The sequence below is a fragment of the Pseudoduganella violaceinigra DSM 15887 genome, from assembly GCF_000425385.1.
GTDB classification, from domain to species: domain Bacteria; phylum Pseudomonadota; class Gammaproteobacteria; order Burkholderiales; family Burkholderiaceae_D; genus Rugamonas; species Rugamonas violaceinigra.
In genome coordinates this window covers 413858-523492 of record NZ_KE384357.1, presented here as the reverse complement: position 1 = coordinate 523492, position 109635 = coordinate 413858, and the positions used below count along the sequence as shown (strand labels likewise).

Below are 109635 nucleotides of genomic sequence, written 5' to 3'. Positions count from 1 at the left end.
CGACTTCGGCGCCTTCATCGTGCCCGGCTCGATCGTGGCGCCGATGACGCCCGCGCACTGAAACCCCATACTCAACACCGAAATACGGAGAACCGCATCATGATGAAGAATCAACTGGCAGGCCTGATGAAGCAAGCGCAAGCCATGCAGGACAATATGAAGAAGGCGCAGGACGCGCTGGCCCTGATCGAAGTCGAAGGCCAGTCCGGCGCCGGCATGGTCAAAGTGGTGATGACCTGCAAAAACGACGTGAAGCGCGTGTCGATCGACCCGTCGCTGCTGGGCGACGACAAGGACATGCTGGAAGACCTGGTGGCCGCCGCCTTCAATGACGCCGTGCGCAAGGCCGAAGCCACCGCTTCCGAAAAAATGAGCGGCCTGACCGCAGGCCTGCCGCTGCCACCCGGCTTCAAGATGCCGTTCTAAGCCCGCACCATGTTCATCATCGCGCTCACGTACTTGAAGCCGGCCGAGGAGATCGACAAGCTCCTGGCCGCGCACAGCGAGTACCTGCGCGAGCAATATGCCAATGGCATGTTCCTGATGTCCGGCCGCATGGTGCCGCGCACCGGCGGCATCATCCTCGCCACGGCCGACAGCCGGGCCGATATCGAAGCGGTGATCGAGCTGGACCCGTTCAATGAAGCGGGCGCCGCCAGCTACACCATCACCGAATTCGTGCCGACCAAAACGGCCGATTTCCTGAGCGCCTTCAAGCAATCCTGATCCAATGGCGAAGTCCTTTGAATTCCTGACGGAGGCGCTGCGCCGCCTGCCCGGCGTCGGTCCCAAGTCGGCCCAGCGCATGGCTTTCCACCTGCTGCAGCACGACCGCGAAGGTGCGGCCATGCTCTCGCGCGCCCTGTACCAGGCGGTGGAGCAGGTGCACCACTGCGCGCTGTGCAACACCTTCACCGAAACCGAGATCTGCGACACCTGCGCCGACGAAGCGCGCGACCGGCGCCAGTTGTGCGTGGTCGAAACGCCGGCGGACCAGGCGATGATCGAGTCCACGCTGACCTACAAGGGCCTGTATTTTGTGCTGATGGGGCGCCTGTCGCCGCTGGACGGCATCGGCCCGAAAGACATCCACCTGGAAAAGCTGCTGGCGCGCGCCGCCGACGGCGTGGTGGAGGAAGTGGTGCTGGCGACGAACTTCACCAACGAAGGCGAAGCCACCGCCCACTACATCAGTGAAATGCTGAAGGCGCGCGGCCTGGCCGTGACCCGCCTGGCGCGCGGCGTGCCGGTGGGCGGCGAGCTCGAATATGTCGACGCCGGCACCATCGCGCGCGCCATGCTAGACCGCCGCAGCACCTGATCCCGCGCACGCCAGCATGCGGCTGATCGCCTCCTGCGGGGCGGGGCGGCCCAGCAGGTAGCCCTGTGCCATATCGCAGCCGTAGTGCTTCAGCAGTTCGAGCTGCTCGCGCGTTTCGACGCCTTCCGCCACCACGATCATTTTCAATCCATGCGCCATGGCGATGATGGCGCGTGTGATGGCCGCGTTTTCGCTGTCCTGCGGCAGGCCGCTGATGAAGCTCTTGTCGATCTTCAGCGCACGCACATCGAAGCGTTTCAGGTAGCTCATCGACGAATAGCCGGTGCCGAAATCGTCGATGGATAAAAACACGCCGATGCCGCGCAACTGCTCCAGCGTGGCCAGCGTGGCCAGGGCATTGTCCATCAGCGTGCCTTCGGTCAGTTCCAGCTCCAGCAGGCTGGGATCGAAGCCGCTATCCTGCAGCACGGCCAGGACGATCTGCGCCAGGTTTTCATCCTTGAACTGGCGCGCCGACAGGTTGACCGACATGCGCACCGGCCGGCCGCACTCGCGCTGCCAGGCCCGCGCCTGATCGCAGGCGGTGCGCAGCACCCATTCGCCAATTGGCACGATCAGGCCGGTTTCCTCCGCCAGCGGAATGAATTCGGTCGGCGGGATGATGCCGTGTTCGGGATGGCGCCAGCGTATCAGCGCTTCCACGCCGACGATCTCGGTGGTGGCGACGTCAACCTGCGGCTGGTACAGCAGGTACAGTTCGTCGTTCTGCAGGGCCTTGCGCAAGCCCACTTCCAGCTTGACGTGGCTCATGATCTGCATCGTCAGCGATGAGCTGTACAGCTTGGCGTTGTTCTTGCCGCAGTTCTTGGCGTGGTACATGGCGGTGTCGGCGAATTTCAGCAGCGAAGTGCAGTCTTCGCCGTCCTCCGGGTAAAGCGAGATGCCGATGCTGGCGGTGACGAAGATCTCGTGGCCGTCCAGGTTGAAAGGGCGCCGCATCGCGTCCTTCACGCGGTGCGCCACGGCCAGCGCGTCGTCGACCCGTTCGATGTCGGGCAGCAGGATGGTGAACTCGTCACCGCCCAGGCGCGCCAGGCTGCACAGGTGGTCGCCGGGCCGTATCGTTTCGCGCAGCCGCTCGGTGACGATCTGCAGCAGCAGGTCGCCGATATTGTGGCCGAGCGTGTCGTTGATGCGCTTGAAGGAGTCCAGGTCCATGAACAGGATGGCGAATTTGCGCTGCTCGCGCTGGGAGCGCTCCAGCTCGCGCTCCAGCGTTTCCAGGAAGGCCTGGCGGTTGGGAATGCCCGTCAGGCTGTCGCAGTAGGCCAGCTTGCGGATCTGCTCCTCGGTGCGTTTGCGCTCGCTGATATCGCGCACCAGGCCGAGTACTTCGCCGGCGGCGGTGGCGACCAGGCGCGCCTCGAAATGGTGGCCCACGCCTTCGCGCGCCAGTTCGTAGTCGACCGAATGCACGGAAGGGGAGTGCAGCACGGCGGAAAGCTGGTCCAGCATGCGCGTGGCCACCGGCGCGGGCAGCACGTCGCGGATATGCCGGCCCACGCATTCGCGGCTGGCGAAATCGGCGCCCGCTTCATGGCCCTCTTCATAATCAAGGTAGTAGCCGTCGGCGCTGAGGCGAAAGAAGGTATCGGGAATGGCGGCCAGCACGGCGCGGTTGTGGGCATCGGCAATGCGCAGGCGGGCGATGGCGTCGCTGGCGCGCAGCACGTACAGCACGCGGTGGCCCAGGATCGGCCAGTTGATCGGCTTGGACACGAAGTCGGTGGCGCCGGCTTCGTAGGCCTGCGTGACGGCCTCCAGGTCGTCGCCGCCGGTGACCATGATGACGGGGACGTGGGCGATGCCTTCCAGCTTGCGGATGGCGCGGCAGACGGAAAAGCCGTCCAGCACGGGCATGTCGACGTCCAGCAGCACCAGGTCGGGCGCATTGTCGCGGAAGCTGGCCACGGCGGCCCGGCCGTCGCAGGCTTCCACGGCGTCGAGGCCGACCTGGGCCAGCATTTCAAGCATCAGCAGGCGCATGACGGGATCGTCATCCGCCACCAGTACGGTGCCGCGTTTGGAGGAATAGAGCGCTGCCATGATGTCATGCTCCCTGTGGCAGGATGGTGTCGAATGTCCTGCGTGCCGCCTGGAATTCATGCTCCAGCGCCGCCAGCAGGCTGGCCGCCCCCGCGGTCTGCCCGGTGCGGCCCAGTTGTTCCATTTCCCGGCACAGTCTGGCCAGTTGGTCGGCGCCGACGTTGGCGCTGCTGGATTTCAGGCTATGGGCGGTCTTGCGGACGGCGGATGCATCGCACAGGGCGATGGCTTCGCGCAGGGCTGCGAGCTGGTGCGGCGTGTCTTGCAGGAAGGCGGCGAGCACGCGCTGGAGCAGGGCCTCGCCTTGGCCCGGATTGAGGGCGCGGATAGCGTCCAGCGCCAGCGGGTTGATGGCGGCGCGCGGGGTTTCCAGCACGGCCACCTGGCCGCCCGCGGGCGGGGGCTGGCCCGATGCGTGGCGGGTGGCGGCGGCCACGGGGCCGGCGGGCGGCGGCGCCAGGGCCGGGCCGCGCGGCAAGGCAACCCAGCGCCCCAGCGTATCGGCCAGCGCCTGCTGCGAGAACGGCTTGCTGATGTAATCGTCCATGCCGGCCGCCAGGCAGCGTTCGCGGTCACCCTGCAGCGCGTTGGCGGTGATGGCGACGATCGGCGTCGTGCGCGCCCGCCCGCGCTGCTGCTCGAGACGGCGGATTTCGGCGGTGGCGGCCATGCCGTCCATGACCGGCATCATGCAGTCCATCAGCACCAGGTCGTAATCGCCGGCGCGTACCGCGGCCAGCGCCTCTTCGCCGTTGGCCGCGCAGGCGACCTCCATGCCCAGGCCGCGCAGCATGGCCGATGCCACTTCCACGTTGACCGGATTGTCTTCGGCGAGCAGGGCGCGCGGGCGCTGGCCGTGGCGGGGGCGTGCGGCGGTGTGGGAGGCGGCGCCTGTCAGCGGTGCCGCCGCCACGCCCTCGCTGGCGCGCACCGGCGTGACGATGCAGTCGTACAGGTCCGGCTCGCGGACCGGCTTGACCAGCTGGAAGGCCACGCCCGCCGCCCGCCGCTGCACCGGGTCCGCCGCATTGCGCTCGGAAGCGAGCAGGATCACGCGCACGGCGGAGATATCGGGATCGGACTTGATCTCGGCCGCCAGCGCCAGCCCGCCGATATCGTCCAGGCCCATTTCCAGCAGGACCACGTCGTAAGGCGTACCGCGCGCCGCCGCGGCATGCAGTTCGCGCAAGGCGTCGGCCGCGCTGGGCGAGCAGGTTCCCTGCAGATGCCAGCGCCCCAGCAGGCGTTGCAGAGCGAGGGCGCTTTCCGCCTGGCGGTCCACCACCAGCGCGCGCAAGCCCTTGGTCGGCTTTTGCTGAAAGCCGGCATCGTCGGCATCCACGCGCCGCTTGTCGAACTGCACGGTGAACCAGAAAATCGAACCGCGGCCGAGCGCGGTGTCCAGGCCGATCGAGCCTCCCATCAGCTCCACCAGCTGCTTGGAAATCGCCAGCCCCAGGCCGGTGCCGCCATGCTTGCGCGTGGTCGAACCGTCCGCCTGGGAGAACGAGTCGAAAATATGCGCCCGCGCTTCGCGGGCCACGCCAATGCCGGTATCGTGCACCTCCACGCGCAGGCGCGCCGATTGCGCGTCCTCCTCGGCCACCCGCACCGCCACCTTGATGCATCCCTGGTCGGTGAACTTGACGGCATTCCCCAGCAGGTTGACGATCACCTGGCGCAGGCGGTTCGGATCGCCGCAGATGGCCAGCGGGATATTGTTCGCCACGGCGAACTCGATCTCGATACCCTTGGCCTGGGCCTGGGGCGCGAACACGTTCTCGATATCGTCCAGCAGCTCGCGCAGGTTGAAGTTGATGTATTCGACCGTCAGCTTGCCCGCCTCCACCTTGGAAAAATCGAGGATGTCGTTGATGATCACCAGCAGGTGCTCGCCCGAGCGGCGCACCATGCTGGTGTAATGGCGCTGGGTTTCGGACAGTTCGGTCGCCGCCAGCAGTTCCGCCATGCCCAGCACCCCGTTCATCGGCGTGCGGATTTCGTGCGACATATTGGCCAGGAAGGCGCTCTTGGCCTGGCTCGCCGCTTCCGCCGCATCCTTGGCCTTCTCCAGCTGCGCGGTGCGGATGTTGACCTGGCGTTCCAGCTCGCCGCGGTAATGCGCCAGCTTGGTGTCGCGGCTCTCGATCTGCGCCAGCATGCCGTTGAAGCTGTCGATCAGCGTACCCAGTTCATCGCTGCGCTGGTGCTGCACCTGGGCGTAGGTCTGGCTGCTGCTGACCTTGTCCGCCGCCGCGATCAACTGGGCGATGGGCGCCGCGATGCCTTCCCGAAAGCGCGCCGACAGCACCAGCGCCAGCCCGAAGGAGGCGGCGGTGGCCGCCGCCGTCATGCCAAGGTTGCGCAGGATGCCCAGCCACAGCGAGGCCTGGCCGGCCTCGATCATCACCGCCCCGATCACATGCTGGCGCACGCGCACGGGGCGGTAAAGGCGCAGCAGCGGCGCCCACGGCGGGCCGTCGCGTTCGGCCAGCTCGCCGGCGGCCAGCGACTGCAGGCGCGACGCATCCAGGGCGCCGGGCGGCTCGCGCAGCGCCGGGTAAGCGGCGAAGGGATTGCCCTCGCGGTCGAACAATGCCGCGCGCGTGATATCGCCCTTGACGGCCAGTGCGGCCAGCGCTTGTTCGGCGGTCGGCCGGTCGGCGTAGAGCAGGGAAGCGACGCTGTTGGCGCCGATGACGTCAGCCAGCGAAGTAAGCTGCTTGCGCTCCTCGCTGGTGTGGGACAGGACGGAAGCAACGGCGAACGCCACGAACACCAGCAGCAGGGCGCTGCCGGTGGTGAGCACCGAAATGAAGGTCAGTTTCTGGCTTAAGCCGGACCGTTCGAAGTTGAGCATTTTCGCCGCCGAAGGACGATTCCATCGGGCAAAGAATAAATGCTAAGAAATTCGACACCTTGATCTGGCTCTATGTTTCGGTCGCTAGCAATTGCTCCCGGTAAGTCAATGTCCCCCCTGGGGTCAGCAGCAGCCGCCGCGCTTGCCGGCGCCGCCGTAGCGGGCTTCCTGCCGTTCGCGGAAGAATTCCTCGTAGCTCATCACGGGTTCGCCCGGGTGGGTCGCTTCGCGATGGGCGACGTAGGTGTCGTATTCCGGCAGGCCGCACATCAGCCGCATGCTCTGTCCGAGATAGCGGCCTGCCTTGACGATTTCGTCCAGCATGGTCTTACTTGGCCGCGGCGGCGTATTGCGCCGGGGCTTCGTTGTGGGTCGGGCGGCTGGCGTTCCAGGCCGCCAGCGCCGTGCGCACGCCGAATACCAGCACGCTGACCACGACGATCATGAAGAAGGCCGCCAGGCCCGCATCCAGGTAGTCGTTGAAGATCACTTGCTGCATCTGCTCGATCGACTTGGCCGGCGCCAGCACCTTGCCGTCGGCCAGGGCGGCCTGGTATTTGGCGGCGTGCGCCATGAAGCCGATCTTCGGATTGGCGTCGAAGATCTTCTGCCAGCCGGCCGTCAGGGTGCACAGCAGCAGCCAGATGGTCGGCAGCACGGTGACCCAGGCGTATTTGGTGCGCTTCATCTTGAACAGCACGCAGGTCGCCAGGATCAGCGCGATCGCGGCCAGCATCTGGTTGGCGATGCCGAACAGCGGCCACAGGGTGTTGATGCCGCCCAGCGGGTCGACCACGCCCTGGTACAGGAAGTAGCCCCAGGCGGCCACGCACAGGCCGGTGGCCAGCAGGCTGGCGAAGACGGAGTCGGTGCGCTTCAGCGACGGGGCGAAGGATCCCAGCAAGTCCTGCAGCATGAAGCGGCCGGCGCGCGTGCCGGCATCGACGGCGGTCAGGATGAACAGGGCTTCGAACAGGATGGCGAAGTGGTACCAGAAGGCCATCATGGCCTTGCCGCCGACCACATTGGACAGGATGTGCGCCATGCCAACGGCCAGGGTCGGTGCGCCGCCGGCGCGCGAGATGATCGACGCTTCGCCGACGTCCTTGGCGGTCTGCGTCAGCATGTCCGGCGTGACGTGGAAGCCCCATTGCGAAATCGCCTGCGCCGCCGAATCGGCCGTGGTGCCAAGCAGGGCGGCCGGGCTGTTCATGGCGAAGTACACGCCCGGTTCGATGGTCGATGCGGCCACCAGCGCCATGATGGCGACGAAGGATTCCATCAGCATGGCGCCGTAGCCGATGAAGCGGGCGTGGGTCTCGTTCTCGATCATCTTCGGCGTGGTGCCGGAGGAGATCAGGGCATGGAAGCCCGACACGGCGCCGCAGGCGATGGTGATGAACAGGAAGGGGAACAGGCTGCCGGCCCAGACCGGGCCGGTGCCGTCGATGAATTTGGTCAGCGCCGGCATCTGCAGCATCGGTGCCACGATCAGGATGCCCAGCGCCAGGCCGACAATGGTGCCGATCTTGAGGAAGGTGGACAGGTAGTCGCGCGGCGCCAGCAGCAGCCAGACCGGCAGCACGGAAGCGATGAAACCGTAGCCGATCAGCATCCAGGTCAATTCCGTGCCGGAGAAGGTGAACATTGGCGCCAGGGCCGGGTTTTCCTGCACCCATTGGCCGCCGAAGATGGCCAGCATCAGCAGCACGAAGCCGATCAGCGACACTTCGCCGACGCGGCCCACGCGCACGTAGCGCGAGTAGACGCCCATGAACAGGGCGATCGGGATGGTGGCCATCACGGTGAAGGAGCCCCATGGCGAGTGCGCCAGCGCCTTCACCACGATCAGCGCCAGCACGGCCAGGATGATCACCATGATCATGAAGGTGCCGAGCAGGGCGATATTGCCGGGGACCGGGCCCAGCTCGGACTTGATCAGGTCACCCAGCGAGCGGCCGTCGCGGCGGGTGGAGATGAACAGCACCATGAAGTCCTGCACGGCGCCGGCGAACACCACGCCGGCCAGGATCCACAGCATGCCGGGCAGGTAGCCCATCTGCGCCGCCAGTACCGGGCCGACCAGCGGGCCGGCGCCGGCGATCGCGGCGAAGTGGTGGCCGAACAGCACGTTCTTATTGGTCGGCACGTAATCGAGGCCGTCGTTGTATTTGTAGGCCGGGGTCAGGCGGTTCGCTTCCAGGCCCATGACGTTGCGGGCGATATACAGGCTGTAGAAGCGGTAGGCGATCAGGTACACGCAGACGGCGGCGATCACCAGCCAGATGGCGCTGATCGGTTCGCCGCGCTGGAGGGCGATCACGCCCAGCGCGCCGGCGCCCAGCAAGGACAGCGCTGCCCAGCCGATTGTTTTCATAGTGGGATTCATCGGGGTCTCCTCCAAGGATGAATGCCCAGTATTCATGAATTGAATAACTGTCACAAGCGCAGCACTACGCAAACCCGATGCGTACAATTACGTAGGGCGGGGCGGCGGCCGGGGGCTTACAATCGGTGGATGAAGCTGCGGCAAAAGTTCCTGTTCCTGGCCATCGCGCCACTTATCCTGTCCCTGTGCGCGATCGCCCTCGCGGTGCGCTACCAGGCCACCACGCTCGCGCAGCAGCAGCGCGACACCATCCAGCAAGCCTACCTGGCCAGCAAGGAGGCGGAGCTCAAGCACTACGTGGCGCTGGCGACGCACTCGATCGCCCACCTGGTGAAGTCCGGCCGCAAGGACCAGGCCACCCTCGACGAGGCGAAGCGCATCCTGTCCTCCCTGAGTTTCGGCGACGACGGCTATTTCTTCGTCTACGACATGCAGGGCAAGGCGCTGATGCATCCGCGCCAGCCCGAGCTGGTGGGCCAGAACCTGTTCATGCTGAAGGACGAGGAGGGCAATCCCACCATCCAGCGCCTGCTGGCCCGTGCGCGCGAAGGCGGGGGGCTGGAGCGCTACAACTGGATCAAGCCGTCCACCCACAAATCCGTGCCCAAGCTTGGCTATGTGATTCCGCTGCCGGAATGGGGCTGGATGCTGGGCACCGGCATCTATCTTGACGACGTCGATGCCGCCCTGGCCAAGGTGGATGCCCAGCAGCGCGGCAATATCCGCAATACCTTGCTGTGGATGGCGGCCATTGCGGCGCTGGCGCTGGTGGCGGTCGGCGTCTCCGGCCTGGCGCTGAATATCCGCGAGTACCGCGAAGCCGACGCCAAGCTCAAAGTGCTGGCGCAGCGCGTGGTCGAATCGCAGGAGGTGGAGCGGGCGCGCCTGTCGCGCGACCTGCACGACGGCATCAGCCAGTGGCTGGTGTCGATCAAGCTGCAGATCGAGGCCGGCATCATCCGCCTGTCCCATCCGGGCCAGCAGGACAAGGCCAAGGCGGCGTTCGAACACACGGCCGAGCAGCTCAATAATGTGCTGGCCGAAGTGCGCCGTATTTCGCACAACCTGCGCCCGGCCATCCTGGACGACCTGGGCCTGGCGGCGGCGCTGGAGCACCTGGCGGCGGAATTCCGCGCCCATATCGGCGGCAACGTGGCCTTTGCCGCCACCGGCTGCACCGACCGCCTGACGGACGTGGCGAACACAGTGCTGTTCCGCATTGCGCAGGAAGCGCTCACCAATATCGAGCGCCATGCCGGGGCCAGCCGCATTAGTATCGACCTGGAAGGCGACGCCGACAGCGTCATGCTGCGCATCGCCGACAATGGCGGCGGCTTCGACGCGGAAGGCATCGCCGGCCATCCGAAGCGCGGCATCGGTTTACGGAATATGATGGAACGTATGGACGCGATCGGGGGCGAGTTCCGCATCGAGTCCTCGCCGGCCGGCACCATCGTGCAGGCGCGGGTAGACAATAAAGGCAAGCAATGACCAGGATCCTGTTGGTAGACGATCATCCCCTCGTGCGCGACGGCCTGCGCGCGCGCCTGGAGGCCATGGCGCAGTTCGAGGTGGTGGCCGAGGCGGGCAGCGCGGCCGAGGCGCTGGAAGCGGCGCGCATTTACGGGCCGGACCTGGTGCTGATGGACATCAATATGCGCGAGACCAACGGCATCGAGGCCACGGCACAGTTCAGGCGCTTCTTCCCGCAGATCGCGGTGCTGATCCTGTCCATGCACGACAAACTGGAATACGTGACCCAGGCGATCCAGGCCGGCGCCCGCGGCTATGTGCTGAAAGATGCGCCGGGCAAGGATATCGTGGTCGCCATCGAGACCGTGATGGCTGGCGGCATCTATTACAGCGCCAACCTGGCGCAGCAGCTGGCCCAGCCGATGACCCATGATAACCAGCTCACCACCCGCGAGGCGCAGGTGCTGCGCCACCTGGCCAATGGCGAATCCAACAAGCATATTGCGCGGGAACTGGACCTCAGCGTGCGGACCGTGGAAACCCACCGCCTCAATATCAAGCGCAAGCTGGGCATCGAAGGACAGGCGGAACTGATCAAGTTTGCCGTGCAGCACGCGCAGTTCGATAAGTAGTTTCGTAGTGCTTAGTAAAATAATCATTAATGTAGCATTTCGGGTACAAACCCCGCGCTGGCGCGCATCTTCCTTGCCCAAAAACCAGGATTTTGGGCGAGTTCTGCTATAGTCCGCGAGTCCTGTAACACAGGTGTGGCAGCACGCGTGCGATGGTTGCTTAAGGTTAATAAAGCACTTACCATGCTCTGCATTACCACACCGAGATTCCGATGTTTGCGTCAGATCCAAATTCGTTTCCGCTGGTGGGAATCAAGCCTGTCCTGAATACCCAGAACCAATGGGCAGGGCTGGCATTTCAGATGCCATCCGTGGTTTCGCTGCCGGATTTGCAGACGCTGCTTGCTTGTCCAGAATCGGCAGCCCTGGGGGCGATCGATTACTTCCTCCCCCTTCCTGATCCGCTCATCCTCGACTTGGCGAAGCTTGACGGCCTGCCGCTCAAGCGCATGGTGTGCATCGTACCGGCCGCGCGGCAAGCCGAGGCCGACATACGGCAGCATTGCCAACGGCTGGCCGCGCGCGGCCTGCGCCTGCAGGCCGACAGCCCGCTTTGCGCCGGACTGCCGCGCGCACGGGAGCACGATGCGGCGCAGGGCGACGGCACCACCCGCAAACGCTTGCTTGCCCTGCTTGGCCTCCTGGCCCAGGACGCCGATTCGCGGGAGCTGGAATTGCTGTTGAAGCAGGATCCGGCGCTGTCCTTCCAGCTGCTCAAACTGGTGAATTCGGCGGCCTTTGCGCCGAATAGCCACCCAATCCACAACTTCGGCCAGGCCATTAACCTGCTTGGGCGGCGCCAGCTTCAGCGTTGGCTGCAGCTGTTGCTGTACGCGCGCCAGCAAGCCGACGGCCCGGCCAATGCCTTGCTGCCGCTGGCCGCCTTGCGCGCCGCCCAGATGGAAGCCCTGAGCAGGCTGCGCGCAGGCGACCGCCATGAACAGGACATGGCTTTCCTGGCCGGCGTATTTTCCCTGCTTGATGTGCTGCTGGCGATGCCGATGCCGGAAATCGTGTCGGCCCTGAACCTGGACCTGGAGGTGGTGGCGGCCCTGCTGGACCGTAGCGGCCGGCTGGGCGAGATGCTGGCGCTGGTGGAAATGCATGAACCGCAGGCGAGCGCACTGCGCGATGTCGGCATCGACAACGAAACCTATTGGCGCAGCCTGTTGCAGGCCTACCACTGGGCGCTCCAGGTCAGCAGGAACATATAGGCATGCCCGCGCAACCGGTTTCCGACTTCCTTTCCAGCAGCGCCGCCCTGTGCGATGCGGTGCTGCGCCTGCGCGGCCATGCGCTGGTGGAGGAGCTGGGCCGTATCGCCCGCGACGTTACCGGCAGCCCGCACGGCCGCTACGTGCCGAGCGATATGGCGCCTGCAACGGGCTTGCCCGGCTGGGAGAACGGCCTGTCCCAGTTGATCCAGTACGAAGAGAACTACTTCGGCCGCTTTGAAGTCTCGGGCCGCGACAGCTACACTGAAACCACCCGGCAGCATCTTGCCAGCCTGGCCAACCTGGCGGGCAGCGTGCTGCAGGTGCACTCGGTAGCGCAGCGCACCACCCACGCCTATGTGCAGGTGGAAGCGCGCTTGCAGCATCAAACCCAGATTCTCGACCAGATCCATGAATCGGTGCTGACCATGGACTTGAACGGCTTCATCACCAGTTGGAACAAGGGCGCCGAGCGCCTCTTTGGCTATACGGCGGTGGAAGCGCTCGGCCGCAATATCATCTTCCTTTACGAGGACGAGGACGAAGCCTCCTGCGACGCCTTCCTGGCGCACGGCGGGCGCCTGATGGAAGTGCGCCGCCGGAAAAAGAGCGGCGAAATCTTCTGGGCCAGCCTGTCGCTGTCGCAGCTATGCGATATGGAAGACCGCTCGATCGGCCTGGTGGCCTACCTGACCGACATCACGGAACGCAAGCGGGCGGAGGAGCGCATCCATCACCTGGCTTACTACGACGAGCTGACCGGCCTGCCCAACCGCTCGTTGCTGGCCAAGCTGATGGACCAGGCCCTGACCGTGGCCCAGCGCAGCAAGGGGAGCGGCTGTGTCATGTTCATCGATTTGAACCGTTTCAAGCTGATTAACGACACGCTGGGCCGCCGGGTAGGCGACGCCCTGCTGCGCGAAGTGGCGCAGCGCTTCCGCCTGGTGCTGCGCGACCAGGACGTGGTGGCGCGCCTCTCCAGCGACGAATTCGCGGTTGGCCTGTTCGACATCAACCAGCACTACGAAGCGAGCATGGTGGCCAACGAACTGCTGGACGCCGTCAACGAGCCGTTCCTGATCGACGGTCACGACCTGCGCGTCAGCGCCTCGATCGGCATCAGCGTTTATCCTCAGGACGGCAATGACGCCGAAACCCTGCTGCGCCTGGCCGATATCGCCATGTACCGGGCCAAGCAAAACAGCTCGCCGGAGGGGGAGCATATCGCCTTCTACAGCCAGGACATGAACAAGGGCATGCAGGAGCGCATGCGCATCGAATCGGGTCTGCGCCAGGCACTCGGCAACGGCCAGCTTATGCTCCATTACCAGCCCAAGTTCGAGATCAGCAGCGGCAGGATCATCGGCGCGGAAGCGCTGGTGCGCTGGAAGCATCCAGAGCGCGGCCTGGTGCCGCCGGCGGAATTCATTCCCCTGGCCGAAGCCACCGGCTTGGTGGTGCAGTTAGGGGAATGGGTGCTGGAAGCGGCATGCGCCCAGGCCCAGGCCTGGAAGGAAAAAGGCCTGCCGCCGGTGCGCCTGGCGGTCAACGTGTCGGCACGCGAATTCACCTCCGCGCTGCCAGGCCGCGTAATGGAAACGCTGCGGCGCTATGGCCTGGAACCGTCGTGGCTGGAGCTGGAAATCACCGAGTCTACGCTGATGCACAATATCGAGCGGGTGATCGGCATCATGGACCGCCTGACAGCGGCCGGCATCACCCTGTCGCTGGACGACTTCGGCACCGGCTATTCGAGCCTGTCCTACCTGAAGCGCTTCCCGATCGACACGCTGAAGATCGACCGTTCCTTCACCACCGGCATTCCGTTCGACAGCAACGACTGCGCCATCGCCAGCACCATCATCAGCATCGCCCGGCAATTGAACCACCGGGTGATCGCCGAAGGCGTGGAGACCGCCGAGCAACTGGACTTTCTCAGGGACTCAGGCTGCGATGAAGTGCAGGGCTACCTGTTATCCCGCCCCTTGCCGGCGCACGAATTCGAAGACGCGCTGGCGCGGAACTGGGCGCCGCCGCAACCCATCTGCGCTGCGGGTTGAGCATGATGCGCGCCGCCATCCTGGCCTTGCTGCTCTGCTGTACCGTGCAGGCAGCCGAACCGGTGCATATCAAATTCGGCATGCAGGATGACATCGCGCCCTTTGTGATGCCGGACCGCCACGGCGGCCTGATGGTCGACGTGCTGCGCGACGCCATGGCCACGCAAGGCTTCGTCGCCGATTTCATCTACTTGCCGCAGAAGCGCACGGAGGGAGCCTTGCGCAGCGGCCTGGTTGACGTTTTCACGGGAGGCAAGCCGACGATGGCGCTGCCTGGGGTGATAGGGCATTGGCCGGTCACCAGCTTCAATAATCAGGCGATCACGCGGCGCGCGACCTTGCCCCGCCTCGATTCGGTCAGCGATCTTTCGCGCTACCGCGTGACGGCGTTCTCAGGGGCTGCAACCATGTTGGGGCAGGCATACCGCGACGCGGTGCAGCACAATAGCCGCTACAGCGAGCCGCTCACGCTGCAATCGCCGCTGCTGGTGCTGAAGCAGGTGGATGTCGTGATTTCGCAAAAGGATATTTTCCACTACTACCTGGACCGCCAATCCTACCTGCGCGACGGGGATTTCGACCTGGTGTATCACGACATCCTTGGCAAGCCGAACGAATACTGGTTTGTGTTCCGCACGGCGGAACAGCGCGACACGTTTGAACGCGGTATTGCTGCGCTGTACAAGTCGGGCGATATCGACCGCATTTTCGAGCGCTATAACAAGGCCTACGGCACGTCGCGGGATTTTTTCCGCCCGCTGGATTGCCAGTTCGCCGCCGTCAAACCCAAAGGCTGCTAATGCGGCGGATTTGCCACTTCCAACATCCAGCGTGAGATTTCCTCGCGCGAAGCGGAGGGCGCACTGGTGTGGCTGGCCTCCGGTTCATAGAGGCGGGTCAGCGGATTGCGGGGCAGGGCGTCGAAGCTGGGGCGCTTGAGCTTGAGCAGATTGGGAAAATCGTTTGTCGGCACAATGAACAGCACCGCTGTCCCGGGCTTCATTGCGCGCATTGACTGCATCTGGTTCATCGCGCCTTCCGGATCGAACCAGGTCACATAATTCTCCGGTTTGCAGACGACGGTGTAAGTCCCTTTGGCGCCTTCAAAATCCTTCAGCCGCGCCAACTCGGCGCCTTTGCCTTCGGCGACCAGCTTGCGCGCCTCGTCCAGCGTCCCGCCCAGCCTTTCGCGGACGATCTGGCTGGCGCTACTTGCTCCGGGGGCGATGGCGATGATGCCGTCCACCGCATGTTTGCTGCCGAAGTTGAGGGCGAATGCGCCGCCCTGGCTATGGCCTGCCACGAACAACCTGGTTGCTCCCTTGGCGCGAAGCTTGTCCAGCGCCGCATCGATTTCCGCCTCTGCCGCAGCTGTGTCGACGTCGTAATTCCTGTTGCCGGACCAGGGCATTTCAAGATTGGCGACGTTGTAGCCCTTGGCCTCCAGTCCCGACGCCAGCTCCGCGACATATCCTTTTGGCGAGCCGCCTTTGCCGTGCATGACGACCACGCCAACCGACTGCGGCGCGGTCTGCGCCACTGCGGTAGCGGCGACCAGGATCAATGCCGCAAACTTGCCGAAAAATCTGAGCATACTTTTCTCCAATGATTATCGCGGCACGAAACCGTCGATTTCGTCGATCAGGCGCGCACGGCCGCGAGCGGGGCGCTCAAGGTGCAAAAAATGGGTCCCATCCGGGATGCGCACCATGCGGAGAGCGGGAGCGTGCACCAGGTCGGCCTGCAGGTTCTGCATATCTTCCGGCCGCGACCAGAAATCCTTCTCACCGGCGACGGCCAGTACTGGTGCCGTGATCAGGGAAGCATCCCACAACTGGCGCCCTGTGGCCAGATAGAAGCTATCCTCCATCGCCCCGCACGGCGCGCGGAAGCTGCGCGGCTCGCGTTGACTGCTGGTGCTGTCGCTGTCGAGCGCCGCTTGCACATACGCTTGCGCCACGGCTGGATCGCGTGCCTTGTCCTTTTCATCGCCCAACGTTCGGTCCCATGGCCCCAGCGTGGACGCTGCGTCGGCTACGCGGTAAGTGCCGCAGGCCGTGCGGTTGAAGGCGCCGGGGTGCTCCTTGTCCTCCATGCCGGTGCCGCGCCCGATCAATGGGTGCGCCGATGTGCCGCGGTACAGGCTATTCAGCATCACGACCGCGCTCAGTTTGGGCGAGTGCAGGGTTGCGTAATGCCCGGCCCATTGGCCGCCGGTCGCCCAGCCGAACAGCGCCACTTTGGCGCCGTCGCTGCGCCGGCGCACGAAATCCACTGCCGCGTCGATGTCTTCAACGGCGGCGCTGGAGCGCACCAAGGCCGCATCGGTCGTCGGCGCAACGTCCATGGCTGCGGGGCGCGTCGAGGCGCCGTAGCCACGCACATCGAGCGTATAGACATCAAATCCACGTGCCGCCAGATCGGCCGCCAGCGAGCCACCTTGCACGGGCAGGTCGAACGAGGCTTTTGCGCTGACACGCGCGCCATGCACCAACAGGATAGGGCGCTTGCCATGATGCTCGCCTATTTCCGTCACCGCGAGCGTGACACCCGGCGCGGAGGGCACACTGAACTGTTGCGAGGCCTGTGCCGCCAAGGACACTGTGCCCACCAGTACGAGGAACAGTCTTTTCATCGAAATCAGCGGGCGGGGTTGTCCGCCACTTCGTTGGTTAATTGGCTGACAAGATTAACGCTTTTTTCCGCGCGCCGCATATGAAAAAAAAAGGCGGCCAAATGGCCGCCCCTTTACCTGCATGGATGACAAGGCGCTTTTCAGCCCCAGCCATACCAGGCATCGCGCAACTCGCCGACTTTTACGCCTGACAGTTTGCTTTGCTTGTTCAGCCATTCCTGCACCAGGGTGCGATGGCTTTCTTCGACTTTGCCGTAGGCTTTGTTGGAGACGACAAAGCCGCCGAAATCGTCATTGTAGCCACCGCCGAATGCGAGGCCGTTGGCTTCAATAGCTTCTTCGAGGAAAGCGTGGAGCAGTGCATTTTGCTCGGCGGAGGTCGGCGAACCGACCAATTGGGCCTCGACCATGAATCCCAGTTCCTGGAATTCGCCGAGGTGCAGTTTCTTGAGTTGGCGTTTGTTGTAGCGACGTGCTGCAGTCATTTTGAGGCCTTTTATTTTGTGGAAGCGGGCAGATTCTAACTGATGGACGGGGCTGGCCGACGTAAGTTTCCAAATCGCTGAGTTGCCCGAGCGTAGATTACATGGCCACAGAAGGCCCCAACTTACCAGCAAGAGTGGCATGCCATTGGTGGACGTGGCTAAGGCAAAGAAAAAGCCGCAAATTTTGCGGCTTTCTTCCGTCGTCATTGTGGCCTAATCGGATTCGCTGGAGCCGGTCATACTACGCGGAATTCAATAGAATCTTTCGCGAAGAAGTTCTTACGGCGCATGATAGTTTGTAGGCAACGGATATTGAATGTCTCGCCATCATTAGGCTTTAGTGCTTCATCGATATGCTGCGCAAGAAAGCGCATGAATACACCTTCGAGCTCAACCGCATTAATAGGCGGTTTATTGCGCAGATCATTAAGGCGATCCAGGCCGAAGTGGACAGAGGGCTTAATCTCGGCGCTGTATGATGCCAAGTTCGCATTGATGCACGCGGTCATGACATCAAGATCAGCCCGAGAAATCACTATTTAGTGAGAGTGGTCGATCTTGTGGCTTTTATTGTTAGTGATCTTATTGCAAATAAGCTCACGCAACTGAGCATTAAGTGCATCGTCATTTTCGGCTTCAATAGTGCCCAAGTCTTCAGTAGACTCAATCGTTCCAAAGCGAACATTGAACTCGCAATTGTCAAACGAGTCCACGTACACGACTTTGCCGGTTTCGCTATCTCGGAAGGACGCGAAATTCTCCCGGACAGTCATCCGAAAATCAAACATTGCGGTCCTTTCCTAAATGTTGTTGACCTCAGTTAAGGACAATGCTAGCACAGGAGGCAATCGCCTCGTACGAAATAGGCGTGAAAAATTCTCCGTTGCAAAAAATAAGTACAATTTTGCAATGTAGCGTGACGATGGTTGCGGAAACCACTTCCGCAACTGTGCGAGGATTGAGAATCGGCCCCCTGATGGAAGTCCGTAGTGGCAAGCATCAAAAGGGACAAAGTCATTTTTTCAACGACTTAGGTGATGCTCTTGGCAGCGGTGGCAGTCTAACAAGGTCTTGGAGTCCGCGTAAATGCTATGCTTGAATCATGCTGGGTACTGAATATGCCCCAAACATGCCCCCAAAAGTTTTTTCTTAGGCATGCAATCCCTACTTCTTGTTGCTTGTTACAAAGAGTGAATTTTTCTGGGTAACTCCGCCTTATAGTGGTGGGGCAATACTTGGAAATAGCAACCATTAGGGAGCCAATATGAAACTTGCAAGTTTTCTGATCAAGAACTTCAAAAGAATTGGGGAAGCCGGCTGTGAAATCCGGATCGACAAAATCGTAGTGCTGGTCGGTCAAAACAATGTTGGAAAGTCAACTGTGCTTGACGCCTACGAAGCTTTTGCGGCAGCAAGCGCCCCACTGTCGGAGAGTTTTTTCCATAAGGAAGACATCTCCAAGCCCATAGAAATTACCGGCATATTCAGGGAGGTCACGCCCGAGGACGAGGAAAAGATCGGCAAAAGCCGGGGCTACGATGACCCCGAGTATGGCCGGTGCGTGAAGGTACGCTTCGTCTGGACAAAACCTGATGTTGCTGCTCAGAAGCAATCCTTCAGTCCGGAAAAGAACGATTTCATTGACGGTGGAGTAGGGGGCATCGACGCCTTAATTCAGAGTCGAATCCCAAAGCCAGTACGAATTAAGCCCACCGATGCCACCGAAATTACTCAAGCGAAAATCGTCAGCGTACTGAAAGACCACGTAGAGAATAGACTTAAAGCCGACTCAGACAGCACAAAGGCGGTGTTCGAACAAATCAACCTTTTGGCGGATAACTTCCGAAAGCGACAATCCCCTTGCCGGCTCCATCGTTTTGTTCAGCATGACTAGCCATTGTGAGAGTGATAATTTCTATGTCGTTTTGGCTCGCGTGCCGATATTTCTGAATTTCTGAATAGGGGCATAACAATAAGGATTAATCTTCGACAAACAGGAGTTCACCAATCGCCGTTCCATAAAATTCATGTGATAGAGGAAATATAATGAAACGATTGAATTTGATTTGGCTGATTGTATTTTTTTTGAGCACCAAGGTTTATGCTCAAAAGATCGATTGCTCTCCATTGGATCCGCGAGCAGAGATCACGACCAAGCGCGAGGCGGAATTGCAATTGTCTGCTGACACTGCATTTAAAGTGGCGAAAGCGAAAGGTAGCCTGAAAGGCGTGTTTGAGAACACTATTCGAGCGCATACTGCTAATGCCAATCCTTCCGATGCTTCTATCATTCAAATGCGGAGCTTATATATATTCTGTGGAATGGTGGCAAATGCGACGGATTTGTCAACGACACAAAAATTCAATTTCTATAAGGAGTTGCTTCAACTTCAGGCGGCCCCTGTAAAAGTGATTAATCAGGTCAAACCTGTGAGACCAACATCATCGCTGAGTCCTCAAACATTTCATTTTTATGAGAAATATATATCATCTTCTGACAATACGGCGGAAAGTGGGCGGTACATGGGAGACACTGGTTTCGATATCAAAGGGGCCTATGTGCTTTCCGGGAAAAACTTGGGTGTTAGAATTGACTCTTTAAGAGTTGAGTTGAAAGGTTGGTCCAGTGCGGATCTCACAATCGGCATATCGCCAGGATGTTCGGCCGCAAGGTTTCCTGATTTCATTTCTCAAGCAGAGGTTTTTTCTGTGGAAGCAACGCCTAGCGCGGTTCTGGAGATTCCATATGAAGCGACCAACAGGCATATTGACCTAAGAATCGGGGAGGATCATTCGGTTGCTGGCCTTCGATTGGTCGCATTAATTCGCTATCCGCTAAACTTCACCTGCGTAGAATCGTCTAGGTTTTCATAGATGCGCGATTCCATTATGTGCCTCTCTCGGAGATCCAGGCAAATAGCTTATGCTCGTCTGCCAGAGCTAAACCTCTTCGGTTAACTTTTTCATGTTCAGGAGTGTGGTTCCGGACAAAACTTCTCGTGTCTTCGTCAAGCTTTTGCGGGACGCTAGCATCGAGGCAAGCGAGCACCTCGCTGATTGAAGTGAGGGACGTATGTGTTTAAAACCCGCTAGCAGGCTGCTGAAATACCTCCGAAACACACCCAGTTTGGACATGAGTCAGGGTGCCTTTACCCTTGAACATGTCGAAAAAATCGCTTGTAGCTCGTTTTGCGAGGTCGGCAATCCGACAGAAGATGACGCAAATCAGTATTTCAACAGCCTGCTAGAAAGCGTTCATTGGCCAATCGCGGCGTCCGAATGTTTCGTTCGGTACGCTCCTTCTACGAGGATGGCGCCGGCCTTTGCCTGCGCAGCGCGATTCTTGCGGATTTTGATTACCGGTCCTTCGGCTTGCTCACGTGGCGTCTCTGCTTTGTCCTTAAGCGTGAGCTTTGCGCGTGCCGGTGTATCTGGCTGTGCGCTGGTTAGGGGTGACGACTCGACTTCAATGTCAACCGGCGCGGTCGACTCGTTCGAATCAACTTTCTCCAGTGTGGACATCGCCTTCAGCGCCAGGTAGCGGGGCTGCGGATCGTTCTCTTCTTCATCGATGCAGTATGCGTTGACACTGAGGGCGTCGCCCGATCAGGTCCATGATCAGCAGTTGCACGGTCGTGGTGTCGGCCTGATCGATGTAGGCGCAGATAGTCTCCTTATCGCGCTCGAATGGGTACAAGTCGCCGATGGCATCGACTGGAAGCGATTCGATACCCCAATCGAGGATCAGCGCTTTTGCCAATTTGCGCAGCATGTGCACGGTGAGGCCAGTTCTGGCCCTTTCACGAAGCTTGCGGAACGTTGCGACACGTACTGAAGTCATCGCATCAGCGATGCGCTCATTCTCAGCGTGCAGAAGTTCGCGCTGGCGTTGGGCTTCCAGGATCTGCAGTTCGATTACGTCGTGATCCGAGAGATCGCGGCAGAGTGCAGGAATGTGCGCGATGCCAGCAATGATCGCGGCACGCCAGCGCCTTTCGCCGGCGATAAGTTCGTACATCTGTCGCTGCCCTTCGGTTGCTGGAAGAGGGCGAATCAGGATAGGCTGTACGACCCCTTTTTTCTTTACGCTAGCCGCCAGCTCTTGCAATTTGCTTTCGTTGAAGCGCTTGCGGTTTGTGGGCGAGTTAATGATGTGGCTGGTGTTGAAGTGGCCAAACGTGCTGCCGTCATCCAGCGTGAGCATATTGAGAATGCCGGGCAGATCGTTGGGCTGTGTCGTTGGTGCCGGAATAAGGGTCAGTTCCATATCAGTTCTCGAATTGATTAAAGGGTGCAGACGTCTGCACTGAATGAGTAGTTAAGCGTTGGTAGAGGCACTGGACAGTTGAAGTGCGATCACTGGCATAAACCAGGGCGCGCCGTCGATCGTTCCCGGTACCTCTATTTGAGCCACTTGGCAGCCACGAAATACGTCTGCGAAGAGCGCGTGTACGGTTCCTTGTTGTGGACCGGCTGGTGTTTCAAATTCGACGCTCGCTCCGCGCTTAATTTCATGGATTTGCATGTATGGGTTCCTCTGAAACCAACCAGAACCAGAACCATAACCATAACCAAGTAACCCCCCAGCAACAGCCAACTCTGAGCGAAGACTGCACACGGGGCGCCGTGGCGCTCAGTATCGAATTCCGAAGGTGCGGGGTGAAAACGACGCCGGCAAATCCTCTGCTGCTGGAGCAGCAGTTTCGTCACGCCAGCGGCAACTTGCTGACGATCCGCGCTGTATCGGTGGACTCGTCGGACGGGACAACAACCGATGCGGTGTATGCCTACGTGAACGGAGCGTGTCAATGAATTTGAAACACCTTGTTAAATCGGTGAGAGTCTAATTCTCGGGTTTCAGGCAGCTTTCTTCTCCATCATTGGTGGGTTGATCCAGGCTGCGGTCGGCAGCTTCTGTGGCTGCGGCAAGCGATGCTTGAAGCGGCTCGGTGTGCGTAAGAATGCTCCCGCCAACGTGGCCTGTCGTTGCTTACGTACCTCTGCAGCGCGGCCGGTATGGACGTCCTGTGGCGTCATCATGCCGATGCCGGAATGGCGGTGCTGCTGGTTGTACCAGGTGAAGAACTGGACGCAGTGGACGCGAGCATCCGCCAGCGAGCCAAAGCGAGCCGGGAAGCCCGGCTGGTACTTCAAGGTTTTAAACTGCGCCTCTGAATACGGGTTATCGTCGGAAACATAGGGCCTGCTGTGCGACTTGGTAATGCCCAGATCAGACAGCAGCGTGGCAACGGGTTTGGAGCGCATGCTGCTGCCACGGTCGGCATGCAAGGTGAGCGCGCCAGGCTCGATGTCTTCCTTGGCGGCGGTGTCGGCAATGAGCTGCTCGGCCAGTTCGGCGGTCTCCTGTTCAGCCACCATCCACCCCACCACGTAGCGGCTGAAGATATCGAGGATGACGTACAAATGAAAACACGTGCCGCGGGTTGGCCCCTTCAATTTGGTGATGTCCCAAGTCCAGACTTGGTTGGGCATCACAGCCAGCAGTTCCGGCTTCGCGTATTCAGGATGACGCAGTTGGTTGCGCCGCTCGCGCACGGCGGCACAGCCTTGCAGCAGACGGTACATGGTGCGCACGGAAGCCACGTAGCGCCCCTCGTCGAGCAACTGGGCGTAGATGGCAGCCGGTGCGCAATTGGCAAAGCGCGGGCTATTGAGCACATCGAGTACGACACGGCGCTCAAGCTCCGACAACGCCAACGGCGGCCGCTTGGATACCGTGCTGCTGGTCGGTGCCGGAAGCGGACAGACATTGCGCGCGCTGCGGTCGCGATACAAGGCGCTGCGCGGCAGGCGCAAAGCGCGGCAAGCAGCGGCTACGCCGACTTGCTCAGCCAGGATGCTGGCGGCACTGATCACTTCGGCTCGCTCGGCGTGTCGCCGGTACTCAGACCCAGCAGAGTGGAAAGTTTTTTTTGGACGTCGATAATCAAGTCCGCCTTGGCCAGCTTGGCGCGCAGGCGTTCAACTTCTCGTTCCAACTCCTGCACACGGCGTGCTTCGGCCGCAGCAGGATCTGCTTTGGGGCCGCGTTTGCGTTCCAGCGCAGTGGACTCGCCGGCAACCTTACGCTGCTTGCGCCAAGTCGCCAGGTGCGATGAATAGATGCCTTCACGACGCAACAAGGCGCCGATATCGCCCGGCGCCACGCAGGCGTCGGCTGCGGCCAGAATGCGCAATTTCTCGGCCTTGGAGAAGGTGCGCCGCTTGGCTGTCGGGGTCACCTCGGGATCGGGGCGTTGAACCTTGCTGGACGCCGCTGCGACGGGGTCTTGGGAATCTGCTGGAATGCTAATTTGCTGCTTTCGGTTGTGCATGTTGGGACCTACCGCTGTACTTTAAATTAATCGGGTAGGTGTCTCAAGTTATATTGGTACAGAGGGGAACGCGCAAACGCAGTGCACGGTCGCCATAGCGAAGGCGCAGACAAAAGTAGTTATTCAGACCGAGATCAAATACCGCGACCGGATCAAAACGGTCTACTTAAAAGGAGAAGTGATTGAGAAACAAGTGCCACTGTATGTTACGCCTAGCGATGACAGTGCTTTCGGCGTCAATGCTGGCTTCGTGCGCGCATACAACGCCGCCTGGTCAGGTGACGATCCCGGACCCGCCGCCGAGTCTGATCGAGAGCCCGCCGGAATTCCGCTCTCTGAGATTGCGGAAGCTGACGTCCACAACGCTACAAGCTGTCGCGCTTGGCGGGAGCAAGCACTCGGCTGGCGCGAATACTACAAGCAGATAAGAAGCGTAATAGAGAAGCCGGGCTAGTGCAGACGTCTGTACAGAAGTCTCGCCGATGCGTTAACGACAGGATCACTTGCTATCCGATTTCGCCAGCAGTCGTGCCAATATTAATGCTATTAGTCCTGGTGGGACTGCGTTCGCGATCATGGTGCGAAGTGAAGTAATATTGCGCACGTTGGAAAAGCTGAAGTAATCAGGAAACCCCTGAATGCGCGCTGCCTCGTGCGCGGATATCATTCTCCGTTGCGTCGGGTGGACGTAACGGCCTTGCCCCATAGAGCCAAAACCGCTCGTAATCGTTTGCGATGGAGCATCTTTTCTCAGCCTGCCGTACATCGAAACGTATGAGTGGACTTTATCTCTATGGCAGGCCGGCCGAAGCTGATTCGGAAGATCAAACAGGTTGTTGTCAAAGAGGTAGTTGATTCGCTCGATGTTATCCTTCGACATCTTCGTCGGCCTTGACAGCAGACCAAGGCTTGCCGGCTTTTCCATCTCAAGATCGGAAATAAAGCTCCATATCGAGGCCGTAGTTGCAGGCTTGGAAAATGTCAGTGCCTGCTCCAACTCTGCCTGATTGTGCTTCCTTGAGGCGACCAAAATATGGCGGCGTCTTGCTTGAGGAAGCCCAAAGTCGGCTGCGTTCGCAACGAAATCGAGCACGCTATAACCCGCCAGGGTTAGCGCAGACACGGCGTCAAATACGACTTTTCCCGAAGAGTGGACAACCGGGGGCACGTTCTCTACAACGAGGAATTCAACTTTGAGTGATAAAGCCATGGCTACCGGAACCGTATAGAGCTGATTCCGAGGGTCATCCCTGCGGCTGGCATTGTTGAGGTCAGAGTTCCCTTGGCACGGTGGACCTGCCACTAAGAGATCGACGCGTCCAAGCGTTTTTGCGAGTGCTTTGCCTTGCTTAGACAGCACTACGCTTCCAGGCGACTCAACTAATGCGGCTAGATCTTGATGCAAGGTCTTATGTGAGTCGGGCGAAAAATTTGCGCCATAGACTTGGAGTGCTTCATCCCAATTATCAGCGGCTAGAGCGATTTCCACGGGTCTTGCGACCATCGCCCCAGCTAAGGTAGCTCCCAAGCTGAGACCGCCGCATCCGCAGAATAGGTCTACGATCCTGACTTTTTTGCCAGTTTGTTGCCATTCTGGGTGAGCCTTGAGGCGCACGAAGTTCTCCCAGTTCGGGAGTTGGCCGGCTGAGGGAAACGACGATTGGGTGTCGAGATCGCGATCTTTAGGCATACGCCTTTTCTTCCAAGAAGCTGTCGAAATCTGAAATAACGCGTTGCAAAATGACCTTCGTTTTTTGATGAAATTCGTTAAGCTGGCGAGCAGTGTAATTTCTGCCGCAATCACCGAAAGATTTCGTGCCGTGAGCAAGCTCGTTACGTTCGGTTTTGACAGTCAGCAGGGCTGGTTCACGATACGCATGCTTGGTAGGAACTCCAATCTCCTTTAAGGTTTCACGGATAACCTGGCAATCTAAATTGCCGGAAAATAATTCGGACCGATCAAAACAGGCGACGACAAGAGTAAGGGTGTTCTGTTCCATGCGAGTCACCAACGACGACGGATTTCGTTTTTTTGCATAGCTCAGAACGAGGCGTTTCATCGCAGTGTTTAGCTGATCAAATGAAACTTTCCCTGTGTGCAAGTGATCGAATACATCTTGCAGAATATTCGTCATTGTCGATTCAATTAGATTGTAAATCATCAGAAGTGCCGACGACTTCATCGTATTAGCGAGCGATACCGAAAATCCCGTTGAAGCCTCAAGCGCAATCAAATGCTGAATGTACTCATCGACTTCGGCATCACGGCGCTGAAACTCTATTTCCGCCGGTAGCATTATGCTTCCAGTAATTTGTTGCGAACAAATTCGATGCGCCCCTTCAGCTTGGGCTGTGAATTACTAGCATCTGACACCACGTGGTTACTGAATTCCTTAGAGGTAATCCAGTCCTCAATTTTTTTCTTAGAGCCGATTAGGTTCGGGCTAAGTCGTTGGGCAAGGGTGATGCCGCACGCCAACGCCTCGAACCTGACCCGAGCCACGCTTGATGAGATTGGGCTTTTTCGGAATCCGTATGGCAGATTGGCGGTGGCGAAGTTCACCATCGATTGGAATTCCTGAAGCATGCGTTCTCGAGGAAAATCATGTTGATGAGACTTCAGATAACCATCCAAAAACTTTCTTACATCATGGCGGAACGTCAAGTAACTGTCGCAATACGCAAAGTAGCGCAGTACAAGCTCTTCAGCCTCCTCACGACGTTGCTTTACATGCGAGATAGGGCAAACTTTTCGGAATTCTTCTGTAGCTGCACATTCACGGATGAAATCGTAGAAAGGTCCAGTGTAAATACCTTTTCGTTTCTCCATGTCTTTGAGCTCGTCGCTGCCGGTATTAATTCGCTCAAAAATGTCTCGCCTAATCTCCTCTGTTGCGCGGTCCGAAAGCTCAATGACTCGAATACCTTGACGTTTAATTTTTCTCTGTCTTGAAATTTCAAGATCCGAAAAACAAAAGCCGTTCAGCTTATCCAACTTTTCTAGATGCGATAGGCGAAGATGGTCACTTAAAAAAGCATGGAGGGTTCGAATGCGCTGCGATCCGTCGACAATTTCCGCCCGACCTTCATCATCCTGAATGCTCTTAGGTAATGTTGCGATAAAAATATACGGAATAGGCAATTCTAGAATGACAGACTCTATGAACTTGCTTTGCCTAGCTTTGCTCCAAACAAATTCTCGCTGGTAGGTTGGGACGTAGATTTCATTTTCGTCCTCTTCAAGACCATCGCTATATTTTTGAACGAGAACTTCAACAGTAAATTCTTTCGTCTGATAATCGACGTCGCTTTTAAGCGCTCGTACTTGACCTTCAGCTTCAACACTATTAAGAACAACTTCTGGTTTGGCAGCTCTAGCCATGGATTTTTTAACCTTGATGACAGCAATAGTGGAAATTATGCACCATAGATTGGCCAACTCTTACCACGCACTCGGACGAAGGCAGCTCCAATGAAAGCCGAACATTGCGCCCCAATGTCGCTCAGGATGCCAGTCGCGCATCAGAAGCGCACAGGGCAAATTTGGAAGAGGTGAGGCATTGTGCCATAACTCAACTTAGTCAGGAGAGCCTTGGGCGACTTCAGAAATGTAGACTTCACAGTCGATCTTGGTGATGGATCTAAAGTCTAATCTGCGACGTAATATGTCTAGTTGCGGAAACCATTTCCGGAACTTTGCAGATAAACCGAGGTTGACAGTGAACCCGGCTCATCAAGTGCTACATCACACGGCGTAAAAAAACCCTTGATCCACAAGGGTTCGATCGTTTTGTCTTGGCGGAAGCGGTGAGATTCGAACTCACGAACGGGATTAACCGTCGGCAGTTTTCAAGACTGCTGCCTTCAACCACTCGGCCACGCTTCCAGAGCGCAGGATTATACATTCTCGGGCCGGAACATGCCACGATTCCTGCAGTTCGTCGCAAAACCCGGCCAAAACCGCCTCGTAACCGGTAAATTTGCCCCACTTTCATAAAACAAAGGGGACCGAATGAAACTGCATACCATCGCCTGCGCCGCAATGACACTGATGACGGGCGTTGCCATGGCCGATCCGATCAACGTAAGCGTGGCGCCGGCCAAGCCGTTGATTGAGCAGGGCAAGGGCCAGCAGCTGCTGAACATCGACTTCCTGGTCAAGAACGACAGCCAGGACAAGGTCGAACTGAGCGAGATTGAAGTGTCGGTGCTGGGTGATGCCGGCAAGCTGGTGGCGCAGTACCGCGTTGGCGCCAATGGCCGCAGCGTGTTCGTGGTGCCAAACCGCTTTATCGAACCGGGCAAGTCGGAGCTGGTCTTCAACCCGCTCTTCGCCTTCCCGCAGGAGCTGGACCTGTCCCACCTGCGCTACACCTTCAAGTTCGATGTGGGCGACGACACCAAGTACACCGTCGAACTCCCTGTCGAACCAAGCGCTTACAAGCCGAAGGCGCAGCTGCAGCTGCCTGTGGCCGGCCCGGTACTCGTACACGATGGCCACGACTTCTATGGGCATCATCGACGCCTGCCTTTGCTGGACCCGATGGCGCAAGCGCTGAAGTGGAAGCGCAATTTCATGCGCTACAGTTATGATTTCGTGGTCACAGACGACCAGGGCCGCATGTTCAAAGGCGATGGTTCGCGCAATGAAGATTGGTACGGTTGGGGCAAACCTATCCTGGCACCGGCCGGCGGTAAGGTGATCCGCGCCGTCAGCTCCATTCCGGATAACGCCAAGGGCAAGGCGCCGCCGTTTGGCCGCGACCAGTTCATCGCCGATCCGAGTGTCATGTGGGGCAACCATGTCGAGATTGAGCATGGCAACGGCGAAATCAGCCTGCTGGCCCACATGAAGCAGGGCAGTGTGGCAGTCAAGGTGGGCGATACCGTCAAGGCGGGCCAGAAGGTCGGGGAAATGGGCTTTTCAGGCGATGCTTTCCTGGTGCATCTGCACTATGACTTGAAAAACGCCCCGGGCTTCGATGCCGATGCGCTGCCGTCGCCGTTCAATAACTTCGAACGCCTGACGGGTAAGCGCTGGCTGAAGGTCAAGCAAGGGCAGGTCGATAGCGGTGACGTGGTGCGTTCGTCCGCTCGTTGATCAACGGATGCGGCGCGTGGTTTCGCGTACCACCAGTTCCACCGGTGGGATGGTGCCTTCCACGTCGTCGCCGTTGATCAGTCCCAGCATCGATTGCACTGCCGTCTGTCCGATCACATAGAGCGGCTGGCGGATGGTGGTCAGCGGCGGGGTGGTGTACGAGGAGCCGGGCAGATCGTCGAAGCCGACCAGCGAAATATCGTCCGGCACGCGGATGCCTTTGCGGTACAGGAAAAGGCGCGCGCCATATGCCGTCTGGTCGTTGACTGCGAAGACGGCGGTGAACGGGTGCTGGCTGTCGAACAGGCGGTTCATCGCCATCAGGCCGCCGGCTTCATGCAGGTTGCCTTCCACAATAAGCGCGGGATCGAAGGGGATATCGGCTTCCTTCAAGGCCCGTTTATAGCCGGCCAGGCGTTCCACTGAATCGCGATTATCGGCTGGCCCCGCAAGGTGGGCGATGCTGCGATGTCCCATCTCGATCAGGTGGCGCACGGCCAGCCAGGCGCCATGTTCGTTATCGAGCGCGAAGCCGATGGCGCGATTGGTGCGCAGCACGCGGCCCAGGGAGACGATCGGGCGCTGCGCCGCAAAGCCCAGCACGGCGGCATCGGTCATGCGGCCGGTCAGCAGAATGATTCCGTCCACTTTGCGCGCGAGCAGCAGGCGAATGCGCTCCGCCTCTTCGTCGGCATTCCAGTGGCCGCTGACGATCACCGAGGCGTAGCCGGTGCCTTTCAGTCCGTCGTCCACCCCATGCAGGATCTCGTCGAAGAAGGGCGAGGCAATGTCCTGCACTACGATCCCGATCGTCATCGTGCGCCCATGCTTCAGACTTTGCGCCATCTGGTTGGGGGCGAAATTCAGTTCGCTGATTGCTGCCAGCACGGCTTGCCGTTTGTCGTCGGCGACTTTGGCGGTGCCGTTCAGTATGCGCGATACGGTGCTGGGGGAGACGCCGGCACGGCGGGCGACGTCGGTCAGCGTAGCTGGCGGCGGGGTAGTGGCGAGATCGTTCAAAGGAGGATTCCTGAAATGCTTTTCAAGCGCAGATTACCACAGAACAGTGTCGCATAAAGCGCCGGGCAACCCGCTTGTTGCGAAAAAGTTATGAAAGACCAGCTTGAAAGCGTTTTCATCCCGCTGTTGCAAGGTGCTGACGGGGCCGTCGGCGTCGCTGTGGCCTTTTGTACTCCTGACAAAAAATCTGTTGACTTCTTATTTTTATGAAATGTAGTATGAAATCGTTTTCAGGAAATAAGAAATCGTTTTCACAACAACAACGGAGACAATATGAAGTTTTCTGCAATCCAGATCGGGGTGCTGGCCCTGGTCGCCTCCATGAGTGCCAATGCACAGCAAACCGCGCCCGTGGCAGCTAACACCGAAGCCACCGTCGTGCCAGAGGTCCTGATCACGGCGACCAAGCGCACCACGTCATTGCAAAAGACCCCCGTGGCCGTCACCGCGCTGGATGCCGCAGCGCTTGAAGATGCGCATGTACAGACGATCCAGGACGTCACCAATCTGGTGCCGAGCTTCCAGGCCACCGGGCAGGGCGACCACGGCGTCATCACCATGACCATGCGCGGTATCGGCAACGACTCCGCCAAAACCGAATACGCCGATCCTGAAGTGGCCTTCTTTGTGGACGGGATCTACTCGCCGCGCCCGGAAGGCGCCACCGCGCTGCTGTTCGATGTGGAAGCGATCGAAGTCCTGCGCGGACCCCAGGGTACGCTGTGGGGCCGTAATTCCACCGTCGGTGCGGTCAATATGCAGACCGTCAAACCCAAGCTGAAAGAGTTTTCGGGCAGCGTATCGGGCGGTATCGGCGACTTCGCCCGCCTCGGCGCGCGTGCGGCCTTGAACGTGCCGACCGGCGAGAATTCCGCCCTGCGCGTGGCCGTGATCCACGAACAGCATGACGGCTATGTGAAATACCAGACCTTGCTGAATATCCCGGTCGCCGACCAGCGCGCGGCCTTCCTGGCAGGCGGCGGCAATCCGGCGCAGTTCCAGCCGATCAATCCGAACAACTACGTTACCAACGGGCCGCGCTACAACGCGCAAAACCAGAGCGGCGTGCGGGTGAGCTGGCTGTACCAGCCGAGCGAGCGCTTGAAGTGGAATATCTCCTATGAGCGCTTCCAGGATCGCGGCACCCCGAATATGAACGTGATGCAGACCCCGCGCGCCGGCCAGGATGAATGGTCGGCCCTGATCGACACCGCGCCCTTCCTGCACCGCGATGTGAACACTTTCCGCAGCCGCGTCGACTATGCGGTGAGTCCGGATATGTCGCTGGCCTACATCGCCGGCCATTCCAAATTCTCGGGGTCGTCCACGTTTGACCAGGATGGCGGCCGCGTGCTGCCGACCAGCTTCACCACCGGCGGCGATTTCCAGGCCAATAACACGGTCTGGTCCAAATACAGCAGCAATAGCCATGAACTGCAACTGCAGTCGGTCGGCCAGAAGGAAGTGGACTGGCAACTGGGCGCCTACTACGCAGAGGAGGATAACGGCATCCGTTTCGACATCCCGATCATGCACGGTACCCAGCAGGGTAGCGTGGTCTGGCAAGGCTCTTTCATCCAGCCGAAGGAAACCGTCGATTCCCGCGCCGTGTTCGGCCAGGCGACCTGGAATGCCGGCAGCCTGCACTTGACGGGCGGCCTGCGCTACACCTCGGACAAGCGCACCAACGAAGGCGGCAACGGCTATACCTGGAACTACGATCCCACCGTGCCGCAGCTTCCGGTGACCCCGAATATCGATCCGACCAAGCCGGGACAGGGCTATAAGCCAAGCGTGCCGTCCAACGACGGCACATACAAAGGCAGCAAGACCACCGGCCTGGCGCGCCTGAGCTACGACCTGGGCAAGAACCACATGTTGTACGCCAGCGTGTCGACCGGCTACAAGTCCGGCGGCCTGCAGGATGGCGGCCGTACCTATGGCGCCGAGACCTTGACCAACTACGAGTTCGGTAGCAAGAGCGCCTTCCTGGGCGGTGCGCTGCGCGTCAACAACGCGGTGTATTACGAGAAATTCAAGGATTTCCAGTTCAGCTCTCCAGTCACCAATCCAGACGGATCGCACACCTTCGTCACCAGCAATGTGGATGGCGCCAAGGTGTGGGGCGCTGAGTCGGAGATCCAGGCCAGGCTGTCGGCGGACGACAAGCTGGCGCTGGCCCTGGCCTACACGCATACCAAACTGGGTTATCTGGTCGCCGGCTCCAACGATTATTCGCTGCCGTTCTGCCCGGACCTGAATTCGAGCTGCCTGAATGTCACCGGCAATATCATGCCGCACGCGCCAAAATTCTCGGCGCACCTGAACTACCAGCACACATTCCGCATGGACGACGGCAACACCCTGATCCCGCGCATCTCGGCGCACTATGAAACCAAGTCCGAACTGTCGATCTTCAATATGGGGCCGGAAGACCAGCAGCAGGCCTACACGAAGTTCGATCTTGGCCTGCGCTACCAGGGGCCAAAGCAGTTCTGGGTGGATGCCTACGTGCGTAACGCCGGCGACAAACGCATCAAGACCAGCGCCATGAACGGCGGCAACGTGTGGGTGGCCCAGTACCTGCCGCCGCGCACCTTCGGAGTTAACGCGGGCATCGACTTCTGATCCCGCCGCAACGCGGCCTGCCTCGTCCCCCGGGGCAGGCCATCTTTTCCCGCATTTACCAGTGATCAACGCATGAAAGACACACGCCTTCCGCCCGATTTTCTTTGGGGCGTCGCCACTAGCGCCTTCCAGATCGAAGGCGCCAACCAGGAAGACGGCAAAGGCCTCTCTATCTGGGACGTATTCTGCAGCACGCCCGGCAAAATCAAGGATGGCAGCGACGGCAGCGTCGCCTGCGACCATTACCACCGTTATCTCGAGGATGTTGAAATCATCGATTCGCTGGGCGTCGATGCCTACCGCTTCTCGATTGCCTGGTCGCGGGTGCAGCCCGATGGAAAAGGCGCCTGGAACGAGGCCGGCTTCGCGTTTTACGAGCGCCTGCTCGACGCGCTGGATGCCAAGGGCAAGCAGGCCTACGTCACGCTTTACCATTGGGACTTGCCGCAAGCCTTGCAGGAGGAGGGCGGCTGGCTCAATCGCGACACCTGCTTCCACTTCGCCGCTTACGCTGCGGAAGTGGCGCGCCGCTTCGGTAACCGGGTCGCCAGCATCGCCACCCACAACGAACCATGGTGCACGGCCAACCTTGGCTACGGCAACGGCCAATTTGCACCGGGAGTGCGCGACGCGAAGGCCGCCGTTCAGGTCTCGCACCATCTACTCCTGTCGCATGGCCTGGCCATGAACGCCATGCGCGCCGTCGGATCAAACGCGAAGCTGGGCATCGTCCTGAACCAGTGGACGGCCGATCCGGCCACCGGCAGCGCCGCCGACCGCGCCCTGGCGGAAGTGGAGTATGCGCGTTCGGTACAATGGTTCATGGACCCGATATTCAAAGGCCGCTACCCGGAGCTGGCACTGCGCCACCACGGCGCCAATGCCCCGCGCGTCGAGCCGGGCGATATGGAGATCATTCGCCAGCCGATCGATTTCCTCGGCGTGAATTACTACTTCCGCGCCTTCTGCAGCGCCGAGGACCCGCCGCGCATGCCGCCGCTGGAAAACGGCCGCACCGATATGGGATGGGAAATCTATCCGCAAGGCTTGACCGAACTGCTGCTCAAGCTCAATGGCGAATATGCGCTGCCGCCGATCTACATCACGGAAAACGGCATGGCCAGCAGCACGCCCGGGCACGACGAGGAACGTATCTCCTTCGTCGCCCGCCACCTGGATGCGCTGGCTAATGCGATGGCGCAGGGCGTCGACGTGCGGGGCTACTTCATGTGGAGCTTGTTGGATAACTTCGAATGGGATTCGGGCTACGCCAAGCGCTTCGGGATCGTCCACGTCGACTATGCCACCCAGGCGCGCACTCTGAAGGACAGCGCGCATTGGTATCGCGACTTCATCAAGGCGCAGCGTTCATGAACCGCTCGCCGCTGACGTGGGTGCCCACCGGCTATTTCGCCATGGCGATGGGCTACATGATGCTGACCAGCGTGACGTCCATCATGTTCAAGAACCTTGGCATGGATAACGGCCGCGCCGCCCAGTATTCCAGCATGCTGATCCTGGCCTACACCATCAAGCCGCTGTTCGCGCCGGTAGTGGAAATGTACCGCACCAAGAAATTCTTCGTGCTTGTGACGCAGCTGCTGCTTGGCCTGGGATTTGGCGCCGTGGCATTGGTGATGGGGATGCCCGGTTCGATGGCGCTGATGATGACGATGTTCTGGATCATGTCCTTTATCGGGGCCACCATGGACATTGCCAGCGACGGCGTCTATGTCACGTCGCTCAGTTCGCGCAGCCAGTCGCTGTACTGCGGTGTGCAAAGCCTGAGCTGGAATATCGGACCGGTGGTGGCCTCAGGTGTGCTGGTCTATTTGAGCGGCCGACTGCACACTGATCTTGGCATGGACTGGATGGGCGCCTGGCGCGTGGTCTTTATCGCCGTGGCTGCGCTGCTGCTGGCGATCACGGCCTGGCACTGGCGCGTGATGCCCGACGGGGCACGCGCCGCCGATACCCCGCAAAGCTTGGGGCACGCCGCTTTAATCCTGCGCGACGCCTTCAAGACTTTCTTCGAAAAGCGCGGCGTGTGGATGATGGTGGCGTTTGCGCTGCTGTACCGCGTCTCGATCGGCCTGCTGGAAAAAATCGGGCCCTTTTTCATGGTCGACCCGGTGGAAAAGGGCGGTCTCGGCATGTCCAATGAGCTGCTGGGCATCGTGTACGGCACCTATGGCTTGCTGGCCGTGCTGGCCGGCTCCCTGGTTGGCGGCTGGTATGTGGCTAAACGAGGTTTGAAGCCGGTCTTGTTCACGCTGTGCTGCGTGCTGAATATTCCGATCGCCACTTTCCTGCTGATGGCGATCTACCAGCCATCGAGCCTGTGGGTGATTGGCGCCGGGGTAGTGGTCGAGAAGTTCTCGTTTGGCTTCGGTTCGGTGGGCTTCATGATCTACCTGATGCAGCAGCTGGCTCCCGGCAAGTACACCACGACCCACTACGCCTTCGGCACTGGCCTGATGGGCATGTGCGGCATGTTGACCGGGATGGTCAGCGGACACCTTCAGCAGGCCATGGGCTATACGAGTTACTTCTGGCTTGTGATGGCGGCTACGCTGCCATCTTTTCTCGTGACCTGGTACGTGCCTTTCCACAATGACGAGGCGCCGACGGTTGCCAAGCCCGAGCCCCTTCAGCCAACGGCCGTCAGCAGTTCGGTGCCATAGGAATTGTCGACCACGCAGAGCCATCGCCCATCGGCTTCAGCGCGGAATACATAGGTGGCGCGTCTTTCGATGACAGCGCCACCCGTTTCGAGTCGCGTTTCCATGATGACCAGCGCCGTTCCCGCGCCTTCAATGATCTCCATCCTTCCTTGCTTGACGCTGATCTGGTGGTTGAAATACTCGGCGATGGCGATGAAGGCTTTGCGGATCTGCTCTTTGCCGCGCGCCTGCAAGCCGGGTTTAACGACCAGGGTGGCGTCTTCAGCGTAGAACGCCATTAGCGCGTCGAAGTCCTCGGCGCTGATGGCGCGGTCGGCGGCCTCGATGGCTTCTTTCACGGGATGTTTTTGCATATTGGGCTCCTTTACTGTTTTATAACAAGCATTTCTCCAAGCAGCAACAAGGAGTTAGAATAAAAAGTCACTAATTCTTGGGAGACCGGTATGACGCCAATCCTGTTCGCACTGCCAGGCAATGAGGCGACGACAGCCCGGCTGTCCGAGTTGTTGGGGTGGGAGCAGGGGAGTCTGCAGGTCCGGCGTTTCCCGGACGGTGAATCCTATGTGCGCTATCACGCGGATGTGAAGGGGCGCCAGGTGGTGCTCGTATGTACGCTGGACCGGCCGGATGACCGCTTCATGCCGATGTATTTCGCGGCCAGCATTGCGCGCGACCTGGGCGCCTCCAGCGTGGGCCTGGTGGCCCCTTACCTGGCCTATATGCGCCACGACGCGATCTTTAATCCAGGCGAAGGCATCACCTCCGCCCATTTTGCGCGGCTGGTATCGGGCGTGTTCCATTGGATGGTGACCATCGATCCGCACCTGCACCGCCATCGCGACCTGGCTGAAATTTATACCATTCCGACGCGCGTGGTACGCGCCGCGCCGGCAATCTCGCAATGGATCGCCGCGAACGTCCCGCAGCCGCTGGTGATCGGCCCCGACGCCGAAAGCGAGCAATGGGCCGCCGAAGTGGCGCGCGGCGCCGGCTGTCCCTGCATCGTGCTGGAAAAAGTGCGCCGCGGCGACCACGATGTGGAAGTCTCGGTGCCGGACACCGAACGCTGGCTGCACCATACTCCCGTCGTTGTTGATGATATTGCATCGACGGCCCGCACCATGATTGCCGCGGTTGGCCATGTGCGCCGGGCCGGCTTGCCGGCGCCGGTCTGCGTTGCCGTTCATCCGCTGTTCGCCGCCAGCGCCTATGAAGACCTGATCGCCTCGGGCGTCGCGCGCACCGCCAGCTGCGACACCGTCCCGCATGCCAGCAACGCCATTCCTGTCGCATCCCTGCTTGCCCCGGCCATTGCAGACATGACACGCGCCGCCGCCTAGGCTATATTCCTGCCTATGTGGAACTGGATTCGTAACTGGTATCGAAGGCTGCGCATGCCCGCGGCCTTCCGCGCATACGAGCGCAAACTGCGTGCCGCCCATGAACAGGAGGCGCGCAAGAAGTTTTCGACCGTACGCTACGAAGCCCGCCTCCTCGCCGCAAGCAAGGCCATGGAAGAGCGCGCCCAGCGCCGCTTCGACATGCCGGCCGCCAAGCTGCAACTGGAAGCGGTGGCGCTGGGGAAACAGATCGAATCCTGCCGCACCCAGCTCGCCAATTTTGAACGCCCCTTCCGCGACGAATACCAGGTGCTGGAAGCCGAAATGGCCTTGCTTGGCGAGCGCCGCCGCAACGCCTACGCGGAAAAGGATCTTGCCGCCATCGAGGAAGTGAACGCCGAAATCGCCGAACTGCAAAAGCGTACCCATGGCGTACGGGGCGACCTGGCGGTGCAGACCGACCTGCGCGAGCAGGGCCTGACGCCGGAAAAACTGCGCCGCACCGTGCAGCGCTGCGAAGGGCGCCTGCAAGCCATCCAGGATGAGCAGGACAGGCTCAGCCGCGAGCGTGCCAACTACATGAAGCATTCGTCGGACCGTGCCGAGATCGATGCCATCGAAAGCGATATGCTGGCGCTGGAGCGCCGGCACATCCAGTTCCTGCGCGATTTCGACTCGCCGATGGAGCGCCGGCGCCGCGAGCGCGAGCACGAACAGGCCTGGCTGAACGGGGCCTAATCGAGCGTCCTTTAATCTGCGTCAATCCTGCGCATGGCCGCAAGGGCAAGCGCCTGCCTATACTTGGCTCATCGCGCTGTGATTCCCCATGGCGGATTGTCGGGAGGACGGGCCATGCGCAACCATTCCCTGGGCGGCAATATCGGTGCACTGCTGCACCGCTGCAAAAAACTGGAAACGACCTTGCGGGGTGCCGGCATTCCCGCCTTCCTGGCCTGCATGCCGCTGGCCCTGCTGGCGTTTGAATACGCGCTGTTGCTGCGCCAGAAGAACGCCAATATCAGCCGTATCTCGCGCCGCATCATGCGCTGGCAAAAGACGGTGCTGGAGTTGTCGGCGCATGAAAAAGGCCGCTCCGAATTCATCGACCTGGACCGTAAAATGCGCGGCGATATCGAAGGCGCCTGCGATTCCATGCGCACCCTGCGCGACCTGTGCGTGCAGATCTGCGATATGTTCACCGCGGTCGGCTATGAATCGGCCATGCTGAAGCGGGGACGCGAGCGCTTCGACGCAACCGTGGATGATGCGTGCCGCTTGTCGCAAGCGCTGATTGATTCGGTGGATGCCCACGATCGCCGCGCCCTGGCGATCCGCCAGCAGGAGCATGCGATCGAACAGGCAGGGGAGGCGAGCGCGGCGGCACACGCGGCCCGCGTCTCCGCCGAGGCTTAGAAACCTTCCAGCACAATCTTGCCGCGTGCCCGGTTGCTTTCGAGCAGGGCATGCGCGCGCTTCAGGTTGGCGGCGTTGATGGCGCCGAAGCGTTCACCCAGCGTGGTTTTCAGCACGCCGCTGTCCACCAGGCGCGCCACGTCATTCAGTAGCGCGTGCTGTTTTGTCATGTCTTCGGTTTCGAACATGGAACGGGTGAACATGAATTCCCAGTGCAGCGATACGCTCTTCAGCTTCAGCTGGCGCACGTCGATATTGGCTGGGTCATCGATCAAGGCCAGCCTGCCTTGCGGCGCCACCAGTTTGGCCAGGGCTGGGAAATGGTGTTCGCTCTCATTGAGGCTGGCGATGTAGTTGACTGGCGGCAGGCCGAGGCGCTGGATTTCCTCATCGAGCGGCTTGCTGTGGTCGATCACATGGTGGGCGCCCAGCGCCTTCACCCATTCCGCCGTTTCGGGGCGCGATGCGGTACCGATGACGGTCAGTCCCGTCAGCTGGCGCGCCAGCTGGATCAGGATGGAGCCGACACCGCCGGCAGCGCCAGTCACCAGCAGGGACTTGCCTGCTTCCTGCGCCTTGTCGCGGCTGACACCCAGCCGGTCGAACAACAGTTCCCAGGCCGTGATGGCCGTCAGGGGCAGGGCGGCGGCTTCGGCAAAACCGAGCTTCGAGGGTTTGTGGCCGACGATGCGTTCGTCCACCAGGTGCAGTTCGGCATTGGTGCCCGAGCGGCCGAGGGCGCCGGCGTACCAGACTTCATCGCCCGGCTTGAACAGGCTTACATCGGGGCCGACGGCGCGCACGATGCCGGTCGCATCCCAGCCCAGGACTTTGTTTTCGCCTTCCGCCGGGGCGACGTTCAGGCGGATTTTGTAATCGACCGGGTTCACGGACACTGCCTTGACCTCGACCAGCAGGTCGCGGCCAGTGGCGACGGGCGCCGGCAATTCAATGTCGAGCAGGGCATCGGCGTGGTCGATGGGCAGGGAAGCGCGGTAGGCAACAGCTTTCATGGGGTGGTCTTTCATAAGAAGTGGCGATGGATGCATCTTCGGCCATCCCGGCTTCAAGAAAAAGACTAAAATTATGGAAACACTTTCAAAGGAATGATGAAAATGCTGCGCCTGGACGACCTCGAGGTCTTCGTCTCCACGGCCGACCGCGGCAGCCTGTCGGCAGCGGCGCGCTCGCTGGATATTTCCCCGGCCCTGGCCAGTGCTGCGTTGAAGCGCCTGGAAGAGGAATTGCAGCTGCGCCTGTTCGCCCGCACCACGCGTTCGCTGCGCCTGACTGCCGAAGGCGAGCACTATTTGCGCCACGCCCGCGAAGCGGTACGCCAGCTGAGGGAAGGGCATGAGGCCATTCGGCAAGGCCAGCAGGAATTGGCTGGCCTGTTGAAAATCTCGATGCCATCGGATGTCGGCCGCAATGTGCTGCTGCCCTGGCTGGATGCCTTCCAGGCGGAATACCCGGCCATCAGCCTGCAGCTGTATGTCAGCGACCGGGTGGCCGATATGTACCGCCAGCCGGTGGATCTGGCCCTGCGCTACGGCAGGCTGGATGACTCGAGCCTGGTGGCCATGCCGATTGCGGCCGATAACCGGCGGGCCTTGGTTGCCGCACCCGACTATCTGCGCAAGCACGGCGCGCCGTCCAACCTGGACGAGCTAGCCCGGCACAATTGCCTGCGCTTTGCCCTGGACGATATGCTGTACGACCGCTGGGCCTTCCCGGCCCAGGACAAAGTCGTGCAGGTCAGGGGCAATCGCAGTAGCGATGATGCCGACCTGGTGCGCCGCTGGGCGGTCGCGGGATTGGGCATTGCCTATAAATCACGGCTGGACGTGACCGCCGACCTGAAAGCCGGTCGCTTACGATTGCTGCTACCAGATGTAATGGGTGAAGAGGTGCCATTACAGCTGGTTTGCATGCACCGCTCGCAGGTCACGCCCGTCGTGATTCGTTTGCGCGACTATTTGCGCGCTCAATATGAACAGCTGTGCGAGACTGCGGCTTAATGGGCTTTGGAGAAGATCAGCAGCCAGCGGCTGAACAGCAGAACTTCCAGATGGCCCGGCTGCACGCCGGTATCGCATTCGATGATGGGGTTCACAGCGTAAAAGCGCTTGCGGAAGTCGCGGCACACCAGCACTTCACGTTTGCCGAAGCGAACCAGGAAAGACGTAGGGGCATATTCCAGGCCAAAGCGGGAGCCGAAGGTGCTGTTCATAGTGGTCATGACGAATTCCTTTTGCTGTGATGTGTTTAACGAGTCATCAGAATAGCACAAATACTGTATGAATCAACAGTACTGGATAAAAAATCAGTTTTTATTGTTAAGCGTTGTATGAGAGATACGATCCGTCTTCCCCTGCATCTGTTGGCCGGGCTGAGCCTGTTGATTACCGCCGCAGGCCTGTTCCAGGCCATCGCCGGCGCCGCCGTGGGGCCGGGCGCCCGCCTGGCGGCGCTGGACGTCGGTGTCGCCCAATGGTTGCACGCGCGCGCCTGCGAGCCGCTGACCACGCTGCTCCTGGCGGTCAGCCACCTGCACAGCGTGGCCGGTATCGCCTTCCTGTCGCTGCTGTTTGCCTGGCATCTCTGGCGCCGGCAGGCGCGCTATTGGCTGCTGACCCTGCTGCTGGCCGTGCCGCCGGGCATGGTGCTGAATGTGCTGCTCAAGCACAGCTACCAGCGCGTGCGCCCGACCTTCACCGATCCGCTGCTGAGCTTGCCGACGTACAGTTTCCCGAGCGGCCATACGCTGGCCGCGACGGTCTTCTATGGCGTGCTCGCTTGCTACCTGTGGACGCGTGCCCGCAACGCGGCCCAGCATGCGGCACTCGCTGGCGGCGCCGTGCTGATGGTGATGCTGGTCGCATTCAGCCGCATGTACCTGGGCGTGCATTACCTGACGGATGTCGTGGCGGCCGTCGCGGAGGGACTCGCTTGGCTGGCGATTTGCGTGACCGCGGTCTCCAGCCTGCGCCGGCATCGGGAGCGGCCATGAAGCGCATTGCTGTCGTTATCAATGCCGGCGCGGGGCAGGGCTATGGCCCGCAGTGGCGCGCTACGCTTGCCGAGCGCTTTGCCAGCCACGGACTGGATGCCGACATCACCCTGGCGGAGGACGCCAACCACATCATGGCGGCGGCACGCGCGGCATTGGCCGCCGGTGCGCCCATCGTCGTGGCGGGCGGTGGCGATGGCACGGTCAATGCCGTGGCCTCGGTCGTGCTGGACAGCGGCGCCGTATTCGGTGTCCTCCCGATGGGAACCCTGAACCATTTTGCGCGCGACCTGCGCATTCCGTTCCAGCTGGATGCGGCGATCGCCGCGCTGGCCGCGGGCCATGTGGCGCGCGTCGATGTGGGCGAGGTCAACGGCCGCATCTTCCTGAATAATTCCAGCCTTGGCCTCTATCCGGACATCGTGCGCGACCGCCAACGCCAGCAGCGCCGCCTCGGGCGCGGCAAATGGACGGCCTTCGGCTGGGCGACGCTGGCAGCCCTGCGGCGCTATCCTTTCCTCAGCGTGCGCCTGTCCTTGGGGGCGGAAGACTATGCGCGCCGTACGCCCTTCGTCTTCGTGGGCAATAATGAATACCATATGCAGGGATTCAATATCGGCGAGCGCGATCGCATCGATGGCGGTATGCTGAGCGTCTACGTGGCGCAGCGGCCGACCCGGTTCGGATTGGTCAAGCTGGCGTTGCGGGCGCTGTTCGGGCGGTTGCGCCAGTCGCGCGAATTCCATATCTTCCAGGCCGGGGAAATGGTGATCGAGACCCGCCACCGCCGCCTGCGCGTGGCAACCGACGGCGAGGTGACGGTGATGGCGCCGCCGCTGCGTTACCGGATCCGGCCGGCCGCCTTGCCAGTCATCGTGCCGCCGCCACAGGAGGATTGATGCGAACCCTGGTCCATATCTCCGACCTGCATTTCGGCCGCGTCGATAATTCCCTGCTGGCGCCCTTGCGCGAATTGATCGGCGACCTGCGGCCCGATGTCGTGGTGGTGTCCGGCGACCTGACCCAGCGTGCTCGCAGCGAGCAATTCCGCCAGGCGCGGCAGTATCTCGATACCCTGCCCAAGCCGCAGATCGTGGTGCCCGGCAATCACGACATCCCTTTGTATAACGTCGCCGCGCGATTCTTCCAGCCGCTGGTGAAATACCGCCGCCACATCACGCGCAACCTCGCGCCAGAGTTTGTCGACGATGAAATTGCGGTGTTGGGCTTGAATACCGCACGCTCGCTGACCTTCAAGGACGGCCGCGTGAACCAAGGCCAGGTCGAATACCTGCACCATCGCTTTGCCCAGTTGCCGCGCAGTGTCACGCGGGTCGTCGTGACCCATCATCCCTTTGATTTGCCGCGCCACCTCGATCGCGATGACTTGGTGGAGCGGGCGCCGATGGCGATGGAAGTGTTCGCACGCTGCGGCGTGGATTTGCTGCTGGCGGGGCATTTGCACACCAGCCACACGCACAGCACCGCCGAGCGCTACGAGATCGACGGCTATGCCGCATTGGTGGTCCAGGCCGGCACCGCGACCTCCACCCGCAGCCGGGGCGAGACCAATTCATTCAATGTGCTGCGCGTACAGCACGACGAAATCCAGGTCGAGCGCTATGGCTGGATCGACGAAAGCGGCTTTACTCTCGCGGCCACGGATAATTTCCGCCGCCAGGGTGATATCTGGCGTCCCGCTGCCTAGACGAGCCCGATGACGTCGGCCATTTTTTTGAGAAAGAAGCTGCGGTGTGAGATAGATCAAGCGCTACAGCCAATAGTCCCACACGCGTGCGAGCCATTCCTTCAGCCGGTTGGAGAGCGGCCGTTTGTTCCAGGCGGCGAGCGTGACTTCGTTTGAATTATGCAAGTCTTCCTTGAAGGCTTTTTCCATCTCAAGCCCGAACACATCGCCCATCACAATCACATTCACTTCGCTGTTGTGAAGAAAACTGCGGCGGTCGAGATTGGTCGATCCGACGGTCGACCACACGCCATCGATCACCACAGTCTTCGCATGCAGTACCGACAGCTTGAGCTCATGAATCTTCGCGCCGGCCTCAAGCAGGGGCCGGTAATACGCGCGGCCCGCGTGGAAGACCAGGCCGCTATCGGACACGCTGGGCAGCACCAGCTGCACATCGACACCGCGCCGTGCGGCATTTTCCAGCGCCTGCAACGTCTGGTCGTCGGGAACGAAATATGCGCAAGTGATATGGATCGACTTCTTCGCTTCCTGTATCGCCAGCAGCAAGGCCTTGTAGATCTCGAAGCGCCCCTCGGGCCGCGACCCAAGCACACGCATCACTTTGTCGCCGGCCGGCGCTACCTGGACAAAGTATTTGGCATCGCGTAAATCATCGGCATCCTGCTCGATCCAGTTCTGCACGAACAGCCACTGCATGGCCTGCACGGCCGGGCCTTCGATGCGGACATGGGTATCGCGCCAGCCGACATCGTTCACTCCCTTGGCCCGCGCTGGCGCTGGGCCGCCGCCCGATCCGCCGCGGAATGGCGAGCTTCTGGAGTAGGTATCGCTGATATTGATCCCGCCCGTGAAGCCCACCTTGCCATCCACAATCAGCATCTTGCGGTGGTCGCGGTTGTTCAGCTTCCAGCCGTTGCCGCGCGTCCTGGCCGGATTGATCGGGTTGAAGGCAAGCAGTTTTACGCCGCTTTCCCGCATATGGTCGAAGAATTGCTGCGGCACGCCGATGGTGCCCACGCTGTCGTAGATGACATTGACCACCACGCCCTCACGCTGCTTCTGGATCAGCAGGTCGGCAAACTTCATGCCCAGCTCGTCCTGGTCGAAGATATAGGTCTCGAAATTGATATGGTCCTTGGCGGCGGCGATGGCCTTCATCATTTCCGCCATGGTTTGCGGACCATCGAACAACAGTTGCACCTTGTTGCCCGCGATCAGGGGTACCCCGGTTGCCGCTTCTTCCAGCGCGGCCTGGCCCGTCAGGTCCAGGGTGGACTTGGCCCAGCGCTTCTTCAGCAGTTGTTCGGTGGTTTGGCGCGGCAGCTTGCCAGCCGAGGTCACGACTTCCGGAACGGCCTTGGCGCGCGCCTTGGCCTGGTCGGGATCGACCTCGGGCAGGGATGCGCAGGCCAGTAAGGTCCAGCCCGCGAGTATAACGACCAGCCAGCGACGTGCCTTCATGTTGAGCGCCCTCCGACGGCCAGTCTAAGACAGCCGTGAACGGTTGAATGTTCGCTGTCGAACATAATCAGCTGTCGTTCGGCCGTGCCGCTTCGCGCCACGCTGGCTGGCCATGCGGCGTCGAATCGTTTTGTTGGTGCGCGCACAGATTGCAGACCCTGCCTGCCCTAATCTGGCGCCATGAAAGCGCTTGCCACACTGCTGTCCTTGCCCGCATTGGCGCTGGCCCAGACCGGGGAGCCGCCGGCGGCAACGGGTGTCCAGGTCTACGGCGTCGTCGATGCCGGCGTGGTGGCCGAGCGCGGCTGCAAGGAGGCCTGTGCCAATCTGCGGCTCTCTCCCGGCATATCGGAAGGTTCGCGAATCGGCATCAGCGGGCGCGAACCGCTGGCTGGCAGCGGCACGGCCGCCGTCTTCACGCTGGAGGGCGGCATCGAGAACGACACCGGCCGCTCCGAAGACGGCCGGCTGCTGGGCCGCCAGGCCTGGGTGGGACTGGATGGGCCGTGGGGCGTCTTGACGCTGGGGCGCCAGTACAATCTGCAGTACGAGGCACTGGTTGAAGTGGCCGATCCCTTCCATGGCGGCTTGTCCGGCGCCGCCACCAACCTGATGGGCTACACGGCGAAACGCTATGACAATGCCGTCAGGTACCGCACCCGGTCCGGGCGCGGCTGGAGCGCCAGCGCCATCTACAGCTTCGGCGAATCCGAATTCAGCACGACACGCAATCGGGCGTATGGCGCAACGCTTGGCTATGAGAACGGGATGTTCAACATTCGCATTGCCCACCAGCGCAAGCGCAATCCCATTGAGGCGGTCGGCACCACGCAGCCGGTCGATCTGTCCGCACGCAATACCCTGGTGGCGGCCAACCTGAATCTTGGCGCGGCCACGGCGTTCGCCGCCTATGGCGTCAACCGTGGGCTGGGCAGCTCGCCCTGGGATCCGGCCAATCCCTACGGCGCCCTGCTACTGTCCACGCCGTCCATGTACAGCCATGACATGCTGGCCGGGCTCTCCTATACCAGCGGGCGCGCCATCTATATGGTGTCCTTGGTGCACAAGGATGACCGCAGCCCGCTCAAGCATGACGCCGACCAGGCTGCCGTCGGCTTGATGTATTCATTCTCCAGGCGCACCGCCGTGTATGCCTCCTTCGCCAATATCCACAATCGCAACGGGGCGCCTTACACGGCCGGGAATGCCAGTGAGCGCGGCAAGGGCAACCGCGCCCTGACCCTCGGTCTGCGCCACGCATTCTGATGTGCTACATTCCCTAGCTGGATCTTTCAGCGGGGAATACATGTATCTGACTTACTTCAACGGGAACTGGGCCGAAGGCAATGCGCCCCTGTTTGGCGCGATGGACCATAGCGTCTGGCTCGGCTCTTCCGTATTCGATGGTGCGCGCGCCGTGCGCGGCAAGCTGCCCGATCTGCGCCCGCACCTGGAGCGCGTGGTGCGTTCGGCACGCAGCCTGGGGCTGGAGTGCCCGCTCAGCGTGGAGGCCATGGAAACACTGGTGAAGGAGGGCGTGGCCCGCTTTCCGGCCGACGCCGAGCTGTATATCCGCCCGCTGGTGTTCGCCACCGATGGCCTGCTGATTCCGGTCGCGGAAAAATCGGCCTTTGCCCTGACCCTGTTCGATGCGCCGATGCCGCCGTTTACCGGCTTCTCCGCCTGCCTGTCGGCCATGCGCCGCCCGGACCCGGACATGGCGCCGACCGATGCCAAGGCTTCCGCCCTGTACGCCAATTCCACCCGCGTGCTGCGCGAGGCCAAGGAAAAGGGTTATGACAATGCCGTTATGTGCGACAGCCAGGGCAATGTGGCGGAGTTTGCCACCGCCAATCTGTTCTTCGTCACAGCGCAAGGCAAGGTGGTCACCCCGGCGCTGAACGGCACATTCCTGGCCGGCATTACCCGCGCCCGTGTCATCAAGCTGTTGGCCGACGCCGGCATCGAAGTGGAGGAGCGCACCGTCAGACCGCAGGAGTTGGACAGCGCAACGGAAATCTTTAATACCGGCAACTTCGGCAAGGTCATTCCGTGCATCCGGTATAACGGCCGCAGCTTGCCGGCCGGTCCGGTGGCCAGCAAGGCCCGCGAGCTGTACTGGGCCTTTATTGATCGTGGCGAGTAGGCTGCTTCACCTCGGGGCCCGGCTTGCTGGGCGGAGCGGCGGGCGGCGGCGGCGCTACGCTGCCGCAATCGGCGCTTAGCCAGCGGCCGTTCCCTTCGACCACCATGTTCTGCGGCTTGCCTTGTGCTGTGCTGTTGACGTTCATGCGCATGCTATAGGCGGTATTGCCGTTGAAAATCACCTGGCCGTTGCCGCTGGACGGCGGCTTGCTGCAGTTGAAGCTCACGTTCATGCCGCCCGGCACGGGGGTGCGGGTGGTGGTGCATTGGCCGGGCTGGCCAGCCGGCAAATCCTGCTTCTCCGCCATTTCCTTGGTCAGGCAATAGGTCAGCTTGACCCCGCCGCCATCGCCCATGCTCATATTGACGCCATGGCGCGCCATCATCTGTTCCATCGCCTTGCGCTGTTCCGGCGCCATATTCGCCATCTGCTGCTGGGCTGCCGCCATCATCGCCATGGTTTCCGGGCTGGCGGAGGCGACGCGGTTGTTCAGCTCCCACAAGCCCGGTTTCAATTGCTGCGCCCAGGCGGGCAGGGCGGCAAGGCAGAGCAAGGTCAAGGCGGTCTGTTTCATGGAAGCTCCCAGGTTGGACGCGGTGTTGCGGCGATTGTAGCGCTAAAGCCGGGGCGGCGGCCCGCTGGCGGTGCGCGGCGCCGTCCCGGATGGGCTTGTTCAGCCTTGCGGTGGACGCGGCTCGGCCACGTAAATTTCCACGCGGCGGTTGCGCGCGCGTCCCGCCGCATCGTCGTTCGAGGCGATCGGCTCCTGTTCGCCGCGCCCTTCGATCACGATGCGGGTCGGCGAGACGCCGCGCGTGGCCAGGTAGTCGCGGGTGTGGGCGGCGCGCTCGACCGATAGGGGCTGGTTGGTGGCGGCGCTGCCCGTGCTGTCGGTATGGCCGACGATGCTGACCGTGGCGGCCGGGTTGTCGTTCAGCGTGGTGGCGAAGCGGTCCAGGATCGGGCGGAAGTCCGGCTTGATGTCGGAGCGGTTGGTATCGAACGAGATATCGCTCGGGATCTCCAGCTTCAGGCGATTGTCGCCGGTCTGCGAGACTTGCACGCCGGTGCCCTGGGTGGCTTGTTCCATCTGCTGCTTCTGCGCTTCCATGCGCTTGGACCAGACATTGCCGACCACGGCGCCCACGGCAGCGCCCAGGACGGCGCCGCCGGCTGCGCGCTTGCCGCCGCCGGGGCCGGTGGCCGCACCGAGCACGGCGCCGATGCCGGCGCCGACGCCAGCACCGGTGGCGGTGCCGCGCTGGGTTGCATCCATCTCGGCGCAGCCGGTCGTGGCCAGGGCGGCGATCAGCAGCGCGGCCAGGGTTTTATTGGGCATGAACTTCTCCTTTGTAAGATGTGCGGAAAAAAAAGCGGGACGGGACCTGCGCCGCAGACCCCGCCCCGTTAGTGTACGCCGGCCGGGCCGGCGCGCCTAAATGCCGCGCCCGCTGATCAGGCGCAGCAAGATCATGATGACCGCCACCACCAGCAAAATATGGATGAAACCACCGATGGTGTAGGAGGTCACCAGGCCGAGCAGCCACAAGATGATGAGTACGACGGCGATGGTATAGAGCATGATATTTTCCTCTCATAGTCCGTAGTCCTGGGTGCATTATTGCCGCGTCCAGCATCGCCATCCGTGCGATACCGAACATCAGCGCCGTTGCAGGCGCCCGTTCACGACAGTCACCGGGTCGCCCGCTTGCCAGTTGGGCGTGCCGCTGGTGACGGTGCGTTCCTTGCCATCGTCCATGCGCACGCGCACCTGGTAATGGGTGGTCGACTTCATATTGCCTTCCACCTGGTTGCCGACCACGGCGCCGCCGACCGCGCCGGCGACAGTGGCCAGCTTGCGGCCGTTGCCGCCGCCGACCTGATGGCCCAGCAGGCCGCCGACAATGGCGCCGCCGGCCGCGCCCAGGCCACTGCCTTCGCCGCGCTGGGTGACGGTACGCACCGATTCCACCACGCCGCAGCTATGGCAGGGGGCCGGAGCCGCCGCCACCTGCGTCGCGGCCGGCTGCATTGCCGGGGCCTCCGCATAGCGCGCCTCGGCACCCTGGCGCTCGGACGGCGCCATCGCGCCGGCATGACTGCCGCTGCCGGAGTAGCCCGAGGTATCGGCCGCACCATTGGCCGCATAAGTGGCGGCTGCCTGGCCGCCGTCGCGCGGCTCCACCTGCACCGCCGCCATCGGCGGGCCCGCCTTGGCGCCCGATTGCGGCAGCCAGCCCATGATGGCCGCGATGCCCACGCCGCAGAACAGCACCACGGCAATGGCTGCGATCAGCAGCACGGGGTGGGTGGTGTAGCTCATGATTTTGGTTTCTCGTTCCATGCTTTAATTCCTTTCCTGTTGGATACAACATTGTCGCGGCCAGGCTCGCTTGCTTCCGTGCGTCAGCGTACATACACGTTTTTTATTTGCCGATACGCTCCGCCTAAACTCCACCAGGCTGACGGCAATGACCCTGAATCTTCATACCGTTCCAAGCAGTGAAACGCCACCACCCCGCATCGGCAACCGCTTGCTGGCCACCTTGCCGGAAGACGACCTCGAACACCTCGCTGGCTTGTGCGAGCTGGTGGAACTGGACGCCGGCGATGTGCTGTTCGAAGCCGGCGAGGCCATCGATTACATCTACTTTCCGCTGGACACACTGGTTTCGCTGCTGGCGGTGGCGGAAGGCCGCATGACGCTGGAAGTCGGCTCGGCCGGACGCGAAGGCATGGTCGGCGCCTCGGTGGCGCTGGGCCAGCGCCGCGCCCAGGTGCGGGCGATTGTCCAGCGCAGCGGCCAGGCCCTGCGCATGGAGGCCGACGATTTCATCGCCGAGTTTGCGGAACTCGAATCGCTGCAGCGCCTGCTGCACCGCTACACCGACAACCTGCTGGCGCAAGCGATCCAGATCGCCGTCTGCAGCCGCTTCCACGTGCTGGAGGCGCGCCTGGCGCGTTCGCTGCTGGTGACGCGCGCCCGGCTGCAATCGGACCGCTTCCATATGACCCATGAATTCCTGGCCCATGCCCTGGGGGTGCGCCGCGTCGGCGTCACCAAGGCGGCCAGCGCCCTGCAAGGGCAGGGCCTGATCAGCTACAGCCGGGGCAATATCGAAATATTGGACCCGGCCGGGCTGGAAGCGGTGTCCTGCCATTGCTATCAGCAGGTCCGCAAGCCTTCCTGAACGCCTTTAACGGCGCGGTTTATTGACTTGGTTACCGATGACGCCACCGACCACGGCGCCCCCCACGGCACCGGTGGTCGAGCCGCCGGTCAGCACCGAGCCGGCGACTGCACCGACCCCGGCGCCAATGGCGGTGTTCTTGTCTTGCGCGGACATCGAGGAGCATGCACCCAGGCTCAGCATGGCAGTGGCAAGCGCGAGGCGGGCTGCGATCTGTTTGGTATTCATGATGTTTCCTCCGTAACTGGGAATACGGTTCCTAGCTTACGGGGAGCTGCCAAGGTGATCTGTTCGCTATTTCACGATGTAACGGTTTGTTACCTTTGCGGTTTGCCGGGCGGCGGCGCCTTGGGCTTCTCCTTGGCCGCCGCCAGCAGGGCGGCGCACTGGTTGTCGCCCTGGCCGCCGGCGCTGATCAGGGGCGCCAGCGCCGCCACCGGCGCCGCCAGCACGCCCAGCGCCAGCGCACCGCCGGCGCGCATGGCGATCACGCCCTTGTCGATGTCGACATCGGGCTGCTTGAGCGAGCCGCGCACATAGATGGGGGCGCGCAGCGAGATGATGCGCAGGCCCTTGCTGTCGGGCTTCAGCGTCAGGTCGATCTGTTCGCTGGCCAGGTTCACGGCGCCATTGATGCGCACCGTGGCATCGTCCGTGTCGGCAATGAAGTAGCGGGTCTGGGCCAGGCCGTCGCGCACGCCGAAATCGCCGGCCAGGCAATTTAGGTGCACCGGCTTGTCGCCGAACATCTTGGTCAGCACGACATTGCCGATGTTCAGTCCCATCTGTTCCAGCAGCAGCTTGCTCACCGTGCCATCGTTGACCAGGGTTTTCAATTCGCCGTTGGAATGGGCCAGCATGGCGGCCACCGAATTGCCCTTGGCGCTCAGCTTGGCGGCGGCGTTGATTTCGCCGATGGTCGCTTGCTTCAGGTCCGGCAGCTTGGGCAGCAGCTGCTTGAGCTTGATATGGCTGGCGTTGGCGTCCAGGGTGGCGGCCACGGTGTCGCCGCTGCTGCCGTCGAGCGTGGCGCTGGAAGCCACCTGGCCGCCGGCGAAATCGAAATCGAGCGGCGCCAGGCGAAGCACGCCGTCCTTCAGATGGAATTCCGTGTGCAGCTTGCTGAGCGGCAGTTCCTTGGTGCGCACGATGCGCTCGGCCTGGAAGCTGACGTCGGCGTCCAGCGCCTTCCAGCGCTCGGTCTTGAAGGTTTCCACCGGCAGCACTTTGCCGGCCGGCTGTACCGCCGCCACGCCGCGCTCTTCCTTCCTGGCATTGGAGTCGGCGCCGATCAGCGGGCCCAGGTCGGCAAATTGCAGCAGGCGCGAGTGCACGACGCCGGTCAGCAGGCCGCGCGGCTGGCGCTGCTGGTAGGACAGGGTGCCGGCGATATCGCTATCGCCCACGCGGCCCGTGAATTTTTCATACGTCCACTGGCTGGCGCCTTCGGCCAGGTGGCCGCTCAGGCGGCCCGCCGTGGTGAAGGGCGGGGTTTCCGGCAGCAGCAGGCCGGTCAGCGCATACAGGCGCGCCGCCGATGCGCCCGACACTTTCAGCTGCAGGTCGATGGCGGCCAGCTGGGCCGGGTTGGTCAAGGTCCCTTCGGCCGCCACGCTGACCAGGCCGACTTTGGCGTCGGCCTGAATCGGGAACGGCAGGCCGGTATCGCGCAGGGCCAGCACGGCGCCGGTCTTGCCCTTGCCGCTGATGTCCTGCTGGTTCCATGTGCCGGCCAGGGTCCAGCGCACGCCGTAGCGCGCGTCATGTTCGAGCGTGTCGACCTTGGCGGTGGCGACCAGCTTTTGCTGTGCGTCGTCGAGCTTGATGCTGCCGCGCGTGAACACCAGGCGATCGAGTTCCAGGCGCCATTCGGACGGCGGGCGCTTCGGCAGGGTCCAGTTGTTGCGGCCGTCGGCCTGGCGCAGCAGGTCCAGCTGCGGCTGGTCGAAACGCAGCTCGGGGATGGCGATTTTGCGGCTTAGCAGGGCAAACGGGCTCAGCGAGAAGCCCAGGCTCTGCGCCATCGCCATGTCGCCTGGCGGCAGGCCGGCCGGGTTACCGATGTGCACATCCTGCGCCACCAGGTGCGGCCAGGGGATATGCTCGCGCCAGCTGCGCGCCGCGGACGGCAGCGCTGGCTTTTGCCAGGTCAGCGCAAGGTTGCCGCGCAGTTCAACCGGCCGTTGCAAGGCTTCGCTGGCGCGCGCGCCCAGCCAGGGGCGGGCGCGGTTCCAGTCATAGTTCAACAGGATGATGAGGGCCAGCGCCGGAATGGCCACGAAAACGCCCAGCACTGCCAGGCTGATCTTTGCACGGCGAGAAAGTGTAGGTGCCATGGCGACAGATTACACCGGCGCGGGCGACCGCAATGTGCGGCACCGTACTGAACCCAGCCGGGACAGCTTATATAACTGCCATACCCCATTCGCTTTGAGGAGAACAACAATGGATTCGCTGAAACGGCTACTAGTGTTGCCCACATGCGTATTTGCATTGGCGGCTTGCAGCAGCATGAAGACCCCGGCCACCGCCGAGGTGGCATCATCGCGCACCGCGGTGGAAGCTGCCGCCTCGACCGGTGCGCCGGAACTGGCGCCGGCTGAAATGTCGGCCGCGCGTGACAAGATGCTGCGCGCCAACCAGGCCCTGGCGGCCAAGGATTACCGCGCCGCCCAGATCCTGGCGCAGGAGGCGCAGGCTGACGCCAAGCTGGCGCAAAGCAAGGCCAGCAGCGCCAAGGCGACCGCGGCCGCCAATCAGCTGCAAGAAGACATCCGGGTGCTGCGCGAGGAGCTCGACCGGGCCAACAGCACCATGACTCGCTGAGAAGGAGCCATCATGTTCAAGACCATCTTAAAACCTGTCGCACTGGCTGCGGCGCTGTCCCTGGCCGCCTGCGGCACCACGCCTTCCACCACCAGTGAACTGGCATCGGCGCGCGCCGATTACGCGCAGGCGCAGGGCAACCCGATGGTGGCCAAATACGCCGCCGCCGAACTGGGTGCGGCCACCCACGCCCTGGACCAGGCCAACACAGCGGCGGCCCGCGGCGAAAGCCTGAACACCGTCGACAACCTGGCCTATATCGCCAAACAAAAAATCGCCAGCGCCCAGGAAATCGCGCGCGCCAAGTCCGCCGAGGAGCAGCTGAAGGATGCTGCGGCCCAGCGCGACCAGGTCCGCCTGCAGGCGCGCACGGCCGAGGCGGAAGCGGCCCAGCGCCGCGCCGACCAGGCCCGCATGGAGGCCGCGAATGCGCAGAACCAGGCCGCCAGCGCCGAGGCCGAGAAGAGCGATGCCCAAGCCCGCGCGGCCGCGCTGGCGCAGCAGCTGGCCGACCTGCAAGCCAAGCAGACCGAGCGCGGCATCGTGATCACGTTTGGCGATGTGCTGTTCAATGTCGACCAGGCCAATCTGACCGAGCAAGGCATGGCGGTGGCCCAGCGCCTGGCCGACGTGCTGCGCGCCAACCCCGACCGTAGCGTGCTGGTGGAAGGTTTCACCGACAGCACCGGCAGCGATGCCTACAATCTGCAGCTGTCGCAGCGCCGCGCGGAAGCGGTGCGTAACGCGCTGAGCCAGATGGGCATCGGGCGCTCGCGCATCGAAACGCGCGGCTACGGCGAAGCCTATCCGGTGGCCAGCAATGCCACGGCGGGCGAGCGCCAGTTGAACCGCCGCGTGGAAATCGTGCTGTCCGAAGCGGGCCGCCCGGTGACCAATCGCCGCTAACCAGGGGAGACTTCATGATCGACAAGAACGCAATCCGCGCGGCGGCCCGCAATATGGCCGACGGTCCGGTGACCGAAGGCTATAAGGGCAACCGCGCCCAGGTGCTGCACATGCTGAACGAGGCGCTGGCCACCGAGCTGGTCTGCATCCACCGCTACAAGCGCCATTACTACACGGTGGTGGGGCTGGCCAATGCCTCGATCAAGGCCGAGTTCCTCGAGCATGCGGCGCAGGAGCAGCAGCATGCCGACTGGCTGGCCGAGCGCATTGTCCAGCTCAATGGAACACCTGATTTCAATCCAGCAACGTTGCTCGATAGGAGCCATGCCGAGTATGATGACTCAAGGGAGGTGCAAGCGATGGTGCGGGCCAACCTGGTGGCAGAACGGGTGGCAATCGAGAGCTATCGCCAGATGATCGAACTGATTGGTGACAGCGACCCGACGACCAAGCAACTCTTGACGCAAATCATGGCGGTGGAGGAAGAACACGCCGACGATATGCGAGACTTATTGGCGTAATTTACTTACCTGCGAGGAGTCCTATCATGCTGGAACAGAATATCAGTACCGTCAACAACGATGTGAAAACCCTGGTCAAGGATGCGCAAGCCCTGTTCACGGCCGCCACCGCCCTGACCGGCGAAAAAGCCGATGAGCTGCGCGGCCGCGGCATGAAGGCCCTCGACACGGCGCTGGCCAAGGCCCACGAAGCCCAGGCCAGCGCGATTGCGGGAGCCAAGCAGGCCGCCGCCTCGACCGATGCCTACGTCAAGGAAAACCCATGGCGTTCGATCGCCGTGGCCGCTGGCGTGGGCTTGCTGGTAGGCGTGATCCTCGGCCGCAAATAATGGCTTCCGAGAACCAGGCTCCGCCACCACCGCCTGGCCTGATCGCTTCCTTGGCCGGGCTCGCCAAAAATTGCCTGCATCTTTTGCTGTCGCGCCTGGAACTGGCGGCCATCGAGCTGACCGAGGTGCGCGACACGCTGCTGCAATTGTCCATCGTTTTTGCGGTGGCCATGCTCGCTGCCTGGTTCGCGATCGCCTTTGGCACGGCCACCCTGATCTACCTGTGCTGGGAAGCGATGGGCTGGAAAATCCTGCTGCTGTTGGCGGTCGCCTTTGCCGTCGTGGCGCTCGGCCTGGTGCTGTGGGGGCGCAGCCTGGTGCGGCAAGGCAAACTGGGCTTGACCACCACGATGGCGGAGTTGAAGTCCGACCGCGACATGCTGCTTTGAAAGGGAGACCATGGCATCACGAGAACAGTTGGCGGCCAACGCGGTCGCCAAGGAAAGGCTGGTGCGGCAAGGGGAGTTGTACCGCCTCAGCGCACTGCGCGCCAAGCATGAAGTGATCAACGCACTGCAGCCGCAAGCCTTGCTGCATGGGGCGCTGGAGCACGCGGTCGGCGCGCTGCAATCGCGGCTGGGGATCTTCATCGGCCAGGGCGGCGGCCTGTCCGGCCTCAGCTTCAAAACGGTGCTGCCGTATGCGCTGACGCTGGGCTCGTGGATCGCCCGCAAGCGCATGTGGAAACCGGCCGCCGCGGCCGGCGTGCTCGCTGCCGTGGGCGCCTGGTGGCTGATGCGGCGCAAGCCCGATGCTTAAGGCGTCTTGCGCAGGCGCGACATATACTGGGTTGTAATGCCGAGGTAGGAAGCCAGGGCGCGCTGGGTGATGCGCTGCTCCAGGCCGGGAAAATGGCTGCGGAAGGCTTCCAGCCGCGCTTCCGCCGTGCTGTGGCTGCGAATCTGCAGGTTGGCCGCATAGCGGCGGATACTGCATTCGATAATCTTCAGGTAATACTCGTGCACGAAGTTGTGCTCGGCCTTGTGGCGCTGCATGGCGGCCCAGTCGATGCGCCACGCTTCCACGGCGGTTTCGGCGACGAAGAATTCGCGCGCCGGCTCCCCTTGCAGGGCGCCCATCATATCGCTGTGCGAACCGGTGTTTTCGCCCTCGGTGATAAAGCCCAGGGTCAGGTCTTCGCCGGCGATGGAAATATGGCCGCGCCGCGCCACCCCACTGGCAATCCAGTCGTAATGGGTGGCGCGCGTGCCGGCTTCCTGCAGCATCGTTCCCTTGCGCACCTGGATCGGGGCGACATGGGGCGCGCTCAGTGCGGTGTAGCGGTCGTACAGCTCATTGTCGATGCCCAGGCGGTGGACCGTCGCTGCACGGTGTTGCTCTCTTTGTAATTGGTATGCATGTGGCATGCGCCCATGATACCCGACTTTTACCTTTGGTCAGGCTGCCTTTTGATGGCGCAGCCTGACCGGCGGCTTATTTGCCGCTGGTTTCATAGGTTTTCGACAAGTCGCGCGTGGCCAGGTGGATTTGCTGCAGATTGGCCAGGTCGGCCTGGGCGGTACGGTGCGCTTCCTTCACGCAGTCGCTACGGGCGCCGGCATGGCCTTCCTCCTTGCAGCTTGCCAGGGCTTCGCGCAGGGCGGCATTGATTTCCTTGCGCAAGGTGGCGAGTTGGGCCGCTTCGCCGCGGTCCGGCCGGGTCCAGCGCGGCGGGTCGCCGCGCTTGAGCTCCTGTTGTTGTAGTTTGGCAATTTCAGGCGGTGTTACCTGGGCGCCCGCCAGCCCGCACAAACTCAGGGCCAGGGTGGCGCCGATCAAGATTTTCATGATGGGCCTCCATGTGCTATAGCCTGCCGGTCAGCAGCAGGATGAGCAGGACGACAACAATCAGCCCGGCCAAGCCGCTCGGGGCATAGCCCCAGTTGCGGCTATGCGGCCAGGTGGGCAGGGCGCCGATGACAAGCAGGACCAGCACAATCAGCAGGATAGTGGCCATGACGGGCTCCCTTTAGTAACGATATACCCGGCCGTCGACCACGCGCACGCGGCTGCCGACCCGCAGGTCGTAGGCGCTGTCCTGGTTGACGGTACGGTAGTCGCCGTTATCGAGGCGTATGCTGATCTGGTATACGTCGCGCGGCATATTGCGGTTTTCTTCGACGCGGTTGCCAATCACGGCGCCGCCGATGGCACCGGCGGCGGTGGCTGCGGTACGGCCGTTACCGGAGCCGATCTGGCTGCCGGCCAGGGCGCCCAGCAAGCCGCCGGCGACGGCGCCGGCCCCGCTGGTGGACGGATCGACGCGTACCACGCGGATCGAATCGATCGTGCCATAGGTCGAGACATCGGCCTGGGTGGAAGCGTCGGTCGCTTGCGGATACGTGGAATTGCTGGCGCAGCCGGCCGTCAATGCGGCGAGCGCCACCATGCTTGCTGCCAGGGATACAGTCGGTTTCATAACAGCTCCTCCTGTGAGTGGGAATAGGCGCAGCTTAGGTCTGGCCGCATGCGCTCGTCTGTGCGATCCCGCACAATGTTCGGTAGCGAACAGAAGTCAAGCTTTGTTAGCTGGACACTAGTGCCCGGAACACCCACCTCACATAGGAGAAACGCCATGAAAATCGCACAGAAATTTGCCACTGCCGTATTCATCGCATCCACCCTTGGCCTGGCCGGTTGCGCCTCGACCCCGACCCAGGAAAGCGCCGGCGAATACATCGACGACGCCGCTCTGACCACCAAGGTCAAAGCCAGCATCTTCAACGAGCCTTCGCTGAAGTCGACGGAAATCAATGTCGAAACCTTCAAAGGCACCGTGCAGCTGAGCGGCTTCGTGGCCCAGCCTGCCGACATCTCGCGCGCCGGCGACATTGCCCGGGGCGTGAAAGGTGTCAAGCAAGTGAAGAACGACATCCGCGTCAAATAAACGCGGCTGGTTTGGCGTATGCGCTTGGCGCAGACCATCCTGGCCACTGTCGCCTTCCTGTACGCCTTGCAGTGGGGCCAGGGCTTCCTGGTGCCACTGCTGCTCGGCATCCTGCTGGCCTATACACTGAATCCTGTGATCGGCTGGCTGGAACGCCTGCGTATCCGGCGCGCGCTTGGCACCGCCCTCGTCACCTGCGCCATCCTGGTCGGGATGGTGGTGACGGTGGAGAAGGTGCATGACGAATTTTCCAATATCATCGACGAGCTGCCCGATGCGGGGCGCAAGCTGTCGCGCCTGGTGGCCGACACCACCAGTGGCAAGGACAGCACGCTAAAGCGCATCCAGGACGTCGCCACCCAAATTGAACAAGCCACCGCCGGCAAACCGGCGCCGCTGCCGCGCAAGACCACCGTCATTACCCAGGAGGGCGGGCACATCAAGGTCATCGACTGGGTCTGGGCCGGCTCGCGCGGGCTGCTGTCCTTCCTGAGCCAGGCCACCATGGTGGTGTTCCTGGTGTTCTTCCTCCTGTTATCCGGCGACACCTTCAAACGCAAGCTGGTCAAGCTGGCCGGGCCCTCGCTGTCGCGCAAGAAGGTCACGCTGCAAATCCTCGACGAAATCAATTCCTCGATCCAGGGCTATATGTTCATGCTGCTGGTGACCAATGTGCTGCTGGCGCTGCTGATGTGGCTGGCACTCAACTTCATCGGACTGGAGAACGCCGGCGCCTGGGCCATTGTGGCCGGCCTGCTGCACCTGATGCCATATTTCGGCCCCTTGCTGATCGTCTGCGCGCTCAGTATCGCGACCTATTTGCAGACCGAATCGCTGCAGGCGGTCGCCCTGGTCGCACTGGCCGCGAGCGCGATCGCCACCCTGGTGGGCACGGTCATCGCCACCTGGATGACGGGGCGCATCGCGCGCATGAATGCTGCCGCCGTCTTTGTCAGCCTGCTGTTCTGGGGCTGGCTGTGGGGCGTGTGGGGCTTGCTGCTCGGCGTGCCGGTGGTGGTGATCGTGAAAGTGGTCGCCGAAAAAGTGGAAGGCATGGAAGTGGTCGCCGAGCTGCTTGGCGAGTGACGAGCGCTTCGAGTGACAGCAAAAACTGGAGCCCTGATCCGTTTGCGGAAATGCGGGGAAACCGAGATAAAAGGCGCGTTACGGACGGAATCGGCAATGCACGGCGCAGGCGGGCGTCGATCCCAGGGTGGCATCCCGTTTACAATATAGGTATGTCATCCAAGTCCCCAATCTTTCCCGGCCCCCGTACCATGCGCGGTGCCGTGCTCGCGGTACTACTTTCCAACGTCGACCAAACTGGTAGCGAACCGTTACGAGGACGAGTCACACTGGCTGCAATCGTAAAGACCCTCAAACGTAAATACCACTGGCCGATTGAAACGACCAGTTTTCCATCGACCGCCGCCGACGGTCGCGCGACCTGGGCTACGGTGTACAGTTTGCCTCCGGAGGTCATCGCTGCAGCCTTGGACGCAAGAGGTCACGACTGGCTAAAGAGCGCTGGGCAGGTTCCCGACGCGTCATAAGTGGCTGTTAGCGAATAGAGGCCTCGCGCTGACATCTCTGCTGGTTGGTTCCGCCCATCTGCAGACCTCAGTTTCCTTGAACCACACGAATTGAGTCGGAAATGCATACACAAACCCCTAGGCTGCTAGCGAACATCATGCTTCAGCGATTTTCCGCCAGCGAAGATGGAATGCACGTGGAATTGCTCGAGTCCAAAGACAGTCCCCAACCATTGATTACCTTTCGCGAGGATGAAGCGCTCGGAATGCAGGTACTGCTCCATATACAAGATGGTGATCTTGCGTTCGCGCTAGCCGACCTTGAGCGGGCGATTGAATTTGCCAAGCTGGAAGTGCGCAAGGAGTCGTTTTATGGCTGAGCAGCTCGTCACGGCCGCAAGCAGTCGTCCACCTCATTCGCGAGATGCTCAGTGAGGGGCGATGGATTTGTACAAACTGAGCGGATTTTCGAATCGAAACACGTTAGGCATGAAGATGCACATTCAACTTAGAGCAGGCAATTCTCGCGACGGTAAGCCCGTTTTCGAACCGGTTCACGTTCATCCTTTAGAGAACGGAAAATACAGAATCGAGTTTACTCCAGGCCTGGCGTACGGCATCGCCGCCGGGGACGAAGTCGACATTTCGGACGACGGAACTTATAGAGTCATGTCCCGTGCGGGAAACCTTGCGGTTCGAGTTCTATCTAAGCAATCGGTTTGTAATCTCGCCCCTATTCTGACGGCTCAAGTCGAACTTTTGGGTGGCCGTCTTGACGGGAGTGTTGAGCTGGGCCTCGCATACACAATTCCTCTCACTGCGGGTTTCGCTGCTGTTGAGCGCGTTTTCAATTCGTTTATCGTCGACTATCCGGCGGCGGTATGGGAGTATGGAAACGTCTATTCTGAAGATGGGTCTCCCTTAAACTGGTGGCTGGAGATCGAATAAGTTCGACCGCATTCGGCCAGAAGCGGACGTTGCCTGCAGCATTTTCAAAAGCTTTAGGCTGAAGCCCGCGGTTATGCAGGCGTGTATGAAGACTGCTCGACTAACTCTTCCCTCAAGCACAGTTTGTGAACTTGAATGAGGTCAGATAGGTTCGAGGTCCCGTTGGCCGTTTCCGGCCAGAAGCCGACGTTCCCGGCATGGTAAAGGAAAGGTGTTGGAGTTGAATGGATTTAAATATTGCTGAGATTTTTCACGAGAGCGGTGAGCTTCAGTATCGTTACTCTCGTTATCTTTCGAACGACGGCTCGAAATGGGTGCGCCACGGCTTGTTCACGGCATTTCATCGGAACGGTGAGCTGGCTTCCGAGGGAACCTATATTGATGGATTGGAGGACGGCAACTGGCGCGACTTTCATGAAAATGGGCTGGTAGCCGCAGAAGGTTCCTACGTAAAAGGTGTCGAAACAGGTACTTGGCGTTATTGGAACGCTGACGGGGCTGAAGCGTAAGAATCGACAACGTCATTTACTGCCTACGGCCAAGAGCCGCAACACCATTGGGGAGTATGATTAACCAGTTTGCTCTCCCGCTTCGCCCCTTTTCAGTTGGAGGCGCTATGGTCTACGATGATCGCAAAGGTCGCAATTACTTGAACGACCTATCATCTAACAACTTCAACGAAGGCACTAGGGTAAGAAATGCGCAAACTGGTAACGAGAGGATCGTCAAGGTCGTAGGCGCTGTAGTGGTGGCTGCAGTGATTGCAGCTATTTACTATCTCAGCGACTTTCGAGACGCCCCTGCTGAGGTCAGAAACCCCACAAAACCTGCGGTCCACGCGCCTGCAATGCAATTGACTACCCCAGAGCACTCAGTTGGTTCAATGCCCACAATTAAATCTTCAGAACCCGAAGAGGTTACTGTCACCTTAGAGAACTATCGTTTCAAAGGTGATAGTCAGCGAATCACTTGCTCAGGAACCACCGGAAACATTAGCTGTAAGGCGGCGCAGCCTCAAGACTGAAAAATATGCCGCTGCGAAAATCCCTGTGATGCTACCGGTCCAACATCGGTGATCACCAAGGACGGTCATCCCGGCCCGCAAATCGGGGCGGCAGAGCCTAGCTATTCGGCGTCCGCCATAACGAGACCTTCTCCATTTTTCAACGTCGGCCACATGCGTGTTTTGTCGGTTTTGTTAATGCTGGGGGCGCGCAGTGAAAGAGCACCGGACCAGGCGGCATAAGGGGTTCGTGCCTCGATGGTAAGCTAGTTTGATACCGCAGCAGCCCATGCTATATTGCTAGTTTTCAATGTGTAACACGTTGCGCCGCTCAAAAGCATGATCAATTCTTTCCATTCTACGGTCCTAGTGTTGGCGCATAAAGAAGGCGCCAAGCCGCCAGACATTCAGGCTCTTCAAAATAGCTTCCCTGAGTTACCGCTGTCCTTTACTGATCTTCTTGCGGAAGCTACGGAAATTGAGATTTCTTACAAGGGGAAGTACCTGAGACTGTACGGCCCTGCGAGATGCATTGAGATGAATGACGCATACGAAATTTCAAAAAGGATTGCTGGTGCGATTCTTGTGGGTGATAACGGTGGTGGCGAAGCGTTGATTTTTCTCCCAGGCCCGGAGCGCGGGATTTACAGAGTAGGCTACGGTTCGCTTGCGCTGGACGATGCTGAATTCGTAGCCCAGAGCATAGAAGTCCTGCTCTGCATGGCCGAGGTTGACGCCACCAAAATTGGCGGGGTCGATGCATGAGATATTTTCCGTCCAACCCTACATTCCAGCGGACCATCTTCTGCACCCGTTGAATTCGCAAGTTGATACCGCAGGCAGAATCCGGCCAACAGCCGACATTCGAACTTGTAAGTCACATGGAAATTTATAAGCTGCGATTCTCTTTCGATCCAGACTCCGGCATTTGCCTTTGGTCGGAAAATGAACTGGCCAGAGATAGGTTCGGATATCCTGTTGAGTTGGACAGCCTTGAAATTGCGCCGTCTGTGAAGAAGCGGGCGGAAGAACTGATAACACGATTTGATACGTCCCTGGATTGGAGTGACCCGGCAGGGCCTTCGCTATGGTCGGGTTTGGAACGTGAGCATTTTCTGGCTGATGCTGCCGGCTTGCTCCGGTCACTTCAGGAATGCCTGGGGGCTGGCTTTGAGATACAAGATTGCAGCCGCTGACCTAGGCCGGCCAGAAGCAGCCTGATACGATTGGGCCGCACCCTTTAATGCGACTTTACGCTCTCGAGAAGATTTGTTATGGAACGCCCTCCACACCACGCAGTATTGGATATGCCACACGAGTACGATATAGTCGATTTTCGCTACTTTGTAGATAGGCAGGAAGCCGATCAGTCTTTCATCGATTTGACTCTCGAGAAGGATGGTGAGGTAGTTGCGCTTCGGTTCTGGAAGCCAGTCAATCTAATCATTGAGCAGGGCTTTCCAATTGCAACTGCTGGGATGGTTTTCTACGACGTCTCTTCGTATCACTTAGAAGATATTGGGGTCGAGGTAGCCGACTTCGAGGCATCAAATGGTTCGATTACATTCTCGGCCAAAAGCGTGGAGCGAATTACACCAGTAGCGCTCGCAAGTTAGAAATCTGTCGGTATCGGCCAGGAGCAGCCATTGGTACAAAATCTTCAATCGAATTGGATCCACCTTATGCTTAGACGGTTCCTTGCTTGCCTTTTAATGCTCGTATTGCACGGCCTTGCTATTGGACAGGAAAGCCCAACACCTTCGCAACAGTGCACCATTGGCCCACTGGAGAAGACGTTTGGTCAAACGAAGTGGTTGCTATACGGTTGCGATAGCGCGCAAGCCGCTGTATTGGTCCCGGCGAAGGGCAACCCCGCAGCACCGTTCTTCTTTCTAGTCTTTCGCGATGGAGCAAGTTATAGGATATATGGCGAGGGACTAGGGGATAAGAAAGTGACAGGTGCTGTGATGGAGGAGCTGAAGTCTTTGCCAGGCGAAGCATTGGCCCAGCTAGTGCTCGATGCGCAAGCGCCCAAGCGCTAGATGGGGCGTCCATCCCGGCCAGGAACGGGCCTTCAATACTAGCGATGCGTAAAAAATTTCTGCTGCCCCTCGGACTGCTGCTGACTCAACTTTCGGGTTGTTGGCAAACAGCGCTCTATCAAGAAGATTTGATTGGACCTTATCGTCTTTTTGCGATTGACCTTTCCGAGCAAATGAGTATCTGCTATGCGGCTGATGACCAGGACACATGTAACGAGCGTATTTCCGAAACTGTTTTTTCCGTAGGATGGAATGAACGTTTCCTCGTTGCAAAACAACACCCGTCCAACGACAAGTCCGTAACCAATTACTTCATTCTCGACATGAGCACGGATAAGAAGAATCTGAATTCGAGCGCAAGCGTTATGGGACCGTTTTCTGAGTCGGAATACAAGAAACAATCTCTTGCAATGGCGTTGCCAGAGTTCAGTCGAACCATGGATGACTTAAAATGAAGGTGTCATTTAGAGTATCTCGGTCTGCGATTGCGAGTGCTTTACAATCGAATTCGACGGTCGATCTGAGGTTGAAGCCTCATTGGAAGGTACTGCGGCGAATTTACCGACACTGATTAAGGACGTCGAATTGGTTGCGAGAGCGCTAACGGCAGAAGATATTTCGTTCTGGATCGAGGTTACCGACTCAGTTCAGAATCCCTTGCACTATTACCATAATCGATGCCCGGATCAGTAGTCGAGCTGGGCGTACTGTTTCCGCTCGCTCCCGGCCAAAAACGGAAGAGCGGAATCGACCATATAAAGGCCGATTTTTGCTGAACAGTTCATTCAACCCGGACTCGCTAGAGCGCCGGTTAATTCATCCACGTTGGATCGCGCATGCTCCACCTCGCCATCGCACTAGCATTAGCCACCTATTGGTGTTCGTTTTATCTGCCGCTTCCTCCCTATGGCTTCATGTCCTTGGGCTTTGCAGTCGTTCCACTCATCGTTCTTGGTGGCTCATTCATCCTGTGGTTTTTGATGTTGCGCAAGTTATTCGGGAAACATAAGCTGCAAGGACGTCTGCTTGAATATGCCCTTGGGCTTGCCAACAGTCTTGCACTGCTCACCATCATGGTTCACGCGTACAACGCATACAGCTCAGGGCACTCCGCTGCACCGACGAGCATCGACGCAATTATGGTCGCCAACCCTATCTTAGTTTTCGAGAGGGTTCTTCGCGCCTGCTATCCGTTCGTAAAATTGGCTGTCTTATGCCTCGGTCTTGCATATGGTTACCGCCTCTATAGGGCAACTCGTCACGTGCGAACCTTCACGACCTAACATCGCACTCAATATGGACCGTTGCAAGCGTCGCTTTATAAAATCGCAAATGTCCGCAGAGGGGCGAAAGCGGCCTCGCAAGGGATTGCCAGTCCCAAGTCGAGGCAGGGCTGCGACAGGTCAATGCTGCCTGTCGTTCGCAGGCGTTCAGCCGCGTACCGCGTCGTTGTTCTTGGCGTGGTGGATGCGGCGGCTTTCGCGGTTCTCTGCGCGCTGGATGCGGCCTTGTTCGTGCGCGCCCACATGGCCGTCGGCGCCGGCATTGGCTTCACGCTTGGCGATATGGCCTTCCTGGCGTTCCAAACGGCCGGCCTCACGGTTGGTCAGCTCACCCGAACGTACGCCTTGCTCGATGCGCTTTTGCTGGTTGACGTTGCGCTGCACGTCGGCCTGCATGCGCTTGGAGGATGCGGAATTCGGGTTGCCTACGTCGGCGTCATGCTTCTCGCGGTAGATGTCGTGGCTGACCTGGTTCTGCGCCGCGTCGATACGCTGCTGCTCCTGCGCCGACACGTGTCCGTCCTTGAGCGCGCGCGCCTGCATCTGGTCGACATGCGCTTCTTCGCGCTCGAGTTTTGCCGCTTCGCGTGTATTCAGCTGGCCTGATTTCAGGCCCTGCTCGATGCGCTCCTGTTGGTTGACGTTGCGCTGAACGTCGTGACCGGTTTGCGCATAGGCGCTGGCGCCCAGGCCGAACAGGCCGGCGGCCAAAAGCAGGGAGCGCAGCAGGGTGGAATTCGTTTTCATGACATATCTCCTTTTGTAGGGTGACCAGCAAATGCGCTTGTCTTGACGCCATCATGCTTGAGATCCGCCCGCAGGGGATTGAACGGCTTGTAAGCCTCGTAAGCAGTTGTTTCAGGCTAATTCAGGACAGGCTGCCAAGCTGCAGGGCGTACTGGCGCGCGAATTCGGCACCGAGGAAGAAGACTTGGGCCGAGTAGTAGACCCAGAGCAGGACGGCAATCATCGAACCGGCGGCGCCGAAGCTGTCGGTGACGCCGCTGTTGCCGATATAGGCGCCGATAGCGTATTTGCCGAGCGTGAACAGGGCTGCCGTGCCGAAGGCGCCGATGAGCACGTCGCGCCAGGACAGTTTCACGCGCGGCAGCATCTTGTAGATCACGCCGAACAGGGCTCCGATCACGAAGAAGCTGATCACATGGTTGATGACGGTCAGCAGCTGGGCGGCATCGTGCCAGTAGGCGCCCATTTTCTTTTCGAGGAAGGTGAGGGCGGCGCTGACCACCAGCGATACCAGCAGCAGGAAGGCCAGCACCAGCACCATGCCGAAAGAGAGCAGGCGGGTGCGCAGCGTATCCCAGATCCCGCTGCCCGTGTTGGGGGGCAGCTGCCAGATGTCGTCGAGGCTCGCTTTAAGCTCGGCGAACACGCTGGTGGCGCCGAACAACAGCAGGGCGCCGGCAACCGCGGTGGCGATCATGCCCTGCTTTTCATTGGCGGCACCGGACAGGATCAGCTGGATCGCTTGCGCGCCCTGGCTGCCCACCAGGCCGCGCAATTGGAAAAACAGCTCGCCCTGGGCCGCTTCCCTGCCGTAGAACAGGCCTGCAATGGCGATCACCAGCACCAGGATGGGCGCGAGCGAGAACAAGGTGTAGAAGGCGAGCGCCGCGCCCTTGCTGCTGGCACGATGTTCCAGCCACTGCGTGACCGCGCACCAGCCGACAAGGGGCAACTTCCTGGCGATATGGGGGATGCGTCTCCAGCTCATGGGGCGAGCTTACGCCGCGCTGGCCTGGCTGACCGTGCGGCGGGACACAAAAAAAGGGCCCGAAGGCCCTTTTTTGACTGCGTCGGCAGTAATTACTTGGCGCGGCGCTGCGCGGTCACCTGGTCGATTTCCACGCGACGGTTAGGCTCCAGGCACTTGATCAGGTCGGCACGCTTCATCTTCTTGTCGTTGCACTGAACCACTGGCTGGGACTTGCCCTTGCCTTGTGCGGACAGACGTGAAGCGGACACGCCCTTGCTCACCAGGTAAGCCTTGACGGCTTCAGCACGGCGCTCGGACAGCTTCTGGTTGTATTTGTCGGCACCCAGACGGTCGGTGTGGCCGGTGATGACCACGTTGTTGACCGAGGTGTCATCGTTCAGCAGCTTGGCCATGTCGTCCAGCTTCGGCTGTTCCGGCGCCAGGTTGGCGCTGTCGAAGGCGAACAGTTCGTTAGCGGCCATGGTCACTTTTTCGAACTTCGGCGCTGCTGGCGGTGGTGGCGGCGGAGCGACTGGTTCCGCTGCCGGCTGGACTACTGGAGCCACTGGTGCCGGAGCTGGGGCTGGTGCCGGGGCTGGCTGCGGCGCAGCGCCGAGCAGATAGTTCAGCGACAGCATCAGGTACTTGTTGTTCGAGTACGAATGGTTGAACTCGTCGCCGCGGAGGAAGCCGTGCACGTTGCGCAGGTCAGCTTGCAGGAACAGGCGCTTGGTCAGGTCAACCTGTACGCCGATACCGGCCGCCAGGAATGGCGAGGTGCGGGTTGGCTCGGCCAGGCTGGTGGCCAAATTGTTTTTGTCGCGCTGCAGGCCGCCACCGACCAGCAGGAATGGGCGGAAGTAGCTGCGATTAAACATGTACAGAGCATCGGCGCCCAGCACTTTCTGGGTGTAACGGTTGCTCAGGTCTTCAGAGGAACCGTAGGTGGCGTTCATCTGCAAGTCCCATTTCTCATTCAGCGCCTTGCCCAGTTTCAGGCCGTAAGCAGCATCGTCTTTGCTGGTGGCCCAAGCGCTGTCGGGACGCATGGCGCCACCTTGGACACCGACGTACCAGTTTTGGTTGAGCAGGTCTTGGGCCGAAGCGGCGAAAGACGCCGACATCAGCGCTGCGGCGATGGCGATATTTTTAATCTTATTCACAAGAAAACTCCCGTTGTTTGAGTAGCAAAGCCGCGCAGAAAAAAGTCGCGCGGCTCCATTTCCCAGCTAAGTTACTTGGCTGTGGGCTTAGTGTAGGCGTGGATTTCCGCCAATCTCTGTGCGATGGCGCACAATTGCCTTGAATTATAGCAAGTATGTAGTCTTTTTACAACGTGGATGTAATTTCAGTATTGGAGTTTCGTCCAGGCCGCCATCCCAACGGGCAGGGATGGCGGCTGCGTTCCTATTGCTTGGCTGGCTCGGGCGGCGGGGTTTGCGGCTGCACGATCACCGTGTCGCTGCCCGGTTTGCCCGGCTCGCCCTGCGGGCCCGGGGCGCCGGGTTTGCCGGGTTCACCCTGTGGGCCGGCTGGCCCCGGTGGTCCGGGCACCACGGCCGGCTGTGGCGGCGCCGGTTCCACGGCCGGTGGTGGATTGTTGGTAACGGTCTTTTCGCAGGCGCTCAGGGCGACCAGGGCCATGGCTGCGAGCAGGACTGGGTATTTCATGATCGTTCCCTCTCTGGTTGGTTGATGCCGGATTCAGCATAGAGGGCGGCCCGCTTGCCCATCTGTTCGGGAACTCACACAGCCCCCCTTGATCTAAGCCTGGACGGACTCATATTGGCAAATAGCTAATGTTAGTTTGTTCGTATGTTCGTTGCCGCACAGACCGATGAGTCGCAGGCAGGCATTCTGGAGCCTGTGAATCCACCCTGGCATCTACAAGGAGTGTTCAAATGCACGCTATCAGAGAATCGTCCCATGGCCTCGAAATCGAAGCTACCCTTGAGCTGCCGGCACCTATGCCGGCCGTCCCGTCACGTCCCCGCCTGGCGCTGGTTGAGCGTCCCGGTCCGATTACGGAACGCAAAGCCCTGTCGCTAGCCCCAATCGAACGCGTCCGTTCCACCTCGGCAACACTGCGCCGTATTGAAAATATGCAGAAACTGGTGGCGGAATTACAAAACCATGAAATGCTGGCGGACGAAATCGCCTGGTTCCTGAAGTTTTCGCCTTCCGGAGCCCGCAAATACATTCGCGACCTGCGTGAAGCCGGCGTGATCGAATTGGCTCGCTATATCGAAGGCACGGCGACCTACCTGGGCAAGGCTGTCTACCAGCTGACCCCGGACGCCGAACGCGTGCAGGCCTTCCTGGCGGCAATCGCCCAGCCGAAGCGCGAAGGCGCGCCGCCGCGTAAAGAGCGTCCCAGCCTGCGCGAGCAGAACATGGCCGGCAATGGCCGTCATTTCCATATTCTGGCCGATGACACCCATTATGCGATCCGCGTCAACCGGGCACCGGTGCAGCGCGATCCCCTGGTGGCAGCCCTGTTCGGCGTCCCATCGTCCATGCAAAAGGCTCTGCCGTAAGCAGGGAACGGTGATAAGCTTCCAGTGACGGTATGTTGAAATGCCGTTAGGCAGCCCCATCTGTGGCGGAACAAGTTCTGTTATGGACGGCATTATGGAAGCTTTGCTTTGGCTTATTTTGACGGCGCTGGTCATCTCGGTGCCAATCGTGTACCCACGCTGGACATTGCGGCGGGCCCTTGCGCGCCCGCTGGCGGCGGCCGACCAGGCCGTCCTGGAAGCCAGCGTCCCCTTTTACCGCAAACTGACGCCGGAGCAGCAGCGCCAATTGCAGCGGATGGTGGCGCAATTCCTGCATCAGAAGAAATTCATCGGCTGCGCCGGCCTGGAAGTCACGTCCGCGATGCGGATCACCATTGCCGCCCAGGCCTGCCTGCTGCTGCTCGATAAGCCGAGCAAGGTCTATCGCGCCCTCCACACCATCCTGCTGTATCCGTCCGCCTTCATTGCCGAGCGCAACGAGGTCGGGGCGGGCGGCGTCGTCACGCCGGCGCGCCAGCAGATGCTGGGCGAATCCTGGAGCGACGGCCGCATCGTGCTGTCCTGGGACGATGTCGAGCGCGGTACGCGGGACTGGCAAGGCGGCAATAACGTGGTCCTGCATGAATTCGCCCACCAGCTCGACAGCGAATCGGGCAGCAATAATGGCGCCCCCTACCTGGGCAGCCCGGACAGCTACCGCAGCTGGTCGCAAGTGCTGTCGCGCGATTACGCCAACCTGCGCCAGGAAGCCTGGCTGGGGCGCCAGGACGGGGTGCTCGACCATTACGGCGCCACCAGCCCGGCCGAGTTTTTCGCCGTCGTCACCGAAACCTTCTTCACCCGGCCCTGGCAGCTGGCCGCGCGCCATGCGGCGCTGTACGGCGAACTGCGCAAATACTACCGGGTCGACCCGCGCGACTGGCTGCCCGCGCCACCGCCGCCGGAACCTGAGCCGGCCTTCCTGTCGATGTCCATGCCGGTGCGTTCATTCGCCTGGGCAGATTGGTAAGTGAGAATGGAATTCGAGGACTTTGACTTCATCACCAGCGAAGCGCCGGCGCGTATCAGCGAACCGGCCGATCCGCTGCAGCGGCTCAAATACCTCGTCGACAACACGCCCGCCATCATCTACAGTACGGTGCCGAGCGGCGATTTCAAGATGACCTTCGTCAGCGCCAATGCGCACAATGTGCTGGGCTACCGGCCCGAGGAGATGCTGGCCGACCCCAACTTCTGGTTCGACCATATCCATCCGGACGACGCGCCGAGCATTTTTTCCAGCCTGGCGCAAATCTTCACCGAAGGCGAACGCGCCTACGAATACCGCTTCCGTACTGCCGACGGCCGCTACCTATGGATGCACGACCAGCTGCGCCTGATCCGCGATGCGCAGGGCGCACCGCTGGAAGTGATCGGTTCCCTGACCGACATCACGGACCGCAAGCAGATGGAAGAAACCCTGCTGCAGGCGCAGAACATGGCCTCGATCGGCCAGCTGGCGGCCGGGGTGGCGCACGAAATCAATAATCCGGTCGGCTTTGTCACCTCGAATATGGGCACCCTGAAAAGCTATGCCGACACCTTGTTCGGCCTGGTCGAACAGAGCACGACGGCGGAGCAGCGCAAGCAGGCCGATTTCGAATTCCTGAAGGAGGACACGGTGGCCCTGCTGCGCGAATCGATGGACGGCCTGCGGCGCGTGCGCGACATCGTGCAGGCATTGAAGGATTTTTCGGCGGGTGGCGACAGCCAGTGGCAGCAGGCCGACCTGCATGAAATACTGGACGGCGCGCTGCAGGCCCTGGCCAACGAATTGCGCTTCAAGATCAAGGTGGAAAAACATTACGGCGCGCTGCCGCCCGTGCGCTGCCTGCCGGCCCAGTTGCAACAGGTGTTCCGCAATATCCTGCTGAACGCGGTGCAGGCGATTCCCGACCAGGGCATCATCCGCATCGTCACCGGCGCCGACAGTGAAGGCGTGCATGTGCGCATCCAGGACAACGGCGCCGGCATCGCGCCTGACAATCTGGCGCGCATCTTCGACCCGTTTTTCACCACCAAGCCGGTCGGCAGCGGCATCGGACTGGGCCTTTATCTGGCCTACGGCATCGTCCACAAGCACGGCGGGCGCATCGCCGTGATCTCGGGATCCGGTAAAGGCTCCGCGTTCACCGTGCACCTGCCACTGCGCTGCGCTGAACCCAGATAGGCAGGCGGTGGCCGCTCTTTTTCTCGAAATCCTGCAATTGCTGGATCTTGCGCGCGTCAAGCGCATGGTCGGAGGCCAGCAGCATCAAGCCGTCGCGGCTGACCACGTCGCGCGATAGCACCATGCCCGGCACCAGCTCGCCGGACAGCAGTTCGACATCGGTGCTCTCCATGGCGCCGCGCACGCCGCCGTCGACCACCTGGCGGAAGGCTTGCACCACGGCCGGATCATAGCGCTTGCCGCTGCCGTCCATCACCAGCGATTTCGCTTCTTCCGGGCGCAGGTGGCGTTGCACCAGGGCGCCCTGCTGCAGGTTAAAGTAGTCGATGGCCAGGGTCAGGATGCGGGCGCCCACCGGGATCTCGAAGCCAGCCTGGCGGTCGGGGAAGCCCTGGCCGTCGAAGCGTTCCATCTGGTGGCGCACGATGGCGGCGGCGCCGGCCAGGTCGGTCAGCGGCATCAGCAAGTGTTCGCCCGAGATCGGGTGCTTGCGGAACTGCGCCAGCTGCTCGCCCTGCAGCATGGTCATCGGGGTGCGCAGCATCTCGTCCGAGAAGCCGATGCGGCCCAGGTCGTGCAGCAGGGCGGCGATGAACACGTCCTGCACTTCGTTGGGTTCCAGGTTCATCTGAGCCGCCATCTTGCGCGCCAGGTCGGCCACCTGGCGCGTGTGGCCGGGCAGGCCGGTGCCGCGCATTTCGGCGATGCTCGACAGGATCTTGATGGTGGTCAGGAAGTTGGCCTTGAGCTGGCGCGTGCGCTCCTCGACCTTTTGCTCCAGGCCGGAATTGAGGGCCTTCAGTTCCTCGTTCTGCTGCACGGTCAGCGCTTCCAGGCGCTGCTTTTCCAGCTCCAGCTGGTGCCGCTCGAGGGCGTGGCGCACGATCAGCAGGATGTCGTTGTCGTCCCAGGGCTTGGTGATATAGCGGTAGATCTCGCCGCAGTTGATGGCATCCTGGATCGACTGCACGTCGGAGTAGCCGGTCAATAGCAGGCGCACCGTGCCGGGCCAGCGTTCGCGCACCTGGGCCAGGAAGCGGGCGCCGTCCATCTCCGGCATGCGCATGTCGGAAATGACCAGGTCGACCGGCTGCTGCTCCAGCAGCTCCAGCCCCTGCGCACCGCTGATGGCCGTCAGCACCTCGTAGCCCTTGCCGCGGAATAGGCGGCGCAGGGAGGACAGGATGTTGGGCTCGTCGTCCACGCACAGGATGGTCATCATGGGGAGGCTTCCTTTTGCTCGCTGGGAGGGCGCTTCTGGGGCAGGGTGACGCGGAAAGTCGTACCCTTGCCCAGTGCGGAGTCAACGTCGATCCGGCCATGGTGCTTTTGCACGATGCCGTAGGAAAGGGACAGGCCAAGGCCGGTGCCCTTGCCGACTTCCTTGGTGGTGAAAAAGGGGTCGAAGATGCGGCCCAGGTTTTCCGGCGCGATGCCGCTGCCGTTGTCGCTCACGCTGAACCAGACGTGCTCGCCGTCGCAGCCGGTGCGGATCTCGATGCGGCCGCGCTGGGCGCCGATGGCGTGGGCGGCGTTGACCAGCAGGTTCATCGCCACCTGGTTGATCTGCAGCGGCAGGCATTCGATGTCGGGAATGGCGTCGTACTCGCGCACCACGTCGGCCTTGTATTTGATTTCGTTGGCGACGATGTTGAGGGTGGAGTCGATGCCTTGGCGCAGGTCGGCCCATACCCATTCCTGCTGGCTGTCGACGCGCGAGAAGTCCTTCAGGCCCTGCACGATGTGGCGTACGCGCACTATGCCTTCCTTCGATTCCTGCATCAGGGTCGGGATATCGGTGCGCAGGAATTCCAGCTCCACCTGCTCGCGCATGGCGCGCAGGCCCGCCGCGACGGCGGGATCGACGATGGCGCCTTCGGCTTGCTGGTAGGCGTCGAGCATGCAGAACAGGCTGTCCAGGTAGCTTTGCAGGGTGCCGAAGTTGGAGAAGATATAGCCGATCGGGTTATTGATTTCGTGGGCGACGCCGGCGGCCAGCTGGCCGATCGAGGCCAGCTTGTCGGACTGGATCAGTTGCTGCTGGGTGCGGCTCAAGGCCTCATTCACCTCGGTCAGTTCGATATTGCGCCGGCGCAGCTCCTCTTCGGCCAGCTGGCGCTGGCGGATGTCTTCTGCCAGCTGGGCCGTGCGCTGGCGCACCGTGTGTTCCAGGTTGTCGTGCGCGCGGCGCAGGGCGTTTTCCGCCACGCGCCGCTCGGTGACGTCGCGCAGGCTCTGGATGGCGCCAACCAGCTCGCCGTCGCGCCCGCGCAGGGGCGCGGCCGTGAACTGCAGCCAGTGCCCGGCCGCGCCGATATTCGGGAAAAAATCCTCTTCTTCGTAGGCGCCGTCAATCAGGGAAGAAGGGCGGTACTTGTCGCGGAAATTGCGGTCGGTGGCGGGATCGAGATTGTCGACGATCAGATCGGCCAGCAGGGCGCGCGGCTTGGTGTAGAAGGCTTGCCAGTGATGGCGGGTGCCGACCATTTCGTGCGTGCTCCAGCCCAGCAGGTGTTCGCACGCCTTGTTCCAGTGCGTGATGACATGGTCGCGGTCGATGACGAAGGTCGCAACAGGGTGCCCGTCCAATAATTCGGACAGGGCGATGGCCGTGCGCTCGATGGTCCTTTCGTCGTGGAAGCTACTCATGTCAAAGTGGCATCGGATGGGGACGAATCGATTATATATGTCAAAACGTGCGCGTGCGTCAGGTAACAGTCACAAATCCCGGGCTTGGGCAGGCTGGAGTTTTTGGGAGAACGCCATGAGCACCATTATTGCCGGACATTTTCAATTGCAGGAGACCGCGCTGGACGTGTGTGAAGCATTCAAGGCGGCCGGCTTCGCTGCCGACCGCATCAGCACGTTCTATAACAATCCGCCGGGGCAGCACGCGCTGACCCCGATCGGCGGCGACCGCATCGCCTCGCCAGGCGCCGGGCAAACGCCGGAAGGCATTGCCAAGGGCGAACTGACCGGCGGCGCCGTCGGCGCGGCGCTGGGCGCGGCCACCATTCCCGTCACCGGCCCGCTGGGCCCCGTGCTCGGCGGCCTGGTGGGCGCGCACGTCGGCTCGCTATACAGTTTTTCCGAAATGCAGGAGAAAAGTGAATCGGGTCCGCCGCCGCGCAAGTCCGGCATGATGGTGGCCGTCGCTGTGACGGGCGGGGACGAAGCGCGCGCCCTGGCATTGATGCGCCAGCAGGGCGCCGAAGGCATCGAGCGGGCCGAGGGCACGATCGAGGACGGCGACTGGAAAAATTTCGATCCCTTGTCAGTCCCGCAATTTGTTTGACCAGGCTGTTGCGGAATCCAAACGCCATCTGGGTGAAAAGTAATTTTCGGTATGATAGTTGCTACAATAAAAGCAGCGAACTAGACGTGGATCATGATCGCGGCGTGCCGTCCAGTACATCATCTGCCACAAGAGCCTCAGCGCTTGGTTTTCAGGGGGAGAGCGTCAATGACACAGGCATGGGTAGTCCTTTCGCGGCCCGACCGCCGCGATATTTCGGCGCCGACCGAAGCCCAACTGGTGGCAGCACTGGCGGATGTCTACGGCGGCAAGATCAACGGCCCCGATGGCATACCCGGCAGCGCCACGCTCAAATTCGGTTATGACGATGGCCTCATGTACCAGGTGGAAGTGGGACAGGATGGTGCGGTCCGCTATGAAGAGTGGTCGGACCGCGATTGCGAACTCGCCCTGGCCATGCCGCGCCATATGAGCTGCAAGCAGGAAGACGCCCTGCAGATCTGGAAGTGGCTGGCGCTGCGTCAGGTGTCCAAGATCCGCAACCAGGCTTGGCTATCGGACGGTTAATGCGGACGGTTAATGCGGACGGTTAATGCGACATCAGCAAGGGCAGGGTGCTGGCGTCGAGCACGCTGCGCGTGACGCCGCCCAGCAAGGTTTCGCGCAGGCGCGAGTGGCCATACGCTCCCATCACCAGTAAATCGCAATCGCGCTCGGCGGCCAGCGCCAGCAGTTGCCCGCCGACGTCGCCGGGCCGTTTCAACAAGCCCGGGCGCCCGCTTTGGCCCTGAACCAGGGCCGCCATCACGCCGTGCCGCTCCAGCCAGGCCAGCACCTCGCTGCCGGGCGGTTGGCCGAACACGCCGGGGCGCGCTTCGGCATCGATGATGGCCACGGTCACGCGGTCGGCCCGGCGCAGCAGGGGCAGGGCGTCCTGCAGTGCGCGCCCCGCTTCGCGGCTGGCGTTCCAGGCGGCCAGGATGTGGCGCGCCGGCGCCGGTGCGCCGGGACTGGCGATGCCGTCGCGCGTGACGGCAATGGCCGACGAGGTGCGGGCCGCGAACGGCAGCACCATGACCGGTTTGCCGCTGCCGGCCAGTACTTCGGCCGGCACATCGGCGCCGCGCCCGCGCGGGTCGAGCTGGCCGACGATCACCAGGTCGGCGTGGCGGGCCATCAGGCTCAGGCCGGCGGCCGCCTCGTCGTCGAGGATGCGCTGTTCGAACGATTGCACGCCCAGCGCCCGCAGGCGCGGCGCGAATTCGGCCAGCGCCTGGCCGGCGCGCTCGCGCAGGATGCCGAGGTGGCGCGCCAGGTGGGGATCCTGGTCGTCCACGGTTTCGTTCTGGTACAGGAAGCGCGAGATGCCGGTGGTGGCCACTCCCACCACATGGGCGCCTTCCTGCAGCGCCAGTTCGCCCGCCAGCAGGATGCGCGCTGCGCTGTGCGGTGCGTCATCGACATGCACGAGGATGGTTTTGTAGGCCATGGTTTCGCCTCAGCGCAGGGCGGCCGTCGCTTTCTCCAGCCGCGTCTGGCAGGCGATGCACAGCGGCGCTTCGGGCCGGGCATTCAGGCGCGAGAAGGGAATTTCATTGCCGCAGTTATCGCACAAGCCGTAGCTGCCCTCGTCGATCTTGGCCAGGGCATGGCGGATACTGCTGAGCTGGGCCTGCTTGTGCTCGTCGGCCTCCAGCTCGAGCTGGTTCAAGGTGCGGTTGCTGGCGCTGTCGGCCGGCGAGGTTTCGATCTCCTCCACCGCGGGCACGCGCGCCAGCTCGCCGTCCATGCGGCCAGCCAGCTGCTGCAGCAGCGCGACCTTGCGTTGCTCCAGTAAGGCTTGCAAGGATGCAAGCTGTTCGCGCGACAGGCCCATGACGGTCTCCACGAATTCATTGTTCGGAAGACCATTGTATGCCTGCCGCGTTGTTTACGCACTCCCGCGTGCCTGCCGTGCGGCCAGCTGTTTTTTCAGGCTTTGCAAGGGCGCGGCCAGGTGCTCGGGGCGCGCCGCCGCGATCGCCGCCGCCATCGCCAGCAGGTCGGCACTGACCCCGGCCAGTTCCTTGACGCGGTCGATCCGGCGGATCGCTTCGCGCGCCTGGGCCGCCAGACGCAGCAGCTCGGGCAGGTTGACGCCCATGCCTTCCAGCGAATGGCTGGCGGCATCCACATACAGGCTGTTGGCTTGCTGGCGCAGCGCCACCTCGTTTTCGAACAGGGCCTGGGCGGCGCCCTGCGTCAGGGGCGTGGCGACATCCACGCCGTCGCCGCCATCCAGGCGCTGCTGGCGGCGGATGCCGCGCATGATGCGCTCGTGCAGTGCATCGGCGCTGGCCGACAGGCTGTCGGCCAGGGCTTCCAGGTCTTGCGGCAGGTCGGCGGTCAGGCTCATGGCAGGGCTCCTTGGGCGGTCAGTGGCGGGACGGCGCTGGCAGGCGGCAGGGGATCGAGGCCGCGGTACAGGGCCGCGTGGCGTTCGCGGAGGGCGTCGACATTCTGGGCGGCCAGGGTATGGCGCAGGCCCAGCAGGCGGTATTCGCGCAGCTTCTCCTGCTGGTGCGAACGGGCCAGCGCCAGCAGCAGGCGTTCGCGCGGCGCGTTGGCGTAGGGGATTTCCACTTCCAGCATGCCGAGCACGATGTGCTGCTCGTTATCGTGGGTCTTGTCGAAGTAGCGCAGCAGGGTATGCATGGCATCGAGCGTGCCCTGCAGCGGTTCGTAGCCATCGCGCAGCATGGTTTGCACGGCCTGGTCCTGGGCCCGGCCCGTGGCCGCGCGCAGCAACAGGCGTACCAGCGCGGCGTAGGCGTTGACGTGGCGGTCGGTCAGGCCGGTGTCGGGCCAGGCCTTGATGCCCTCGGCCATCTGCTTGACCTGGTCGCCGTAGTTGAAGGTGTCGCCGCCGGCCAGGGCGCCCAGGGCGCGCAGGTAAATGGTGGCGGCGTCGTGCAGGGCCACGAAATCGGGATAGGCATCGCGCCGCTTGCGGTCGATGGCTTCCTCGCGCTGGGCCGATGCAGGGTTGAGGTAGGGCTGCTCGCGCTGGTAGGTGTCGCGGAAGCGCTGGCTAAGCTCGCTGAAGCCGGCCAGCTTGGGGGCTTCCTCGGCGAGGCTGCGGACTTCCTGCAGGCGCGGACTGCTGGCGCAGGCCGCCAGCAGCAGGCAGGACAGTATGCACAGGTAGCGTTTCATGATGGGTCTCCTCGGGCGGCAAGGACCATCTTGCACCCGGGGGCGGACGGCGCGTTTGCGCCAGCGCAAAGTTCAGGCGCGCAGGTAAGGTGCGAGCCAGGCCAGGCTGTCTTCGGTACGGGGGGACGGCAGGTACTCGCAGCCGATCCAGCCCGGGTAGGCGAGCTCGTCAAGCAAGCGGAACAGGAAGGGGTAATGGATTTCGCCGGTGCCCGGCTGGTGGCGGCCCGGCGTATCGGCCAGCTGCATGTGGCGGATATGGGGCAGGCAGGCGCGGATGGTATTGGCCAGTTCGCCTTCCATGCGCTGCATATGGTAGATGTCGTACTGCAGGAACAGGTTGGGGCGCGCGGCGTCGGCCAGGATATCGAGCGCCGCGCGGCTGTGGTTCAGGAAATAGCCGGGGATGTCATAGCAGTTGATCGGCTCGATCAGGACCTCGATGCCGTGCGGCGCGAACTGGTCGGCCGCGTATTGCAGGGCGCGGACATAGGCCGCGCGCGCCCGATCCGGCGCCAGGCCGCCGGGCAGGATGCCGGCCATGCAATGCACGCGCGGCACGCCCAGTTCCCTGGCATATTCAAGGCCGAGCTGGACGCTGTCCTGGAATTCCGCGAAGCGGCGCGGATCGCAGGCCATGCCGCGGTCGCCGGCCTGCCAATCGCCGGGCGGCAGATTATGCAGCACCAGCTGCAGCTGGTGGCGCTGCAGGCGTTCCTTGATTTCGTCGGAATCGAAGGCGTAGGGGAAGAGGAATTCCACGCCGGCAAACCCGGCCGCATGCGCCAGCGCAAAGCGCTCGAGGAAAGGCGCCTCGGTGAACAGCATGGACAGGTTGGCAGCGAACTTGGGCATGTTCGCGATTATAAATAAATGTCCCCCGTGGGGTCAGGAAGCCATGCGGACATTTTCTGCCTTACGGAAAAAAATGTCCGCACCTGTTCCTGACCCCACGGGGGCCAAAAATTGCTTTAGCGGGTGCGCTGGCGCGGGGCGTTGGATGGGCGGGCGCCGCCGGCGCCGCCACCACTACCGGCTGGGCGGGCGTCGCGGCGGATGCCGGCCGGGGCCGCGCCGCGCGGGGCGCCGCCGCCATTGCCGTTGCCATTGGCCGCTACGCGCGGCTTGCCCTGGCCGTTCTGGCTGCGGTTGCCGCCGCCATTGCCATTGCCATTGCCGCCTTGGCGCGGCGGACGGTTCTGGTGGTGGCCGACGCCGCTGCGCAGCTGGATCGGCTGGGCCTTGGCGTTCGGGTCCGGTTCGAAGCCGGCAATGACTTCGCGCGGCAGCGTCTGCTTGATCAGGCGTTCGATGTCGCGCAGCATGCCGTGTTCATCGACGCAGACCAGGGAGACGGCCTCGCCCTTGGCGCCGGCACGGCCGGTGCGGCCGATGCGGTGCACATAGTCTTCCGGCACGTTCGGCAAGTCGTAGTTGACCACGTGCGGCAGCTGGTCGATGTCGATGCCGCGCGCGGCGATATCGGTGGCGACCAGGCATTGCAGCGTGCCATCCTTGAATTCGGCCAGGGCGCGGGTGCGCGCGGTCTGGCTCTTGTTGCCGTGGATGGCCATGGCTTTCACGCCATCGCGTCCGAGCTGTTCGACCAGCTTGTTGGCGCCGTGCTTGGTGCGCGTGAATACCAGCACCTGGGTCCAGGCGTGGGTGCGGATCAGGTGCGACAGCATCGGATGCTTCTTGTCGCGGTCGACCGGGTGGATCTTCTGCGAAATGATTTCCACCGTCGAATTGCGGCGCGCCACTTCGATGGTCTTCGGCTTGTCCAGCAGGCCGTCGGCCAGGGCCTTGATCTCGTCGGAGAAGGTGGCCGAGAACAGCAGGTTCTGGCGCTTCGGCGGCAGGGCGGCCAGCACTTTGCGGATGTCGCGGATGAAGCCCATGTCCAGCATGCGGTCGGCTTCGTCCAGGATCAGGATTTCAATCTTGTCCAGGTTGACGGTGCCCTGGCCCATGTGGTCGAGCAGGCGGCCCGGCGTGGCGACCAGGATGTCGACGCCGTGCTTGAGCAGCTTGATCTGCGGGTTGATGCTGACGCCGCCGAAGATCACGGCCGAATTCAGCTTGGTGTACTTGCCGTAGACCTTGACGCTTTCTTCCACCTGGGCCGCCAGTTCGCGGGTCGGGGTCAGGATCAGGGCGCGGATTGGGCGCGGCGAGGTGGTGTTGGCCAGCTTGCTGCCGACGGCGTCGGTGGACAGGCGGTGCAGCACGGGCAGGGTGAAGCCGGCGGTCTTGCCGGTGCCGGTCTGGGCGCCGGCCAGCAGGTCGCCGCCATCGAGTACGGCGGGAATGGCCTGGCTTTGAATCGGGGTGGGGGCTGTATAGCCGGTTTCGGCGACTGCGCGCACGATGGCATCAGACAAGCCGAGATCGCTAAAGTTCATAGTTATAGTTATGGAAATTGTGTGTAAATTATTGCCAAGCGGAAACGTCGGCGCTGACTGGAGTATAACAGTAAAGCCTGCTTCGTTGACGCACGGCAATAACAAAGAGGCCCCGCGGGGCCTCTTCTGTGGCGGATCTGGGCTTGAATTTATGCAAACTCTGCCAGCAGGCCAATCATTTGGCCGAAGACTTTGGGCGAGGCGGCGATGATATTGCCGCTATTCATATAGTTGGTCTCGCCGTTGAACTCGGCGGCAATACCGCCCGCTTCGGTCACCAGCAGGGCGCCGGCAGCGATATCCCAAGGCTTCAGGTTCTTTTCGTAGTAGCCGTCCAGGCGGCCGCAGGCCACGTAGGCCAGGTCCAGGGCGGCGGAGCCGGCGCGGCGGATGCCGTGCGAGCGCTCGGCCATGATGGTGAACATCTTGGCGAATTCGGCGATGGCAGCCGGGCTGCCTGGCTTGTAGCCGGACGCGAGCAGGGCGCCGCTGATGCGGTCGAGTTTGTTGACGCGGATGCGCTTTTCGTTCAGGTAGGCGCCGGCGCCCTTGCTGGCGGTGAACAGGTCATTGTGCACCGGGTCGTACACCACGGCCTGGGTCACCACGCCTTTCTGCTGCAGGGCGATGGAGATGCAGTACTGTGGGAAGCCGTGTATGAAGTTGGTGGTGCCGTCCAGTGGATCGATGATCCACACGTATTCGCTCTCGTCATTTACGGTGCCGGTGATGCCCGACTCTTCGGCGAAGATGGCATGGTCGGGGTAGGCCTTCAGCAGCACCTCGATGATTGCCTGCTCGGCGGCCTGGTCAACATCAGTGACGAAGTCATTGTGTTGTTTTTCAGTTACGCTTACGCGATCCAGATCAAAGGATGCGCGGTTGATCACAGCGGCGCCACGGCGCGCGGCCTTGATGGCCGTATTCAGCATTGGGTGCATACTAGCTTCCGTAAAATAGACATTGCCGCCCACGGAAACGCTTCGCGCATCCGGCAGCGGAAATGATGACAAGATTGAAAAAGAGCGGTGCGTTGTGCGGGCAGAGTAAAATGCGGCCCAACGCAGAATCCCGCTATTGTAAATGAAGCCGACCGAAACCGCATCCTCCGCCTTCCACCGCCTGCGCGTCATCCTGGTGGAAACCAGCCGCCCGGGTAATATCGGATCGGTGGCGCGCGCCATGAAAACCATGGGGTTTTCCGACCTGGTGCTGGTCAGCCCCCGCTTTGAAGGGGCCTGCGAACACGAGGAGGCGGTGGCATTCGCCTCCGGCGCACAGGACATCCTGGCCTCGGCGCGCGTGGTCGGCAGCATGGCCGAGGCATTGACGGACATCCATTTCACGGCCGCCGTGTCGGCGCGCCTGCGCGAGTTCTCGCCGCCAGTGGTGACGCCGCGCGAGTTCGCCGGCCAACTGGCCGGCGCGAGCGAGCTGCGTGCGGCCCTGATCTTCGGCAATGAGCGTTTTGGCCTGCCCAACGAGATCGTAGAGCCCTGCAATGTGCTGGTGAATATTCCCGCCAATCCCGATTATTCCTCGCTGAACCTGGCGCAGGCGGCGCAGGTGCTGGTCTATGAATGCCGCATGGCGGCGCTGGACGGGCAGCGCGCGGCCAGCCCGGTCGGCTTCCAGGGCGAGGCGGCCAGCGCGGCCCAGATCGAAGGCTTGTACCAGCACCTGGAGCAGGCACTGGTGGACGTCGGCTTCCTCGACGCGAGCAATCCGCGCAAGCTGATGCCGCGCCTGAAGCGCATGTTCGCGCGCGCTGGCCTGGAGACGGAGGAAGTCAACATCCTGCGCGGCATTGCGCGCCAGATGCAGGCCCGCAGCCGCAAGGATTAGAGGCCATTCTCTAGCCGCGGCCCGGCTGCGTCCTTAGAATCCTCCCTATAACAAGAGGAGACTAGATGCAACGCAGATCATTTTTGAAGGCTGGGCTATTGGGCGGCCTGGCGCTTATCGCGGGCGGGGCCGTGTACCGGCAACTGCGTCCTGCCGTGCCAGAGCGCTTCGCCCTGGACTCGCAGGGCCGCACAATGCTGGCGGCGCTGCTCCCGGCCATCACCGGTTTGTCGCCGGCGCGGCCGGAACTCGATGCCGGCATCGAGCGTGTGGCCGGCGCTATCCAGGGCTTGCCGCTGCGCGTGCAGAAGGAAATCAGCGACCTGTTCGGCCTGCTGTCCATGGCGCCCACGCGGCGCCTGCTGGCCGGCGTGCCGGCTTGGCCGGAGGCGACGCCGGCCGAGGTGGCGGCCTTCCTGCAAAGCTGGCGCACCCACCGTACGGAAATGCTGCAGACGGCCTACCACGGCCTGCACGACTTGGTGATCGGCGGCTGGTATGCCGAGCCGTCCACCTGGGCGGCCATCGGCTATCCCGGCCCGATGAAGGAGTTGAGCGCATGAGCAGCCCGATTCCCGATCCGATCCAGGCCGGCATCGCCGCCGGCTGGCAAGTCATCGATGCCTCCACCTTGCAGCAGGACCGCAGCTTCGACGCCGACGTGGTCGTGGTCGGCACCGGCGCCGGCGGCGGCGTGACGGCGGAAATCCTGGCGCAGGCCGGCCTGAAAGTCCTGATGGTGGAAGAGGGCGCGCTGAAGTCGTCGCGCGACTTCAAGATGCGCGAGGCGGACGCCTACCCTTCGCTGTACCAGGAATCGGCCGCCCGCAAGACGGTCGACAAGGCGATCAATATCCTGCAAGGGCGGACCGTGGGCGGCACCACCGTCGTCAACTGGACGTCCAGCTTCCGCACCCCGGCCGATACGCTGGGCTGGTGGCAGTCCCGCTACGGCTTGCGCGACTACAGTGTGGAAGGCATGGCGCCCTGGTTCCAGAAGATGGAAGAGCGCCTGCATATTGGCGACTGGCCGACCCCGCCCAACCAGAACAATGACCTGTTGCGTGTCGGCGCCGATAAGCTGGGCATCACCACAGGCCTGATCCGCCGCAACGTCAACGGTTGCTGGAACCTGGGCTATTGTGGCATGGGGTGCCCGACCAATGCCAAGCAATCGATGCTGGTCACCACCATCCCCGGCGCGCTGGAAAAAGGCGCCATGCTGCTGACCCGGGCGCGCGCCGAGCGCTTCAGCCTGGCGGGCGGCCAGGCGACCGCGCTGGAATGCGTGGCGCTGACCGCCGATGGCCAGGCAGCGAGCGGACGCCGCATCACGCTGAAGGCGCGCCATTTTGTCGTGGCCGGCGGCGCCATCAATTCGCCGGCCTTGCTGCTGCGTTCCGGCGCGCCCGACCCGCAGCAGCTGCTTGGCCAGCGCACTTTCCTGCACCCGGTGGTGATTTCGATGGGGGCTTACCGGCAGCCGGTGGAAGCCTTTAGCGGCGCCCCGCAGACCGTGTATTCGGACCATTTCCTGCATACCCAGGCGGTGGACGGGCCGATGGGCTACAAGCTGGAAGTCGCGCCGCTGCACCCGGTGCTGGGCGCGACCACCTTGTCGGCCTTCGGCGCCAGCCACGCCAAGCTGATGCAGCGCTTTGCCCAGGTGCAGGGCATGCTGGCGCTGCTGCGCGACGGCTTCCATCCGGAGGCGGCCGGCGGCCGCGTCACGCTGCGCGGCGACGGTTCGCCGCAGCTGGATTACCCGCTGACGCCGTACTTCTGGGAGGGCGCGCGGCGCGCCTTGCTGACCATGGCGGAAATCCAGTTCGCCGCCGGCGCCGACGCCGTCAGCCCGGTGCACGAGCTGGTCAAGCAGCCGTACGCCAGCTGGGACGAGGCGCGCCAGGGCATCGCCGCGCTGCCGCTGCAAAAGCTGCTGACGCGCGTGGTCTCGGCCCACGTGATGGGCGGCTGCGCCATGAGCGGCGACGCCGCCAACGGGGTGGTGGCGCCGGATGGCCTGTATCGCGGCATCGGCAACCTCTCTGTCCATGACGGCTCGCTGTTCCCGACCTCGATCGGCGCCAATCCTCAGTTGTCGATCTACGGCGTCACGGCCCGGCTGGCGAGCGGCCTGGCCGAGCGCCTGGGCGCGAAGGGCTGATCGATGGTGAAGCGCATGCTGATGCTGGTGATGGCAGTGCAAGTCGTGGCCGCGATCGGCATCGCATGGGCTCTTTCGCACTGGGTGCCGGCCGACGTGGCCTTGCTGCTGGCGGTGCTGGCGGTCCTGCTGGCGCGCCTGGCCATCACGGCCAATAATTTCCGCATGACCTTGCGGCCGGTGCCGGACAGCGCGCAGCTGGACTGGCCGCAACGCCTGCAGCTGTTCTTCCACGAGTACGTCTCGACCCTGTCGGTGACTTCCTGGCATATGCTGCTGCACCGGCCGCGCCTGCACCTGGCCGCTGCGCCGCGCGGCTTGCCGGTGCTGCTGGTGCACGGTTACGGCGCCAACGGCGGCTTCTGGGTGCACTTGGCCGCGCAGCTGGAGGAACAGGGCTACAGCCACGCCACGGTCGATCTGGAGCCGGTATTCGGCGATATCGAGCAGTTCGCGGTCCAACTGGAGCAGGCCGTCCAAGGCTTGCTTGCCGCAAGCCGCAGTGACAAAGTCATCATCGTGGCGCACAGCATGGGCGGCCTGGTGGCGCGCGCCTGGCTGCGCCGATTTGGGGCGCAGCATGCGGCGCGCATCATCACCCTGGCCACGCCCCACCATGGCACCGACCTGGCGCACATGGGGCCGGGCCACAACGCGCGCCAGATGCGCCGCGACGCCGAGTGGCTGGCGCAGCTCGATGCCGCCGACCGCCCCCAGCGCGGCTTGTTGACTTCCATCTACTCCTGGCACGACAACATCATCGCGCCGCAGAATTCCTGCCACCTGCCCGGCGCCCGCAATATCGCGCTGCCGGGCGTCGGCCACGTCGCCATGGGCCGCCATCCCGCGATCGCCAAGCACATTCTTGCGGAGATTTTGGGGATCACTTAGACTGTCTTGAGGCCAAGCAAGAAGCGCTGCTGCAAGGGATGTGGAATTCTGTGAGTTTCAATCAGAAAGCAGGACGATGGCGACCGAATTCGGCAAGATCGATCATGTGGACACCCTGGACGCTGAAGAACGTTTCGGCAGCCTGCTCGAATCCATGCCGGATGCGATTTTCATGGCCAATGAATGCGGCCGGATCGTGCTGGCCAATAGTCCGGCGGAGGATTTGTTCGGCTACCTGCCGGGCGAAATGCAGGGCATGGAGATGGCCGCCGTGCTGCCGGCCGGACCGGCAGCGAGCGGCCTGCGCAAGGGCGGCACGTTCTTTCCGGTCGACGTCAAGAGCGGCCGGGCCAGCGCCGGCAGCGCGCTGCTCCAGGTCCATGCGGTGCGCGACATCAGCGAACTGGCGCAGGCCGGCCAGGCCAAGGACCGCTTCCTTGCAAGCATGTCGCATGAACTGCGCACCCCGCTGAATGCCATCATCGGCTTTACCGGCACATTGCTGATGCAGCTGCCCGGGCCATTGAACACGGAGCAGGAAAAGCAGCTGCGCACCGTGCAAGCGAGCGCCCGCCACCTGCTATCCCTGATCAACGACTTGCTCGACCTGACGAAACTGGGCTCGGGCAAGGTCGAATTGCATCGTGAACCCCTGAACTGCCGCGCCCTCATCGAGGAGCTGGCGCTGGTGTTCCGGCCGCAGGCGCGCGAGAAGGGCCTGGTGCTGCAATTCCGTGCGCCGTCGCAGGCGGTGATGCTGCGCACCGACCGGCGCGCCCTGCAGCAGATCCTGGTGAATCTGGTGAATAACGCGATCAAGTTCACCGAGCGCGGGGAAGTGCGCATCGGCCTGGAACGCAGCGTGGCGGACGGCAGGCCGGTCGTGCAAGTGAGTGTCAGCGACACGGGCGGCGGCATCACGGAGGACAGCCTGCAGCAACTGGGCATCCACCTGAGCCATAAATTGGCCGCATTGTTGGATGGATCGATCCGGTATTTCGATAAACCGGGCAACGGCAGCATATTTGTGCTCACACTGCCGCTGGAATAGCGGATACTAGAGACGACACAATGACGGGAGTACCAATGTCCGCGCGCATCCTCATCATTGAAGACAATCCCACCAATATGGAGCTAATGGTGTACCTGCTGCGTGCATTCGGCTACCAGCCCCTGCTTGCCCATAACGGCGAGGAAGGGGTGGCGGTGGCCCGGCGGGAGGTGCCGGACCTGATTATCTGCGACGTGCACCTGCCCAAGCTGGACGGCTACGGTGTGGTGGCCCAGCTGAAGCAAGATCCCAACCTGAAAGACATCCCGGCGCTGGCCGTGACGGCGCTGGCCATGGTCGGCGACCGCGAAAAGCTGCTGGCCTCCGGCTTCGACGGCTATATCGGCAAGCCGATCGAGCCCGACACCTTCGTGACGCAGATAGAGTCTTTTTTGCCGGGGGAGATGTCGCCCCGGGATGAGAACGACATCGCGACCATCCTGATCGTTGACGATCATGTGCTGAACCGGGAATTCCTGATGACGCTGCTTGGCTACAGCGGCCACCGGCTGCTGGAGGCGTCCAGCGGCATGGAAGGCTTGAAGGTGATGGAATCGGAAAAGCCGGACCTGGTCATTTCCGACATCCTGATGCCGAATATGGACGGCTACGAATTCGTCAACCGCATCCGCAGCCATCCGGAACTGGCGGATGTGCCGATCATCTTCTACACGGCGACCTACCGCGAGCGCGAGGCGATGGCGGTGGCCGAGGCCTGCGGCGTGCGCTGGGTGCTGCCCAAGCCTTCCGACCCCGACGTGATCCTGAAAACGGTGCACGAGGCGCTCGGCGTGGCGGAGCAGCTCGAGGTGCTGCCGGCGTTCGCCCCCGAGCCGCCCAGCCAGGGCCGCCTGTTCAATATCGAGAACAAGGTCGCTGAATATATCGACGAACTGGAGTCGAGCAGCCAGCTGATCACGCGGATTGCCAACAACGGCGAAGCGCACGACGGCGAGCCGGAACACCTGAAACAGATGACGGAGCGGCTGTCGCGCTCCCTTTCCAGCCTGCAGGCGGTCAGCCTGCGCCTGACGGCGCTGATCGAGCTGGGTATCGAGCTGGGCGCAGAGCGCGATGGCCAGGGCCTGATCGAGATCGGCGTGCGCGTGGCGCAGAATATCTGCGTGTCGCGCTTTGCCTGCATCGGCGTGCTGGAACAGGATTCGAACGAGACCAGCTATTTCGCCTCCTGCGGCACGGACGAGCAGGCGCACGTGGTGGCCGGCCAGCCGCGCGCCGGTATCCTGGACAGCCTGCTGCGGCAGCGCCAGCCGGTCCGCATGAGCCGCCTGGGCGGCGATCCGCGCGAAATCGGGCTGCCGGCCGGGCACCCGCAGGTGCATTCCTTCCTTGGCGTGCCGATCGCCTCGCGCGAGCGGGTGCACGGCTGGCTGTACCTGGTGGACAAGCTGGGCGCCGACGAATTCAGCGAAGTTGACGAACGGGTGGCGGTGACGGTGGCGGCGCAGATTTCGGTGGCCTACGAAAACCTGCTGCTGTACGAGGAAATCAGCCGCCACCACGCCCAGCTGCAGCTGGACATGAACGCGCGCATCCGCCTCGACGAAGACCTGCGCCGCTTCCGCCTGGCGATGGACGCGACGGCCGATGCGATCTTTCTGGTCGACCGCGCCAATTCCTGCTTCATCGACGTCAATGTGACGGCCTGCCGCATGCTGGGCTTCGCGCGCGAGGAATTCCTGAAAGTAGGGCAGGACCGCGAACTCGAGACGGGGCTGCGGCCGCTGCAGGACCTGTACGACAAGCTGCTGGCGGGCGACCAGAGCGGGGCGATGGCGGAGCTGCTGCTCGAATGTAAGGACGGGGCGCCGCTGTCGGTGGAAGTGCAGCGCCGCACCCTGCGCTCGGGGCAGAACTGGATCCTGGTGGCGGTGGCGCGCGATATCACGGAGCGCAAGGAAGCTGAGCGCCGCCTGCTCAAGCTGGCCCATTTCGACACGCTGACCGGCCTGCCGAACCGCAGCCAGTTCTACGATTCGCTGACGCTGTCGCTGAAGCAGGCGAACGAGCATGGCTGGGCGCTGGCGGTGCTGTTCCTCGACATGGACCGCTTCAAGAACATCAACGACACGCTGGGGCATACCATCGGCGACGAGCTGCTGCGCCAGTTCTCCAGCCGCCTGGTGGAGTGCCTGCGCGTGCGCGACACCATCGGGCGCTTCGGCGGCGACGAGTTCGCGGCGATCCTGATGCTGCCGGAAGGGGCGCAGAACGCCATCGCGGTGGTGGACAAGATCCGGGAATCGATGCGCCAGCCCTTCGACCTGAAGGGACACGAAGTGACGGTGACGGCCAGCATCGGTATTTCCGTCTTCCCGGAGGATGGCAGCGATCCGGATACCCTGATCCAGTATGCCGATACCGCCATGTACCGGGCGAAGGAGGCGGGGCGCGACGCCTTCCGCTTCTTCACGGCGGAGATGAACGCGCAATCGCTGGCGCGGCTGGACATGGAAAATGCGCTGCGCCGGGCCATCGACAATAACGAATTCCGGCTGTTCTACCAGCCCAAGGTGCATATCGCCTCGGGCCGTATCAGCGGCGCCGAGGTTCTGCTGCGCTGGGAGCGCCCCGGCCATGGCATGGTGTCGCCGGGGCTGTTCATCCCCCTGCTGGAGGAAACAGGGCTGATCGTGCGGGTCGGCAGCTGGGTGATGCACGAATCCTGCCGCAAGATTGCGGAATGGGCGAAAAGCCAGGTCGGCGCCGTGCACCTGTCGGTCAATGTTTCGGGCATCCAGTTCTTCGTCGGCGGCCTGGAAGAGGAGGTGATGCGGGCCATCAAGGACAACGATATCGCGCCGGAACTGCTGGAGCTGGAGCTGACGGAAAGCTCGCTGATGTCCAATGCCGAAGAAACCATCACGGTGCTGCAAAACTTGAAGGCGCTCGGCGTGAAGATCTCCATCGACGATTTCGGCACCGGCTATTCCTCGCTGGCCTATCTGAAACGCTTCCCGATCGACAAGCTGAAGATCGACATCGCCTTTGTGCGCGAGGTGACCAGTAATCCGGACGACGCGGCGATTGTGCTGGCCATTATCAATATGGCCCACAGCCTGAAGCTGAAGGTGATCGCCGAGGGCGTGGAAAAGGACGCCCAGCTGTCCTATCTGCGCCGCCACGATTGCGATGAGATGCAGGGCTACTATTTCAGCCGCCCCTTGCCGGAGGCCGATTTCGTGCAGATGCTGAACGAAGGGCGCCACTTGCAGGCGCCGAGCGACGAGAACATCGTCGACCAGCAAACCTTGCTGATCGTTGACGACGACGCCTTCATGCTCGACGTGCTGAGCGATTTCCTGGCCCAGGACGGCTACCGTATCCTGACCGCGCAGACGGCGGCGGAAGGTTTCGACGTGCTGGCGCGGCACCGGGTGCAGGTGATCCTGTGCGACCAATGCATGCCCATGATGACGGGCACGGAGTTCATGGAGCGGGTCAAGAATCTGGCGCCGGACACCTTCCGGATCATGTTGTCGGCCTATGCCGACCTGACGCCGATCATGGCGGCCATCAACCACGGCGCGATCGACCGCTTCTACACCAAGCCTTGGAAGGGCGCGGTGCTGCGGGAGAATATCCGCGAAGGCTTCCGCCTGCATTCGCAGCTGCGGGCGCCCCAATATCTGAACTGAAGGCCTTTAGAAGCCCGGTTCTAGAGTGCGCGGCATACAATGGCTCCAGGATAAATGGAGGAGCCGCCGCCATGGGGAAGAAGACGAAATCCTTTGAAGAAAGCGAAGAACGCCTGACCAAGGCAGTGCGCGAGTCCGCGCAAGAAATCTGGAAGGCCGGCCTGGGCGCATTCACGGATTTGCAGAAACGGGCCCGCGCCGTGGAAGGCGACCGCGCCAGCCACGTGGCCCAGACCGTCGACACCCTGGAAAAAGTGTTCGAGGAGCGCGTCACCCGGGCCCTGGACTCGATCGGGGTGCCGATGCGGCAGGATATCAATGCCTTGATCGAGCGGATGGAAGAATTGGGCCGCCAGGTGGACGAATTGAAGGCGCTGGTGAAAAAGCCCGTCAAAAAGACCACAATGAAAAAGGCCTAACTTTTGGAAAACTTCTAATAGTGATATCCTTGCAGGGGAATCAATAGAGCCCCTGTTATGCTACAAAAAGCGCCAAGACGAACCCGCGAACGCATCCTAGAACTCTCGCTGCGCTTGTTCAACGAGTTCGGCGAGCCAAATATCACGACCACCGTTATCGCCGAGGAGATGAACATCTCCCCGGGGAATCTCTATTACCATTTCCGGAACAAGGACGATATCGTCAATTCCATCTTCGTCCAGTTCAAGGCCGAAGCGGAACGGATGCTGCAGGTGCCGAGCGGCCGCCGCTCGAACGTGGAGGATGTCTGGCTCTACCTGCACCTGATGTTTGAGTTGATCTGGCGCTACCGTTTCTTTTACCGCGACCTGAACGACCTGCTGTCGCGCAACCGGAAGCTGGAGCTGGAGTTCAAGGAGCTGCTGGCCCACAAGATCAAGGTCGCGCGCAACCTGTGCCTGGACCTGCGCAGCGAAGGCTCGCTGGAGGCCAGCGATATGGCGATCGATGCGATGTCGGTCAATATGGTGGTGGTGGCGACCTACTGGCTGTCCTACGAATTCGTGCGCAACCCGCGCAAATACTCGGAACAGCAATCGATGGCGGATGCGCTGGCGCGCGGCTGCTACCAGGTGCTGTCCCAGATCGGCCCCTACCTGCGCGGTGAAACCAGCCTGCTGTTCCAGAAATTGTCCGAAGAATACCTGAAGAAGCTCAAATGAAATCGATTTGCGTGTATTGCGGCGCCAATGCCGGCGTCTCCCCGCGCTACGCCGAGCAGGCGCGCGCCCTGGCCGCCGCGCTGGTGGCGCAGAACCTGTCGCTGGTCTATGGCGGCGGCAATGTGGGCCTGATGGGCGTGATCGCCGACGAAGTGCTGCGCCTGGGCGGCGAGGTGACGGGGGTGATCCCGACCGCGCTGGTGGAACGTGAAGTGGGCCACAGCGGCCTGACGCGCCAGTTCATCGTCAAGGATATGCACGAACGCAAGGCCATGATGGCGCAGCTGTCGGACGGCTTTATCGCCATGCCGGGTGGTATGGGGACGCTGGAAGAACTGTTCGAGATGCTGACCTGGTCGCAGCTGGGCATCCATTCCAAGCCGGTCGGGCTGCTGAATGTGGACGGTTTCTACGACAAGCTGGTCGGATTTATCGACCACGCCCGCGACGAAGGCTTCATCAAGCCGCAGCATGCGGCCATGGTGCGCGTCAATGCCTCGCCGGCCGCGCTGGTGCAAAGCCTCAACAAAGCCTGAACTTAGGGCGCGGGTTTAAATTCGAGCAGGACTGCGCCGATACCGCTGAAGCGGTAGTCATAGCGCCCAGGCGTCGTAGCGGCAAGAGTGGGGGCGGTCAGTGCGCCGGCCGGGCTGCCGTCCGGCGTGTCGTCGAAAGACTGGCCCGCATAGCGCAGCCCATTGCTCGCGCTGAAGCTTGGGGCCGACAGTGCATAGCTTGCGGGCGCCGCGTACCCGCCCAGGGAAATTCCAATTGGGCCCGTAAAGCTGCGGTCTTTGTTGATCAGCACGACCCGCACGATATTTTGCGCATCGATTGTTGCCCAGGCTTTGACGTTATGCCGAGTGCCATTGGCGAGCGTCAGGTTGACGCGCCTGGCTGAATGCTGCGTCGCCTGCAGGAACATCCGCAGACCATAGTAGTTCGGCGCCACGCTGACGCTGGTTCCTCCAGCGGCGGGTTTGAACTGCCATGGCGAATAGGGGAGGCCATTGCCCGTTGTCAGGGTAACGCCGTCCAGTCCCACACCGAGCCATTCGAACAATCCGTCGAGTGTCCACAATGCCGACTCGAAAGTGTCACTGACGCCCGCAATGCCGCCGCAAGATGCGGAGTTCCATTCGCTCAGGATAAATGGCAGGCGATGTGCATGGGCGGCGGCGATATGCGGCTGAAAGGACGCCTGGGCCCCGGTGGTCGCCAAGGGCTTCAGCAAGTCGCCCGGCGAGAGCGTCGCGCCATGGCAATTGGAGCCGTAGTACTGGTGCATATCCACCATGCTGATACTGGCCGCATTGCTGGAGACGAAGCTTGCCAGTGGATTTTCCATGCCTCGGCCGAAGAAAGGGCCTTTGGTGCCGGCCCACACCGGGGCCGCTACTTTGCCCACGGCCTTGGCAACGCTGGCGAAGCGCGCATCGAACAGGCTGTAGTTCCAGTTGCCGTCCGCTTGTGCCTTGGCCGGATAGAGGTCCGCTTCATTGCCCAACTCCAGCGCCTCGATGCTATTTGCCGGCAAGCCCGAGCCGGGGCTGGTCAGCGCGGATATCGCATCGGTCGTGGCCGCGAGGTTAGCGCTCTTGAAGTCAACGCCCAGTAGGTAGGACACATTGAACTGCCGCGCCAGGTGCGCCAACGCGGGAATGCGGTCCTTCTGGGGCGCATTCGGGCCGGTCCAGGCCAGGGTGTCGTTGCCGATGCGGATACGGATGCGGCCATTGCTGGCGAACATGGCCAGGTTTTTCAACAAATTGGAGAACGTGGGATTGAGGCCTTTTGCATTGCCGATCACCGTGGTCACGTCGGCCAGCGGGAAATCCAGGCCGGCGAATGCTTCGGGAATGGGCGTCGTGCCATTGCGCAGGTCCGCCTGTGCGATGGATACCTGCACGTCTGGCGCCTGCGCCATTGCGCTGACGGGCGCAAGCAGGAGTGGCAGGGCAAGTAGGTAATTCAACGCTACCAAAGGCGCTGGCCGGATGCATCGAGGTGGGTGAGGTACAAGCGGGTATCGAACTCATACTGGTGGTAGTTCGGCTCCATATAGGTGCACAGCTTGTAGAACGCCTTGTCGTGCTGCTTTTCCTTCACGTGGGCCAGTTCGTGCACGGCGATCATGCGCAGGAATTCCAAAGGCACTTCCCTGAACATGGTGGCGACGCGGATTTCGTGCTTGGCCTTCAGCTTACCGCCCTGGACGCGCGATACCGACGTGTGCAGACCGAGCGCGTGGTTGATCACGTGGATCTTGCTGTCGAATGCCACCTTGTCAATCGGCGCGGCGTTGCGCAGGAATTCGTTGCGCAGGTCCTGGACATAGTCGTACAGCGCACGGTCGTTGCGGATATCGTGGGCTTTCGGATAACGTTGCTTCAGCACGTCGCCAAGGCGGCCCTGGTCCAGCACCTGGCGGACCTGGGAAAGTGTCTGTTCTGAGTAAGCGCTGAGGTATTTCATAACGGGCCGAATGGTATCATGAGCGCATGCGCACCCACGTCAATTCGGTGGGACTGCTGGTGGTCAGCGACCCCGTATTGAACTTCAGCTATCCCGCCCACATTCCCCGCGATTGCATCGATGCCTTGCCATCGCTGCCTGGTGTCTACATCTTCCGCGATGCCGCCGGCAAGCCGGTCTACATCGGCAAAAGCGTGAATATCCGTACGCGCGTGCTCTCGCATATGCGCACCGCCGAGGAAATGCAGATGCTGGCGCGTGCCGCCACCATCGACTTTGAACGTACCGGCGGCGAGATCGGCGCCTTGCTGCGCGAGTCGGAGCTGGTCAAACGGCACCAGCCGGTGTTCAACAGCAAACTGCGCCGCCTGCGCGAAATGTGCTCGATCAGCATGGCGGGCGATGCGCCGGAGATCGTCTTTGCGCGCGAGGTCGATTTTGCGGTGGCCGAGCAACTTTATGGTTTGTTTGGCAGCAAAAAGGCGGCAATCGAAACGCTGCGCGATGTCGTGCATGCGCGCGGCCTGTGCAGCGTCGCCACCGGGCTGGAGAAAGGCGTGCCGGGACGGCCATGCTTTGCGCGGCAGGTGGCGCGCTGCAAAGGCGCCTGCACCGGCGAAGAATCGGCCGCCGACCATGCTGCGCGCGTGCGCCTGGCACTGGCGCCATTGCGCGTGACGCGCTGGCCATTCGCTGGCGCGGTCGCCATCATCGAGGAGTCCGCGGGCCTGCGCCAGCGTGCGATTGTCGACCGCTGGTGCTACCTGGGCGTCGATGTGCCAGGCGCTGCGCCCGTGAATTTTGATATCGATGTGTACAATATTCTCGTGCGCCCACTGGAGAAGGGCGCCTTATGCATCGAGGAGCTCTGAATGATATGGCGCGCGAGGGCAGCCAATGGGCTGCTGGCGCGCTATCCTGGCGACCTTTTTCATGAGGACGCCCGTCCCGGTCATCCCGAGGTGACCACGCTGGCATAGTTGAGGTAAGTGCAACTTCGGGCGATAATGGCAGGTTGAGCGACTCTCGTCTCGCGCCAACAGAGAAATTTTTAAGTTTTATGCCCAATAAAGACGAGATTGTGCGGCTGGTATTACGCACATTGCACGACCTGGCAAACACCACACTGCCCGTATGGGATCAAATATACCTGCGGGTTCACTCTTCGGGACCAGGCCATACTTCGCGCGAACGCATTTACCGTTACGGACGCCAAGTCGCGGTAGCGAAACCGGAGCCTGACGAGATCAAGGACCGCCTGGATGATTTGCTTCCAGCGCTATTCGATGCGGTGGCGGCAGAAGGCCACGCCCGCCCTTTGGTGTTCGTGTTCACGGTCGACAAGGCTGGCGAATACAAGCTGACCTTATCCTACGACGATCCCCGCGCCCACCAAATCAGCCTGATTGCGCTTGGACGGCCAACTTCGTATTTCAAGCCGGATGAAGTGGATATTCCGGACTTTATTTTTGAGTTTCAGCGCAAGCTGGCAGAGAAAGGCATCACCAAAACGCCGATCCTTGGCTGGCCTGGCGTGGAGGCGCGGCCAAGCAAGGAAGATGTCTACGAGCAGATCAAAGGACACGCCTTCTTCCGCCTGATTCGCGGCGAACAGTGCGTTTTCGGCACGCCGCCCGGCGAAGAGGCGCCGCTGCTGCCGACAGACCACCACGAGCTGCTGGTGCATGCGGTTTATCCGCTTGTCGAACAACACAGCGCCACGTTCATGCAACAGTCGCTGGATTTGGCGCTGCGGGCCGCTGCCTCGGACGCGCTGGGGGTGTTCTGCGCCATCCGCTGCTATTTCATGCAGATCAGGAATGAGGATAACGGCGCCGCCAATCTGGAGCTTGACCGCGCTGGCCTGCCGCAATATCTGGCTTCACGCTATTTCGCGGTACTGGAGGAACTCAAGTCGCTGGTCATGGAGGAGCAGCCCGACCGGGCGGAGTACGCCCAGCGCGTGGCGTTGAGCTATCTTCGGATCCTGCAGGCCAGGCATGGCGTGCAGTTGGCGATCGATTGATATTGCGGCGATGGCGCGCGTTTAGTCGCGTTTAGTCGCGTGCTGCGTCGCGGGCGGATTCAAAGCTGCTGCGCGTTGTGTCCTCATCGCGCTGCCCGAAGGCGTAGTTCGATTCCAGCCACATCACGTTGATGATGGCCGCCGCCAAAGCGAAGCCGATGCCGAGGATCCAGGTGAAATACCACATGGCCGAGTCCTTTCAATAGACAGAATGTTCGTTTTCGCTGATGTGCGCCGCGGTCACTTTGCCGTGTACGACCCGGTAGACCCAGCTGGTATACATCATGACGATAGGCAGCATGATCACCGCCACCCAGAACATCACGGCCAGCGTTTTATGGCTGGACACGGCATCCCAAGCGGTCAGGCTGTGCGACGGCATCAGCGACGATGGCAGCACGAAGGGGAACATGGCGCCACCAGCCGTCAGCAGGATACCCGCCACGCTCATGCCGCTGGCAAGCAGTGCGGCGACGGTCCGGCGCGCCCCGCTCAATACCACGGCCAGTATGGCGCCGAGCATGGCAGCGGCCGGGAAGGCCAGCGTGAGCGGCCAGCGGGTGTAATTGTCCATCCATGCGCCGGCGGCAACGACCACGGTCTTCGCTGGCGGCATGAAGGCGGAGCCGGGATCGGGCATGGCAGTGATGCGATAGCCCGGTAGCGCGGTTGCGACCCACACGCCGGCAGCGGCGAACAGCACAAGCGTCATTGCAGCGGCAAGCATCGCCATGCGGCGCGCCCGCTCCGCGATCACGCCTTCCGTTTTCTGATGCAGGAAGGCGGCGCCGTGCATCGCCAGCATGGCAACGCCCAGCGCGCCTGACAGCAGGCCGAATGGGTTCAGCAGCTGGAAGAAGTCGCCGCTGTATTCGAGGCGCAGCAGATCGTCGTAGCGGAACGGGATACCTTGCAGCACGTTGCCCATACCGACGCCGAAGATCAGCGGCGGTACGAAGCCGCCGATGAACAGGCCCCAGTCCCAGGTGCTGCGCCAGCGCGGGTCGGCGATCTTGCTGCGGTAATCGAAGCCCACCGGTCGGAAGAACAAGGCAAACAGCGCTACGATCAGCGCTATATACAGGCTGGAGAATGCGGCGGCATACACCAGTGGCCAGGCGGCGAACAAGGTGCCGCCGGCGGTGATGAACCAGGTCTGGTTTCCTTCCCAGGTGGGGCCGATGGTGTTGATGATGATGCGGCGCTCGGTATCATCCTTGCCGAGGAAGGGCAGGGACATGCCGACGCCGAAGTCCCAGCCGTCGGTCAGCGCGAAACCGAGCAGCAGCAGGGCGACGAAGCACCACCAGATGATCTTATAAGTTGCGTAGTCGAAGATCATGATTGCTGCTCCCAATGGTATTTGCCGGTATGCAGGGCGCTGGGGCCGAGGCGGGCGAACTTGAACATCAGCTTCAGCTCAATCACCAGCAGCACTGTATAGAACAGGGCGAAGCCGGCCAGGCTGAAATACAGGTTCGATGGCGGGACACTCGATGCCGACAGGTGCGTCGGCAGGATCCCGGCAATGGTCCACGGCTGGCGCCCGTATTCGGCCACGATCCAGCCCAGTTCCGCCGCGATCCATGGCAGGGGGATCGCGATCACGGCCAGCTTGAGCAGCCAGCGCTGCGGCGCCAGGCGCTTGCGGATCAGGAAGTAGAACGATGCGGCAAAGATGAACAGGAACAGCAAGCCCAGTCCGACCATGCCGCGGAAAGCCCAGAACAGGGGGGCGACTTTGGGGATGGTGTCGTTCACCGCCATCCTGATCTGTGCTTCGCTGGCGTCGATCACGTTCGGCGTGTATTTTTTCAGCAGCAGGCCGTAGCCCAGGTCGTCCTGCAGTTCCTTGAAGGCGGCAAACGCTTCCGGCGACTTGTCTCCGGATTTGATGCGGGTCAGCGCGGCATAGGCCTTCATGCCGTTGCGGATACGGACTTCGTGCTGCTGCTTCAACTCCTGGATGCCGGTAACCGGCTTGTCGATTGAACGCGTGGCGATCAGGCCCATGACGTAGGGGATCTTGATAGCGTAATCGGTACGCTGTTTTTCGTCGTCCGGCAGGCCAAAGACGGTGATGCCGGCCGGGGCGGGTTCCGTGTGCCATTCGGCCTCGATGGCGGCCAGCTTGACCTTGTTGACTTCACCCACCGTGTAGCCGGATTCGTCGCCCAGCACGATGACCGACAGCGCCGACGCCAGCCCGAAGCCGGATGCGACGGCGAACGAGCGCAGGGCGAACGGCACGTCGCGCGCCTTGAGCAGGTAGAAGGCGGAAATGCCGAGCACGAACATGGAGGCGGTGACGTAGCCGGCCGCCACGGTATGCACGAACTTGACCTGGCCGACCGGGTTGAAGATCACGTCCGCGATGCTGGTCAGCTCCATGCGCATGGTGTCGACATTGAACTCGGCGCCGACCGGGTGGTTCATCCAGCCGTTGGCGATCAGGATCCACAGCGCCGACAGGCTGGAGCCCAGCGCCACCAGGAAGGTCACGCCCAGGTGCTGCACTTTCGACAGGCGCTGCCAGCCAAAGAAGAACAGGCCGACGAAGGTCGACTCAAGGAAGAAGGCCATCATGCCTTCGATCGCCAGCGGCGTGCCGAAGATGTCGCCCACATAGTGCGAGTAGTAGGCCCAGTTGGTGCCGAACTGGAATTCGAGCGTAATGCCGGTGGTGACGCCCATGGCAAAATTAATGCCGAACAGCTTGCCCCAGAACTTGGTCATGTCGCGGTAGATTTCGCGGCCGGTCATTACATACACCGACTCCATGATGACCAGGATCCAGGACAGTCCGAGCGTCAGCGGGACAAACAGGAAATGGTACAGCGCCGTGAGCCCGAACTGCAGCCGGGACAGGGCGACAACTTCATCGACGGGTGCCATCTTTCACCTTTTCGGTTGGGGTTGGCGCGGGCGCCGCGAGCAGGTGGCTTTCCACCTGCGCGGCCGGCAGCCGCATCTTTTTGGTTTGGGGATGCGAGAAAAAGGCGGACCACAGGCCGTACAGCAGCGCAGCCTTGAGGGCCAGCGCGAGCGCAATCGTGCGCCCCAGGCTGAAGCGGCCGGCGCGCTTCATCTGTTTTCCTCTTCGGTGGCGTTGCGGCTGGAGCGGAATTTGCCGCGCACGGCGTCGCCCACATCGAGCAGCTTCTTGACGGTGGAGCCCATCTTCATGAGCGACGCCAGGGTGTCGGGCGAGAGGCGCTGCACATCGTCGAACCAGGCGCTGGACAGCTCGATCAGCTCATACATTTCGCGCATGCGCTCCTGGGCGTAGCGGTCGTCGGCGGTGGCGGCCGATTCCAGCATGGCGTCGCGCAGCATCGACAAGGTCGGTTCGACTTCGCGGCGGCGGCGCTCTTCCAGCAGGGCCTTGAAGATGTCCCAGACGTCTTTCGGCGGTTCGAAGTACTCGCGGCGGTCGTTCGGCTGGTGCAGCAGCTTGACCAGGCGCCAGGATTGCAGCTCCTTCAGGCCCATGGAAACGTTGGAGCGCGAGAACTCCAGGTGTTCGGCGATTTCGTCGGCATTCAGCGGCCGGCTGCTGACATAGAGCAGGGCATAGATTTGCCCGACGGTGCGGTTGATCCCCCAGCGGCTGCCCATTTCGCCGAAGTGGAGGATGAATTTTTGTGCGAGCGGGCTCAGGTTTACCATTTCTTGATCTACTTCCTTGAGTTCTTGAATTTTCAGGATTTACTGAAATTATAAAACGTTCCAGAAAACTTTGCGCTGTATAATCATGTATATTGCGCTTTTGGAAAGGAATGCTGATGAAACGTATCACTGCGGTCCTGCTGCTGTGCGCCGCCGGCGCCGCCTCCGCTGCCGATATCACTGTATCCGCCGCCGCCAGTCTTAACAACGCTTTCCGTGAGGCAGCCGCTGCCTACGAGGCCGGCCATCCCGGCGACAAAGTATTGCTCAATTTTGGCGCCTCCGACGCGCTGGTGGCGCAGATTGCCAAGGGCGCGCCGGTCGATGTCTTCGCCTCGGCCGACCAGGACGCCATGGACAAGGCGCAGCCGCACGTGGCGCCCGGCAGCCGCCGCGATTTCGCCAGCAACCGGCTGGTGCTGGCGGTGCCCTCGAACAGCAGCTTGAACCCGATCGCCTTGGCCGACCTGGTCCAGCCGGGCGTGAAGCGCCTGACGACCGGTAACCCGGCAAGCGTGCCGGTGGGCCGCTATACCAGGGGCGCGCTGGAGAAGTCGGGCCATTGGCTGGCGCTGGAGCCCAAGTTCGTCTTTGCCGCCAATGTGCGCCAGGCCCTGGATTACATCGCCCGCGGCGAAGTGGATGCGGGGTTTGTTTACCAGACCGATGTTGCGGCGCAGGTGGACAAAGTCCGCTCCGTACTGGCGGTGCCGACCGCCGCGCCGATCACCTACCCGCTGGCCGTGATCAAGGATGCGCCGAATGCGGCTGGCGCGCGCGGCTTCGTGCAATTCATCCTGTCGGCAAGCGGCCAGGCCATCCTGGCGCGGCACGGTTTCGGCAAGCCGTAAGCGGAGCAGTTTGCGCATGGACGCCGCCTTGATCGCCCTTGGGCTCTCGCTGAAAGTGGCGCTGTGGGCCACGGCGATCGACTTGCTGCTGGGCGTCGGTTTTGGCTACCTGCTGGCGCGGGGGCGCTTCCCCGGCCGCGATGTGCTGGATGCCTTGCTGACGCTGCCGATGGTGATGCCGCCGACGGTGCTCGGTTATTACCTGCTGGTGCTGATCGGCCGTAACGGACCTGTCGGGCACTGGCTGCAGCAGGCCTTCGGCATCAACCTGATTTTCACCTGGCAGGGCGCGGTGATCGCGGCCGCCGTGGTGGCGTTCCCGCTGGTGCTGAAGGGCGCGCGCTCGGCCTTCGAAGCGGTCGACGTGCAGCTGGAGCAGGCGGCGCAGGTGCTGGGCGTGCCGCCGCTTGCGGTGTTCCTGCGCGTCAGCCTGCCGCTGGCCTGGCGCGGCGTGCTGGCCGGGACGCTGCTGGCCTTTGCCCGTTCCATGGGCGAATTCGGCGCCACGCTGATGGTGGCTGGCAGCATTCCAGGCAAGACCCAGACGCTGTCGATTGCCGTCTACGAGGCGGTGCAGGCGGGCCAGGACGACACGGCGAACCTGCTGGTGCTGGTGACCTCGCTGACCTGCATCGTGGTGCTGGTGGCGGCCAACCGCTTAACGCCCAACCGCGCGCAGGGGGCGGCATGACCATACGCGTCGATATCCGCAAGGCCTTGCGCGCCGGGCCGCGCAGCTTCCAGCTCGATGCGCAATTCGAATCGGCCAGCAAGCGCGTGGTGATCTATGGCGCGTCGGGCGCCGGCAAAAGCCAGATGCTGAAGGCGATTGCCGGGCTGTCGCGGCCGGACGGCGGCGTGATCGAGCTCGATGGACGCAAGCTGTTCGACAGCAGCGCGGGTATCGATGTGCCGGCCCGCAAGCGGCGCGTCGGCTACCTGTTCCAGGATTACGCTTTGTTCCCGCACCTGAATGTGCGGCAGAATATCGGCTTCGGCCTGCAGCGCGGCTGGTTCAACCCGGCGCCGAGCGGCGAAGCGGAAGCCGTGCGCTACTGGCTGGACGCGTTCGGCCTGGGCGAGGTGGCGCATCAGCGGCCGCTGGAGCTGTCGGGCGGCCAGCGGCAGCGCGTGGCGCTGGCGCGCGCACTGGTGGCGGAACCTGCGGCGCTGCTGCTGGACGAACCGTTCGCGGCGCTGGATCCCGCGCTGCGCGTGCGCATGCGCGCCGAACTGGATGCGCTGCAGCGCCGCCTGGATATACCGATGCTGATGATCACGCACGATCCGGACGATGCCGCCACATTCGGCGGCCACGTATTGACGATGGCTGGCGGCCGTGTGGCCGGGGAGGGCAGGAATGGCTAAGCAAGTGGCGCTGCAAGGGGAAGTCTGGATCACGCTGGACGGCGAGAATTTCGGCGGCCACCAGCGCGTCGAACTGCTGGCCAGCATCGGCGAGCACGGTTCGATCACGCAGGGCGCCAAGGCGATCGGCATGAGTTACAAGGCCGCCTGGGATGCCATCGACGCGATGAACAATCTGGCCGGCGAAGCGCTGCTGGAGCGTTCGGCGGGCGGCAAGGGCGGCGGCGGCACGCGCCTGACCGAACGCGGCGCGCAACTGGTGGCGAATTTCCGCCGCATCGAATATGAGCACGGCGTGTTCATGCAGCATTTGAGCCGCCAGTCGCAAGGATTGGCAGATGATTACCTCCTGTTGCAATCAATGAAAATGAAAACCAGTGCACGCAACCAGTTTTCCGGCACCGTGTCGGCCATCAAGCCTGGCGCCGTCAACGACGAAATCGTGCTGCGCATCGTCGGCGGGCAGGAGATTGTTGCAATCATCACACACGAGAGCACACTCAGTCTCGGCTTGCGCGAAGGCGGCGAAGCCTTTGCCCTGGTGCCGTCCTCGTCCATCATCCTGGCGGTCGGCGCAAGCGGCAAACTGTCGGCGCGCAACCAGCTGCGCGGCACGCTATGCCGCGTGCAGCATGGCGCCGTGAATTCCGACGTGACGCTGGCCTTGCCGGGCGGGGCCACCATCGCCGCCACCGTCACGCGCGACAGCGAGCGGTCCATGGAGCTGGAAGTGGGCATCGAAGCGACGGCCTTGTTCAAGGCGTCCAGCGTAATTATTGGTGTTCCGTTATAAATTCCGCTGGGAAACAAATTCCAGATTTGCTAAGCTAGCCGGTTCCGGGCCCCCGCCCGTCCTAAGTGGAAGCTGAAATGGAATTGCTCGCAAAATTTTTCCTAAGCCAGGGGCGCATCAATCGCCGCACTTGGCTGTCCCGCGTCATTGCCCTGGGCCTGGTATGCCTGGCCTTCGGCATGCTCGCCTATGAGATGCTGGGCGACCCCGGCGCCGCCGTGTTCGCGCTGGCGTTCACCTGGGGCGCGCTGGCCGTCTCGATCCAGCGCCTGCACGATATCGGCCGCTCCGGCCCCAGCCTGCTCCTGCTGCTGATCCCCGTCCTGGGCCCGCTCTGGGTCTTGCTGCTGCTGGGCCGCCGCGGCGGCGAAGGCAAAAACCGCTACGGCGACGACCCGCTGTCGCGCCACGATTACCTGCAAGTGAACATCGCGAAGTAAGACTATGCCAACCGTAAACGACGTCACCCAGCTCAACCCGATCAATGTCTACGCCGTGGCCACGCCGGCCACGACGGCGGACTTGCAGGACGCCTTGCGCAAGACCACGCTGCCGATTTCGATCGGCGGCGGCCATTTCAGCATGGGCGGCCACACGGCCAGCCCGGGCAGCCTGCACCTGGACCTGCGCGGCATGAACCGCGTGCTCGATTTCTCGCCGGACCAGCGCCTGATCCGCGTCCAGACCGGCATCCGCTGGTGCGATATCCAGCGCTTCATCGACCCGCATGGGTTGTCGGTGAAGATCATGCAAACCTACGCCAATTTCACGGTCGGCGGCACGCTGTCGGTCAACGCGCATGGACGCTATATGGGTCTGGGCCCGGTGGTGCTGTCCGTGCGTTCGATCACGCTGGTGCTGGCCAGCGGCGAGGTGCGCGAGGCCAGTCCGCAACAGAACAGCGAACTGTTTTACGCGGCCATCGGCGGCTACGGCGCCATTGGCATCATCGCCGAAGCGGAGCTGGAGCTGGTGCCGAACACGCGCGTGCAGCGCGGCAGCGCGTCAGTTGCGACCAGCGATTATCCGGCCTGGTTCGACGTCAATGTGCGTGGCCGCAAGGAGATCACCTTCCATAACGCCGACCTGTATCCGCCCCATTACACCCGGGCGCGCGCGGTGACCTGGACCGAGACCGACCTGCCGGCCGATACGCCGCGCCTGCAGCCCTTGAACCGCAGCTATCTGGCCGAGCTGTATTTCCTGTGGTCCGTGTCGGAATCGCCGTTCGGCAAATTGCGCCGCCAATATCTGCTCGACCCGCTGCTGTACTGGCGCAAGAAGGTGCACTGGCGCAATTACGAAGCGGGCTACGACACGGCGGAGCTCGAACCGCTGGGGCGCAGGGAGCGCACCTATGTGCTGCAGGAGTATTTCGTGCCCTGCGAGCGCATGCGCGAGTTCGTGCCGAAGATGGCGGCCATCCTGAACAAGCACAAGGTCAACACGATCAATATCTCGATCCGCCATGCGCTGTCCGATCCCGGTACGCTGCTGGCGTGGGCGCGCGGCGAAACGTTCGCCTTCGTGCTGTATCACAAGCAGCGCACACGCGACAATGCGCGCGCACGGGTCGGCGTCTGGACCCGCGAACTGATCGACGCCGTGCTCGAATGCGGCGGCACCTACTACCTGCCGTACCAGTTGCATGGCACGCCGGAGCAATTCCACCGCGCCTATCCGCGCGCGCACGAACTGTTTGCGTTGAAGCGCGCGCTCGACCCGGAATACCGTCTGCGCGGCGCACTGTGGGATAAATACTATGCGCCGACGCTGGCCGCCAATGCCGCCGGGGAGGGGGCGCGCCGCTCGCTGTTCCATTCCGTGTACGGCAGCGAGCGCGAGTCGGACAAGTTCTATGCCTTCCTGCAGAATATCTTCAACCTGTTCCCGGAAGACCGTTTCCATACCCTGATCCGCAAGGCGACCAGCGAAAACCACGACGAGGAAACCATCTACCGCGCGGTGCAGGCCGGTCTGCCGGGCATTACGCCGGCGCTGTCGCTGCTGCGCTATGCGCTGCCGTCGCTGGTGGTGCAGAAGGAAGAGATGGGCCAGCAGGCCAAGCGCCTGCTGGGCAACCAGCCGCTCAAGGACTACGTGGAAATCGGCACCACCGGCCGCTACGTCAAGGCGCTGCGCAAGCACCTGAAGTTGAGCGGCAAGGTCACCCTGGTGCACGACAAGGCGCCCGGCTATTCGGCGGTCGATATCGTGGAACGCGGCGGCCTGCTGCAGGCGGGCGATTTCGTGCAGATGAAAGATTACGCCCCGATCGACCTGCCGGCGCAAAGCGCGGACCTGGTGAGCTGCTTTGTCGGCCTGCACCATATGGCGCCGCACAAGCTGGAGCCGTTCCTGGCATCGGTGGCCAGTATCGTCCGCCCGGGCGGCTACTTCGTGGTGCGCGATCATGACGTGAAAGACCGCGCCATGGACGATTTCGTCGGTCTGGCGCATTGCGTGTTCAATGCCGGACTGGGCGAGCCGTGGGCAAACAATGCCGCGGAACTGCGCTTCTTCGCGTCGGTGGACGAATGGATCCAGCGCGTGGAAGCGGCCGGTTTCGAACATACGGGCGAGCGCATCGTGCAGGATGGCGATCCGTCCGCGAACGTCCTGATGGCTTTTAAACGGGTGTGATATGCGCAAACTATTGCTGGCGTTGAGCCTGCTGGTGGCCTGCCTGACCAGCTCTGCGGAAAGCCCGATTGCGCCGGAGCAGCGGCGCAGCGTCGAACAGACCTTCCTGACGTTCCCCGAATGGTTCCTGGTGCATAGCCCGGCCGAATATGCGCGCTATGTGAAAAAGCACCCGGCGCATGGCTTCCCATTCCTGGGCCATATCGGCCAGATCTGGAGCAGCTATGCCGAGGTGACCGAGGAGCAGGTACGGGCCAAATACCCGAGCAATCCCGGCTACCATGTGATGATCGGCGTGATCGGCGGCAGCACGACGCTGGAATACAGCCTGCGCGCGCTGTACGAAAACACGCTGGGTCGCATCAGCTGGGCCACCGCTTCGGCACTGACGCCGGAAGACGACTACGGCGCCCGCGTGGCCCAGGATTACGTCGACTTTATCCGCAAGGAGCCCTGGTACCTGTACAACTTCGGCGCCAAGCTGAAAGGCCTGTGGCTGGATACGCCACTGTTCGGCGCGAATATGCTGCGCAAGCTGGAGCGCCGTTATGCGCTGACCACCGAGTACCTGGTCAAGGCGGCCTACGGCCAGTTGATCAAGCTCGGCACGCGTGCCGCCTACGAGCCGGCCCAGATGACGACGCAGGTGGTGGCCGACCATGAGCCGTACGACCTGGCCGACCTGCCCAACGTCAAGCTGCTGCGCATGCTGGACGATGGCAGCGCCGTGCTGGAACTGCCGCGCTACTACGACTTCCGCCTGGCCGCCACCCGTCTTGGCCTGCAGGATGTCCAGCTGAAGGATATCGCCGGCAACAGCAGCGTGATCCTGGTGACGGTGTTGACGCGCGGCCCCGATACCGGGGCGCCGCCGTTCAGCCGGGTGCTCTTTGAACAGCCGATCCTGACCGAGCCGGGGCGCAAGCGGGTGGCGCTGGTGTTGCCGGTGGCATCGCTCTCGCGCTACCTGGTCGACGCGCCGCGCCAGGGCGTGGAAGTGGAACACGTCTATGACTATTAAGCGCCTGCTGTTCCTTGTGCTGCTGCTCGTGGCTGGCGGCGCCACGGCTTGGGGCGTGATGGCGGTACGCCAGGCGGAGGCACGCCAGACCGGCAAGCGCGAAGCACTGGCGCCGAAGGGGGGCGAATACGTCGACGCCGGCGACGCGCGCATTTTCATGCAGCGTTCCGGCAGTCCCGATGCGCCGGCCGTGGTCTTCCTGCATGGAACGGGTTCCTGGAGCGAAACCTGGCGCGCATCGATGGCGACGGCCAACCAGGCTGGCTACCAGGCCATCGCGCTGGACATGCCGCCGTTCGGCTATTCGATCCCGCCCGCATCGGGCGAATACGACAAGCAAAGGCAGGCGGCGCGCCTGCGTGCCGCGCTGGACAATGCCGGCATTCGCCGCGCCGTGTTCGTCGCGCATTCTTTCGGTGCCGCACCGCTGATGGAAGCCTTGCTGTCCAACGCCGACGATGGCCGCGTGCAGGCGCTGGTATTGGTGGACGCCGCGCTCGGCCTGGACGAGGCGCAGTCGGATGGCAGCGACAGTGTCATCCAGTCGCTGCTGCGCTGGCGCTGGGTCAGCCAGCCGATTGCGGCGGGCTTCCTGACCAAGCCCGAGGCCACTGAAAAGCTGCTGAAAAGCTTTGTCAGCGAAAAAGAAAAAATCACGCCGGCCTGGCTGCGTCTGTACCAGCAGCCGCTGGCGCTGGAAGGCAGCTACCGCGAGGTGGCCGCCTGGCTGCCGGAACTGCTGGCGCGCCGCGGACATGAGGCCAGCGATATGCCCGATGCCTACGGCCGTATCAACTGGCCGGTCACCTTGGTGTGGGGCGAGACCGATACGATCACGCCCCTGGCCCAGGCGGAAAACCTGCAACGCCTGGTGCCCGGCGCCAAGCTGGTGCGGATTCCGCGTGCCGGACATATTCCACAGATCGAGGAGCCCGAGCTGTTCCAGGAAGCGCTGGCGCGCGTCCTGCAAGAAGCCAGGCCCCGGCGCTAAGCGCGCCGGTCAGCCCGGCGCGCCTTTGTCGCCCTGGCGGTTGCCGTTGCGGGCCGTCTGGCGGCTCTCGCCGCCTTTGCGCCCGATCTCGGCCATGTGCTCGCGGTCGCGGCTCACGACTTCGCCGCCTTTCTGCCCGGCGCGGCGCGCTTCCTCCGAGGTGAATTCATGCGCCGTGCCTTTCTGGTGGGCGGCCTGGCCGCCCTTGCTCGCGATCATGCGCTGGGTTTCCTTGTCCATCGCCGCGAAGCCGCGCTTGCCGTTGCCGATCCTGACCTGCTCGTCCTGTGTAGCCATGATCCACCTCCCTCAATGTGCCCAAGAATCCGGGCGCGGGCCCGGGCCGGAAGCAGCCTCGGGGTTGCTTCCTGGGCTTTGAGGGAAGGCCGACAATAAAGTTCAAACTTTTTTCGCGTCAGGATCCAGCCTGGCCGGTGGCGGAACGTTCGCCCTCCGCTTCAGCGGTATTGTTGCCACGCACGGGCTGGGCGCCGAACTCGTGTTCCAGTTCTTCCTTGCGGTCCATCAGCTGTTCGCACAGCGCCACCAGGTCGGCATCGCTTTGCCGGACGCTGGGGAACATTGCCTGTTCCTCCTCGGTGACATGGTGCTCCACGCATGCGCGCAGCTTTTGCAGCGTGCCATCGAGTTCGCTATCGCCGGCCGCCATGCCGCGGAGATGTTCGACGAGCTCCTTGACGGAAGCGTGCTCCTCCAATGCCTCGTCGACCCGCTGTTCATCGCCGGTTTCGGCGCGCACGGCGGGATAGAAGATTTCTTCTTCGATGGCGGCGTGAATTGTCAGGTCCAGGCAGATCTGTTGCGCCAGATCGTGTTTCAGGCCTTGGTGCGCGGGATCGCACCGTTCAAACTCGTGGAAAAGTTTCTTGACCTTGTCGTGGTCGGCGGTGAGCAATGCCACGGCATCCTTTGCCGTGGCGCCCTGTTTTTGCTGGCTCATGCTGGCTCCTTCGCTGCGTTGGTTGGGCCGCGCTAAGGAGCCGCAGGGAAAGGCGGTCAGGCCACTTGCAATACCAGCTTGCCGAAGTTCTTGCCTTCGAACAGCATTGCCAGCGCTTGCGGGAATGTCTCGATGCCTTGCACCACATCTTCCCGGCTTTTGATCTTGCCCTCCTGCAGCCATTTGCCGAGCGCGGCAACGGCTACGTGGTAGCGCTCGGCATAGTCGAATACGACCATGCCTTCCATGCGCGCGCGGTTCACCAGCAGGGACAGGTAGTTGGCAGGCCCTTTGACCGGCGTCGTGTTGTTGTACTGCGAAATTGCGCCGCAGACCACGATGCGGGCCTTCAGGTTGATGCGCGTGAGCACGATGTCGAGGATGTCGCCACCAACGTTATCAAAGTATACGTCAACGCCATTTGGGCAGTGTTCCTTCAGACCGGCGCGCACGTCGCCGCCCTTGTAGTCGATACAGGCGTCGAAGCCCAGTTCGTTGACGACCCAGTCGCATTTCTCCTTGCCGCCGGCAATGCCGACCACGCGGCAACCGAGTTGCTTGGCGATTTGCCCGACGGTCTGGCCGACAGCGCCGGCCGCGCCGGACACCACCACGGTCTCGCCGGCTTTGGGCTGGCCCACTTCGAGCAGGCCGAAGTAGGCCGTCATGCCGGGCATGCCCAAGGTGTTGAGCCAGGTGGTGGCCGGAGCCAGGCGGGTATCGATCTTGTGCAGGGCGGCGTGGCGGTCGTCGGCGGCGCCGATCCAGTACTGCTGCACGCCGAAGCCGCCGCCGACCTGGTCGCCCACGGCAAAGCGCGGCGATGCCGAGGCGATGACTTCGCCCAGGCCGCCGGCGCGCATGACTTCGCCGATCCCGACCGGCCGGATATAGGATTTGGCATCATTCATCCAGCCGCGCATGGCCGGGTCGAGCGACAGGTAGTGCGTTTTGACCAGCACTTCGCCGTCGGCCAGCGCGCGCACCGGCTCTCGCGTGATTTGCCAGTCGCTATCCTTGGGCAGGCCGACCGGACGGGCGGCGAGGCGGAACTGGGTGTTCTCCATATTTGCTCCTTTTTAGAAATAGTACGGTCATTCTATTCCGTAAATTGCCAGCCGTGGCAATGTTCATGCGACAATACCGTCACATCCATGACCCGACAGCGCCATGAATCACCCAGAATACATCCTTACGCTCTCTTGCCACGACCAGCGCGGCATCGTCCATCGCGTATCGGGATTCCTGGCTGAACATGGTTGCAACATCATCGATTCCGCCCAGTTTGGTGACGCGGAAACGCAACGCTTCTTCATGCGCGTGCACTTTGCGCGCGAGGACGCGGCGTTCAGCGACGCGCTGCTGCGCGAGGACTTCGCCAAGGTGGCGGCGGACATGGGCATGGAGTGGGCGCTGCACGATGCGCACGCCAAGCCGCGCGTGATGCTGCTGGTGTCGAAGATCGGCCACTGCCTGAACGACCTGCTGTTCCGCTACAAGAGCGGGCTGCTGCCGGTGGAAATCCCGGCCATCGTGTCCAACCATATGGACTTCTACCAGCTGGCGGCGAGCTACAATATCCCTTTCCACCACCTGCCGCTAGCGGCTGGCGCGCCTGAATCGGCCAAGCTGGCGCAGGAGGCGCGCATTGCGGAGCTGATGGAAACGCACCAGGTGGACCTGGTGGTGCTGGCGCGCTATATGCAAATCCTGTCGCCATCGATGTGCGAGCGCTTGAAAGGGAAGGCGATCAATATCCATCATTCCTTCCTGCCAAGCTTCAAGGGCGCCAAGCCGTATGCCCAGGCCCACAAGCGCGGCGTGAAACTGATCGGCGCCACCGCCCACTTCGTGACCGGTGACCTGGATGAGGGCCCGATCATCGAGCAGGACGTGGAGCGGGTCGACCACGCCATGGATTCCGATGCGTTGACCGCCATTGGCCGCGACGTGGAATGCGTGGTGCTGGCGCGCGCTGTGAAATGGTTCGTCGAACACCGCATCCTGCTGAACGGCGACCGAACTGTAATCTTCAAATAGTTTTGTAATGGCACTGAAATCTACGATCTACAAGGCGGAACTGTCCATCGCGGACATGGACCGCAACTACTACGCAACGCATATGCTGACCCTGGCGCGCCATCCGTCCGAAACGGATGAACGCCTGATGGTGCGCATGGTGGCCTTCGCCATCCACGCCGACGAGGCGCTGGTGAACGCGAAGGGCATTTCCGATACGGAAGAACCGGACCTGTGGCAGATGGACCTGACCGGCGCGATCCAGCTCTGGATCGAAGTCGGCCAGCCGGACGAGCGCCGCATCCTGAAGGCTGCCGGCCGCTCGGATAAGGTAATGGTGTACTGCTACAGTGCCGCCTCGCACGTGTGGTGGAAGCAGGTGGGCAGCAAGATCGACCGCGCAAAGAATGTCAGCGTGGTGAATATCGACGCCGAAGCCAGCGCCGCGCTGGAGAAAATGGCGCAGCGCTCCATGCAGCTGCAATGCACCATCCAGGATGGGCAGATCTGGCTGACCGACGGCGCCACCACCGTGGAAATTCCACGCGAGGTCTGGAAGGCCTGACCATGCGCGCCCTGGCCGCCTTGCTGCTTCTGCTTTCCGGCATGGCGCAGGCGGTCACGCAGGAGCAGGTCATGGCGGGCGCGGTCAAGCTGTACAACAAGCAGCTGGCCGACCTGCGCGCCAGCTACCGGCTGGACGACAACCAGCGCTTCTCGGAGCGCGTAGCGGCGATCGCCGGGCCCCTGATCGAGCAGGCCAAGCGCGATTATCCGGAAAGCGCGGCATGGGCATGGGAGCTGCACACCACCTCCGACCCCGAGGAGAACGCTTCCGCCATGGCGGGCGGCAAGCTGCTCGTGGGATCCGCCTATGTCGACCGGCTGGAGCTCAATGACGCGGAAATCGCCATGATGCTGGCGCACGAGATCTGCCACGCCGTCCTGCTGCATAACCTGCGCGAACACGAGGAAGCCATCCGGCTGGAACCGCAGTGGGCCACGCGGCCCTACGAAGAGCTGGAATACGCGACCGACCACGATTTCTCCCTGATGCGCAAGCTCGCTTCCTTCAACTCCTTGCAGGAAGAGGAATCCGACCGCGAAGGCATGCGCCTGGCGGCGCGCGCCGGCTGGAAACCGTCGGCCCTGGCGCGCTTTTTCCGCAAGCTGGAGCGCCACAGTTACTCCCCCAATTTCGGCAGCATCTACCATCCGGCCCCGGCGCAGCGCGCCCGTGCGGCGCGCGAGCTGGCGGCGCAACTGGAAGCAGGGCGCTAGGCTATAATGCCGGCCATGCATATGAAAT

Annotated in this window: 123 protein-coding genes and 1 tRNA gene (2 of these 124 only partly in view); 71 read left to right on the top strand and 53 right to left on the bottom strand. The window is 62.1% G+C overall.

Features of this window, described 5'->3' with window-relative positions; translation table 11 throughout:
• The 4 genes in view from dnaX to recR are tightly spaced (at most 38 nt apart) and all read left to right on the top strand, a layout consistent with a single transcriptional unit that may run on beyond the window.
• Positions 1-61, top strand: the end of a protein-coding gene (dnaX, locus tag H597_RS0122210; RefSeq protein ID WP_028104049.1) for a DNA polymerase III subunit gamma/tau. 2312 nt of this gene lie to the left of the window's left edge; 61 of the gene's 2373 nt are visible here — the last part of the coding sequence; its start codon lies beyond the left edge, outside the window; the stop codon is at positions 59-61.
• A gap of 38 nt (positions 62-99) precedes the next feature.
• Positions 100-426 (top strand): YbaB/EbfC family nucleoid-associated protein, encoded by a 327-nt coding sequence (locus tag H597_RS0122205; protein ID WP_028104048.1) that lies wholly within the window; start codon positions 100-102, stop codon positions 424-426.
• 9 nt (positions 427-435) lie between these two features.
• Positions 436-726: a YciI family protein gene (locus H597_RS0122200; protein WP_028104047.1), complete on the top strand. Its 291-nt coding sequence runs from the start codon at positions 436-438 to the stop codon at positions 724-726.
• A 4-nt stretch (positions 727-730) separates the two neighbouring features.
• Positions 731-1321, top strand: coding sequence for a recombination mediator RecR (gene recR / locus H597_RS0122195; protein WP_028104046.1), 591 nt, complete (start codon positions 731-733; stop codon positions 1319-1321).
• Here the strand turns inward: recR and H597_RS0122190 are convergent.
• The 4 genes from H597_RS0122190 to H597_RS0122175 form a co-directional block, all read right to left on the bottom strand.
• A complete protein-coding gene (locus tag H597_RS0122190; RefSeq protein WP_028104045.1) occupies positions 1301-3388 on the bottom strand; it encodes a putative bifunctional diguanylate cyclase/phosphodiesterase in 2088 nt (695 codons plus the stop codon). The two genes, recR and H597_RS0122190, sit on opposite strands and share 21 nt — an antisense overlap.
• 4 nt (positions 3389-3392) lie before the next feature.
• Positions 3393-6248, bottom strand: coding sequence for a response regulator (locus H597_RS0122185; RefSeq protein ID WP_028104044.1), 2856 nt, complete (start codon positions 6246-6248; stop codon positions 3393-3395).
• Positions 6249-6371: 123 nt separating this feature from the next.
• On the bottom strand, positions 6372-6572 hold the full coding sequence (locus H597_RS0122180; protein ID WP_028104043.1) for a YbdD/YjiX family protein: 201 nt from the start codon (positions 6570-6572) through the stop codon (positions 6372-6374).
• Between the two features lie 4 nt (positions 6573-6576).
• On the bottom strand, positions 6577-8637 hold the full coding sequence (locus H597_RS0122175; RefSeq protein ID WP_028104042.1) for a carbon starvation CstA family protein: 2061 nt from the start codon (positions 8635-8637) through the stop codon (positions 6577-6579).
• A 129-nt stretch (positions 8638-8766) separates the two neighbouring features.
• Between H597_RS0122175 and H597_RS0122170 the strand changes: the two genes are divergently transcribed.
• From H597_RS0122170 to H597_RS0122150, 5 genes are all read left to right on the top strand, one after another.
• Positions 8767-10128, top strand: a complete 1362-nt coding sequence (locus tag H597_RS0122170) for a cache domain-containing protein (protein WP_028104041.1) — start codon at positions 8767-8769, stop codon at positions 10126-10128.
• Positions 10125-10742, top strand: coding sequence for a response regulator transcription factor (locus tag H597_RS0122165; RefSeq protein ID WP_028104040.1), 618 nt, complete (start codon positions 10125-10127; stop codon positions 10740-10742). Before H597_RS0122170 ends, H597_RS0122165 begins: the two co-directional genes overlap by 4 nt.
• Before the next feature lie 302 nt (positions 10743-11044).
• A complete protein-coding gene (locus tag H597_RS0122160; protein ID WP_307580754.1) occupies positions 11045-11956 on the top strand; it encodes an HDOD domain-containing protein in 912 nt (303 codons plus the stop codon).
• 2 nt (positions 11957-11958) lie between these two features.
• Positions 11959-14016 carry a putative bifunctional diguanylate cyclase/phosphodiesterase gene (locus tag H597_RS0122155; RefSeq protein WP_028104038.1) on the top strand — a complete coding sequence of 686 codons (2058 nt, stop codon included), beginning with the start codon at positions 11959-11961 and terminating at the stop codon, positions 14014-14016.
• Positions 14017-14018: 2 nt separating this feature from the next.
• Positions 14019-14816, top strand: coding sequence for a substrate-binding periplasmic protein (locus tag H597_RS0122150; RefSeq protein WP_051294017.1), 798 nt, complete (start codon positions 14019-14021; stop codon positions 14814-14816).
• On the opposite strand, the gene H597_RS32080 is transcribed toward H597_RS0122150, so the two are convergent.
• From H597_RS32080 to H597_RS35085, 4 genes are all read right to left on the bottom strand, one after another.
• Complete coding sequence (locus H597_RS32080) at positions 14813-15610, bottom strand: alpha/beta hydrolase (RefSeq protein WP_051294016.1); 798 nt, start codon at positions 15608-15610, stop codon at positions 14813-14815. The two genes, H597_RS0122150 and H597_RS32080, sit on opposite strands and share 4 nt — an antisense overlap.
• Before the next feature lie 15 nt (positions 15611-15625).
• The gene (locus H597_RS0122140) at positions 15626-16651 is read right to left on the bottom strand and encodes an alpha/beta hydrolase (protein WP_154668223.1); all 1026 of its coding nucleotides are present in this window, start codon (positions 16649-16651) and stop codon (positions 15626-15628) included.
• Positions 16652-16791: 140 nt separating this feature from the next.
• Positions 16792-17343, bottom strand: coding sequence for a YggL 50S ribosome-binding family protein (locus H597_RS34325; protein ID WP_083941229.1), 552 nt, complete (start codon positions 17341-17343; stop codon positions 16792-16794).
• Between the two features lie 29 nt (positions 17344-17372).
• Positions 17373-17645: a hypothetical protein gene (locus H597_RS35085; RefSeq protein ID WP_211232074.1), complete on the bottom strand. Its 273-nt coding sequence runs from the start codon at positions 17643-17645 to the stop codon at positions 17373-17375.
• Between the two features lie 755 nt (positions 17646-18400).
• On the opposite strand from H597_RS35085, the gene H597_RS0122120 reads away from it, so the two are divergent.
• Both H597_RS0122120 and H597_RS35080 read left to right on the top strand, forming a co-directional pair.
• A complete protein-coding gene (locus H597_RS0122120) occupies positions 18401-19030 on the top strand; it encodes an AAA family ATPase (protein ID WP_028104034.1) in 630 nt (209 codons plus the stop codon).
• 152 nt (positions 19031-19182) lie between these two features.
• Positions 19183-20010: a hypothetical protein gene (locus H597_RS35080; protein WP_154668222.1), complete on the top strand. Its 828-nt coding sequence runs from the start codon at positions 19183-19185 to the stop codon at positions 20008-20010.
• Positions 20011-20701: 691 nt separating this feature from the next.
• On the opposite strand, the gene H597_RS0122110 is transcribed toward H597_RS35080, so the two are convergent.
• Together H597_RS0122110 and H597_RS35075 are read right to left on the bottom strand one after the other, a co-directional pair.
• Positions 20702-21403, bottom strand: a complete 702-nt coding sequence (locus H597_RS0122110) for a ParB/RepB/Spo0J family partition protein (protein ID WP_028104032.1) — start codon at positions 21401-21403, stop codon at positions 20702-20704.
• A gap of 51 nt (positions 21404-21454) precedes the next feature.
• Entirely contained in the window at positions 21455-21661 is a 207-nt protein-coding gene (locus H597_RS35075) for a hypothetical protein (protein WP_154668221.1), read from the bottom strand.
• A gap of 2 nt (positions 21662-21663) precedes the next feature.
• On the opposite strand from H597_RS35075, the gene H597_RS36135 reads away from it, so the two are divergent.
• Positions 21664-21948 (top strand): terminase gpA endonuclease subunit, encoded by a 285-nt coding sequence (locus tag H597_RS36135; protein ID WP_028104031.1) that lies wholly within the window; start codon positions 21664-21666, stop codon positions 21946-21948.
• Positions 21949-21993: 45 nt separating this feature from the next.
• On the opposite strand, the gene H597_RS0122100 is transcribed toward H597_RS36135, so the two are convergent.
• From H597_RS0122100 to H597_RS0122065, 5 genes are all read right to left on the bottom strand, one after another.
• Positions 21994-23471 (bottom strand): IS3 family transposase gene (locus tag H597_RS0122100; protein ID WP_371850740.1). Its coding sequence is split into 2 segments (ribosomal slippage): positions 21994-23028 and positions 23031-23471, totalling 1476 coding nucleotides; the frame shifts between segments, so codons are not numbered across the junction.
• Between the two features lie 499 nt (positions 23472-23970).
• On the bottom strand, positions 23971-25161 hold the full coding sequence (locus H597_RS34320) for a DNA cytosine methyltransferase (RefSeq protein ID WP_083941228.1): 1191 nt from the start codon (positions 25159-25161) through the stop codon (positions 23971-23973).
• Entirely contained in the window at positions 25154-25768 is a 615-nt protein-coding gene (locus H597_RS32060; protein ID WP_035374872.1) for an MAE_28990/MAE_18760 family HEPN-like nuclease, read from the bottom strand. The genes H597_RS34320 and H597_RS32060 overlap by 8 nt, the downstream gene beginning before the upstream one ends.
• Complete coding sequence (locus H597_RS32055) at positions 25768-26853, bottom strand: DUF262 domain-containing protein (RefSeq protein WP_035374973.1); 1086 nt, start codon at positions 26851-26853, stop codon at positions 25768-25770. Before H597_RS32055 ends, H597_RS32060 begins: the two co-directional genes overlap by 1 nt.
• A gap of 414 nt (positions 26854-27267) precedes the next feature.
• Positions 27268-27357: transfer RNA gene (locus H597_RS0122065), tRNA-Ser, on the bottom strand.
• Between the two features lie 126 nt (positions 27358-27483).
• Between H597_RS0122065 and H597_RS33515 the strand changes: the two genes are divergently transcribed.
• Positions 27484-28572: a M23 family metallopeptidase gene (locus H597_RS33515; RefSeq protein ID WP_051294012.1), complete on the top strand. Its 1089-nt coding sequence runs from the start codon at positions 27484-27486 to the stop codon at positions 28570-28572.
• On the opposite strand, the gene H597_RS0122055 is transcribed toward H597_RS33515, so the two are convergent.
• Entirely contained in the window at positions 28573-29592 is a 1020-nt protein-coding gene (locus tag H597_RS0122055) for a LacI family DNA-binding transcriptional regulator (protein WP_028104025.1), read from the bottom strand. It abuts the gene before it with no gap.
• A 273-nt stretch (positions 29593-29865) separates the two neighbouring features.
• Here H597_RS0122055 and H597_RS0122050 point away from each other — a divergent pair, with 273 nt between their 5' ends.
• The 3 genes from H597_RS0122050 to H597_RS32045 all read left to right on the top strand — a co-directional run bounded on the left by H597_RS0122050 (position 29866) and on the right by H597_RS32045 (position 34904).
• Complete coding sequence (locus H597_RS0122050) at positions 29866-32220, top strand: TonB-dependent receptor (RefSeq protein ID WP_028104024.1); 2355 nt, start codon at positions 29866-29868, stop codon at positions 32218-32220.
• A gap of 72 nt (positions 32221-32292) precedes the next feature.
• The gene (locus H597_RS0122045; protein ID WP_028104023.1) at positions 32293-33594 is read left to right on the top strand and encodes a GH1 family beta-glucosidase; all 1302 of its coding nucleotides are present in this window, start codon (positions 32293-32295) and stop codon (positions 33592-33594) included.
• A complete protein-coding gene (locus tag H597_RS32045; RefSeq protein WP_051294011.1) occupies positions 33591-34904 on the top strand; it encodes an MFS transporter in 1314 nt (437 codons plus the stop codon). The genes H597_RS0122045 and H597_RS32045 overlap by 4 nt, the downstream gene beginning before the upstream one ends.
• Here the strand turns inward: H597_RS32045 and H597_RS0122035 are convergent.
• Complete coding sequence (locus tag H597_RS0122035; protein ID WP_028104022.1) at positions 34871-35257, bottom strand: YybH family protein; 387 nt, start codon at positions 35255-35257, stop codon at positions 34871-34873. The genes H597_RS32045 and H597_RS0122035 overlap by 34 nt on opposite strands.
• Positions 35258-35347: 90 nt before the next feature.
• Here H597_RS0122035 and H597_RS0122030 point away from each other — a divergent pair, with 90 nt between their 5' ends.
• The 3 genes from H597_RS0122030 to H597_RS0122020 all read left to right on the top strand — a co-directional run bounded on the left by H597_RS0122030 (position 35348) and on the right by H597_RS0122020 (position 37657).
• Positions 35348-36244 (top strand): ribose-phosphate pyrophosphokinase, encoded by an 897-nt coding sequence (locus H597_RS0122030; RefSeq protein WP_028104021.1) that lies wholly within the window; start codon positions 35348-35350, stop codon positions 36242-36244.
• 54 nt (positions 36245-36298) lie between these two features.
• A complete protein-coding gene (locus H597_RS0122025; RefSeq protein ID WP_028104020.1) occupies positions 36299-36982 on the top strand; it encodes a hypothetical protein in 684 nt (227 codons plus the stop codon).
• 114 nt (positions 36983-37096) lie between these two features.
• Positions 37097-37657: a hypothetical protein gene (locus H597_RS0122020; protein ID WP_028104019.1), complete on the top strand. Its 561-nt coding sequence runs from the start codon at positions 37097-37099 to the stop codon at positions 37655-37657.
• Here the strand turns inward: H597_RS0122020 and H597_RS0122015 are convergent.
• Positions 37654-38670: a zinc-binding alcohol dehydrogenase family protein gene (locus tag H597_RS0122015; protein WP_028104018.1), complete on the bottom strand. Its 1017-nt coding sequence runs from the start codon at positions 38668-38670 to the stop codon at positions 37654-37656. The genes H597_RS0122020 and H597_RS0122015 overlap by 4 nt on opposite strands.
• A 102-nt stretch (positions 38671-38772) precedes the next feature.
• Here H597_RS0122015 and H597_RS0122010 point away from each other — a divergent pair, with 102 nt between their 5' ends.
• On the top strand, positions 38773-39675 hold the full coding sequence (locus H597_RS0122010) for a LysR family transcriptional regulator (protein WP_028104017.1): 903 nt from the start codon (positions 38773-38775) through the stop codon (positions 39673-39675).
• On the opposite strand, the gene H597_RS0122005 is transcribed toward H597_RS0122010, so the two are convergent.
• On the bottom strand, positions 39672-39896 hold the full coding sequence (locus H597_RS0122005; protein WP_028104016.1) for a hypothetical protein: 225 nt from the start codon (positions 39894-39896) through the stop codon (positions 39672-39674). The two genes, H597_RS0122010 and H597_RS0122005, sit on opposite strands and share 4 nt — an antisense overlap.
• 108 nt (positions 39897-40004) lie before the next feature.
• Between H597_RS0122005 and H597_RS0122000 the strand changes: the two genes are divergently transcribed.
• From H597_RS0122000 to H597_RS0121990, 3 genes are read left to right on the top strand one after another with little or no spacing between them, the layout of a single operon-like run.
• Positions 40005-40667 carry a phosphatase PAP2 family protein gene (locus H597_RS0122000; RefSeq protein WP_035374871.1) on the top strand — a complete coding sequence of 221 codons (663 nt, stop codon included), beginning with the start codon at positions 40005-40007 and terminating at the stop codon, positions 40665-40667.
• Positions 40664-41566, top strand: a complete 903-nt coding sequence (locus H597_RS0121995) for a diacylglycerol/lipid kinase family protein (RefSeq protein ID WP_028104014.1) — start codon at positions 40664-40666, stop codon at positions 41564-41566. Before H597_RS0122000 ends, H597_RS0121995 begins: the two co-directional genes overlap by 4 nt.
• The gene (locus H597_RS0121990; protein ID WP_028104013.1) at positions 41566-42375 is read left to right on the top strand and encodes a metallophosphoesterase family protein; all 810 of its coding nucleotides are present in this window, start codon (positions 41566-41568) and stop codon (positions 42373-42375) included. The genes H597_RS0121995 and H597_RS0121990 overlap by 1 nt, the downstream gene beginning before the upstream one ends.
• Before the next feature lie 63 nt (positions 42376-42438).
• Here H597_RS0121990 and cls read toward each other — a convergent pair whose 3' ends face one another.
• Entirely contained in the window at positions 42439-43839 is a 1401-nt protein-coding gene (gene cls, locus H597_RS0121985) for a cardiolipin synthase (protein ID WP_028104012.1), read from the bottom strand.
• Positions 43840-44019: 180 nt separating this feature from the next.
• Here cls and H597_RS0121980 point away from each other — a divergent pair, with 180 nt between their 5' ends.
• Both H597_RS0121980 and H597_RS0121975 read left to right on the top strand, forming a co-directional pair.
• A complete protein-coding gene (locus H597_RS0121980; RefSeq protein WP_028104011.1) occupies positions 44020-45105 on the top strand; it encodes a porin in 1086 nt (361 codons plus the stop codon).
• Positions 45106-45145: 40 nt separating this feature from the next.
• Positions 45146-45985: a branched-chain amino acid aminotransferase gene (locus H597_RS0121975; RefSeq protein WP_028104010.1), complete on the top strand. Its 840-nt coding sequence runs from the start codon at positions 45146-45148 to the stop codon at positions 45983-45985.
• Here the strand turns inward: H597_RS0121975 and H597_RS32040 are convergent.
• The 4 genes from H597_RS32040 to H597_RS0121955 form a co-directional block, all read right to left on the bottom strand.
• Positions 45966-46559, bottom strand: coding sequence for a DUF3617 domain-containing protein (locus H597_RS32040; protein ID WP_083941227.1), 594 nt, complete (start codon positions 46557-46559; stop codon positions 45966-45968). The genes H597_RS0121975 and H597_RS32040 overlap by 20 nt on opposite strands.
• Before the next feature lie 99 nt (positions 46560-46658).
• Positions 46659-47324: a YiaD family glycine zipper/OmpA-like lipoprotein gene (locus H597_RS0121965; protein WP_028104009.1), complete on the bottom strand. Its 666-nt coding sequence runs from the start codon at positions 47322-47324 to the stop codon at positions 46659-46661.
• A gap of 96 nt (positions 47325-47420) precedes the next feature.
• Complete coding sequence (locus H597_RS35065; RefSeq protein ID WP_154668220.1) at positions 47421-47567, bottom strand: lmo0937 family membrane protein; 147 nt, start codon at positions 47565-47567, stop codon at positions 47421-47423.
• A 78-nt stretch (positions 47568-47645) separates the two neighbouring features.
• On the bottom strand, positions 47646-48329 hold the full coding sequence (locus tag H597_RS0121955; RefSeq protein ID WP_051294009.1) for a glycine zipper 2TM domain-containing protein: 684 nt from the start codon (positions 48327-48329) through the stop codon (positions 47646-47648).
• Between the two features lie 127 nt (positions 48330-48456).
• Between H597_RS0121955 and H597_RS32035 the strand changes: the two genes are divergently transcribed.
• Positions 48457-49176: a Crp/Fnr family transcriptional regulator gene (locus H597_RS32035; RefSeq protein ID WP_035374867.1), complete on the top strand. Its 720-nt coding sequence runs from the start codon at positions 48457-48459 to the stop codon at positions 49174-49176.
• 6 nt (positions 49177-49182) lie between these two features.
• On the opposite strand, the gene H597_RS0121945 is transcribed toward H597_RS32035, so the two are convergent.
• A complete protein-coding gene (locus H597_RS0121945; RefSeq protein ID WP_035374866.1) occupies positions 49183-49404 on the bottom strand; it encodes a YMGG-like glycine zipper-containing protein in 222 nt (73 codons plus the stop codon).
• A gap of 89 nt (positions 49405-49493) precedes the next feature.
• The gene (locus H597_RS0121940) at positions 49494-51512 is read right to left on the bottom strand and encodes an AsmA family protein (protein ID WP_035374865.1); all 2019 of its coding nucleotides are present in this window, start codon (positions 51510-51512) and stop codon (positions 49494-49496) included.
• A gap of 109 nt (positions 51513-51621) precedes the next feature.
• Here H597_RS0121940 and H597_RS0121935 point away from each other — a divergent pair, with 109 nt between their 5' ends.
• Genes H597_RS0121935 through H597_RS0121910 form a run of 6 tightly spaced genes read left to right on the top strand, consistent with a single transcriptional unit; the run spans position 51622 to position 54517 of the window.
• Positions 51622-52002: a DUF4398 domain-containing protein gene (locus H597_RS0121935; RefSeq protein WP_051294008.1), complete on the top strand. Its 381-nt coding sequence runs from the start codon at positions 51622-51624 to the stop codon at positions 52000-52002.
• Positions 52003-52014: 12 nt separating this feature from the next.
• Positions 52015-52908: an OmpA family protein gene (locus tag H597_RS0121930; protein ID WP_028104004.1), complete on the top strand. Its 894-nt coding sequence runs from the start codon at positions 52015-52017 to the stop codon at positions 52906-52908.
• Positions 52909-52922: 14 nt separating this feature from the next.
• Positions 52923-53429: a ferritin-like domain-containing protein gene (locus H597_RS0121925; RefSeq protein ID WP_028104003.1), complete on the top strand. Its 507-nt coding sequence runs from the start codon at positions 52923-52925 to the stop codon at positions 53427-53429.
• A 26-nt stretch (positions 53430-53455) separates the two neighbouring features.
• Positions 53456-53758 carry an ElaB/YgaM/YqjD family protein gene (locus H597_RS0121920; RefSeq protein ID WP_028104002.1) on the top strand — a complete coding sequence of 101 codons (303 nt, stop codon included), beginning with the start codon at positions 53456-53458 and terminating at the stop codon, positions 53756-53758.
• The gene (locus H597_RS0121915; RefSeq protein ID WP_028104001.1) at positions 53758-54147 is read left to right on the top strand and encodes a phage holin family protein; all 390 of its coding nucleotides are present in this window, start codon (positions 53758-53760) and stop codon (positions 54145-54147) included. Before H597_RS0121920 ends, H597_RS0121915 begins: the two co-directional genes overlap by 1 nt.
• Before the next feature lie 10 nt (positions 54148-54157).
• Complete coding sequence (locus tag H597_RS0121910) at positions 54158-54517, top strand: hypothetical protein (protein WP_028104000.1); 360 nt, start codon at positions 54158-54160, stop codon at positions 54515-54517.
• Here the strand turns inward: H597_RS0121910 and H597_RS0121905 are convergent.
• The 4 genes from H597_RS0121905 to H597_RS0121890 all read right to left on the bottom strand — a co-directional run bounded on the left by H597_RS0121905 (position 54514) and on the right by H597_RS0121890 (position 56177).
• A complete protein-coding gene (locus H597_RS0121905; protein ID WP_051294007.1) occupies positions 54514-55125 on the bottom strand; it encodes a Crp/Fnr family transcriptional regulator in 612 nt (203 codons plus the stop codon). The two genes, H597_RS0121910 and H597_RS0121905, sit on opposite strands and share 4 nt — an antisense overlap.
• 67 nt (positions 55126-55192) lie before the next feature.
• On the bottom strand, positions 55193-55546 hold the full coding sequence (locus H597_RS32030; protein WP_051294006.1) for a hypothetical protein: 354 nt from the start codon (positions 55544-55546) through the stop codon (positions 55193-55195).
• Between the two features lie 16 nt (positions 55547-55562).
• Positions 55563-55715 (bottom strand): DUF3309 domain-containing protein, encoded by a 153-nt coding sequence (locus tag H597_RS34315; protein ID WP_035374864.1) that lies wholly within the window; start codon positions 55713-55715, stop codon positions 55563-55565.
• A 12-nt stretch (positions 55716-55727) separates the two neighbouring features.
• Positions 55728-56177: a glycine zipper 2TM domain-containing protein gene (locus H597_RS0121890; protein ID WP_028103998.1), complete on the bottom strand. Its 450-nt coding sequence runs from the start codon at positions 56175-56177 to the stop codon at positions 55728-55730.
• A gap of 156 nt (positions 56178-56333) precedes the next feature.
• Here H597_RS0121890 and H597_RS0121885 point away from each other — a divergent pair, with 156 nt between their 5' ends.
• The 11 genes from H597_RS0121885 to H597_RS0121835 all read left to right on the top strand — a co-directional run bounded on the left by H597_RS0121885 (position 56334) and on the right by H597_RS0121835 (position 63453).
• Positions 56334-56645, top strand: coding sequence for a BON domain-containing protein (locus H597_RS0121885; RefSeq protein WP_028103997.1), 312 nt, complete (start codon positions 56334-56336; stop codon positions 56643-56645).
• A gap of 18 nt (positions 56646-56663) precedes the next feature.
• Positions 56664-57731 carry an AI-2E family transporter gene (locus tag H597_RS32020; protein WP_154668219.1) on the top strand — a complete coding sequence of 356 codons (1068 nt, stop codon included), beginning with the start codon at positions 56664-56666 and terminating at the stop codon, positions 57729-57731.
• A gap of 568 nt (positions 57732-58299) precedes the next feature.
• Positions 58300-58557, top strand: a complete 258-nt coding sequence (locus H597_RS0121875; protein ID WP_028103996.1) for a hypothetical protein — start codon at positions 58300-58302, stop codon at positions 58555-58557.
• 61 nt (positions 58558-58618) lie between these two features.
• Positions 58619-59125: a DUF4265 domain-containing protein gene (locus H597_RS0121870; RefSeq protein ID WP_083941225.1), complete on the top strand. Its 507-nt coding sequence runs from the start codon at positions 58619-58621 to the stop codon at positions 59123-59125.
• 224 nt (positions 59126-59349) lie between these two features.
• On the top strand, positions 59350-59634 hold the full coding sequence (locus H597_RS0121865; RefSeq protein ID WP_028103994.1) for a toxin-antitoxin system YwqK family antitoxin: 285 nt from the start codon (positions 59350-59352) through the stop codon (positions 59632-59634).
• Between the two features lie 107 nt (positions 59635-59741).
• On the top strand, positions 59742-60149 hold the full coding sequence (locus tag H597_RS35060; protein WP_154668218.1) for a hypothetical protein: 408 nt from the start codon (positions 59742-59744) through the stop codon (positions 60147-60149).
• 318 nt (positions 60150-60467) lie between these two features.
• Positions 60468-60893, top strand: coding sequence for a hypothetical protein (locus H597_RS0121860; RefSeq protein ID WP_028103993.1), 426 nt, complete (start codon positions 60468-60470; stop codon positions 60891-60893).
• A gap of 116 nt (positions 60894-61009) precedes the next feature.
• Positions 61010-61324, top strand: a complete 315-nt coding sequence (locus H597_RS35055) for an immunity protein CdiI family protein (RefSeq protein ID WP_154668217.1) — start codon at positions 61010-61012, stop codon at positions 61322-61324.
• Between the two features lie 78 nt (positions 61325-61402).
• The gene (locus tag H597_RS0121855) at positions 61403-61744 is read left to right on the top strand and encodes a hypothetical protein (protein ID WP_028103992.1); all 342 of its coding nucleotides are present in this window, start codon (positions 61403-61405) and stop codon (positions 61742-61744) included.
• 470 nt (positions 61745-62214) lie between these two features.
• Complete coding sequence (locus tag H597_RS0121845; RefSeq protein WP_028103990.1) at positions 62215-62625, top strand: DUF3997 domain-containing protein; 411 nt, start codon at positions 62215-62217, stop codon at positions 62623-62625.
• A 381-nt stretch (positions 62626-63006) separates the two neighbouring features.
• Complete coding sequence (locus H597_RS0121835) at positions 63007-63453, top strand: hypothetical protein (RefSeq protein ID WP_028103989.1); 447 nt, start codon at positions 63007-63009, stop codon at positions 63451-63453.
• A 147-nt stretch (positions 63454-63600) separates the two neighbouring features.
• Here H597_RS0121835 and H597_RS0121830 read toward each other — a convergent pair whose 3' ends face one another.
• From H597_RS0121830 to H597_RS35410, 4 genes are all read right to left on the bottom strand, one after another.
• The gene (locus H597_RS0121830) at positions 63601-64200 is read right to left on the bottom strand and encodes a hypothetical protein (RefSeq protein WP_035374863.1); all 600 of its coding nucleotides are present in this window, start codon (positions 64198-64200) and stop codon (positions 63601-63603) included.
• Between the two features lie 121 nt (positions 64201-64321).
• Positions 64322-65188, bottom strand: coding sequence for a YihY/virulence factor BrkB family protein (locus tag H597_RS0121825; RefSeq protein WP_028103987.1), 867 nt, complete (start codon positions 65186-65188; stop codon positions 64322-64324).
• Between the two features lie 92 nt (positions 65189-65280).
• The gene (locus H597_RS0121820) at positions 65281-66333 is read right to left on the bottom strand and encodes an OmpA family protein (RefSeq protein ID WP_028103986.1); all 1053 of its coding nucleotides are present in this window, start codon (positions 66331-66333) and stop codon (positions 65281-65283) included.
• 244 nt (positions 66334-66577) lie between these two features.
• Positions 66578-66841 (bottom strand): hypothetical protein, encoded by a 264-nt coding sequence (locus H597_RS35410; protein ID WP_028103985.1) that lies wholly within the window; start codon positions 66839-66841, stop codon positions 66578-66580.
• Positions 66842-67137: 296 nt separating this feature from the next.
• On the opposite strand from H597_RS35410, the gene H597_RS0121810 reads away from it, so the two are divergent.
• The 3 genes from H597_RS0121810 (at position 67138) to H597_RS0121800 (ending at position 69898) form a co-directional block, all read left to right on the top strand.
• A complete protein-coding gene (locus tag H597_RS0121810) occupies positions 67138-67707 on the top strand; it encodes a winged helix-turn-helix domain-containing protein (RefSeq protein ID WP_035374862.1) in 570 nt (189 codons plus the stop codon).
• 94 nt (positions 67708-67801) lie between these two features.
• Positions 67802-68698, top strand: a complete 897-nt coding sequence (locus tag H597_RS0121805; protein ID WP_028103983.1) for a M90 family metallopeptidase — start codon at positions 67802-67804, stop codon at positions 68696-68698.
• A 6-nt stretch (positions 68699-68704) separates the two neighbouring features.
• Positions 68705-69898: a PAS domain-containing sensor histidine kinase gene (locus tag H597_RS0121800; RefSeq protein WP_028103982.1), complete on the top strand. Its 1194-nt coding sequence runs from the start codon at positions 68705-68707 to the stop codon at positions 69896-69898.
• On the opposite strand, the gene nosR is transcribed toward H597_RS0121800, so the two are convergent.
• The gene (gene nosR / locus H597_RS0121795) at positions 69858-71120 is read right to left on the bottom strand and encodes a response regulator c-di-GMP phosphodiesterase, NosR family (protein WP_028103981.1); all 1263 of its coding nucleotides are present in this window, start codon (positions 71118-71120) and stop codon (positions 69858-69860) included. The genes H597_RS0121800 and nosR overlap by 41 nt on opposite strands.
• Entirely contained in the window at positions 71117-72547 is a 1431-nt protein-coding gene (locus H597_RS33510) for a PAS domain-containing sensor histidine kinase (RefSeq protein WP_051294003.1), read from the bottom strand. Before H597_RS33510 ends, nosR begins: the two co-directional genes overlap by 4 nt.
• Positions 72548-72662: 115 nt before the next feature.
• Between H597_RS33510 and H597_RS0121785 the strand changes: the two genes are divergently transcribed.
• Positions 72663-73193: a glycine zipper domain-containing protein gene (locus tag H597_RS0121785; RefSeq protein WP_028103980.1), complete on the top strand. Its 531-nt coding sequence runs from the start codon at positions 72663-72665 to the stop codon at positions 73191-73193.
• Between the two features lie 168 nt (positions 73194-73361).
• Positions 73362-73721 carry a hypothetical protein gene (locus tag H597_RS0121780; protein ID WP_028103979.1) on the top strand — a complete coding sequence of 120 codons (360 nt, stop codon included), beginning with the start codon at positions 73362-73364 and terminating at the stop codon, positions 73719-73721.
• A gap of 22 nt (positions 73722-73743) precedes the next feature.
• Here the strand turns inward: H597_RS0121780 and H597_RS0121775 are convergent, their stop codons facing one another.
• From H597_RS0121775 to H597_RS0121745, 7 genes are all read right to left on the bottom strand, one after another.
• Positions 73744-74643 carry a universal stress protein gene (locus H597_RS0121775; RefSeq protein ID WP_028103978.1) on the bottom strand — a complete coding sequence of 300 codons (900 nt, stop codon included), beginning with the start codon at positions 74641-74643 and terminating at the stop codon, positions 73744-73746.
• Positions 74644-74652: 9 nt separating this feature from the next.
• Entirely contained in the window at positions 74653-75030 is a 378-nt protein-coding gene (locus H597_RS0121770) for a TraR/DksA family transcriptional regulator (RefSeq protein ID WP_035374861.1), read from the bottom strand.
• Positions 75031-75084: 54 nt separating this feature from the next.
• Positions 75085-75549: a hypothetical protein gene (locus H597_RS0121765; protein WP_028103976.1), complete on the bottom strand. Its 465-nt coding sequence runs from the start codon at positions 75547-75549 to the stop codon at positions 75085-75087.
• The gene (locus tag H597_RS32010) at positions 75546-76349 is read right to left on the bottom strand and encodes a hypothetical protein (protein ID WP_083941224.1); all 804 of its coding nucleotides are present in this window, start codon (positions 76347-76349) and stop codon (positions 75546-75548) included. Before H597_RS32010 ends, H597_RS0121765 begins: the two co-directional genes overlap by 4 nt.
• Before the next feature lie 72 nt (positions 76350-76421).
• Positions 76422-77204 carry a 2-oxo-tetronate isomerase gene (gene otnI / locus H597_RS0121755; RefSeq protein WP_028103975.1) on the bottom strand — a complete coding sequence of 261 codons (783 nt, stop codon included), beginning with the start codon at positions 77202-77204 and terminating at the stop codon, positions 76422-76424.
• 116 nt (positions 77205-77320) lie between these two features.
• Positions 77321-78754: a DEAD/DEAH box helicase gene (locus H597_RS0121750; protein WP_028103974.1), complete on the bottom strand. Its 1434-nt coding sequence runs from the start codon at positions 78752-78754 to the stop codon at positions 77321-77323.
• Between the two features lie 149 nt (positions 78755-78903).
• Entirely contained in the window at positions 78904-79686 is a 783-nt protein-coding gene (locus H597_RS0121745) for an inositol monophosphatase family protein (RefSeq protein WP_028103973.1), read from the bottom strand.
• Positions 79687-79837: 151 nt separating this feature from the next.
• On the opposite strand from H597_RS0121745, the gene H597_RS0121740 reads away from it, so the two are divergent.
• From H597_RS0121740 to H597_RS0121700, 9 genes are all read left to right on the top strand, one after another.
• Positions 79838-80599: an RNA methyltransferase gene (locus H597_RS0121740; RefSeq protein ID WP_028103972.1), complete on the top strand. Its 762-nt coding sequence runs from the start codon at positions 79838-79840 to the stop codon at positions 80597-80599.
• Between the two features lie 65 nt (positions 80600-80664).
• On the top strand, positions 80665-81162 hold the full coding sequence (locus H597_RS0121735; protein WP_028103971.1) for a hypothetical protein: 498 nt from the start codon (positions 80665-80667) through the stop codon (positions 81160-81162).
• Positions 81159-82766 (top strand): GMC family oxidoreductase, encoded by a 1608-nt coding sequence (locus H597_RS0121730; protein WP_028103970.1) that lies wholly within the window; start codon positions 81159-81161, stop codon positions 82764-82766. The genes H597_RS0121735 and H597_RS0121730 overlap by 4 nt, the downstream gene beginning before the upstream one ends.
• A 3-nt stretch (positions 82767-82769) precedes the next feature.
• Complete coding sequence (locus H597_RS0121725; RefSeq protein ID WP_028103969.1) at positions 82770-83657, top strand: esterase/lipase family protein; 888 nt, start codon at positions 82770-82772, stop codon at positions 83655-83657.
• A 76-nt stretch (positions 83658-83733) separates the two neighbouring features.
• Positions 83734-84708, top strand: coding sequence for a sensor histidine kinase (locus H597_RS32005; protein WP_051294002.1), 975 nt, complete (start codon positions 83734-83736; stop codon positions 84706-84708).
• A gap of 35 nt (positions 84709-84743) precedes the next feature.
• Complete coding sequence (locus tag H597_RS0121715; protein ID WP_028103968.1) at positions 84744-88367, top strand: EAL domain-containing protein; 3624 nt, start codon at positions 84744-84746, stop codon at positions 88365-88367.
• Positions 88368-88438: 71 nt separating this feature from the next.
• Positions 88439-88786: a phasin family protein gene (locus tag H597_RS0121710; RefSeq protein WP_028103967.1), complete on the top strand. Its 348-nt coding sequence runs from the start codon at positions 88439-88441 to the stop codon at positions 88784-88786.
• A 57-nt stretch (positions 88787-88843) separates the two neighbouring features.
• Entirely contained in the window at positions 88844-89509 is a 666-nt protein-coding gene (locus H597_RS0121705) for a TetR/AcrR family transcriptional regulator (RefSeq protein ID WP_028103966.1), read from the top strand.
• Entirely contained in the window at positions 89506-90045 is a 540-nt protein-coding gene (locus H597_RS0121700) for an LOG family protein (RefSeq protein ID WP_028103965.1), read from the top strand. Before H597_RS0121705 ends, H597_RS0121700 begins: the two co-directional genes overlap by 4 nt.
• 2 nt (positions 90046-90047) lie before the next feature.
• Here the strand turns inward: H597_RS0121700 and H597_RS0121695 are convergent, their stop codons facing one another.
• Together H597_RS0121695 and H597_RS0121690 are read right to left on the bottom strand one after the other, a co-directional pair.
• Positions 90048-91418 carry a glycosyl hydrolase family 79 C-terminal domain-containing protein gene (locus H597_RS0121695; RefSeq protein WP_154668216.1) on the bottom strand — a complete coding sequence of 457 codons (1371 nt, stop codon included), beginning with the start codon at positions 91416-91418 and terminating at the stop codon, positions 90048-90050.
• Positions 91419-91486: 68 nt separating this feature from the next.
• Positions 91487-91984: a YgjP-like metallopeptidase domain-containing protein gene (locus H597_RS0121690; RefSeq protein WP_035374859.1), complete on the bottom strand. Its 498-nt coding sequence runs from the start codon at positions 91982-91984 to the stop codon at positions 91487-91489.
• A gap of 26 nt (positions 91985-92010) precedes the next feature.
• On the opposite strand from H597_RS0121690, the gene H597_RS0121685 reads away from it, so the two are divergent.
• Together H597_RS0121685 and H597_RS0121680 are read left to right on the top strand one after the other, a co-directional pair.
• Positions 92011-92856 carry a nucleotide excision repair endonuclease gene (locus H597_RS0121685; protein WP_051294001.1) on the top strand — a complete coding sequence of 282 codons (846 nt, stop codon included), beginning with the start codon at positions 92011-92013 and terminating at the stop codon, positions 92854-92856.
• A 188-nt stretch (positions 92857-93044) separates the two neighbouring features.
• Positions 93045-94010 carry a hypothetical protein gene (locus H597_RS0121680; protein ID WP_028103961.1) on the top strand — a complete coding sequence of 322 codons (966 nt, stop codon included), beginning with the start codon at positions 93045-93047 and terminating at the stop codon, positions 94008-94010.
• Between the two features lie 31 nt (positions 94011-94041).
• Here the strand turns inward: H597_RS0121680 and cydX are convergent, their stop codons facing one another.
• From cydX to H597_RS0121655, 5 genes are read right to left on the bottom strand one after another with little or no spacing between them, the layout of a single operon-like run.
• The gene (cydX, locus tag H597_RS34305) at positions 94042-94197 is read right to left on the bottom strand and encodes a cytochrome bd-I oxidase subunit CydX (protein WP_028103960.1); all 156 of its coding nucleotides are present in this window, start codon (positions 94195-94197) and stop codon (positions 94042-94044) included.
• A gap of 12 nt (positions 94198-94209) precedes the next feature.
• On the bottom strand, positions 94210-95352 hold the full coding sequence (cydB, locus tag H597_RS0121670; RefSeq protein WP_028103959.1) for a cytochrome d ubiquinol oxidase subunit II: 1143 nt from the start codon (positions 95350-95352) through the stop codon (positions 94210-94212).
• Positions 95349-96905 carry a cytochrome ubiquinol oxidase subunit I gene (locus H597_RS0121665; RefSeq protein WP_028103958.1) on the bottom strand — a complete coding sequence of 519 codons (1557 nt, stop codon included), beginning with the start codon at positions 96903-96905 and terminating at the stop codon, positions 95349-95351. Before H597_RS0121665 ends, cydB begins: the two co-directional genes overlap by 4 nt.
• Complete coding sequence (gene cydP, locus H597_RS32000) at positions 96889-97098, bottom strand: cytochrome oxidase putative small subunit CydP (RefSeq protein WP_051294000.1); 210 nt, start codon at positions 97096-97098, stop codon at positions 96889-96891. Before cydP ends, H597_RS0121665 begins: the two co-directional genes overlap by 17 nt.
• A complete protein-coding gene (locus tag H597_RS0121655) occupies positions 97095-97679 on the bottom strand; it encodes a GbsR/MarR family transcriptional regulator (RefSeq protein ID WP_028103957.1) in 585 nt (194 codons plus the stop codon). The genes cydP and H597_RS0121655 overlap by 4 nt, the downstream gene beginning before the upstream one ends.
• Before the next feature lie 116 nt (positions 97680-97795).
• Here H597_RS0121655 and modA point away from each other — a divergent pair, with 116 nt between their 5' ends.
• The 8 genes from modA (at position 97796) to H597_RS31990 (ending at position 105346) form a co-directional block, all read left to right on the top strand.
• Positions 97796-98530 (top strand): molybdate ABC transporter substrate-binding protein, encoded by a 735-nt coding sequence (modA, locus tag H597_RS0121650; RefSeq protein ID WP_229632225.1) that lies wholly within the window; start codon positions 97796-97798, stop codon positions 98528-98530.
• A gap of 16 nt (positions 98531-98546) precedes the next feature.
• Positions 98547-99221: a molybdate ABC transporter permease subunit gene (gene modB / locus H597_RS0121645; protein ID WP_028103955.1), complete on the top strand. Its 675-nt coding sequence runs from the start codon at positions 98547-98549 to the stop codon at positions 99219-99221.
• Positions 99218-99898: an ATP-binding cassette domain-containing protein gene (locus tag H597_RS0121640; RefSeq protein WP_028103954.1), complete on the top strand. Its 681-nt coding sequence runs from the start codon at positions 99218-99220 to the stop codon at positions 99896-99898. The genes modB and H597_RS0121640 overlap by 4 nt, the downstream gene beginning before the upstream one ends.
• Entirely contained in the window at positions 99891-100691 is an 801-nt protein-coding gene (locus H597_RS0121635) for a TOBE domain-containing protein (RefSeq protein WP_035374856.1), read from the top strand. Before H597_RS0121640 ends, H597_RS0121635 begins: the two co-directional genes overlap by 8 nt.
• Positions 100692-100768: 77 nt before the next feature.
• Positions 100769-101131 (top strand): DUF805 domain-containing protein, encoded by a 363-nt coding sequence (locus tag H597_RS33505; protein WP_051293999.1) that lies wholly within the window; start codon positions 100769-100771, stop codon positions 101129-101131.
• Positions 101132-101135: 4 nt separating this feature from the next.
• Positions 101136-103334, top strand: a complete 2199-nt coding sequence (locus H597_RS0121625) for an FAD-binding protein (RefSeq protein WP_028103952.1) — start codon at positions 101136-101138, stop codon at positions 103332-103334.
• A 1-nt stretch (position 103335) separates the two neighbouring features.
• Positions 103336-104355, top strand: a complete 1020-nt coding sequence (locus tag H597_RS0121620; protein ID WP_028103951.1) for a hypothetical protein — start codon at positions 103336-103338, stop codon at positions 104353-104355.
• A complete protein-coding gene (locus tag H597_RS31990; protein WP_051293998.1) occupies positions 104345-105346 on the top strand; it encodes an alpha/beta fold hydrolase in 1002 nt (333 codons plus the stop codon). Before H597_RS0121620 ends, H597_RS31990 begins: the two co-directional genes overlap by 11 nt.
• 9 nt (positions 105347-105355) lie before the next feature.
• Here the strand turns inward: H597_RS31990 and H597_RS31985 are convergent, their stop codons facing one another.
• The 3 genes from H597_RS31985 to H597_RS0121595 all read right to left on the bottom strand — a co-directional run bounded on the left by H597_RS31985 (position 105356) and on the right by H597_RS0121595 (position 107374).
• Positions 105356-105643, bottom strand: a complete 288-nt coding sequence (locus H597_RS31985; protein ID WP_035374854.1) for a KGG domain-containing protein — start codon at positions 105641-105643, stop codon at positions 105356-105358.
• 118 nt (positions 105644-105761) lie between these two features.
• Positions 105762-106307 (bottom strand): hemerythrin domain-containing protein, encoded by a 546-nt coding sequence (locus tag H597_RS31980; RefSeq protein ID WP_083941223.1) that lies wholly within the window; start codon positions 106305-106307, stop codon positions 105762-105764.
• A gap of 56 nt (positions 106308-106363) precedes the next feature.
• Complete coding sequence (locus H597_RS0121595) at positions 106364-107374, bottom strand: NADP-dependent oxidoreductase (protein ID WP_028103950.1); 1011 nt, start codon at positions 107372-107374, stop codon at positions 106364-106366.
• A 103-nt stretch (positions 107375-107477) separates the two neighbouring features.
• Between H597_RS0121595 and purU the strand changes: the two genes are divergently transcribed.
• The 4 genes in view from purU to H597_RS0121575 are tightly spaced (at most 21 nt apart) and all read left to right on the top strand, a layout consistent with a single transcriptional unit that may run on beyond the window.
• Positions 107478-108347, top strand: a complete 870-nt coding sequence (purU, locus tag H597_RS0121590; protein ID WP_028103949.1) for a formyltetrahydrofolate deformylase — start codon at positions 107478-107480, stop codon at positions 108345-108347.
• 7 nt (positions 108348-108354) lie between these two features.
• Positions 108355-108891, top strand: coding sequence for a YaeQ family protein (locus tag H597_RS0121585; protein WP_028103948.1), 537 nt, complete (start codon positions 108355-108357; stop codon positions 108889-108891).
• A gap of 2 nt (positions 108892-108893) precedes the next feature.
• On the top strand, positions 108894-109607 hold the full coding sequence (locus H597_RS31975; protein WP_051293997.1) for a M48 family metalloprotease: 714 nt from the start codon (positions 108894-108896) through the stop codon (positions 109605-109607).
• A gap of 21 nt (positions 109608-109628) precedes the next feature.
• On the top strand, positions 109629-109635 hold the 5' end (the start) of the coding sequence (locus H597_RS0121575; protein WP_028103947.1) for a DUF2946 domain-containing protein. 407 nt of this gene lie beyond the right edge of the window; only the first 7 of its 414 coding nucleotides appear in the window; it begins with the start codon at positions 109629-109631; the stop codon falls past the right edge of the window.

Bases quoted from the DNA above. Each gene is read 5' to 3' on its own strand.
- H597_RS0122205 (WP_028104048.1), top strand. From the start codon at position 100: ATGATGAAGAATCAACTGGCAGGCCTGATGAAGCAAGCGCAAGCCATG.
- H597_RS0122200 (WP_028104047.1), top strand. From the start codon at position 436: ATGTTCATCATCGCGCTCACGTACTTGAAGCCGGCCGAGGAGATCGAC.
- recR (WP_028104046.1), top strand. From the start codon at position 731: ATGGCGAAGTCCTTTGAATTCCTGACGGAGGCGCTGCGCCGCCTGCCC.
- H597_RS0122190 (WP_028104045.1), bottom strand. From the start codon at position 3,388: ATGGCAGCGCTCTATTCCTCCAAACGCGGCACCGTACTGGTGGCGGAT.
- H597_RS0122185 (WP_028104044.1), bottom strand. From the start codon at position 6,248: ATGCTCAACTTCGAACGGTCCGGCTTAAGCCAGAAACTGACCTTCATT.
- H597_RS0122180 (WP_028104043.1), bottom strand. From the start codon at position 6,572: ATGCTGGACGAAATCGTCAAGGCAGGCCGCTATCTCGGACAGAGCATG.
- H597_RS0122175 (WP_028104042.1), bottom strand. From the start codon at position 8,637: ATGAATCCCACTATGAAAACAATCGGCTGGGCAGCGCTGTCCTTGCTG.
- H597_RS0122170 (WP_028104041.1), top strand. From the start codon at position 8,767: ATGAAGCTGCGGCAAAAGTTCCTGTTCCTGGCCATCGCGCCACTTATC.
- H597_RS0122165 (WP_028104040.1), top strand. From the start codon at position 10,125: ATGACCAGGATCCTGTTGGTAGACGATCATCCCCTCGTGCGCGACGGC.
- H597_RS0122160 (WP_307580754.1), top strand. From the start codon at position 11,045: ATGCCATCCGTGGTTTCGCTGCCGGATTTGCAGACGCTGCTTGCTTGT.
- H597_RS0122155 (WP_028104038.1), top strand. From the start codon at position 11,959: ATGCCCGCGCAACCGGTTTCCGACTTCCTTTCCAGCAGCGCCGCCCTG.
- H597_RS0122150 (WP_051294017.1), top strand. From the start codon at position 14,019: ATGATGCGCGCCGCCATCCTGGCCTTGCTGCTCTGCTGTACCGTGCAG.
- H597_RS32080 (WP_051294016.1), bottom strand. From the start codon at position 15,610: ATGCTCAGATTTTTCGGCAAGTTTGCGGCATTGATCCTGGTCGCCGCT.
- H597_RS0122140 (WP_154668223.1), bottom strand. From the start codon at position 16,651: ATGAAAAGACTGTTCCTCGTACTGGTGGGCACAGTGTCCTTGGCGGCA.
- H597_RS34325 (WP_083941229.1), bottom strand. From the start codon at position 17,343: ATGACGACGGAAGAAAGCCGCAAAATTTGCGGCTTTTTCTTTGCCTTA.
- H597_RS35085 (WP_211232074.1), bottom strand. From the start codon at position 17,645: ATGACCGCGTGCATCAATGCGAACTTGGCATCATACAGCGCCGAGATT.
- H597_RS0122120 (WP_028104034.1), top strand. From the start codon at position 18,401: ATGAAACTTGCAAGTTTTCTGATCAAGAACTTCAAAAGAATTGGGGAA.
- H597_RS35080 (WP_154668222.1), top strand. From the start codon at position 19,183: ATGAAACGATTGAATTTGATTTGGCTGATTGTATTTTTTTTGAGCACC.
- H597_RS0122110 (WP_028104032.1), bottom strand. From the start codon at position 21,403: ATGGAACTGACCCTTATTCCGGCACCAACGACACAGCCCAACGATCTG.
- H597_RS35075 (WP_154668221.1), bottom strand. From the start codon at position 21,661: ATGCAAATCCATGAAATTAAGCGCGGAGCGAGCGTCGAATTTGAAACA.
- H597_RS36135 (WP_028104031.1), top strand. From the start codon at position 21,664: ATGGGTTCCTCTGAAACCAACCAGAACCAGAACCATAACCATAACCAA.
- H597_RS34320 (WP_083941228.1), bottom strand. From the start codon at position 25,161: ATGCCTAAAGATCGCGATCTCGACACCCAATCGTCGTTTCCCTCAGCC.
- H597_RS32060 (WP_035374872.1), bottom strand. From the start codon at position 25,768: ATGCTACCGGCGGAAATAGAGTTTCAGCGCCGTGATGCCGAAGTCGAT.
- H597_RS32055 (WP_035374973.1), bottom strand. From the start codon at position 26,853: ATGGCTAGAGCTGCCAAACCAGAAGTTGTTCTTAATAGTGTTGAAGCT.
- H597_RS33515 (WP_051294012.1), top strand. From the start codon at position 27,484: ATGAAACTGCATACCATCGCCTGCGCCGCAATGACACTGATGACGGGC.
- H597_RS0122050 (WP_028104024.1), top strand. From the start codon at position 29,866: ATGAAGTTTTCTGCAATCCAGATCGGGGTGCTGGCCCTGGTCGCCTCC.
- H597_RS0122045 (WP_028104023.1), top strand. From the start codon at position 32,293: ATGAAAGACACACGCCTTCCGCCCGATTTTCTTTGGGGCGTCGCCACT.
- H597_RS32045 (WP_051294011.1), top strand. From the start codon at position 33,591: ATGAACCGCTCGCCGCTGACGTGGGTGCCCACCGGCTATTTCGCCATG.
- H597_RS0122035 (WP_028104022.1), bottom strand. From the start codon at position 35,257: ATGCAAAAACATCCCGTGAAAGAAGCCATCGAGGCCGCCGACCGCGCC.
- H597_RS0122030 (WP_028104021.1), top strand. From the start codon at position 35,348: ATGACGCCAATCCTGTTCGCACTGCCAGGCAATGAGGCGACGACAGCC.
- H597_RS0122025 (WP_028104020.1), top strand. From the start codon at position 36,299: ATGCCCGCGGCCTTCCGCGCATACGAGCGCAAACTGCGTGCCGCCCAT.
- H597_RS0122020 (WP_028104019.1), top strand. From the start codon at position 37,097: ATGCGCAACCATTCCCTGGGCGGCAATATCGGTGCACTGCTGCACCGC.
- H597_RS0122015 (WP_028104018.1), bottom strand. From the start codon at position 38,670: ATGAAAGCTGTTGCCTACCGCGCTTCCCTGCCCATCGACCACGCCGAT.
- H597_RS0122010 (WP_028104017.1), top strand. From the start codon at position 38,773: ATGCTGCGCCTGGACGACCTCGAGGTCTTCGTCTCCACGGCCGACCGC.
- H597_RS0122005 (WP_028104016.1), bottom strand. From the start codon at position 39,896: ATGACCACTATGAACAGCACCTTCGGCTCCCGCTTTGGCCTGGAATAT.
- H597_RS0122000 (WP_035374871.1), top strand. From the start codon at position 40,005: ATGAGAGATACGATCCGTCTTCCCCTGCATCTGTTGGCCGGGCTGAGC.
- H597_RS0121995 (WP_028104014.1), top strand. From the start codon at position 40,664: ATGAAGCGCATTGCTGTCGTTATCAATGCCGGCGCGGGGCAGGGCTAT.
- H597_RS0121990 (WP_028104013.1), top strand. From the start codon at position 41,566: ATGCGAACCCTGGTCCATATCTCCGACCTGCATTTCGGCCGCGTCGAT.
- cls (WP_028104012.1), bottom strand. From the start codon at position 43,839: ATGAAGGCACGTCGCTGGCTGGTCGTTATACTCGCGGGCTGGACCTTA.
- H597_RS0121980 (WP_028104011.1), top strand. From the start codon at position 44,020: ATGAAAGCGCTTGCCACACTGCTGTCCTTGCCCGCATTGGCGCTGGCC.
- H597_RS0121975 (WP_028104010.1), top strand. From the start codon at position 45,146: ATGTATCTGACTTACTTCAACGGGAACTGGGCCGAAGGCAATGCGCCC.
- H597_RS32040 (WP_083941227.1), bottom strand. From the start codon at position 46,559: ATGAAACAGACCGCCTTGACCTTGCTCTGCCTTGCCGCCCTGCCCGCC.
- H597_RS0121965 (WP_028104009.1), bottom strand. From the start codon at position 47,324: ATGCCCAATAAAACCCTGGCCGCGCTGCTGATCGCCGCCCTGGCCACG.
- H597_RS35065 (WP_154668220.1), bottom strand. From the start codon at position 47,567: ATGCTCTATACCATCGCCGTCGTACTCATCATCTTGTGGCTGCTCGGC.
- H597_RS0121955 (WP_051294009.1), bottom strand. From the start codon at position 48,329: ATGGAACGAGAAACCAAAATCATGAGCTACACCACCCACCCCGTGCTG.
- H597_RS32035 (WP_035374867.1), top strand. From the start codon at position 48,457: ATGACCCTGAATCTTCATACCGTTCCAAGCAGTGAAACGCCACCACCC.
- H597_RS0121945 (WP_035374866.1), bottom strand. From the start codon at position 49,404: ATGAATACCAAACAGATCGCAGCCCGCCTCGCGCTTGCCACTGCCATG.
- H597_RS0121940 (WP_035374865.1), bottom strand. From the start codon at position 51,512: ATGGCACCTACACTTTCTCGCCGTGCAAAGATCAGCCTGGCAGTGCTG.
- H597_RS0121935 (WP_051294008.1), top strand. From the start codon at position 51,622: ATGGATTCGCTGAAACGGCTACTAGTGTTGCCCACATGCGTATTTGCA.
- H597_RS0121930 (WP_028104004.1), top strand. From the start codon at position 52,015: ATGTTCAAGACCATCTTAAAACCTGTCGCACTGGCTGCGGCGCTGTCC.
- H597_RS0121925 (WP_028104003.1), top strand. From the start codon at position 52,923: ATGATCGACAAGAACGCAATCCGCGCGGCGGCCCGCAATATGGCCGAC.
- H597_RS0121920 (WP_028104002.1), top strand. From the start codon at position 53,456: ATGCTGGAACAGAATATCAGTACCGTCAACAACGATGTGAAAACCCTG.
- H597_RS0121915 (WP_028104001.1), top strand. From the start codon at position 53,758: ATGGCTTCCGAGAACCAGGCTCCGCCACCACCGCCTGGCCTGATCGCT.
- H597_RS0121910 (WP_028104000.1), top strand. From the start codon at position 54,158: ATGGCATCACGAGAACAGTTGGCGGCCAACGCGGTCGCCAAGGAAAGG.
- H597_RS0121905 (WP_051294007.1), bottom strand. From the start codon at position 55,125: ATGCCACATGCATACCAATTACAAAGAGAGCAACACCGTGCAGCGACG.
- H597_RS32030 (WP_051294006.1), bottom strand. From the start codon at position 55,546: ATGAAAATCTTGATCGGCGCCACCCTGGCCCTGAGTTTGTGCGGGCTG.
- H597_RS34315 (WP_035374864.1), bottom strand. From the start codon at position 55,715: ATGGCCACTATCCTGCTGATTGTGCTGGTCCTGCTTGTCATCGGCGCC.
- H597_RS0121890 (WP_028103998.1), bottom strand. From the start codon at position 56,177: ATGAAACCGACTGTATCCCTGGCAGCAAGCATGGTGGCGCTCGCCGCA.
- H597_RS0121885 (WP_028103997.1), top strand. From the start codon at position 56,334: ATGAAAATCGCACAGAAATTTGCCACTGCCGTATTCATCGCATCCACC.
- H597_RS32020 (WP_154668219.1), top strand. From the start codon at position 56,664: ATGCGCTTGGCGCAGACCATCCTGGCCACTGTCGCCTTCCTGTACGCC.
- H597_RS0121875 (WP_028103996.1), top strand. From the start codon at position 58,300: ATGCATACACAAACCCCTAGGCTGCTAGCGAACATCATGCTTCAGCGA.
- H597_RS0121870 (WP_083941225.1), top strand. From the start codon at position 58,619: ATGGATTTGTACAAACTGAGCGGATTTTCGAATCGAAACACGTTAGGC.
- H597_RS0121865 (WP_028103994.1), top strand. From the start codon at position 59,350: ATGGATTTAAATATTGCTGAGATTTTTCACGAGAGCGGTGAGCTTCAG.
- H597_RS35060 (WP_154668218.1), top strand. From the start codon at position 59,742: ATGGTCTACGATGATCGCAAAGGTCGCAATTACTTGAACGACCTATCA.
- H597_RS0121860 (WP_028103993.1), top strand. From the start codon at position 60,468: ATGATCAATTCTTTCCATTCTACGGTCCTAGTGTTGGCGCATAAAGAA.
- H597_RS35055 (WP_154668217.1), top strand. From the start codon at position 61,010: ATGGAAATTTATAAGCTGCGATTCTCTTTCGATCCAGACTCCGGCATT.
- H597_RS0121855 (WP_028103992.1), top strand. From the start codon at position 61,403: ATGGAACGCCCTCCACACCACGCAGTATTGGATATGCCACACGAGTAC.
- H597_RS0121845 (WP_028103990.1), top strand. From the start codon at position 62,215: ATGCGTAAAAAATTTCTGCTGCCCCTCGGACTGCTGCTGACTCAACTT.
- H597_RS0121835 (WP_028103989.1), top strand. From the start codon at position 63,007: ATGCTCCACCTCGCCATCGCACTAGCATTAGCCACCTATTGGTGTTCG.
- H597_RS0121830 (WP_035374863.1), bottom strand. From the start codon at position 64,200: ATGAAAACGAATTCCACCCTGCTGCGCTCCCTGCTTTTGGCCGCCGGC.
- H597_RS0121825 (WP_028103987.1), bottom strand. From the start codon at position 65,188: ATGAGCTGGAGACGCATCCCCCATATCGCCAGGAAGTTGCCCCTTGTC.
- H597_RS35410 (WP_028103985.1), bottom strand. From the start codon at position 66,841: ATGAAATACCCAGTCCTGCTCGCAGCCATGGCCCTGGTCGCCCTGAGC.
- H597_RS0121810 (WP_035374862.1), top strand. From the start codon at position 67,138: ATGCCGGCCGTCCCGTCACGTCCCCGCCTGGCGCTGGTTGAGCGTCCC.
- H597_RS0121805 (WP_028103983.1), top strand. From the start codon at position 67,802: ATGGAAGCTTTGCTTTGGCTTATTTTGACGGCGCTGGTCATCTCGGTG.
- H597_RS0121800 (WP_028103982.1), top strand. From the start codon at position 68,705: ATGGAATTCGAGGACTTTGACTTCATCACCAGCGAAGCGCCGGCGCGT.
- nosR (WP_028103981.1), bottom strand. From the start codon at position 71,120: ATGATGACCATCCTGTGCGTGGACGACGAGCCCAACATCCTGTCCTCC.
- H597_RS33510 (WP_051294003.1), bottom strand. From the start codon at position 72,547: ATGAGTAGCTTCCACGACGAAAGGACCATCGAGCGCACGGCCATCGCC.
- H597_RS0121785 (WP_028103980.1), top strand. From the start codon at position 72,663: ATGAGCACCATTATTGCCGGACATTTTCAATTGCAGGAGACCGCGCTG.
- H597_RS0121780 (WP_028103979.1), top strand. From the start codon at position 73,362: ATGACACAGGCATGGGTAGTCCTTTCGCGGCCCGACCGCCGCGATATT.
- H597_RS0121775 (WP_028103978.1), bottom strand. From the start codon at position 74,643: ATGGCCTACAAAACCATCCTCGTGCATGTCGATGACGCACCGCACAGC.
- H597_RS0121770 (WP_035374861.1), bottom strand. From the start codon at position 75,030: ATGGGCCTGTCGCGCGAACAGCTTGCATCCTTGCAAGCCTTACTGGAG.
- H597_RS0121765 (WP_028103976.1), bottom strand. From the start codon at position 75,549: ATGAGCCTGACCGCCGACCTGCCGCAAGACCTGGAAGCCCTGGCCGAC.
- H597_RS32010 (WP_083941224.1), bottom strand. From the start codon at position 76,349: ATGAAACGCTACCTGTGCATACTGTCCTGCCTGCTGCTGGCGGCCTGC.
- otnI (WP_028103975.1), bottom strand. From the start codon at position 77,204: ATGCCCAAGTTCGCTGCCAACCTGTCCATGCTGTTCACCGAGGCGCCT.
- H597_RS0121750 (WP_028103974.1), bottom strand. From the start codon at position 78,754: ATGAACTTTAGCGATCTCGGCTTGTCTGATGCCATCGTGCGCGCAGTC.
- H597_RS0121745 (WP_028103973.1), bottom strand. From the start codon at position 79,686: ATGCTGAATACGGCCATCAAGGCCGCGCGCCGTGGCGCCGCTGTGATC.
- H597_RS0121740 (WP_028103972.1), top strand. From the start codon at position 79,838: ATGAAGCCGACCGAAACCGCATCCTCCGCCTTCCACCGCCTGCGCGTC.
- H597_RS0121735 (WP_028103971.1), top strand. From the start codon at position 80,665: ATGCAACGCAGATCATTTTTGAAGGCTGGGCTATTGGGCGGCCTGGCG.
- H597_RS0121730 (WP_028103970.1), top strand. From the start codon at position 81,159: ATGAGCAGCCCGATTCCCGATCCGATCCAGGCCGGCATCGCCGCCGGC.
- H597_RS0121725 (WP_028103969.1), top strand. From the start codon at position 82,770: ATGGTGAAGCGCATGCTGATGCTGGTGATGGCAGTGCAAGTCGTGGCC.
- H597_RS32005 (WP_051294002.1), top strand. From the start codon at position 83,734: ATGGCGACCGAATTCGGCAAGATCGATCATGTGGACACCCTGGACGCT.
- H597_RS0121715 (WP_028103968.1), top strand. From the start codon at position 84,744: ATGTCCGCGCGCATCCTCATCATTGAAGACAATCCCACCAATATGGAG.
- H597_RS0121710 (WP_028103967.1), top strand. From the start codon at position 88,439: ATGGGGAAGAAGACGAAATCCTTTGAAGAAAGCGAAGAACGCCTGACC.
- H597_RS0121705 (WP_028103966.1), top strand. From the start codon at position 88,844: ATGCTACAAAAAGCGCCAAGACGAACCCGCGAACGCATCCTAGAACTC.
- H597_RS0121700 (WP_028103965.1), top strand. From the start codon at position 89,506: ATGAAATCGATTTGCGTGTATTGCGGCGCCAATGCCGGCGTCTCCCCG.
- H597_RS0121690 (WP_035374859.1), bottom strand. From the start codon at position 91,984: ATGAAATACCTCAGCGCTTACTCAGAACAGACACTTTCCCAGGTCCGC.
- H597_RS0121685 (WP_051294001.1), top strand. From the start codon at position 92,011: ATGCGCACCCACGTCAATTCGGTGGGACTGCTGGTGGTCAGCGACCCC.
- H597_RS0121680 (WP_028103961.1), top strand. From the start codon at position 93,045: ATGCCCAATAAAGACGAGATTGTGCGGCTGGTATTACGCACATTGCAC.
- cydX (WP_028103960.1), bottom strand. From the start codon at position 94,197: ATGTGGTATTTCACCTGGATCCTCGGCATCGGCTTCGCTTTGGCGGCG.
- cydB (WP_028103959.1), bottom strand. From the start codon at position 95,352: ATGATCTTCGACTACGCAACTTATAAGATCATCTGGTGGTGCTTCGTC.
- H597_RS0121665 (WP_028103958.1), bottom strand. From the start codon at position 96,905: ATGGCACCCGTCGATGAAGTTGTCGCCCTGTCCCGGCTGCAGTTCGGG.
- cydP (WP_051294000.1), bottom strand. From the start codon at position 97,098: ATGAAGCGCGCCGGCCGCTTCAGCCTGGGGCGCACGATTGCGCTCGCG.
- H597_RS0121655 (WP_028103957.1), bottom strand. From the start codon at position 97,679: ATGGTAAACCTGAGCCCGCTCGCACAAAAATTCATCCTCCACTTCGGC.
- modA (WP_229632225.1), top strand. From the start codon at position 97,796: ATGAAACGTATCACTGCGGTCCTGCTGCTGTGCGCCGCCGGCGCCGCC.
- modB (WP_028103955.1), top strand. From the start codon at position 98,547: ATGGACGCCGCCTTGATCGCCCTTGGGCTCTCGCTGAAAGTGGCGCTG.
- H597_RS0121640 (WP_028103954.1), top strand. From the start codon at position 99,218: ATGACCATACGCGTCGATATCCGCAAGGCCTTGCGCGCCGGGCCGCGC.
- H597_RS0121635 (WP_035374856.1), top strand. From the start codon at position 99,891: ATGGCTAAGCAAGTGGCGCTGCAAGGGGAAGTCTGGATCACGCTGGAC.
- H597_RS33505 (WP_051293999.1), top strand. From the start codon at position 100,769: ATGGAATTGCTCGCAAAATTTTTCCTAAGCCAGGGGCGCATCAATCGC.
- H597_RS0121625 (WP_028103952.1), top strand. From the start codon at position 101,136: ATGCCAACCGTAAACGACGTCACCCAGCTCAACCCGATCAATGTCTAC.
- H597_RS0121620 (WP_028103951.1), top strand. From the start codon at position 103,336: ATGCGCAAACTATTGCTGGCGTTGAGCCTGCTGGTGGCCTGCCTGACC.
- H597_RS31990 (WP_051293998.1), top strand. From the start codon at position 104,345: ATGACTATTAAGCGCCTGCTGTTCCTTGTGCTGCTGCTCGTGGCTGGC.
- H597_RS31985 (WP_035374854.1), bottom strand. From the start codon at position 105,643: ATGGCTACACAGGACGAGCAGGTCAGGATCGGCAACGGCAAGCGCGGC.
- H597_RS31980 (WP_083941223.1), bottom strand. From the start codon at position 106,307: ATGAGCCAGCAAAAACAGGGCGCCACGGCAAAGGATGCCGTGGCATTG.
- H597_RS0121595 (WP_028103950.1), bottom strand. From the start codon at position 107,374: ATGGAGAACACCCAGTTCCGCCTCGCCGCCCGTCCGGTCGGCCTGCCC.
- purU (WP_028103949.1), top strand. From the start codon at position 107,478: ATGAATCACCCAGAATACATCCTTACGCTCTCTTGCCACGACCAGCGC.
- H597_RS0121585 (WP_028103948.1), top strand. From the start codon at position 108,355: ATGGCACTGAAATCTACGATCTACAAGGCGGAACTGTCCATCGCGGAC.
- H597_RS31975 (WP_051293997.1), top strand. From the start codon at position 108,894: ATGCGCGCCCTGGCCGCCTTGCTGCTTCTGCTTTCCGGCATGGCGCAG.